The 102,786-nt window shown below is 65.8% G+C and carries 84 protein-coding genes and 5 pseudogenes; 45 read left to right on the top strand and 44 right to left on the bottom strand.

What is annotated here, in order from left to right; translation table 11 throughout:
• Window positions 1–221: 221 nt before the first annotated feature.
• Both nhaA and OXQ33_RS06705 read right to left on the bottom strand, forming a co-directional pair.
• Window positions 222–1,358: a Na+/H+ antiporter NhaA gene (nhaA, locus tag OXQ33_RS06710; RefSeq protein WP_267433925.1), complete on the bottom strand. Its 1,137-nt coding sequence runs from the start codon at window positions 1,356–1,358 to the stop codon at window positions 222–224.
• Window positions 1,359–1,805: 447 nt separating this feature from the next.
• Entirely contained in the window at window positions 1,806–2,825 is a 1,020-nt protein-coding gene (locus OXQ33_RS06705; protein WP_267433924.1) for an alpha/beta hydrolase, read from the bottom strand.
• Between the two features lie 115 nt (window positions 2,826–2,940).
• Between OXQ33_RS06705 and OXQ33_RS06700 the strand changes: the two genes are divergently transcribed.
• A complete protein-coding gene (locus OXQ33_RS06700; protein ID WP_267433923.1) occupies window positions 2,941–3,843 on the top strand; it encodes a LysR family transcriptional regulator in 903 nt (300 codons plus the stop codon).
• On the opposite strand, the gene OXQ33_RS06695 is transcribed toward OXQ33_RS06700, so the two are convergent.
• On the bottom strand, window positions 3,814–5,046 hold the full coding sequence (locus OXQ33_RS06695; protein WP_267433922.1) for a cation:dicarboxylase symporter family transporter: 1,233 nt from the start codon (window positions 5,044–5,046) through the stop codon (window positions 3,814–3,816). The two genes, OXQ33_RS06700 and OXQ33_RS06695, sit on opposite strands and share 30 nt — an antisense overlap.
• Before the next feature lie 245 nt (window positions 5,047–5,291).
• Between OXQ33_RS06695 and OXQ33_RS06690 the strand changes: the two genes are divergently transcribed.
• The 5 genes from OXQ33_RS06690 (at window position 5,292) to OXQ33_RS06670 (ending at window position 12,371) form a co-directional block, all read left to right on the top strand.
• Window positions 5,292–6,068 (top strand): substrate-binding domain-containing protein, encoded by a 777-nt coding sequence (locus OXQ33_RS06690; RefSeq protein WP_267433921.1) that lies wholly within the window; start codon window positions 5,292–5,294, stop codon window positions 6,066–6,068.
• The gene (locus tag OXQ33_RS06685; protein WP_267433920.1) at window positions 6,065–7,390 is read left to right on the top strand and encodes an MFS transporter; all 1,326 of its coding nucleotides are present in this window, start codon (window positions 6,065–6,067) and stop codon (window positions 7,388–7,390) included. The genes OXQ33_RS06690 and OXQ33_RS06685 overlap by 4 nt, the downstream gene beginning before the upstream one ends.
• Before the next feature lie 59 nt (window positions 7,391–7,449).
• Window positions 7,450–8,946, top strand: a complete 1,497-nt coding sequence (locus OXQ33_RS06680; RefSeq protein WP_267433919.1) for a porin — start codon at window positions 7,450–7,452, stop codon at window positions 8,944–8,946.
• Between the two features lie 61 nt (window positions 8,947–9,007).
• Window positions 9,008–10,489: an MFS transporter gene (locus OXQ33_RS06675; protein WP_267433918.1), complete on the top strand. Its 1,482-nt coding sequence runs from the start codon at window positions 9,008–9,010 to the stop codon at window positions 10,487–10,489.
• Between the two features lie 199 nt (window positions 10,490–10,688).
• Window positions 10,689–12,371 carry an alpha-L-fucosidase gene (locus OXQ33_RS06670; protein WP_267433917.1) on the top strand — a complete coding sequence of 561 codons (1,683 nt, stop codon included), beginning with the start codon at window positions 10,689–10,691 and terminating at the stop codon, window positions 12,369–12,371.
• Between the two features lie 200 nt (window positions 12,372–12,571).
• Here the strand turns inward: OXQ33_RS06670 and OXQ33_RS06665 are convergent, their stop codons facing one another.
• The 3 genes from OXQ33_RS06665 to OXQ33_RS06655 form a co-directional block, all read right to left on the bottom strand.
• The gene (locus OXQ33_RS06665; RefSeq protein ID WP_267433916.1) at window positions 12,572–14,260 is read right to left on the bottom strand and encodes a glycoside hydrolase 43 family protein; all 1,689 of its coding nucleotides are present in this window, start codon (window positions 14,258–14,260) and stop codon (window positions 12,572–12,574) included.
• Between the two features lie 21 nt (window positions 14,261–14,281).
• Window positions 14,282–16,141, bottom strand: a complete 1,860-nt coding sequence (locus OXQ33_RS06660) for a glycoside hydrolase family 97 protein (RefSeq protein ID WP_267433915.1) — start codon at window positions 16,139–16,141, stop codon at window positions 14,282–14,284.
• A 284-nt stretch (window positions 16,142–16,425) separates the two neighbouring features.
• Window positions 16,426–17,547 (bottom strand): glycoside hydrolase family 43 protein, encoded by a 1,122-nt coding sequence (locus OXQ33_RS06655; protein ID WP_267433914.1) that lies wholly within the window; start codon window positions 17,545–17,547, stop codon window positions 16,426–16,428.
• A 433-nt stretch (window positions 17,548–17,980) separates the two neighbouring features.
• On the opposite strand from OXQ33_RS06655, the gene OXQ33_RS06650 reads away from it, so the two are divergent.
• The 3 genes from OXQ33_RS06650 to OXQ33_RS06640 are packed head-to-tail and all read left to right on the top strand — an operon-like array spanning window position 17,981 to window position 21,050.
• Window positions 17,981–19,681, top strand: a complete 1,701-nt coding sequence (locus OXQ33_RS06650; protein ID WP_267433913.1) for a pilus assembly protein — start codon at window positions 17,981–17,983, stop codon at window positions 19,679–19,681.
• A gap of 14 nt (window positions 19,682–19,695) precedes the next feature.
• Window positions 19,696–20,277 carry a TadE/TadG family type IV pilus assembly protein gene (locus tag OXQ33_RS06645; RefSeq protein ID WP_267433912.1) on the top strand — a complete coding sequence of 194 codons (582 nt, stop codon included), beginning with the start codon at window positions 19,696–19,698 and terminating at the stop codon, window positions 20,275–20,277.
• Between the two features lie 53 nt (window positions 20,278–20,330).
• Window positions 20,331–21,050: a TadE/TadG family type IV pilus assembly protein gene (locus OXQ33_RS06640; RefSeq protein ID WP_267433911.1), complete on the top strand. Its 720-nt coding sequence runs from the start codon at window positions 20,331–20,333 to the stop codon at window positions 21,048–21,050.
• A 30-nt stretch (window positions 21,051–21,080) separates the two neighbouring features.
• Here the strand turns inward: OXQ33_RS06640 and OXQ33_RS06635 are convergent, their stop codons facing one another.
• The 9 genes from OXQ33_RS06635 to OXQ33_RS06595 form a co-directional block, all read right to left on the bottom strand.
• The gene (locus OXQ33_RS06635) at window positions 21,081–22,070 is read right to left on the bottom strand and encodes an FAD:protein FMN transferase (protein WP_267433910.1); all 990 of its coding nucleotides are present in this window, start codon (window positions 22,068–22,070) and stop codon (window positions 21,081–21,083) included.
• Window positions 22,070–22,951, bottom strand: coding sequence for a DUF4198 domain-containing protein (locus OXQ33_RS06630; protein ID WP_267433909.1), 882 nt, complete (start codon window positions 22,949–22,951; stop codon window positions 22,070–22,072). The genes OXQ33_RS06635 and OXQ33_RS06630 overlap by 1 nt, the downstream gene beginning before the upstream one ends.
• A gap of 14 nt (window positions 22,952–22,965) precedes the next feature.
• A complete protein-coding gene (locus OXQ33_RS06625) occupies window positions 22,966–23,445 on the bottom strand; it encodes a DUF2271 domain-containing protein (RefSeq protein WP_267433908.1) in 480 nt (159 codons plus the stop codon).
• A 13-nt stretch (window positions 23,446–23,458) separates the two neighbouring features.
• A complete protein-coding gene (locus OXQ33_RS06620; protein ID WP_267433907.1) occupies window positions 23,459–24,115 on the bottom strand; it encodes a PepSY-associated TM helix domain-containing protein in 657 nt (218 codons plus the stop codon).
• Between the two features lie 89 nt (window positions 24,116–24,204).
• Window positions 24,205–26,190 carry a TonB-dependent receptor gene (locus tag OXQ33_RS06615; RefSeq protein WP_267433906.1) on the bottom strand — a complete coding sequence of 662 codons (1,986 nt, stop codon included), beginning with the start codon at window positions 26,188–26,190 and terminating at the stop codon, window positions 24,205–24,207.
• A 107-nt stretch (window positions 26,191–26,297) separates the two neighbouring features.
• Complete coding sequence (locus tag OXQ33_RS06610; protein ID WP_267433905.1) at window positions 26,298–27,170, bottom strand: LysR family transcriptional regulator; 873 nt, start codon at window positions 27,168–27,170, stop codon at window positions 26,298–26,300.
• Between the two features lie 167 nt (window positions 27,171–27,337).
• A complete protein-coding gene (locus OXQ33_RS06605; protein ID WP_267433904.1) occupies window positions 27,338–27,982 on the bottom strand; it encodes a DsbA family protein in 645 nt (214 codons plus the stop codon).
• A 49-nt stretch (window positions 27,983–28,031) separates the two neighbouring features.
• Window positions 28,032–28,676: an SDR family oxidoreductase gene (locus tag OXQ33_RS06600; protein ID WP_267433903.1), complete on the bottom strand. Its 645-nt coding sequence runs from the start codon at window positions 28,674–28,676 to the stop codon at window positions 28,032–28,034.
• Between the two features lie 29 nt (window positions 28,677–28,705).
• Complete coding sequence (locus tag OXQ33_RS06595) at window positions 28,706–29,323, bottom strand: NAD(P)H-dependent oxidoreductase (RefSeq protein ID WP_267433902.1); 618 nt, start codon at window positions 29,321–29,323, stop codon at window positions 28,706–28,708.
• Between the two features lie 101 nt (window positions 29,324–29,424).
• Between OXQ33_RS06595 and OXQ33_RS06590 the strand changes: the two genes are divergently transcribed.
• Window positions 29,425–29,802, top strand: coding sequence for a helix-turn-helix domain-containing protein (locus OXQ33_RS06590; RefSeq protein ID WP_267433901.1), 378 nt, complete (start codon window positions 29,425–29,427; stop codon window positions 29,800–29,802).
• 102 nt (window positions 29,803–29,904) lie between these two features.
• Here the strand turns inward: OXQ33_RS06590 and OXQ33_RS06585 are convergent, their stop codons facing one another.
• The 4 genes from OXQ33_RS06585 to OXQ33_RS06570 all read right to left on the bottom strand — a co-directional run bounded on the left by OXQ33_RS06585 (window position 29,905) and on the right by OXQ33_RS06570 (window position 35,883).
• Complete coding sequence (locus tag OXQ33_RS06585) at window positions 29,905–30,417, bottom strand: RidA family protein (protein WP_267433900.1); 513 nt, start codon at window positions 30,415–30,417, stop codon at window positions 29,905–29,907.
• A 59-nt stretch (window positions 30,418–30,476) separates the two neighbouring features.
• Window positions 30,477–33,068, bottom strand: a complete 2,592-nt coding sequence (locus OXQ33_RS06580; RefSeq protein WP_267433899.1) for a TonB-dependent receptor — start codon at window positions 33,066–33,068, stop codon at window positions 30,477–30,479.
• 324 nt (window positions 33,069–33,392) lie between these two features.
• On the bottom strand, window positions 33,393–34,988 hold the full coding sequence (locus OXQ33_RS06575) for a flavin monoamine oxidase family protein (RefSeq protein ID WP_267433898.1): 1,596 nt from the start codon (window positions 34,986–34,988) through the stop codon (window positions 33,393–33,395).
• A gap of 469 nt (window positions 34,989–35,457) precedes the next feature.
• Window positions 35,458–35,883 (bottom strand): BLUF domain-containing protein, encoded by a 426-nt coding sequence (locus OXQ33_RS06570; RefSeq protein WP_267433897.1) that lies wholly within the window; start codon window positions 35,881–35,883, stop codon window positions 35,458–35,460.
• 171 nt (window positions 35,884–36,054) lie between these two features.
• Between OXQ33_RS06570 and OXQ33_RS06565 the strand changes: the two genes are divergently transcribed.
• Window positions 36,055–36,684: a PilZ domain-containing protein gene (locus tag OXQ33_RS06565; RefSeq protein WP_267433896.1), complete on the top strand. Its 630-nt coding sequence runs from the start codon at window positions 36,055–36,057 to the stop codon at window positions 36,682–36,684.
• 18 nt (window positions 36,685–36,702) lie between these two features.
• Here the strand turns inward: OXQ33_RS06565 and OXQ33_RS06560 are convergent, their stop codons facing one another.
• Window positions 36,703–37,335: a response regulator gene (locus tag OXQ33_RS06560; protein WP_267433895.1), complete on the bottom strand. Its 633-nt coding sequence runs from the start codon at window positions 37,333–37,335 to the stop codon at window positions 36,703–36,705.
• A gap of 118 nt (window positions 37,336–37,453) precedes the next feature.
• On the opposite strand from OXQ33_RS06560, the gene OXQ33_RS06555 reads away from it, so the two are divergent.
• The 6 genes from OXQ33_RS06555 (at window position 37,454) to OXQ33_RS06530 (ending at window position 44,501) form a co-directional block, all read left to right on the top strand.
• Window positions 37,454–39,631: a PAS domain-containing protein gene (locus OXQ33_RS06555; RefSeq protein WP_346015343.1), complete on the top strand. Its 2,178-nt coding sequence runs from the start codon at window positions 37,454–37,456 to the stop codon at window positions 39,629–39,631.
• Between the two features lie 262 nt (window positions 39,632–39,893).
• Window positions 39,894–40,979: an ROK family transcriptional regulator gene (locus OXQ33_RS06550; RefSeq protein ID WP_267433893.1), complete on the top strand. Its 1,086-nt coding sequence runs from the start codon at window positions 39,894–39,896 to the stop codon at window positions 40,977–40,979.
• Window positions 40,980–41,169: 190 nt separating this feature from the next.
• Complete coding sequence (locus OXQ33_RS06545) at window positions 41,170–41,478, top strand: ROK family protein (RefSeq protein ID WP_267433892.1); 309 nt, start codon at window positions 41,170–41,172, stop codon at window positions 41,476–41,478.
• Window positions 41,475–41,636 (top strand): hypothetical protein, encoded by a 162-nt coding sequence (locus OXQ33_RS06540; protein ID WP_267433891.1) that lies wholly within the window; start codon window positions 41,475–41,477, stop codon window positions 41,634–41,636. Before OXQ33_RS06545 ends, OXQ33_RS06540 begins: the two co-directional genes overlap by 4 nt.
• Window positions 41,629–43,005, top strand: a complete 1,377-nt coding sequence (locus OXQ33_RS06535) for a sugar porter family MFS transporter (protein WP_267433890.1) — start codon at window positions 41,629–41,631, stop codon at window positions 43,003–43,005. The genes OXQ33_RS06540 and OXQ33_RS06535 overlap by 8 nt, the downstream gene beginning before the upstream one ends.
• Window positions 43,002–44,501 (top strand): glycoside hydrolase family 32 protein, encoded by a 1,500-nt coding sequence (locus tag OXQ33_RS06530; protein ID WP_267433889.1) that lies wholly within the window; start codon window positions 43,002–43,004, stop codon window positions 44,499–44,501. Before OXQ33_RS06535 ends, OXQ33_RS06530 begins: the two co-directional genes overlap by 4 nt.
• A 70-nt stretch (window positions 44,502–44,571) precedes the next feature.
• Here OXQ33_RS06530 and OXQ33_RS06525 read toward each other — a convergent pair whose 3' ends face one another.
• The 6 genes from OXQ33_RS06525 to OXQ33_RS06500 form a co-directional block, all read right to left on the bottom strand.
• Complete coding sequence (locus OXQ33_RS06525) at window positions 44,572–46,191, bottom strand: FAD-dependent oxidoreductase (RefSeq protein WP_267433888.1); 1,620 nt, start codon at window positions 46,189–46,191, stop codon at window positions 44,572–44,574.
• Window positions 46,192–46,202: 11 nt separating this feature from the next.
• On the bottom strand, window positions 46,203–49,163 hold the full coding sequence (locus tag OXQ33_RS06520; RefSeq protein ID WP_267433887.1) for a TonB-dependent receptor: 2,961 nt from the start codon (window positions 49,161–49,163) through the stop codon (window positions 46,203–46,205).
• Between the two features lie 76 nt (window positions 49,164–49,239).
• A complete protein-coding gene (locus OXQ33_RS06515) occupies window positions 49,240–50,187 on the bottom strand; it encodes a FecR domain-containing protein (protein ID WP_267433886.1) in 948 nt (315 codons plus the stop codon).
• On the bottom strand, window positions 50,171–50,710 hold the full coding sequence (locus tag OXQ33_RS06510) for an RNA polymerase sigma factor (RefSeq protein ID WP_267433885.1): 540 nt from the start codon (window positions 50,708–50,710) through the stop codon (window positions 50,171–50,173). Before OXQ33_RS06510 ends, OXQ33_RS06515 begins: the two co-directional genes overlap by 17 nt.
• 85 nt (window positions 50,711–50,795) lie before the next feature.
• Entirely contained in the window at window positions 50,796–51,131 is a 336-nt protein-coding gene (locus OXQ33_RS06505) for a hypothetical protein (protein WP_267433884.1), read from the bottom strand.
• A 175-nt stretch (window positions 51,132–51,306) separates the two neighbouring features.
• Window positions 51,307–52,401: a Gfo/Idh/MocA family oxidoreductase gene (locus tag OXQ33_RS06500; RefSeq protein WP_267433883.1), complete on the bottom strand. Its 1,095-nt coding sequence runs from the start codon at window positions 52,399–52,401 to the stop codon at window positions 51,307–51,309.
• A 31-nt stretch (window positions 52,402–52,432) separates the two neighbouring features.
• Here OXQ33_RS06500 and OXQ33_RS06495 point away from each other — a divergent pair, with 31 nt between their 5' ends.
• From OXQ33_RS06495 to OXQ33_RS06430, 14 genes are all read left to right on the top strand, one after another.
• Window positions 52,433–53,326 (top strand): aldo/keto reductase, encoded by an 894-nt coding sequence (locus OXQ33_RS06495; RefSeq protein ID WP_267433882.1) that lies wholly within the window; start codon window positions 52,433–52,435, stop codon window positions 53,324–53,326.
• Window positions 53,323–54,393: an LLM class flavin-dependent oxidoreductase gene (locus OXQ33_RS06490; RefSeq protein WP_267433881.1), complete on the top strand. Its 1,071-nt coding sequence runs from the start codon at window positions 53,323–53,325 to the stop codon at window positions 54,391–54,393. The genes OXQ33_RS06495 and OXQ33_RS06490 overlap by 4 nt, the downstream gene beginning before the upstream one ends.
• Window positions 54,394–54,459: 66 nt before the next feature.
• A complete protein-coding gene (locus OXQ33_RS06485; RefSeq protein ID WP_267433880.1) occupies window positions 54,460–55,692 on the top strand; it encodes an MFS transporter in 1,233 nt (410 codons plus the stop codon).
• An 87-nt stretch (window positions 55,693–55,779) separates the two neighbouring features.
• Window positions 55,780–58,077: a TonB-dependent receptor gene (locus OXQ33_RS06480; RefSeq protein ID WP_267433879.1), complete on the top strand. Its 2,298-nt coding sequence runs from the start codon at window positions 55,780–55,782 to the stop codon at window positions 58,075–58,077.
• A complete protein-coding gene (locus OXQ33_RS06475) occupies window positions 58,077–59,630 on the top strand; it encodes a sulfatase (RefSeq protein ID WP_267433878.1) in 1,554 nt (517 codons plus the stop codon). Before OXQ33_RS06480 ends, OXQ33_RS06475 begins: the two co-directional genes overlap by 1 nt.
• Window positions 59,631–60,182: 552 nt before the next feature.
• Window positions 60,183–61,106, top strand: coding sequence for a LysR family transcriptional regulator (locus OXQ33_RS06470; protein WP_267433877.1), 924 nt, complete (start codon window positions 60,183–60,185; stop codon window positions 61,104–61,106).
• Between the two features lie 373 nt (window positions 61,107–61,479).
• A complete protein-coding gene (locus tag OXQ33_RS06465) occupies window positions 61,480–63,720 on the top strand; it encodes a TonB-dependent receptor (protein ID WP_267433876.1) in 2,241 nt (746 codons plus the stop codon).
• A 17-nt stretch (window positions 63,721–63,737) separates the two neighbouring features.
• Complete coding sequence (locus tag OXQ33_RS06460) at window positions 63,738–65,540, top strand: ABC transporter ATP-binding protein/permease (protein ID WP_267433875.1); 1,803 nt, start codon at window positions 63,738–63,740, stop codon at window positions 65,538–65,540.
• Window positions 65,537–66,886 carry a metallopeptidase TldD-related protein gene (locus tag OXQ33_RS06455; protein WP_267433874.1) on the top strand — a complete coding sequence of 450 codons (1,350 nt, stop codon included), beginning with the start codon at window positions 65,537–65,539 and terminating at the stop codon, window positions 66,884–66,886. The genes OXQ33_RS06460 and OXQ33_RS06455 overlap by 4 nt, the downstream gene beginning before the upstream one ends.
• On the top strand, window positions 66,883–68,343 hold the full coding sequence (locus OXQ33_RS06450) for a metallopeptidase TldD-related protein (RefSeq protein WP_267433873.1): 1,461 nt from the start codon (window positions 66,883–66,885) through the stop codon (window positions 68,341–68,343). The genes OXQ33_RS06455 and OXQ33_RS06450 overlap by 4 nt, the downstream gene beginning before the upstream one ends.
• A 28-nt stretch (window positions 68,344–68,371) precedes the next feature.
• On the top strand, window positions 68,372–68,695 hold the full coding sequence (trxA, locus tag OXQ33_RS06445) for a thioredoxin (protein ID WP_267433872.1): 324 nt from the start codon (window positions 68,372–68,374) through the stop codon (window positions 68,693–68,695).
• A complete protein-coding gene (locus tag OXQ33_RS06440; RefSeq protein WP_267433871.1) occupies window positions 68,692–69,597 on the top strand; it encodes a hypothetical protein in 906 nt (301 codons plus the stop codon). Before trxA ends, OXQ33_RS06440 begins: the two co-directional genes overlap by 4 nt.
• Window position 69,598: 1 nt before the next feature.
• Window positions 69,599–70,594 carry a thioredoxin-disulfide reductase gene (trxB, locus tag OXQ33_RS06435; protein ID WP_267433870.1) on the top strand — a complete coding sequence of 332 codons (996 nt, stop codon included), beginning with the start codon at window positions 69,599–69,601 and terminating at the stop codon, window positions 70,592–70,594.
• Window positions 70,595–70,955: 361 nt separating this feature from the next.
• Entirely contained in the window at window positions 70,956–71,141 is a 186-nt protein-coding gene (locus tag OXQ33_RS06430) for a hypothetical protein (RefSeq protein ID WP_267433869.1), read from the top strand.
• A gap of 60 nt (window positions 71,142–71,201) precedes the next feature.
• Here the strand turns inward: OXQ33_RS06430 and OXQ33_RS06425 are convergent, their stop codons facing one another.
• Together OXQ33_RS06425 and OXQ33_RS06420 are read right to left on the bottom strand one after the other, a co-directional pair.
• Entirely contained in the window at window positions 71,202–71,678 is a 477-nt protein-coding gene (locus OXQ33_RS06425) for a hypothetical protein (RefSeq protein WP_267433868.1), read from the bottom strand.
• Window positions 71,651–72,133 (bottom strand): hypothetical protein, encoded by a 483-nt coding sequence (locus OXQ33_RS06420; protein ID WP_267433867.1) that lies wholly within the window; start codon window positions 72,131–72,133, stop codon window positions 71,651–71,653. The genes OXQ33_RS06425 and OXQ33_RS06420 overlap by 28 nt, the downstream gene beginning before the upstream one ends.
• A 70-nt stretch (window positions 72,134–72,203) precedes the next feature.
• Here OXQ33_RS06420 and OXQ33_RS06415 point away from each other — a divergent pair.
• Both OXQ33_RS06415 and OXQ33_RS06410 read left to right on the top strand, forming a co-directional pair.
• A pseudogene (locus tag OXQ33_RS06415) lies at window positions 72,204–72,701 on the top strand (serine acetyltransferase); the annotation flags it as partial.
• Window positions 72,670–73,212: pseudogene (locus tag OXQ33_RS06410) on the top strand (alpha/beta fold hydrolase). The pseudogenes OXQ33_RS06415 and OXQ33_RS06410, both read left to right, overlap by 32 nt.
• 591 nt (window positions 73,213–73,803) lie before the next feature.
• On the opposite strand, the gene OXQ33_RS17495 reads toward OXQ33_RS06410, so the two are convergent.
• Together OXQ33_RS17495 and OXQ33_RS06400 are read right to left on the bottom strand one after the other, a co-directional pair.
• Window positions 73,804–74,520: a Crp/Fnr family transcriptional regulator gene (locus tag OXQ33_RS17495; protein ID WP_267433866.1), complete on the bottom strand. Its 717-nt coding sequence runs from the start codon at window positions 74,518–74,520 to the stop codon at window positions 73,804–73,806.
• 162 nt (window positions 74,521–74,682) lie between these two features.
• The gene (locus OXQ33_RS06400) at window positions 74,683–75,960 is read right to left on the bottom strand and encodes a PAS domain-containing protein (protein WP_267433865.1); all 1,278 of its coding nucleotides are present in this window, start codon (window positions 75,958–75,960) and stop codon (window positions 74,683–74,685) included.
• Between the two features lie 54 nt (window positions 75,961–76,014).
• Here OXQ33_RS06400 and OXQ33_RS06395 point away from each other — a divergent pair, with 54 nt between their 5' ends.
• The 3 genes from OXQ33_RS06395 to OXQ33_RS06385 all read left to right on the top strand — a co-directional run bounded on the left by OXQ33_RS06395 (window position 76,015) and on the right by OXQ33_RS06385 (window position 79,167).
• Complete coding sequence (locus tag OXQ33_RS06395; RefSeq protein ID WP_267433864.1) at window positions 76,015–76,293, top strand: hypothetical protein; 279 nt, start codon at window positions 76,015–76,017, stop codon at window positions 76,291–76,293.
• Between the two features lie 34 nt (window positions 76,294–76,327).
• Window positions 76,328–77,257 (top strand): DJ-1/PfpI family protein, encoded by a 930-nt coding sequence (locus OXQ33_RS06390; RefSeq protein WP_267433863.1) that lies wholly within the window; start codon window positions 76,328–76,330, stop codon window positions 77,255–77,257.
• Window positions 77,258–77,436: 179 nt separating this feature from the next.
• On the top strand, window positions 77,437–79,167 hold the full coding sequence (locus OXQ33_RS06385) for an EAL domain-containing protein (protein WP_267433862.1): 1,731 nt from the start codon (window positions 77,437–77,439) through the stop codon (window positions 79,165–79,167).
• 318 nt (window positions 79,168–79,485) lie between these two features.
• On the opposite strand, the pseudogene OXQ33_RS06380 reads toward OXQ33_RS06385, so the two are convergent.
• The 4 genes and pseudogenes from OXQ33_RS06380 to OXQ33_RS06365 all read right to left on the bottom strand — a co-directional run bounded on the left by OXQ33_RS06380 (window position 79,486) and on the right by OXQ33_RS06365 (window position 84,923).
• Window positions 79,486–80,117 (bottom strand): annotated as a pseudogene (locus OXQ33_RS06380) (tyrosine-type recombinase/integrase).
• 413 nt (window positions 80,118–80,530) lie between these two features.
• Window positions 80,531–81,325 (bottom strand): helix-turn-helix domain-containing protein, encoded by a 795-nt coding sequence (locus OXQ33_RS06375; RefSeq protein ID WP_267433861.1) that lies wholly within the window; start codon window positions 81,323–81,325, stop codon window positions 80,531–80,533.
• A complete protein-coding gene (locus OXQ33_RS06370) occupies window positions 81,325–81,999 on the bottom strand; it encodes an RraA family protein (protein WP_267433860.1) in 675 nt (224 codons plus the stop codon). The genes OXQ33_RS06375 and OXQ33_RS06370 overlap by 1 nt, the downstream gene beginning before the upstream one ends.
• 17 nt (window positions 82,000–82,016) lie before the next feature.
• Window positions 82,017–84,923: a TonB-dependent receptor gene (locus OXQ33_RS06365; RefSeq protein WP_267433859.1), complete on the bottom strand. Its 2,907-nt coding sequence runs from the start codon at window positions 84,921–84,923 to the stop codon at window positions 82,017–82,019.
• Between the two features lie 166 nt (window positions 84,924–85,089).
• Here OXQ33_RS06365 and OXQ33_RS06360 point away from each other — a divergent pair, with 166 nt between their 5' ends.
• Together OXQ33_RS06360 and OXQ33_RS06355 are read left to right on the top strand one after the other, a co-directional pair.
• A complete protein-coding gene (locus tag OXQ33_RS06360; protein WP_267433858.1) occupies window positions 85,090–86,070 on the top strand; it encodes a hydroxyacid dehydrogenase in 981 nt (326 codons plus the stop codon).
• A gap of 59 nt (window positions 86,071–86,129) precedes the next feature.
• Window positions 86,130–87,437: an MFS transporter gene (locus OXQ33_RS06355; protein ID WP_267433857.1), complete on the top strand. Its 1,308-nt coding sequence runs from the start codon at window positions 86,130–86,132 to the stop codon at window positions 87,435–87,437.
• A gap of 451 nt (window positions 87,438–87,888) precedes the next feature.
• On the opposite strand, the gene OXQ33_RS06350 is transcribed toward OXQ33_RS06355, so the two are convergent.
• Both OXQ33_RS06350 and OXQ33_RS06345 read right to left on the bottom strand, forming a co-directional pair.
• The gene (locus OXQ33_RS06350; protein WP_267433856.1) at window positions 87,889–88,347 is read right to left on the bottom strand and encodes a hypothetical protein; all 459 of its coding nucleotides are present in this window, start codon (window positions 88,345–88,347) and stop codon (window positions 87,889–87,891) included.
• Between the two features lie 10 nt (window positions 88,348–88,357).
• Entirely contained in the window at window positions 88,358–89,302 is a 945-nt protein-coding gene (locus tag OXQ33_RS06345; protein ID WP_267433855.1) for a hypothetical protein, read from the bottom strand.
• 399 nt (window positions 89,303–89,701) lie between these two features.
• Here OXQ33_RS06345 and OXQ33_RS06340 point away from each other — a divergent pair, with 399 nt between their 5' ends.
• From OXQ33_RS06340 to OXQ33_RS06325, 4 genes are read left to right on the top strand one after another with little or no spacing between them, the layout of a single operon-like run.
• Window positions 89,702–89,950 carry a glutaredoxin domain-containing protein gene (locus OXQ33_RS06340; RefSeq protein WP_066487159.1) on the top strand — a complete coding sequence of 83 codons (249 nt, stop codon included), beginning with the start codon at window positions 89,702–89,704 and terminating at the stop codon, window positions 89,948–89,950.
• A 37-nt stretch (window positions 89,951–89,987) separates the two neighbouring features.
• Window positions 89,988–90,482, top strand: coding sequence for a TspO/MBR family protein (locus OXQ33_RS06335; RefSeq protein ID WP_267433854.1), 495 nt, complete (start codon window positions 89,988–89,990; stop codon window positions 90,480–90,482).
• Window positions 90,479–90,841, top strand: coding sequence for a DCC1-like thiol-disulfide oxidoreductase family protein (locus OXQ33_RS06330; RefSeq protein WP_267433853.1), 363 nt, complete (start codon window positions 90,479–90,481; stop codon window positions 90,839–90,841). Before OXQ33_RS06335 ends, OXQ33_RS06330 begins: the two co-directional genes overlap by 4 nt.
• Complete coding sequence (locus tag OXQ33_RS06325; RefSeq protein ID WP_267433852.1) at window positions 90,838–91,332, top strand: DUF427 domain-containing protein; 495 nt, start codon at window positions 90,838–90,840, stop codon at window positions 91,330–91,332. The genes OXQ33_RS06330 and OXQ33_RS06325 overlap by 4 nt, the downstream gene beginning before the upstream one ends.
• A gap of 37 nt (window positions 91,333–91,369) precedes the next feature.
• Here OXQ33_RS06325 and OXQ33_RS06320 read toward each other — a convergent pair whose 3' ends face one another.
• Window positions 91,370–91,747 (bottom strand): aldo/keto reductase, encoded by a 378-nt coding sequence (locus OXQ33_RS06320; RefSeq protein WP_267433851.1) that lies wholly within the window; start codon window positions 91,745–91,747, stop codon window positions 91,370–91,372.
• A gap of 36 nt (window positions 91,748–91,783) precedes the next feature.
• On the opposite strand from OXQ33_RS06320, the pseudogene OXQ33_RS06315 reads away from it, so the two are divergent.
• Window positions 91,784–92,508, top strand: a pseudogene (locus OXQ33_RS06315) (IS3 family transposase); the annotation flags it as partial.
• Between the two features lie 18 nt (window positions 92,509–92,526).
• Here OXQ33_RS06315 and OXQ33_RS06310 read toward each other — a convergent pair.
• The 7 genes and pseudogenes from OXQ33_RS06310 to OXQ33_RS06280 form a co-directional block, all read right to left on the bottom strand.
• A pseudogene (locus OXQ33_RS06310) lies at window positions 92,527–92,814 on the bottom strand (serine hydrolase domain-containing protein); the annotation flags it as partial.
• 490 nt (window positions 92,815–93,304) lie between these two features.
• Entirely contained in the window at window positions 93,305–95,437 is a 2,133-nt protein-coding gene (locus tag OXQ33_RS06305) for a relaxase/mobilization nuclease domain-containing protein (protein ID WP_267433850.1), read from the bottom strand.
• A complete protein-coding gene (locus OXQ33_RS06300) occupies window positions 95,434–95,748 on the bottom strand; it encodes a hypothetical protein (RefSeq protein WP_267433849.1) in 315 nt (104 codons plus the stop codon). The genes OXQ33_RS06305 and OXQ33_RS06300 overlap by 4 nt, the downstream gene beginning before the upstream one ends.
• 246 nt (window positions 95,749–95,994) lie before the next feature.
• Window positions 95,995–96,933, bottom strand: a complete 939-nt coding sequence (locus tag OXQ33_RS06295) for a hypothetical protein (protein ID WP_267433848.1) — start codon at window positions 96,931–96,933, stop codon at window positions 95,995–95,997.
• Window positions 96,930–97,430: a hypothetical protein gene (locus OXQ33_RS06290; RefSeq protein ID WP_267433847.1), complete on the bottom strand. Its 501-nt coding sequence runs from the start codon at window positions 97,428–97,430 to the stop codon at window positions 96,930–96,932. Before OXQ33_RS06290 ends, OXQ33_RS06295 begins: the two co-directional genes overlap by 4 nt.
• Window positions 97,431–98,064: 634 nt before the next feature.
• The gene (locus OXQ33_RS06285) at window positions 98,065–98,346 is read right to left on the bottom strand and encodes a hypothetical protein (protein ID WP_267433846.1); all 282 of its coding nucleotides are present in this window, start codon (window positions 98,344–98,346) and stop codon (window positions 98,065–98,067) included.
• Window positions 98,343–100,160: a site-specific integrase gene (locus tag OXQ33_RS06280; RefSeq protein ID WP_267433845.1), complete on the bottom strand. Its 1,818-nt coding sequence runs from the start codon at window positions 100,158–100,160 to the stop codon at window positions 98,343–98,345. Before OXQ33_RS06280 ends, OXQ33_RS06285 begins: the two co-directional genes overlap by 4 nt.
• A gap of 1,096 nt (window positions 100,161–101,256) precedes the next feature.
• Between OXQ33_RS06280 and OXQ33_RS06275 the strand changes: the two genes are divergently transcribed.
• Both OXQ33_RS06275 and OXQ33_RS06270 read left to right on the top strand, forming a co-directional pair.
• Window positions 101,257–101,946, top strand: coding sequence for a hypothetical protein (locus OXQ33_RS06275; RefSeq protein ID WP_267433844.1), 690 nt, complete (start codon window positions 101,257–101,259; stop codon window positions 101,944–101,946).
• Between the two features lie 45 nt (window positions 101,947–101,991).
• A partial coding sequence (locus OXQ33_RS06270) for a hypothetical protein (RefSeq protein ID WP_267433843.1) occupies window positions 101,992–102,786 on the top strand: 795 nt, incomplete at its 3' end.

Here is a 102,786-nt window from a genome sequence, read left to right as displayed (position 1 = left end):
GCGGGAGGGGAGTAAGAAGACCATTTGCTTGGCGAGAGTGCCGTACAACCTCCCATCCCGCAGGCCGGGAGGGGCCAACCCCCGGATATTGCGACAGCATGAACGCCTGCCACTCCGCATTCTGGCGGATACGCTCGAACCGCCCGGACTTGCCGCCAACCACCGCATCGCCATTCCCCCTCGCATTCCGAAGCGCGCGGGATGACCGCACAGGCAAGCGCTCATCGGGCGGTGCGTCGCAGGACCGCGAACCCCAGCAGGCCCGATAGGAGCGAACCCGCCATCACTCCCAGCTTGGCCTCGGCCTGGAGCAGCGGATCGCCGGGAAAGGCGAGCAGGGTGATGAAGATACTCATCGTGAACCCGATGCCGCAGAGGAGCGCGGTGCCCAATATCTGCATGCGGCTGGCATGAGCGGGGGCGTCGGCCAGCCCGGTTCGGATCGCCAGCATCGTCATGCCGAACACCCCCAGCAGCTTGCCGACCAGCAGCCCCGCACCCACGCCCAGCGTCACCGGCGACGCCCATGCGCTCGCGGGCAGACCCAGCATCGGCACTCCGGCATTGGCCAGGCCGAAGACCGGCAGGATCAGGAAGCCGACGGGCTTGTGCAACGCGTGCTCCAGCCGGTGGAGCGGGCTGTTTTCCGCGTCGCCGATTGGAATGACGAAGGCCAGCAGCACGCCCGCAATGGTCGCGTGAATGCCCGAGCGCAGCATCAAGACCCACAGTACGACCCCGACCATCAGATAGGGGGAGAGCCGCCGCACCCCCATACGGTGGAACGCGACCAGCAGGAGCAGCATCGCTGCGGCGCCCGCCAGATCGACGACCGAGATCGAAGTGGAATAAAAGGCCGCGATCACCGCGACCGCGCCCAGATCGTCGATGATCGCCAGCGCTGCCAGAAAGACGCGCAGCGAGGTGGGTACCCGGTTGCCGACCAGCCGGATGACCGCGAGCGCGAAGGCGATATCCGTCGCCGCCGGGATCGCCCAGCCCGATGCGGTGCCGCCGCGATTGAAGCTCAGAAAGAGGATCGCGGGCACGATCATCCCGCCCAGTGCCGCCAGGCCCGGCAGGATGCGGCGCGGCCAGGTGGACAATTGTCCGTCCACCATCTCGCGCTTGATCTCCAGCCCGACCAGCAGGAAGAAGATCGCCATCAACCCGTCGTTGATCCAGTGGCTCAGCGACAGCGGGCCGAGATGCCGATGGAGCGCCGCCTCATAGGCACCGGCGAGCGGCGAATTGGCCAGGATCAACGCCAGCGCCGCCGCCGCCATCAGAACGAGGCCGGAGGAAGTCTGGGAATCGAGGAAACGACGGATCGCGCCGATGCGCCTGGGTTGGGTCATGGATAGGGTTCCGACAAGGCTGGTCCTCGCTGGCGGCCCGACCAACGATCATCCTGCCCGCCTTTTGTCGGCGGACACCCTGCGGATCCTGTCGCATCTTGCCCACGCGGGGGCAATCAAATCCTCTTTTGCACGGGGAAGGGAACCGCTGGGTGGGATCGAGATTCAGATATGCCCTTCTTTTCCCTCGCCCCTCATAGAGGGGAGAGGGTTGCGCAGACTTGGTCTTTGCGTGAGCAAAGGCTTAGTCGGAGCTGGGTGAGGGGTGAGCGCTCGTAGAGCGCGCGAGCCTTTGGCTCGCTCAACCCCTCACCCAAGCTGCGCTAGCCAGCAGGCTGGCAAGCTCCGCTAACCCTCTCCCCTGTCCAGGGGAGAGGGAAGAGGGAGCAGCATGAATGTCGATTGGCCTTAGGGCGGACCTGTATGGAAGCCCCCCCTCCGTCAGCGCTATGCGCTGCCCTCTCCCCGTGGCGGGGAGGATTGCTCCGTCGTGCTCCTCGTGCAGACGATGCCGATTGCCGCCGCGACCAGTCCTGCGGCGGCGACGCCCGCTGCGATCCTGGTAGCGCTCGGTCCCTTGGCCTTGCTATCTGCATCGGCGAACAGGTCGAGAAGGTGCCGCGTCACCGCCTCCGGGTTCTCGCGCTGCGGGAAGTGGCCGACGCCGGGCAGTTCGACCATCTTGAACGGCCCGCTGAATTTCCCTGGCACCTCGCGTGCGGTGGAGGGCGGGTTCACGCCATCGACCTCGCCATGCAGGTACAGCGTGGGAAGCGACAGCGTCTTCGTCGCCTTCACCCGGTCGGCCAGCCAGGCTCCGCGCGGGTCGGGTTGCGCCTCGTCCCAGCGCGCGCGATAGCTGTGGATCGTCACCGCGGGCCAATCGGGATTGTCGAAGGATTTGGCCACTCGGGCGAAGGTCGCTTCATCGAACCAGCCGGGCGGCGACCAGTTGACCCAGTGGATATGCGCAAAGCCGCGCCGGTCGTCGCGCACCGCCTGCGCGCCGCGCCGGGTCGCCATGAACCAGTGATACCATTGCCGCTGCGCCTGATCGAAGGACGGCGTCGGCATCCCGCCCAGACGCGGCGGCGTGCTGAGCATTGCCAGCCGCTGCACCCGATCAGGCCAGCCGACCGCCAGCGCCTCCGCGATGTTCGAGCCCCAGTCATGCCCGGCAGCCATGAATCGGTCGATACCCAGCCCGTCCATCAGCGCGATCGCATCCAGCGCCAAGATCGCGCTGTCCCCGGTGCGCGGCGTGTGGTCGTGCCGGAACCGCGTCGCGCCGAACCCGCGCAGGGTCGGCACCACCACGCGCAGACCCGCCTGAGCGAGCCGGGGCGCGACCCTGTCCCAGGTCGACGCATTGTCGGGCCAGCCATGCAGCAGCAGGACGACGGGCGCGCCCTCCGGTCCGTAAAGGTCATAGGCGATGGTGAGATGGTCGGTGGAGATCGTCGGCATGGATCGGTAACCCTCGCCCTTCCACCCCGTTCCGCCGATGATATCGCGACCAGGGGCCAAGCGGGACTTATGCGCGGTGGTCGTCAACCGTCGCGGGGGGTGCTAGCGTCGCATCATGATCCCGCTGAACTGCGAGCTTCTGGATTTGCGCGCGCTGGTCGCCATCGCGGACGGCAAGAGCTTCCTGCGTGCCGCCGAGCAGCTGAACCTGTCGCAGCCCGCGCTCAGCCGCCGCATCCAGAAGCTGGAGACGACGGTCGGCACGCCCCTGCTGGAGCGGACGACGCGCAGCGTCCGGCTGACGCCCGCGGGGCAGGAGATCGTGCCGCTGATCCGGCGCCTGTTGGAAGAGATGGACGGATCGCTGCTCGGCATGATGGCGTTGGGCGAGCGGCAGGCGGGGCGGCTGACGGTGGCGAGCATCCCCAGCGCGACCGTGCGCTTCTTGCCCGATGTGCTGGAGCGGTTCGCGCAGGAGTATCGCAACGTCCGTGTCCGCGTGCTCGACCTGTCGGCGACCGAATGCGCCGAAGCGGTGCGGACCGGCGAGGCGGAGTTCGGCATCACCCTGCCGCTCACCTCGGACGGGGATTTGGTGTTCGAGCCGCTGACCGACGATCCTTATGGCTTGGTCTGTCGGCAGGACGATCCGCTGGCGACACTGGACGAGCCGAGCTGGGCGGACCTGAGCGGGCGGCGGTTGATCACGGTGCATATGGGCAGCGGTAATCGGACCACGCTGGAGGCCGGACTGGCGCGCGCCGGGGTGGAACTGCGCTGGTTCTATGAGGTGACGCGACTGACCTCCGCGCTTGCCCTGGTGCAGGCGGGGCTGGGCCCCTCGGTGCTGCCGCGCTTGGCCTGTCAGGGGCCGGATGCGCGCGATCTGGTGTGGCGGCCGCTCAAGGGTGCCGAAGTCATGCGGACCATCGGTGTGTTGCGGCGGTCCTCCGCGCCCTTGTCCCCTACCGCCTCGCGGCTGATGGCGTTACTCTCGGCCGCCTGGGTCGACGGATAGCCGCCCGCCGCTCCAGCGGGTGACGAGGAGCGAGGCGGCGACATTGGCGGTGCCGCTGGTCAGCGCCCGGATCTCCGACAGGAAACGGTCGACCGCGATCAGCATCGCGGCGGCCCCCACCGGCACGTCGGGCAGCAGCGACAGGGTCAGCAGCAGCGCCGAAAAGCCGCTGCCCGTCACGCCCGCCGCGGCCTTGGAGGTGATCAGCATCACGCCCAGATAGACCATGATCCGCTCCGGCGAGAGTGCGACGTTCAGCGCCTCGCCAAGGAACAAAGTGGCGACGATCAGATAGACCGCGGTGCCCGCCAGGTTGAGCGAATAGCCCAGCGGCACGGTCAACCCCACCACGCTGCGCGGGCAGCCCAAGCCCTCCAGCTTCAGGATCAGGCGCGGCAGCACGACCTCGGTGGAGGAGGTGCCCAGCACGATCAGGATTTCGTCGCGGAAGGTGTGGAGCAGCGTCCGGGCGCGAATGCCCGTCGTCACCCGCACCGTCAGCACCAGCGCGGCGATCAGCAACCCGCAGGCCAGCGCCAGCGTCGCGATCAGCAGCCCCAGCGAGCCGATAAAGCCGATGCCGTACGTCCCGACCGTATAGGCGATGGCCCCGAACGCCCCGACCGGCGCGGCGCGGATCAGGAAGCCGAAGATCGCGAATTGCAGCCGGGTCAACGCCTCGATCGCGCGGACGATCGGCGCGCCCGCCTCGCCGATCTTCAGCAGGCCGAAGCCGACCAGCCCGGCGACGAACAGCACCGGCAGCACATCGCCTGCCGTAAAGGCGGAGAACAGGGTATCGGGCACCATCCGCACCAGGAAGTCGCCCGGCCCGGTGATGTGCCGCCCGGCCAGTTGCCGCTGCACCTCCGCCGCCGCATCGCCATAAGCGGGCAGGGGCAGGCCGCGCCCGGGCTGCATCAGGAGCGTGACGGCCAGGCCGATGCCAAGCGCGGCAACCGTGATGCCCAGGAACACGATCACGCTGCGCAGCACGGTCGCACCCGTCTCGCGCGCCGCGCCGTGGCGGACGATCCCCTCGACGATGGTGCAGAACAGGACCGGCGGCACCATCATCCGCATCGCTTTGACAAAGGCGATGCCCAGCGGTCCCAGGTCGCGGCCGAAGGCGGGCGCGAGCACGCCGATCGCGGTTCCCGCGAGGATGCCGAGCAGCATCTGGACATAGAGATGTCGGAACACGCGCAGCTCGGCTCTCCCATTAATGCGTAACACGCATAAAGCGGACCGATCATTGCATTTGATCGAATGGCCGCCGGTGGTGCTTATTGGCGCGTAAGGCGTGGCGGCTCAAGCCTCCGCCCCACAGAGAACCCGCGAGAAGCGGGACGGAAGAGAGGTTTCCGATGAAAGATCGACCATTTCAGCCAAAGGCAGGGCGCCCGCAATCCCTTGTGCGGCGCGGTGCCGTGCGTTCGGCTTTGTTGTTGGGGCTGGCTTCGCTCACCGGTCCCGCCTTTGCGCGCGAACCCAAGCCCGTCGCGGTCCGCGAACTTCATGTCGTCACATCGGGCGGCTTCACCGCCGCATTCGAGGCGCTGGCCAAGAAATATGAGCGCGACACCGGCGTCCATATCGTCACCGAACACGGCCCCTCGATGGGCGACACGCCGCAGGCGATCCCCAACCGGCTGGCCCGGCATGAGGATGCCGATGTCGTGATCCTGGCGCGCAGCGGGCTCGACAAGCTGGCACAGGCTGGCACCGTGACCTCCGGCACCGTCACCGATCTGGGCCTGTCCAAGATCGCGGTGGCGGTGAAGGCCGGGGCTCCCGCGCCCGATATCAGTACGCCGGATGCGGTGCGCGCCACTTTGGTCAACGCCAAGTCGGTCGCCTGGTCGGACAGTGCCTCGGGCGTCTATATCCAGTCGGTGATGCTCGATAAGCTCGGCATCGCCGATCAGGTCCGCCCCAAGGGCCGGATGATCCCCGCCACCCCCGTGGGCCGGATCGTCGCGCAAGGCGAGGCCGAGATCGGCTTCCAGCAGCTCAGCGAATTGAAGCCCGTCCAGGGCATCCGCATCGTCGGACTTCTTCCCGACTCGCTTCAGAAGGTCACGCCCTTCTCGGCGGGCGTCGTCGCCTATTCCCCCCACCAGGCCGAGGCCAAGGCGCTGATCGCCTATCTGTCCTCTCCCAAAGCCTATCCGATCATCCGCGACAGCGGATTGGAACCCGCTTCGCAAAAGGCCAAGCCATGAACCAGGCAACCGCAACCTTTGCCGCCGCCGCCCCGGCGGTGGCTCCGATTTCGGCCGAACGCCGCAAGTCCGCCTTCAAGTCGATCTTCATCGTTGCCAGCGGCAACTTCCTGGAGATGTTCGACTTCATGGTGTTCGGCTATTACGCCACCTACATCTCCAAGGCGTTTTTCCCGACCGGCAGCGAATTCGCGTCGCTGATGCTCACCCTGATGACCTTCGGCGCAGGCTTCCTGATGCGGCCCGTCGGCGCGCTGGTGCTGGGGGCCTATATCGACAAGCATGGGCGGCGGCAGGGTCTGTTGCTGACGCTCGGGCTGATGGCGCTGGGTACGCTCGCCATCGCCATTACCCCCACCTATGCGCAGATCGGCGTCGCGGCCCCGATCATCATCCTGCTCGGACGGCTGGTCCAGGGCCTGTCGGCGGGTGTCGAGGTCGGGGGCGTGTCGGTCTATCTCAACGAGATCGCGCCGCCCGACAAGAAGGGCTTCTTTTGCTCGTGGCAGTCGGCCAGCCAGCAGGCGGCGGTGGTCTTCGCGGCGCTGATCGGCCTGCTCGTGTCGACCAGCCTCGACCCCGTCACGATGCAGGCCTGGGGCTGGCGCATCCCGTTCATCATCGGTTGCGTGATGATCCCGTTCCTGTTCTTCATCCGTCGCCACATGGAGGAGACCGAGGTCTTCCTGAAGCGCAAGGAGCATCCGCCGCTTTCGCAGATCATCCGCACCATCGGCGGCAATTGGGGCGTGGTGCTGCAAGGCGCGCTGATGGCGGTGATGACGACCGTCTTCTTTTACATGATCACCGCCTATACCCCGACCTTCGGCAACAAGGTCCTGTCGCTGACGCCGGGTTCGGCGCTGTTCGTCACCGCCTGTGTCGGCGTCACCAACTTCGTCCTGTTGCCGGTCATGGGCGCGCTGTCGGACCGGATCGGACGTCGGCCGCTGCTGATCACCGCGACTCTGCTGGGCGCGATCCTCGCCTATCCGCTGATGAGCTGGCTGGTCGCCGCGCCCAGCTTCGGGCGGCTGCTGACGGTCGAGCTGCTGCTCGCCGCCATCTACGCCACCTATAACGGGGCCTTCATCGTCTATCTGACCGAAGTCATCCCGGCGCATGTCCGCACCGTCGGCTTCAGCCTGGCCTATAGCTTGGCGACCGCGATCTTCGGCGGCTTCACGCCCGCCATCAGCACCGCGCTGATCGGCGCGACCGGCGACAAGGCGATCCCCGGCGCCTGGTGCGCCGCCGCCGCCCTTCTGTCGCTGCTGGCGCTGATCATCGGGTCGCGGCTGACCAAGCGCGAAGTGCGCTGACCCTATCGGTCGAGGCGGCGGCCACGAAGCCGCCGCCCGCCATTCAAGAGGATGCCGTCATGTATCGAGGAGCCATGCTCGCCATGGGCCTGTGCGCCGCCATGCCCGTTGCCGCCCAATCCCGCGAGGATGACGTTGCCCGGCTGACCCGCCTGGTCGAGCAGCAACAGGCGCAAATCGCGCGGCTGGAGGCAAGGCTGGCGGCGGTGGAAGGCCAGAAGGTCGCCGCAACCCCCGCGCCGCTGGGCCAGCCGCTGGCGTCCGAGGCGCATCCCGCGCCGCCGCCCCAGGTGGCAGGCCAGACCGTCAGCCCGCCGCGCCTTCCCTTCCCGCTGGGACAGGCGCTTCCCTCCGACGCGCATCCGCCCTCGCTCGACGCGCGGCTGGCGCGGATCGAGAAGGCGCAGAAGGACGGCGTCCATGTCGACTGGTCGAAGGGCACGCCAGAATTCACCAGCGCGGACGGCAAATTCTCGTTCCGGCCGCGTGGGCGCGCTCTCATCGACCTGGGCACGACGATGGGCAGCGACATCGCCACGCGCAACATGACCACGACCCAGGCCCGCTCGCTGCGTCTGGGGTTCGAAGGCTCGGTAGGCCAGCACCTCTCCTATCTGCTGGAGGGCGATTTCGCCGATAACGAGATCGCGATCAAATCGGCCTATCTGGCCTGGACGACCGGCTTCATGGGCCAGCAGGCCGAGTTCGCGCTGGGCAACCGGCTGAACGATCGCGGGCTGGACGGATCGAGCGGCACCATCTCGGTGCCCTTCCTGGAACGCAACTTCGTCGGGCAGGGGATCATCCCCGTGCGCGGCTTTTTCGGGCTGGGCGCGGCGGCGCGCATCTATGGCGATGGCTGGCATGTGGGCGTGCAGGTGTCGGGCGACGACATCAACAATCCGGGCACCGCCAACGACGGCCTGACCATCGGCGCGCGGGCGCACTGGAACCCGGTGAAGACGGCGGACTGGCTGCTCCATCTGGGCGTCTGGGGCTTTCACGAGGATTTGGCGACCGACGTCACCCGCCCGACCCGCGCCATCGCGGTCGGCGGTTTCTTCAACGACAATCTGCGCATCTCGGCGGGCACCTTCGCCAATGCCCGGTCGGGCGACGGCTATGGGTTCGAGTTGGGGGCGTTCCACAGGTCGCTCTGGGCTTACGGCGAATATGGGACGCGGACCTTGCGCAATGCGACCGGCTCGACCGACCAGAATGCCTGGGCGGTGCAGGGCGGCTGGTTCCTGACCGGCGAGACCCCGCCTTACCTGACGCGCGGCGGCGTGTGGAGCCGCCCGCGTGTGCTCCGCCCCTTCACCTCGGGCGGCAGCGGCGCGGTGGAGCTGGCGACGCGGTACGAGGAACTGGATTATAGCGACAATCCCACTGCGGGGCGCGGCACCGCGCTGACGCTGGGGGTGAACTGGTATCTGAACAATTTCGTTCGCCTGCAATTGAATGCCATCGACTGGTCGGTCGCGAACCCGGTTGCGGGGCGGCTGGCGAAGGACCATGGCCAGACCTTGATCGGACGGGCGCAAATCGCGTTCTAGGGGATGGGGGGCGAAGGACGAATGGAACGAGATGCGGTGGAGACGACGTAATTTGGCCTCGATGAGCGCGGACGTGAATGACGGGCTCGCCCCAGGCGTGGAGGCGGTGACCAGCGGCGCGCGTTCCTTGGAGCCGGTGCAGACCCGCGGCTACCGCGTCATCGCGCTCGTCGTCGCCTCCGCCCTGTTCATGCAGCAGCTCGACGGTACCGTCCTGACCGTCGCGCTGCCGACCATGGCGCGCGACCTGGCGACGCCCGCGACCAGCCTCAGCCTGGCGCTGACCAGCTATCTGCTCGCGCTCGCGCTGTTCATACCGGCGAGCGGGACGCTGGCCGACAAGTTCGGGTCGCGCACCGTCTTCTGCTCGGCGATCGGTATCTTCCTGCTGGGCTCGATCCTGTGCGCCCAGTCGGGGACGCTCTACACCCTGGTCGCCGCGCGCTTCCTGCAAGGGATCGGCGGCGCGATGATGGTGCCGGTCGGGCGCTTGGTCCTTCTCCGCAGCGTCGCCAAGGAGGACATGGTGCAGGCGCTGTCCTGGCTGGTCATGCCCGCGCTGATCGGGCCGATCCTGGGGCCTCCTCTTGGCGGGTTCATCGTGACCTGGCTCGACTGGCGCTGGATCTTCTATCTCAACATTCCGATCGGCATCATCGGCATGGTGGGTGCCTGGATGCTGGTGCCCGAGGTACGCGGCGACGCACGGACGCGCTTCGACGTGTCGGGCTTTTTCATGTCGGGCGTTTCGCTCGGCTGCCTTCTGTTCGGGTTCGAGCTGGCCAGCCGCCCGGGGACGGGTTGGGTGGCGCTGGTCCTGCTGATCGTCGGCGCGGTGTTCGGCTGGATCTATATCCGCCATGCCCGGCATATCGATGATCCGATCCTCGACCCGACCTTGATGCGCGTGCCGACCTTTCGCCTGTCGGTGATCGGCGGTTCGCTGACCCGGATCACGCAAGGGGCGCAACCCTTTCTCCTCCCGCTGATGTTCCAGCTCGGCTTCGGGTTGAGCGCGGCGAAGACGGGGACGATCACCATGGCGGGCGCGGTCGGTGCGCTGGCGATGAAGGCGCTGGCCCCGCGCGTCCTGCGTCGCTGGGGCTTTCGGCAGAGCCTGATCGTGTCGGGGCTGGTCAGCAGCGCCGGATACGCGACCTGCGCGCTGTTCCGGCCCGACTGGCCGATCCCGCTGATCACCTTCGTCCTGGCGCTGTCGGGCTTCTTCACCTCCTTCCAGTTCACCGGGTTCAACGCCATCGCCTATGCCGATGTGGACAAGGAACGGATGAGCGCGGCGACCAGCTTCTACGCGACCTTTCAGCAGCTGACCCTGTCGCTGGGCATCTGCACCGCCGCGACCGTGTTGGAATTGGGGACGCTGATCGAGGGGAAGGGCGGGCCGACGCTGAACAGCTTCTCGGCCGCGTTCCTGGTGGTGGCGGCGATCTCCACCTCGGCGATCATCTGGAACCGCCGCTTCGCCCCCAATGCCGGCGCGGCGATGAGCGGCCATCATGAGGCGAGGAGCGACGGGGACTGACCGACCCGCAACACCGCTTTCCTCGGACAAAAGGTGACGACAAGGCTTGCCAAGGACCGCCGCTCTCGCCTAGCTTTGCATATGCAATAACGCATTTGCATATGCGAGAATGAGATCGGCGTGCCTTGCGGGTGACGCCGGCATGGACGGGAACCGCTCGCGGCGGCGCGGGCGGGCGCTCAGGTCAGGAGAGGCGGATATGAAGACGACGAGACGGGAGATGATCGGCGGCGGCATGGCGGCGGCGGCGCTGCCCCCGGCGGTGGCATCGGCGGCGACCTTTGCGCAGCAGATGGGGGCGGGACGCGCGCTGAAGGTTCCGCCACCGGCGCGCTTCACCCCGGACTGGGAGTCGCTGACCGCCGGATACAGCGTGCCCGACTGGTTCCGCGACGCCAAGTTCGGCATGTGGGCGCATTGGACCGCGCAATGCGTGCCGGAGGCGGGCGACTGGTATGCGCGCAACATGTATCTGCCCGGCACCCGCGCCTATGACCATCATCTGAAACATTATGGCCACCCGGCCGATGTCGGCTTCATGCAGATCCAGAATATGTGGAAGGCGGAGCGCTGGGACCCGGGTCGGTTGCTCGATCTCTACAAGAAGGCGGGCGCGCGATATTTCATGGCGCTGGCCAACCATCACGACAATCTCGACGCCTATGACTCGCGCTATCATCCCTGGAACTCGACGCGGGTCGGCCCGCGCAAAGATATTGTCGGCACCTGGGAAAAGGCGGCGCGCGCGCGGGGGATGCGCTTCGCGGTGTCCAACCACTCGGCTCATGCCTGGCACTGGAACCAGCCCGCTTATGGCTATGACCCCACCGGCCCGCGCGCGGGCGAACGCTATGACGCGTGGAAGCTGACCGCGGCGCAGGGGCGCGGGCAATGGTGGGACGGGCTGGACCCGCAACAGCTTTATGTCGGCCGTCACATGCCCATGCCGGACGGCATCCGCACGCGGGAACAGGCCAATGCCTGGCACGACGCCACCGACCTGTTGTGGAACGAGGGCGTGCCAGCGGGCACCGACTTCGCCGCCAACTGGCTGCTCCGCACCAAGGACCTGGTCCAGAAATACAAGCCGGACATGGTCTATTTCGACAATTTCGACCTGCCGCTGGAGAAGTACGGGCTGGAGTTCACCTCCTGGTTCTACAACCAGTCGATGCAGTGGAACGGCGGCAGGCTGGAGGCCGTGGTGACGGGCAAGATGACCCCGCCGCAGCGGCGTATGGGCATCGTCGACGACGTGGAACGCGGCGGCAAGAATTATATCGAGCGTTTCCCGTGGCAGACCGACACCTGCATCGGCGGCTGGCACTATGATGGCGAGACCTACAAGAACGATGGCTATAAGTCGGCGGCCAATGTCCTCCACACGCTGTGCGACGTGGTGTCGAAGAACGGCAATCTGATGCTGTCGGTGCCGATGCGCGGCGACGGGACGATCGACGACAAGGAGGAGAAGGTCGTCGAGGACATCGCCGACTGGATGGGCCGCAACGGCGAGGCGATCTATGGCAGCCGCCCGTGGAAGATCAATGGCGAGGGGCCGACCAAGGCCAATTCCGGCCTGTTCTCCGAGGGTGGTCCGAAATCGGCCTATACCGCCAAGGACGTCCGCTATGTGACGCGCAACGGCAATCTCCATGCGCTGGTGCTGGGCTGGCCGGAGGACAATGTCGCGCGGATGACCCTGCTGGGCAGCGACAATCCCAGCATGCCCGGGCAGATCCGCCGTGTGACGATGCAGGGCGACAACAGCCCGCTGCCCTTCAAGCGGACGGGCCAGGCGTTGGAAGTGACGCTGCCCGAACGCGCGCGCCATCCGATCGGCGTCGCGCTGATCATCGCGGGCGAGGGGGTAACCGCCTGAACTTGCCGGAGGGGGCGGGGTATGTCGCCCCCTCAGGGCTTCTAAATCCTCCCCTGTAAGGGGAGGGGGACCATGCGAAGCATGGTGGAGGGTGTCCCGCCATCGAGAGCGCGACACCCCTCCGTCAGGCCTTCGGCCTGCCACCTCCCCTTGCAGAGGAGGAACGGATTGCACCCAATCTTCGCCGGGCCGATAGCCGATCACCCGTTCTGCGAGGCGATTCGGTAGCGGAAGTCCGTGAAATCGACATGCCCGCGCATCGCGTCGTCATGGACGGTGAACAGCCCCACCCGATCGCCGCGATAGTCGCGCCATTGCAAGTCGTAATGCTCGCCGAAGCGCCGGAACCGCCCGCCGCCGCCATCATGCTCGAAGATCGCGCGGCCGTCATCGCCCCAGCGGGTGGCGAGGCGGATCAGCCGCGTATCGATCAACGGCCCCTCCCGCACCACATCGCCCCGCGCAAAGCAGAGCCGCCTGCGCCCCGCCGCTTGCCGCACTCCGATCCAGGCTCCCGCAGCGGAGAGGTGGCACAGGCCCGCCGTCTGCCCATCCACCATGCCGGACAGGTCGAGGACCACGCTGGCCCGATTGTCGGCCGTCCGCCACGACCTTTGGCTGAGCAGGTTGCCGACGCCGCGCAATCCCCTGAAGGCTGACGGAAAGGCCTTCAGCCGCAAATGGCCGGGCCGCTCGGTCAGGCTGAACGCCTCGTGCCGGGGGGCGTGGTTCCATTCCCAGACCGGCTTGATCCCGCCGCGGAAGTCGTCGGACAGGTCGGGCAGGGGCGGGCGGGGCGATGCGATGGGCTTGCGCGACCGCCAGACCATGTTGCCGATCCCGTCGGGCCCGGCGCGCCCGATGATCGGCCAGCCCTTGGTCCAGGTGACGGGCAGCAGGCACATGGCGCGCCCCTGCCAGTCGCCATGGCCCTGATGGGTCAGGAACCACCAGCTTTTGTCGCGGGCTTGCAGCAATGCGCCCTGATTGGGCTCGCCATCCACGGCGGCATCGACATGGCCCAACTGCACCGCGCTCGCCCGCGCCAGGCCCGGCAGGCTGGTCGCACGCTTCATCATCGGAACGCGCCCCTCGGGCCGAACCTCGCTGAAATAATGATAATAAAGCGGGCCGAACTTGTAGAGCTTACTCGCCTCCGACCCTTCAGACTGCTGGATGGGCAGGGCGGAGGCCCGGTCCAGCGTCAGCCCGTCTTCGCTCATCCGGTACAGGCTGATGACATAAGACCGTCCCGTCACCGGATCGGCGGCGAAGCGGGTCATCACCAGCCACGCCGATCCGTCCTCGTCCCAAAAGGGGCAGGGGTCGTCATACCCCGCCTCACGCAGCAGCGACCGGGGCGGCGTCCAGGGGCCTTCGGCGCGCTCCGCCGTGGTGACGTACAGGCCGCTGTCGGGGGATGCGAAGTAGATGTAGAAGCGCCCGCCATGATGGCGGATCGCCCCCGCCCACATGCCCCGGCCATAGCCCTGCATCCGGCGCCAGCCGAGCGCCTCCTCGTCCAGCAAGGCGAGGTCGGGCACCGCATGGCCGATGGTCGTCCAGTTGACCATGTCGCCTGAGCGCAGGATGACCATGGCGGGGCTGGTGTGCAGGGTCGAACTGATCGCGTAATAGGTGTCGCCGACCCGGATCGCGTCGAGATCGGAATAATCCGCCGGGATGATCGGGTTGACGAAGCTGCCATCCCCCTGATCGCCCCAGCGGGGTAGGGGGGAGGCGATGGCCGGTCCCGTTGCGGTGGCCTGCTCCAGACAGAGCGCGATCCCGCCCAGGGCCGAAAGCCCCAGCAGCACCGAACGCCGGTCCGCCTCGCCGTCCATCATCGCCCGCTCCCCGTCCTCATCCCGAACCCGCCGCCGGATCATCGTCCGGCGGCGGGCATATGGTCAGCGCGCGGGACGCAGCCAGCCGACAAAGCCGCCCTGCGACCGCAACGGCACCTCGATCGCGCCGGTCGAACGCACCGTCCGCTCGGTCCGGGCGAAGGCGTCGGGCCGCGCCTGGTCGTCGGCCAGCGAGACGAGGCTCCACTCGCCCCCGCCCAAAAAGCCCAGATCGACCTTCAGCGGGCGCGCCGTCGGGCCATTGATGACCGCGACGAACCAGTCCTTGCCCCGCCGCCGGGCGAAGCCCGCCATCTCCCCGGGTTCGCTGCCGGGCAGGACGATGGTCTCGTCCCAGATCGACGGGATCGCCTTCAGCACGTCGAGCGCGGGGTTGTCGAGATAGGTGCGCGGATGGCCGCCCATCACCAGATAGGGCGAGGTGAAGAGGATCGCCTGCGCCACTTCGTGCGACCAGCTATTACCCTGCAACTCCTTGGGCTCGAACACGGTCGGCGTATAGTCGCCCGGCCCGACGACATAGCGGGTGAAGGGCAGGATGGTGTCATGGTCGGACGGCAGGACGCGCTTGTACCGGGTGATATGCCATTCATGCCCGCGCACGCCTTCGCGGGTCAGGACGTTGGGCCAGGTCCGCTCGGTCCCGGTCGGCTTCATCGCGCCGTGGAAATCGACCATCAGCCGCTCGGCGGCGGCATCGCGCGCGAAATCCTCATACCACTGGGTCCAGACATGGTCGGGATGCTCGGGGAAATCGACCTTCACCCCGACGATCCCCATCCGGGCATAGCGACTGAGCAGCGCGCGCCGGGCGGCGGGATCGAACGTCTCCTTGCTGTGCACCCACACCCATATGTCGATCCCCTGCGACCGGGCGTAGTTCACCGTGTCGGCCAGCGTCTCCCAGGGACGTTTCCACTCCGCCCAGCCTTCATCGACGAGATAATAGGGATATCCCATCTGCTTGGTCCAATCGACCCATTGGTGCTGGTCGTTCTCCAGCGGCGCGCCGATCGCCAGCCATTGCCAGGTCGAGCGACCGGGGCGGATCCAGTCGGCCTTGGCAAGCGCGGGCGAGGGGGGCGGGTTGAGGTTCTGGACCAGGGTCGAGTTGACCAGACCGGTCAGGTCGCGCGCGACGATCGTCACCCGCCAGGGCTGAACCACCGCCGCATCGGTCCGCCAGCCCTTGGGCTCGGTATAGAGGCTGCCCGCCAGTAGGCCGTTCGCGTCGGGCGTGATCGCCATGTCGCCGTAATTGACGACCTGAGCCTCGCTGATCGTCACCCAATATCGGTCGATCTTGGCGGTCAGCGGCATCCCCAGCGGCTTGCCGACGACATCGCGCAGCGTCTTGGCGGCATAGATATCCTCATAGCCCGGATCGCGAGCGGTGACCCAGACACGGGGGTCGGCGGCGGCGAGTTTCCAGCCGGAGCGATCGCCCTCGATCATCCGCCCGGTCTTGGCGGGCAGGCGAAGGCGTACGCCGACGCCGTCATCGGCGACATGGATATCCGCCTCGAACCGGGTGCCGTGCGCGGTCAGGCCGATACTGGCGATATTGGCGCGGTCCACCGCCTCCGCCTTGCCGCCGAAGAAGCGATAGCGGGTGTCGGTCTTGCGACGCTGAACCGTCCCGATCGCGGCCCCGTCACCCAGCTCGACGCCGTCGACGCGCATTCCCAGCGGCGAGGGATCGAGCACCGGTCGCCCATCGACCGTCACACGATATTGCAGCTTGCCCCTATCGTCCGACAGGGTCGCCTGGACCTTGCCGTCCGGACTGGCGATGGTGACGGTCTTGGCCTGCGCCGCCGACAGCGGCGCCATGACCGCGAAACACGCCATGGCCCAGCCACATGCGCCGTTTCGAAGCTGCGATCGGTGGAATATCGTCATGTCCTGGCCCCTTGCTTTCCCATGATGATCGACCGGACCGCGACAGGACGCGGCTCGGGCTATGTCGGCTGGCGAGGGGGCGAGCCCGGGCAATGGCGATGCGCCCATGTCATGACGGCTCCGCCGCCGGGGACACGGCCACCCCCTTCGTCATCCTCTCCATCCTATATTTGCATATGTGAAATCTAAATTTGGCTGTTGCAAGCAATTTGAATCTGGAGCTTGCCCTTTTTCACGGCCGGTGCTCTAACGTGCTGTTATAACACGCCAAATTCTGCGGCCTTTCATCCCCCTGCGAAATAGCGCTCCAGCCGATCCGCTTCCGCCGGCGTGATCGCCGTGACCGAGCCGTGTTTGGGCGAGGTGAAGTTCGTCGTCGTCATCGGCGAGCCCAGATCGTTGAAATGGCCGATATCGTGGAAGGTCTTGAAGTCCCTGGTCTCCGAAAATCCCATATTGTTGGGCTTGGCGGCATAGACGTCGTACATCAGGACATAGGTGTCGGTGCCGTGCCGACGCCACACCATCGGCGCTTCGGTCCCGACCTTTTCGGGGTCGACCTTGGTCGGGTCATAGACATAGCCGCCCGTCAGTCGGCTCGACACCGCTTGGCGGATATTGCCGGTCCCGTCGTCGGTGCTGAAGAACAGGTGATAGCGGTCGCCGACGCGGGTGATGTCCCCGTCCACCGTGCTCTTGCCCGCGCGGGGGAAGGGGAAGAGCGGCTTTGGCTGCGTTGTCAGCGTGCGGAACGCCGGGTCGGCATAGGAATAGACCAGGTAATTTTTGCCATTGCCGATCCGGGTAGAGAAATAGACCATCACCTGACGTCGCCGGGTGTCGTAAAAGGCCTCGGGGGCCCAGGCGATGCCCATCTTGCGATAGGCGGGGAACAGCCGAGTGAGATCGACCTGCGCATGGGTCCAGTGGATCAGGTCGCGGCTTTTCATCAGGATGATGGCGCGGTTGTTGCCCCAGCCATAATCCGCCGCCGGGCGCTCCCATTCGGTCGAGCGCAACCCCTCCTTCTGCGCATAGATGTGCAGGTCGGTCATCGTCAGATAGAAGGCGCCGTCCTCGCCGCGCATCAGATAGGGATCGCGTATCCCCTTCTGCCCCGCTACCGCCTCACCCGACAGCACCGGTTGCCCGTCATTGACGTCGGTGAAGCGGTATCCGTCGCGCGACACCGCGAAATGGAGCGAATGAACATGCTCCTTGAAATAGCTGAGCAGATAGGCGGTCCTGGCTTTTTCAGGCGGGGATGCGGGGCTCGGCGTGCGTGCCAGTTCGCGAACGATCCGCAACTGCCGCGCCGTGGGTGGCGGCGGATCCTTCGCCATAACCGCGCCGCCGCCCAGCATGAGCGCCGCGCCCAGCCATCCCCATGCCCATCGCCTGTTCAAAGCGACTCTCCCATCCGACCATATCTCAGTTGTCTGAGTTTTTGTCAGTTCGGCGGGCAAGTCAATCGCGCGATGTTCCGGCGTCATGCGTCGGACGTCTCGATCATCCCCAGCCGGACGGCGGCGTCGCCCCCGCGCCCAGAACCGCAGCCACACCGAAGCGATCTTCGTCGGCCTCATCCCATGGTCCCTCCAAGGCGCCCGCACAGCTCGCCATCGGCATGGCAGAGGCATTGCGGCGACTCGAGAATGTCTGCTCGAGGAGTGGGTGCCAGCAACCGCGTTATCCGGGATGACGGGGCGGGCATCTCCGGCGTGATCGATGGCTCCCGCCTGGTTAAGCGGGCAACCAATTGATCAGCCGATCGAAAAAGTGCGGAATAAACCATTCCGTACACGCCCCGTTTACCCAATTTCGTCATGTCCTTCGGCGATGGTTCATGACGTTTTTCCCAACCGAAGGACGCCTGCGCTCGGCGGAGCGGCGCGCACCGGGATCGGTGCGATGCGCAGGCTGGTCGGCGACCGCCGTGGCAATGTCATGCTGCTCTGGGCCTTCGCGCTCATCCCGCTTCTGGCGCTTGTCGGCTCGGCGATCGATATCGGGACGGGCTATGTCGCCCGCAAGCAGATGCAGATCGCCTGCGATGCCGGCGTCCTGGCGGGGCGACGTGCCATGACGACCGGCGCGGTCGATAATGCGGTCCGCGCCGAAGCCGCCAAATTCTTCAACTTCAATTTCAAACAGGGTCTGTTCGGCGCCAAGCCGTTCACCCCCTCCGTCACCAGCGCCACCACGTCGAAGACCACGGTCGTGATCGATGCGGCGACCACGGTCCCGACCTCGATCATGCGCATATTCGGGTTCAAGGAACTGCCCGTCGCGGTCAGCTGCAACGCGTCGCAGGACTTTGTGAACACCGACATCGTCTTCGTGCTGGATACCACCGGTTCGATGAAGGACAAGGCCACCTCCAGCGACACCGTCACCAAGATCGAGGCCCTGCGCGCCGCCGTCCTGGGTCTGTACGACCAGCTTGCGCCGATCCAGGCGCAGCTTGCCGCCTCCGGCATGCGCCTCCGCTATGGCGTGGTGCCTTATTCGAGTGCGGTGAACGTCGGAAAGGCCATCCGATCGGCCAACCCCGATTATATGGTTTCGGGCGCGTGGACTTATCAATCCCGACAGGTGGTGACCGATTCGAGAAGCTCGGATAGCTGCAACCAACTCAAGGGCAGCTATAATCACGGACGGGGAAGCTGCACCTATTTCCGCTACTTGCCTCGTTCGTTCGACACGTCGGCCTATGTCTCGGGGGCGAGCGTCGATGTGGCGGAGTTGATCGGAACGGCGGATGATAGCGGGGCGACGCCGGTCAGGACGGTCTCCCGGAAAGTCTCCTGGCAAGGGTGTATCGAGGAACGGCAGACCGTTCGCATGAGCGCGACCGAAACGGCGATTCCAGCGGGCGCCACCGATCTCGACATCAATCTGATACCGAACAACGACGCCACCCGGTGGAAGCCCTATTGGCCGGAGGTCGAATATACCAGTTACCAAGTCAAATATCCGACGGACCTCTACAAGCCGCAATCTGCCTGTCCGACGGCGGCGGCGACCATGCGAATCTGGTCGAAGGGCGATCTGAAGACCTATCTGGACACGCTCGAGCCGGACGGCGGCACCTATCACGACAATGGGATGATGTGGGGCGCGCGCTGGGCGTCTGCGGGTGGGATCTTCGGTTCGGGCAATCCGGACCGGTACAATATGATGCCGGTCAAGAAATACATCATCTTCATGACCGACGGTCAGTTCGCCACGGGTTATCCTGCGCTCTATTCCTCCTATGGCGTCGAAATGCTGGACGCCAGGGTAACGCCCGGCGGGGGAGCGTCCAACCAGACGGATCAACTCGCCCGTCACAAGCAGCGTTTCAACCTGCTGTGCTCGCAGGCCAAGTCCATGGGCTATTCGATATGGGTGATCGGCTTCGCCACCGCGCTGGATGCGTCACTCACCAATTGCGCGAGCACCCCCAGCCAGGCGTCCACCTCGGCGGACCAGGAAGCGCTGATGGCGCGGTTCGTGGAGATCGGCAAGAACATCGGCGCGCTGAGGCTGACGCAATGAGGGGGCGGCGGCGGATGAGCATCCTCTCGCGGATCGGTGGAGACAGGCGCGGCGCCACCGTGGTCGAGTTCGCGCTGATATCCTTGCCCGCCATCGCCATGATGTGCGGATTGTTCGACCTGGGCTATCGCCAGTATGTCGCCACTCAGGTCCAGGATTCGCTCGACCGCGCCGCCCGCCGGGTCACCGTGGGAACCGGCACGACGGCGGTGCAGTTGACCGCGCTGGTCCAGGACAGCGTCTCGGCCATCTCGCGCGACGCCAGGGTCGTCGTCGCGCCCACCAGCTATGGCAAGTTCCAGCAGATCGCCAAGGCCGAGCCGATCGTCACCGACAAGCCGCCGCTGGGCACCTATAATGCCGGGGATTGTTTCATCGACATCAACGGAAACGGAATATGGGATGCCGATGCCGCCAGGGCGGGGACCGGCGGATCGGACGATGTGGTCCTCTACACCGCGACGGTGACCTATCCCGAGATCATGCCGATGCGAAAGCTGATGGGGTGGAGCCCCCTGACCACGCTGACCGCCACGACGATGCTGAAGAACCAGCCCTACGCATCGCAGGCCGAGCCCGCGACGCTGTGCCATTGAGCGCCGTCCGCAAGCATTGCGCCGCCCTTGCGCGGGCGCGGCGGGGTGTCGCCATGATCGAGTTCGCGATCGCGGCCCCGGTCATCCTGCTGCTGGGCGTGGGCGGGGTGGAACTCGGCAATTACGTCATGGCCAATCTGCGAATGTCCCAGATCGCGATGGCCGTTGCCGACAATGCGGGACGGGTGAGGACGAGCATAGACGAGGCGGACATCACCGAACTGATGATCGGCGCCATGAAGATGGGGGAGCCGCTTTCGCTGGCGGGGCATGGCCGCATCATCCTGTCTGACCTGGAACAGCGTACCACGGTGACCGGGCCCGATGGCAAGGGGCCGGTGTCGAGCGACAATCCCAATGGCTATCGCCAATGGATCAGGTGGCAGCGTTGCGCCGGAGCATTGGCCGTGACCTCGACGCTCGGCGTGCCCCTGGACGCTGCCGGTACGGCGGTTTCCAATCTGGACGACAATACGAACAACGACCATGGCGCCGTCGAGGATGCGTTCGCGCTGGACGGGATGGGGAATGCGGGCCACCGCATCGCCGCCTCGACCGGCACCGCGGTGATGGTCGTCGAGCTGGTCTATGATTACCAGCCGCTCGCGCCGATCAGCCTGATCACTTCGGCACTGGGAAATCTGCGGATCCGACGCGTCATGGCGTTCAACGTCCGTGAGAGGACGGCATATTCGCTCCGCAACGATGGCCAGCTTGCCGGGGGGAGGCGTGCGGATTGCCGCCTCTATAGCGCGGCGGTCCCCTCGGTGTGACCTCCGGGAAGCAAACGCCCGGCTCGGTGCTCACGCCAACATGGTTTGCAGCGCGGGGCTGATCCATTCGATCGGTTCGCCCGGAGTCCGCCACAGGAGGCGGGCGGCCAGCCCCTCGCGGATCGCCAGGGCGCGGGCATCCTCGGGTCGGGCGACGCCCAGCGCGGTCGCCCAGGCATCGGCCTGCATGGCGGAGGAATGAAGAACGCTGACGCTCATCGCATGCGCGACCGGGTGGCCGGTTCGGGGATCGATCGTATGCCGACCCCGGACATAGTCCCCCGATGTCGCGACCGCGAGTTGGTGAAGGGCGACCCGCAGCGGCGGGACCCGGTCGTCCGGTGTTTCCAGATCGACCCACCAGGGGTCGCCATCGGGCCGCAATCCGCGCCCGACCAGTTCGCCGCCGATCTCGAGCAGCGCATGGTACACGCCCCGATCGGCCAGTAGATCGGCGATCCGGTCGACCGCATGCCCCTTGGCGATGCCGGAGAAATCCAGCCGCAGGCCGCCCGGCTGGCGAAGGCGGCGGGGCAGGGCCTCATAGCTCAGGCGATGCCAGCCGCTGGAGGCGAGCGCGTCGCGGATCGCCGCGTCGTCGGGGGCATGGGGTACGGGCCTGGCGCCATAGCCCCAGAGATCGACCAATGCCCCGATCGTCGGATCGAAGGCACCGTCCGAGCGGCGGGCGATGGCGAGACCCGTCGCCATGACCGTCGCAAAGTCGGGCGGCAGGCTCATCCATGTTCCCGCCGCCCCGGCGTTGAACCGCGACAGATGCGAATCCGCCGCCCAATGGCTCATCTCCCCGACCAGCGCGTCGAGCCGGGTCTGGATGGCGGCACCCAGCGCCTCGGGATCGAGGTTGCGCGGGCGAGCGACATGCACGCGCCAGCCGGTGCCCATCGTCTCGCCGCCCAGCGATACCGTCTCCGCGCCCCGGTCCCATTCCCGGAATGCCGCCGGGTCGAGCGCGACCGGCACGGCGATCCGCGGAACGGGGCGGGGCGCGGGCGTCATCAGGGCGCGGGGACCTCGACCGTGGTGGTGTAGCTCATGCGCCGTTCGGTCGCGCGCGGGATGCTGGGATGGGCATCGGTCGCGGTCGCGCTGATCCAATAGGTGCCTGCAATGGGCCATGTCACCCGGACCACGCCGTCCGCGCCGGTCGTCAGCTCCTGCGCTTGTTCGGCGGCGCGGAACTTCTTGCTGCCGGGCACGACCATGACCTTGATCCCGGCGGCGGGCTTGCCGTCGATCAGGAAGCGGAACTGGCCGGGCTCGTCGGCGACCAGCGAGGAGGGGTGGCTGATCGGCTGGAACTCCAGCCCCTTGCCCGTCGGCGCGAAGGCGGCGGTGGTCGGCGCCCCGGCAGTGACGAAGGTGAAGTTGCGGCTGATGCTCTCGGTCAGCTTCACATCGGTGGCGTTGGCGGGAATTTCCTCGACCGTCGCGACGGACCGCACCGGGGCGGGGGCGCCGGACTGGCCGGAGGCACCGCCGCCCGGGCCGCCCGGACCTCCGGGCCCACGCCGCCGCCCGACGCGCCACGTCTCGCCGTTCAGCGTGAAGCTGCCCATCACCGCGTTCATCTCGCTGCCGATCTTCCAGGTGCCGGGGCGGTCGATCTTGACATCGAAGGTCGTGCGATAGCGGCCGGTTGCGCCGTTCTGCACCTCCGCCGGGGTCCCCTCGGGCGTCCAGACCTTCACCTGCGCCAGCGGAAAGGCGACGTGATCGGGATAGAAGAGATCGTTGGAGATCGCCGCATCGACCGTGACCCACTGACCGGTGTCGGCCAGCGTCGTGGTGGAGGGCAACAGCCACATGCGGTGCGCGAGCGCGGGCGGGGCGAGGCAGGTCAGGCTGACCGTGGCGATCAGCATCGAAAGTCGGCGCATTTTGAACTCCCTGTTCAACGAATGGTGACCGAGCCGAGCTCGGTGGAGCCGGTGGCGGAGCCCGTACCGGCGGGGGCCTTCAGCGGGATCGACACCAGCTCGCGGCCCCCGGTCTCGCGCGCCGCCTCGACATGCAGGACATATTGCCCGGCGGGCAGGTTGGCGGGCAGCGCGATGCGATAGGTGCCGGGCGGCCGGGTCGCGCCGGAGACGCCATTGGCGGGCAGGGTCAGGCCACGGCCCCCCTTGCGCCACCAGCTGCGCAGATCGGCGAGCCACTTGGTCCCCGGCTCTGCCCCCGCCTTGCGGACGTCGTACCAGACGAAGAGCGTGCGCGCCGGGCCGCCGCCTGCGGGCTCCAGCCATCCGGCGACATAGGGGCGGTGATATTCGGCGACGTTCAGGCGCGGGATGGTGACGCTCACCGTGCTGGCCGCACCGGCGGCGGTGGGCACGGCAAGGATGGCGGTGGCGATCAGCGGGGTTTTGAACATGGATGTCCTCCGTTCAATGAATCAGGAAAAGGGCGAGCAGCACCGGGATCGCCAGGCTGGCGCCGACCAGCGGCCAGGTCGACGGTCGATGCCTGGCATGAAGCTGGAGCAGCAGCAGGCCGGTCAGGGTGAAGATCAGGCAGGCGACCGCGAAGGCGTCGATGAACCAGAACCAGGCGTCGCCGGTGTTCCGCCCCTTGTGCAGGTCGTTCAGATAGGAGACCCAGCCGCGCCAGGTCGTCTCGGTCGATACCCGGCCATTGCCCCGGTCGATGCTGACCCAGGCGTCGGTGCCCGGCGACGGCATGGCGACATAGACCTCCTCGTCGGACCATTCGGCGGCATGGCCGCTGGGGTCGATCGCGTACCGGTCGGCGATCGCGCGCGCTACCGCGTCGGGCAGGGGGGCCTTGGCGTCATGCGGTCCCTTCAACTGGCCGAGCAGGGCGGCGGGAAGCACGCCGCCGCCCTGGGTCACGCGCGGCTCCGCCCCGATCGACGCGGCATGGTTGAGCGTCAGCCCGGTCACCGCGAACAGCATCATCCCCGTCAGCGACAAGGCCGCGCTGATCCAGTGCCAAGTATGAAGCTGCCGCAGCCAGATCGCCCGTGCCTTGCGCGGCGGGCGCGGCGTGCGGGCGGCGGTGGAAGGGGGCGGTCGGTCGGGCATCGAGAGGGAATCGTCCTTGCGGCACGTGCTGTTCGACAGCCGTCTTAGCTATTGCGAGCGACTTGCAGAAGTGATTTTTCCGTCATGGCTCAGAACCGCGCCGCGATGCCCATCCAGACCCGCGCCGGATCGATGACATAGCCGAACCGCTCGAAGGTCAATCGCTTGTCGAACAGGTTCATGACGCCGCCATGCAGGGTGAAGCGCCGCGTCATCTTGTACGACGCGCCAATGTCGACGGTGGTGTAGGACGGCGCGACGGTCGAATTGCCGCTGATTTGCGCCTCGGTGATCGCCTCCTCGCCGCGGAAGATGCCGCGCACATAGCCGCTGAACCGCTTGTTCGGCTTCCAGTTGAGCGAGGCGCTGGCCTGCTGCTTGGGCGTGTCGTTGAGCGCCGCGCCGATATTGGCGCCGCTCAACTGTTCGGAGTCGGTCAGCGTTCCCGTCGCGTTCAGCCGCAGCGTCCGGGTCAGCGGCAGGTCCACCGTTGCCTCGATCCCGCGTACCTTGGCCCGGTCGACATTGACATAGGTGGTGGGCGGGCGGCCGATCGAGCTGAGCGGCTCGCCGGTGCACCAGGCCCCGGCCTGGACGCAGGTGACGCGGGTGATTTTGTCGTTGAACCGCGTGTCATAGGCGGTCAGGCTCGCCTGCACCGCGCCGCCGTCGTACAGCAATCCGGCCTCGATGGTGCGCGACGTCTCCGGCTCCAGGTCGGGATTGCCATAGATGGTGCCGCCGCGGCTCGACTGGCCCCAGTCGGGCAGCGTCTGGCGCAGATTGGGGGCGCGGAAGCCCTGCGAATAGCCGCCCTTCAGGGTGAAGGCGCGATTGATCTCCCACACGCCATAGACTCGCGGCGTCCAGTGGGTGCCATATTGCTGGTCGTCGTCCATGCGCAGCCCCCCGGTCAGCCGCAGCCCGGTCAGCAGGGTCAGTTCATTCTCCGCGAACAGGGCCATCTGCCGCCGCCGCGCACCGTCGCGGGTCGATCCGGCAAGCAGGTTGCCGACCCTGTCGGTCAGGTCCTCATGCCGGTAAAAGGCGCCGACGCTCAGCGAATTGGAGGGCAGGGGCACCATCCAGATCGACTGGCCGACCAGATTGCGGACGTTCTTGCCGTCCCGAAGGCTCTTGGCATCCTCAAGCTGGAGATAGCTTTCCGAGGTGGCGAAGCCCCAACGACCGCTATGGCTGATCGACCCGACATTGCGCCGCTGCGACTGGATATTCTCGGTGCCGACCGGCACGGTCGCGCTCGTCGCCACCGTCTTGCCCGCCGTCGCCGTGACCGTCTGGCGATAATAGCCCAGTTCGGCGAGGAAGCTGTGGTCGGGGCCGGCGTTCCAGCCGATCTTGCCTGCCAGGCTCTCGTCATGGCGCTCGGGCGTGCCGCCGATGACGCGGTCCTCGGCCCGCCGGGTCGCCGCGCCCTGCAACTGGATGCCGACCGATCCGGCGATCGGGCCGGACAAATAGAAATTGCCGTCACCGACATTGCCATAGTCGGAGCCGAGCTGCATCGTGCCGTTGACCCGCGCGCTGCCGCGCCAGGTCTTGGCGATGCGGCGGGTGATGATGTTGACCACGCCGCCCATCGCATCCGACCCGTAGAGCGACGACATCGGCCCGCGCACGACCTCGATCCGCTCGATCGCCTCCAGCGGCGGCAATTGCCCGCCCTCGGAGATGTTGCCGCCATTGGTGCGGGTCTCGCGGCTCGACAGGCGCTTACCGTCGACCAGGATCAGCGTATATTGCGGCGCCATGCCGCGGATCGAAATATCGCGGCTGTTGCCCTCGCCCGGCGTCACGGTGACGCCGGGAATTTCCAGCAGGGCGTCGGTGACCTCGCGATAGGGCAGGCGGTCGAGATCCTCGCGGGTCAGCACGCTGATCGAGGCGGGGGCATTCTTCACCTGCTGCTCGCGCCCGCCCGAAGCCGTGACGACGATCTCGTCCGCGCGGGTCGTCTGTTGGGCGGGTGTCGATTCCGAACCGGCGGCGAGCGCGGGTGTGGAGCAGGCGAGCGCGATGAGCGCCGCAGTCGAGCGGTTTGCGATGGTCGGCATGAAGGTTCCCGTTTTGGCGCTTGCTATTGCAAGTCGTTCGCAGCCCTATGCCGCGTGGGTCGGGGACCGGCCAGACGCGAAATGCGAATAACGCTTATTCATCCCGGTCATGCGCAATGGCGGGCCAGCAGGTCGGCGAGCCACTGGGTCGCCTGGTCGCGCGCGCTGCGGGGATGCCAGAGCAGGCGATAGTCGAGCGGGGCGATGATCTCCGGCGCGGGGCGGATCGCAAGACCATGGCTGTCGGCGAAGCGCGTGGCCGCGCGGCTGGGCAGGGTCATCAGCGCGTCGCTGCCCGCCAGAAGCGCGGGGGCGGCATGGAAATAGGGCAGGCGGGCGGTGATACGCCGCTCGGCGCTGCGGCTCCCCAGCCGGTGTTCGACCCCGTCGACCGCCATGTCGCCGACCACCACCCCGATATGCGGCCAGGCGAAAAACTCATCGAGCGGCAGCGGCGCGTCCGGACCCGCCAGCGCGTGGCCCTGGCGCATGATGCAGCGGAACGTGTCGGAGAAGAGGGCGCGGCTGGGAACCGTATCCTGTTCCGCCGGCAGGCCCGAGACGATCAGGTCGATCTCGCCCGAGGCGAGCTTCTGCATCATGTCCGGGCTGAACGGCACGATGTCGATCGTGACCGCCGGAGCCTCGGCGGTGATCGCCGCCAGCGCCGGGGCGATCACCGTCAGGACGCCATAGTCGGTCGAGGCGATCCGGAAGCATCGCTCCAACGTGTCCGGCGCGAAGCTGGGCGCATGGAGCAGCGCACTGGTGGAGGCGAGCCATTCCTCGACCGGACCGACCAGCCCCTCGGCGCGCTGGGTCCGCTGCATCCCGCCGCTGGTCCTGACCAGCAACGGATCGTTGAGGATATGCCGCAACTCGGCCAGCGAACGACTGACCGTCGGCTGGCTCAGCCCCAGCCGCCGGGCGGTCCCCGTGACGCTCCGAGTTTGGAGGAGCACCGCCAAGGTCGCCAGCAAATTCAGGTCGATATGCCCCGGATGAATGATCCTGCCTCTTCAATATCGGTAACGATATTGCACATCATTACTAAAAGCCGGTGCAGCAGGCAATGTGGGAGGGCGATTCCGGCTTGTGACGGAGCAATTGCCGGGGCCGTTTCATCGCCCGTCAGGCCCGGTCGAGGCTAGGTCGGCGCTGGGAGAGCGGTGGCCTGACGGATGGCCGAGGCGATCTCATCCTCGCTGCGCCCGCCATGGATTGCGATGCGGCCGCCGAAGACGAAATGGGGAACCGATCGGACCCCGGCCGCCATGGATCGGGCCGCTTCCTGTTCGACCCGACGATGTTGCGCAGGGTCGAGCGCGATCGTGCGGGCTTCCTCGCGCGCGAAGCCATGGCCCACCGCGATATCGGCGAGAATATCGGCATCCGATATGTTCTTCGCTTCCAGGAAATGCGCATCGGTGATCGCAACGGCGAGGGGGTGCTGGGTACCCCGCTCGCGTGCCGCCAGGATTAGCCCGTGCGCGGCCTGGGTCGGGTAGGTCCAGGGCTGACGGCTGAGATCGAGGTCGAGGCCGGACGCGCGCGCTTCCGCCTCGGGCCGGGCGAAGGACGCCTTGGGATCGGTGATGCCGTAGCGCGAGCGCAGGAGATCGGGAATATACAGCCCTTCCGCCGGTGCATCCGGGAGCAGGAGGACCGGATGCTGACGGATATCCACCGCCAGACCGGCGAAACGTTCCGCCAGAACCTTGTCTAGGCGGTGATGCCCGATGAGGCACCAGGGGCAGCTAATCTCCGTATAGAGATCGATTTGCAGCATCATGCCGTGCTTCCGCTCCATCCATTCGACAGGGGCGATGCTCCGCTCGCCATCACAGGCCATCCGCGATCCCGGGTGCCGCGTGGATATGGTCCTGGGATGTGACCTGATCGACCAGGAACGTCGCGAGGTTCCCCCGCGACAACTTCAGGCCGAGCTTCTCCCGGCCATACCAGCCGACCGCGATCCGACCGGTCGCGGGCCCGTCCTTGAGAAACGGAATACGGACCAGCGTCCAGTCCAGTCGCGAACGGCTAACCAGTTCGGCGGTCGCCCTGATATCGTCATAGGCGCTACGGACCGTCAGCTTGAACATCATGACCAGGGCGCGCCATTTCAGGTCGAAACCGTCCTGCGGATCCCGGTGGCTCGCGGTCGAAATCTGAACGAGCCGACGCACATCCACCTCTTCCATGACGGAAATGATCGTGCCGAGACCGCGCATGATCGGCAGCGTCTCGCGCGTCTTGCGGCCGTTGGGGCCCAGCGCGCTGATCACCGCATCGGCGCCCGCGATGCACGCCTTGATCGCATCCCGATCCTTCAGGTCGCCGACGACGATGTCGATCCGGCCGGAAAAGGCGGAGAGCTTGGCCGCGTCGCGCGTGTAGACCGACAGCTTATGGCCCCGGGCGAGCGCCTCCTCGATAATATATCGTCCAGTCGGACCGGTCCCGCCGAAGAGGGCGATCTTCATCGAACGACCCTGAGGTTCAAGGGTCATGATCAGGCGGCTTTTTCCAGAACCGAGCGAAGCCGGATTTCGGTGGCGGCGATGGCTGCCTGGGTCGCGTCCGGTCCGAAGGCGGTGCCCTCCACGCGGATGACTTCGACGTCGGTCAGGCCGATGAAGCCCAGCAGGTGGCGCAGATAGCCGGTCTGGAAATCGAACGGGGCCCAGGGCCCGTCCGAGAAGACGCCGCCCGTGGCCGTGACCAGATAGACCTTCTTGCCGGTCAGCAACCCTTCCGGACCAGTGTCGCCATAGCCGAAGGTCACGCCCGGCCAGGTGATGTGATCGAACCAGGCCTTGAGCTGTGATGAAAGGCCGAAATTGATCATGCCCGATCCCAGGACGATCACGTCGGCGGCCTTCACCTCCTCGACCAGCGCCTGCGCCAGGCCGACCGCTTCGGCCTGCTCGGGTATGCGAGCCTCGGGGGCCGCGACACGGCCATGGATATAGGCCGGGCCGATATGCGGGGGCGGGGCCGCCGCAAGGTCACGGGTGACGAGTGTACCGCCCGAACGGGTCCGAAGACCCTCGGCGATCTCGGTCGCGAAGCGGGTGGACAGGCTCTCGGCACCACGGGGGCTCGACGTCACGAGAAGGATGTTGGTCATGGTTGCTCCAGCGGGATCAGGGTGGTAACGATTTGTTACTGACACTAATAAAGTGACCGGCAAGACCCCCGCAAGAAGGCACTTGAATGACACCAGGTGACATGGATTTTCCTACCCCCGGCCAGGAAACCGACTGCCGGATGGTGCGCGAGATCCTGGACCTCGTCGGCGACAAATGGAGCCTCTACATCATCGCGACGCTGAAGGACGGGCCGGTCCGGTTCAACGAACTGCGGCGTCGGATCGAAGGCATCTCGCAGCGGATGCTGACGATCACTTTGCGCGGACTGGAACGCGACGGGTTGGTGAAGCGGACGCTCTTTCCCACCATCCCGCCGCGCGTGGATTATGAGCTGACGGATGTCGGACGGTCGCTGCTCGCGCCGGTCATGGCGATCACCCTGTGGGCGAACGCCCATCAGGAAACCATACAGGACGCCCGCATGCGCTATGATGCGAGCCAGGAGCGGAATCCGTAATTCGACGCTCCGATCGATCCGTTCGCGAGAGGCGGAATCGGATCGCTACGGTCGAGTCTTTGGGCCGCCGATCGCGCCGAACGGAATCGACGGCCCGAGCGGTCACTTCGCCGCTGTCACCTCGATTTCGACGAGGAAGGCGGGGCCGGCGAGCGCGGCGACCTGCACCGTCGAGCGGGCGACGGTGTTGGGGTTTTCGGGCGTGCCGAAGAATTGCTTGAACCCGTCGTTCATGCCCGCAAAGTCCATCTTGCCGCCCAGCTTGGGATCGCCCGCGACGAATACGGTCATCTTGATGATGTCCGCCATCGAGAAGCCGCGCGCGGCGAGGATCGTCTTGATCTTGTTCAGGACACTGACCGTCTGCGTCTTGGTGTCGCCGAAGTCGGCGATGGTCAGCTGCGCGGGCGGCGTCTTGGCGGTTGGGTCGATCGGCGAGGCAAGCTGGCCCGAAAGGTAGAGCATCGTCCCGCCGGGCTTCACCGTCACCCCCTGAAGGATCAGGCCGGGAGGCGTGTTGGCGTGGCGGGTGACGGGGCCGCTCTGCGTGAAGGCGGCGGACGCGCCGCATAGGGCCAGCGCAAGGACGGGGGCAGCGAGCAGACGGAACGACATGGATGGATCTCCGGTAAGCAAGGCTGGCGGGCGCCGGGGTGACGCCCGCCAAAACCCTATCAGAAGCTGACGTTGATTCGGGCGTAATAATAACCGCCGTTGATGCCATAGGGGCTGAAGGTCAGCGGCGCGTCGAGCACGTTGCCGCCATTGACCAGCGTCTGGTTGGTGGTGCCGGGCACCAGCGGGATCGTCGGCGGCTTCTTGTTGAAGACGTTGTTGGCGCCCAGGGCGAGGCCGAGCGAGGGCGAAATGTCGTAGTTCAACTCGACATCGCCGATGAACGCAGTGCCGATCGTCTGGTTGTAGAAGGTGCCGCCATCGGGGCTCAACTGAGCCGAGCTTTTGCCATAGACGGTGCCGCGCAACGTCGCCGAGAATTTGTCGATGCTGTACAGAACCGAGGTGATCACCTTCACCCTGGGCGACGCGGTTTCGATATTGGATTGTGCGCCCAGGTTGAACAGCGGGATGATCTGTCCGTTGGCGGGATTGGTCAGCGTCGCGGGCGCGGCGATCAGGCGTTGCAGCTTGGTCTCGTTGTAATTACCCGCGATCGTCCAGAGCGCCTTGCCCGCATCGCCGAAGTCCGAGTTATAGCTGACCACCAGGTCGACACCGCGGGTGCGGGTATCCGCGCCGTTGGTGAAGATGTTGATGCCGGTCTGGCTGACCGTCGGGTCGAGCACATTGCCATTGGCGATGATCGCGTCGCGCACGATCCCGAAATTGACCGCGCCGCCACTGCCGAAGATCGAGCCGGTACCCAGGATGCGGTCGCGGATCTTCACCTGATAGGCGTCGAGCGTGATCGTCAGGGCGGGCAGCGGGCGGATGACGGTGCCGAGCGAATAGTTGGTCGATTTCTCGGGCTTCAGATTCTGGAAGCCGATCAGCTTGGCCGCCGCCGAGTTGGCCGGCAACTGCACGAAGGCTGCTGTCGGCGAGACGTTGGTCGCGGAATAATAGGATTCGGCGAGCGTCGGCGCGCGGAAGCCGGTCGACACCGTGCCGCGCAGCGCGAAGGCGTCGGAGAAGTCGTAGCGCCCCGTCGCCTTGTAGATGAACTGGTCGCCGAAATCGGAATAATTCTCATAGCGCCCGGCGACGTCGACCTTCAGCGCCTCGACCGGATTGGTCGCCAGGTCGAGATAGAGCGACTTGGCGGTCCTGCTGTTCACGCCCGCGTCGGAGGGACGGAAGCCGGGATAGGCCTGGCCGCCTTCCTTGTAGATCGATCCGGGATCGCCCGATCCGATCTCATAGACGTTGCGGCGATATTCCGCACCGAACGCGACGTTGATCGGTGTCGCCAGCCCGGCCTCGATCTCGCGCCGGACGTCGGCGTTCACCGTGAACTCGGTCGACTTGAAGAAGCCGTTATAGAAGCTGGTCGGGGTGAAGCCGGTATCGGCATAGAGCGAGGCATTGGCCGAATCGACGGTGTAGATTTCGGCCTTGTCCTGGCCGAAGGTCGTCGACAGGTCATATTGGAAACCGCTGACGGTGCCGCGCACGCCGCCGGTAAAGGCCATGTCGTCCTCGCGGATCTTCTCGCGCGGGGTAAAGCCGTTGACCGGGTTGTCGCCATTGGGATCGAAATAGGTCGTCACGCCCCCGACGGTACGCGACACGCGGGTCGGTACGCGGACATTCTGGCGAGCGCTGGCGATCCGCTTGGAATAGGTGCCGAAGCTGTAGACCTCGACATCGCCGAAGTCGTAGGCGGTATTGTATTGAAGGTTCGTCAGCCAGGATTGGGCATCGCCGTTGATCCTGTTGACGTAAGGGAAATTGTCCATCAGCGGATAGAGTTGTCGCTGAAGGGCATTGAGCGAGGGATTGGACGTCGCGGTCAACAGCGCGCCGCTGCTGTCGGTCACGCGCCGGTCGAGCCCGCCGATCTGGGTGAAATCGTGGAAGCGGTGAAAGGCGGTGACGTTGAAATAGCCCGTCTCGCCGACCTTGGTCGCCAGGTGGAGCGTGCCCGCCAACGTGTCGCCGCCGACGTCGTAATTCTTGCCTGCGGTAATATAGCCGTCGCCGCCCGACGCATCGTCCTTCAGGATGACGTTGATGACGCCCGCGATCGCGTCCGAGCCATATTGGGCCGCCGCGCCGTCCTCCAGCACTTCGATGCGCTTGATCGAGGAGGGGCTGATCAGGTCGAGGTCGGCCGTCGCCGCGCCCTGGAAAGGTCCGCCGAGGACCGCGAGGTTCGAGGTGCCGTGTCGCCGTTTGCCGTTGACCAGCACCAGCGTGTGGTTGGGGCTGAGGCCGCGCAGCCGCGCCGACAGCGTCAGATTGGCGGTGTCGCCGCCGAACGCCTGTGCGACGAAGGAGGGGACGAGCTGGGTCAGCACCTGGTTGAGGTTGGGCTGGCCGACATGGCTGAGCGCCTCTTCGCCCAGGACCTTGATCGGGGCGGCGCTTTCGGCGGCGGTGATGCCGGTCGCGCGGGTACCGGTGACGATGATCTCATCGCCCTTCTGCGCGGGGGCGGCCTCCGTGGGATCGGGCTCCGGATCGGACATGGTCGTCGCGGAGACGGGCGTCAGGCCGGAGGTCACTTGCGCCGATGCGGCGGTGCTCGCTCCGAACAGCAGGCAGGTCGTCAATGCGATATAGGACACGGCATGGCGATTCATCATGGTTATCCCCCTTGTTGTAGCGCAACAAACAGGATCCCCTCCCAATCATGTCTTTTTGATTTTATGATGTGGTCGTGACGACATATCCGTAGATGGAAGTGATTTCCCAATGCTCATGATTTGATGAATGCTTGGTCATGGCAAGGTCATCATTTGCGGCGTTATACATTTCCTCGATGAATGTCGCAAATCTGCAACACGTATGCCGTCAATACTTGCAAGATGCGCGAATGGTACGGCTTCCGTTAATGCGGAGCCGGATGAATTCTTGTTGTTGATTTCAGGAAGCGGCGGGGCGGGGGCTTGGCGCCCGCCCCGCCGGGCTCAGGCCGCGCGTCTGGCCGCGGCCGGCCCCTCGCTGGCGACGCGCCGGGCGAGGGCACTCACCTGCCGCTGGGCCGACTGGATGCCGCCTTCCTGCCAACCCGGCGTCTGGCTCAGCGCCGCGCCGGCGAAATAGACGCGACCCTCCGGCTCCTGGAGGAAGCGATAGGCGGGGGTGTCGATATGCCCCTCCTGCCGGCCATTGGCACTTCCGGCGTTCCAGTCGGGCCAGGGCCCCAGGCTGAAGGGAATTTTGTGCCAGTTGACCGCCAGGCCGTTGACGCAGTCGGCGCCGTGCCCGGGGTGAAGCCGGTCGATGACGCCGCGCGAAAAGGCGATCTGCTCGGCGATGGGGCGCTTCTGGAACTCGGCGGCGGCCGGGCCGGAGCTATAGCAGCCCAGGATCATGCCGCGCTCGCTGTGCAGCCCCGCCGACGGATACCAGACCAGCGTGGTCGGCCCGCCGACGAACGAGATGCCGCCATAAATCTGTTCGCGTTCCCAGAAGCGCGGGCTCTCAAAGGCGACCTTGTTGGAATAATCATACTTCACCTCGGCGATGGTGCGCTTCAGCCGGGGGGAGAAGTTGGTGGCGATGCCCGCCAGCACGGGGAAGGGAATAGTGCAGATCAGATAGTCGGCGGCGACGGTGGTGACCACGCCGCTGCTCCGGTCGCGATAGACGACATCGACCCCCGCCGGTTTCTGCCGAATCTCCGTCACTTCGGCACCGAGCAGCGCGGGACGGCGCAGATGGCGGTCGAAGCCCGCATGGATGCGGTCCATGCCGCCCACCGGCTCGAACATCGTCGCCTGCATGTACAGATTGTCCTCGAACAATGTCATCGGCAGACGCTGGTTGGCGAGCAGCTGGTCGAGGGGCATCGCGGTCGACGGCGAGGCGAAGGTGACGCCCGCGCCCGGCGCGGTGCCGAAGCCCGAGCGTTCGCTCCCCTTGAAACTACCGTCCGCGTCGAGATCGCCATAGGCCTTCAGGAACGGCATCAGCCGCTCGCGATCGACCGCGCTGAGTTCCCGGTCCAGCGAGCCCTGGTTGATCGCCTTGGCCAGCAACTCCGCGATCCGGCCGCGCATGTCGTTGATCGCGGTGCGCATCCGGATCTTCGACCCGTCATCGCCCATGATATAGGCTGATCGGCTGGAATTGACTTCTACCTCCATCGGCACGCCGAATTTCTTGGCGTACCCGAGCAGCCCCTGGTGAAAGCTGGGGATACGGGCCGGTCCGGCGTTGAAATAAATGCCGTCGGAGAAGCGCGCGGTCTGCGTATCCTCGCCGTTCATCTCGATCCGGTCGCCGTCGCGCACCGTCCAGGCGCGTCCGCCGACGCGGTCGCGCGCCTCCAGCAGGGTGACCAGGAAACCCGCCTGCTCCAGCTCATAAGCGGAGGTCAGCCCGGCGATGCCCGCCCCCAGCACGACGACATGCCGCCCGCGCCCCAGCCCCTGGGGCAGGGGTTCCCAGGTTTGCGCATGGGCGATCCCCGCGATTCCGAGCGCCTGCATCGCGCCCATCATCGGGCCGATCCCCGCCAACATTCCCAATTTGCCCAGTACCGCTCGCCGTGTTGCCATGCCGTCCTGTTCCCCCCTCGGTCCAGATGCTGAAGCAGCGGACGGCGAAACGCCGTCACACCCACCCGTCAGCATCCCCTCGGCGCCAGGATCACAGGTCCCGGGACAATCCAAATGGATCGTCACGCAACTTTCGGTCATTCGCTCGATCGGCGAATGAATCAAAATGAAAACTAATCGGCGCTAAATTGCAACTTGTTTGTTATGTCGATGAAACCGGTTCGTAACCGGCGGAACGCTTGTCATGCCATGGCGATTAGGCTCTTGATGCACGGCAATTCGACCAATGGCAGCCTGGTCAACACCTCCCCGCGGACGCAGCGGGCCGGGTAGGCCGTTCGCCTGCCTCCGACGCGACGGCGACCACTGGCGCGGTAACGTTCCGGCCGCCGCGTCCCTTCGGGAGGTGTTTTTGCCTCCTCGCTGGCGTCCGGATCCCCTTGCGAGAATATCGCTATCGCCGCGCTGCTCAGAACCCCTTTATGCCGCCGGTCCGCGAGAATTCCGTCAGTACGAGCTTGAGGTCCCGCATCGCGCCCCCGGCATCCAGCGGCAGCCGTTCGTCCACCCGCTGCAACTCGCGATCGACGAATGTCGACTGTCCCGAATAGGCAAGCGACCAGCCCGCAAACTGTCGATTGGCGACTTTCCCCGCCTCGAGTGTCTGGACGTTCGCATGGCGGGTGTCCCGTTCGATGGCCGTTCGCAAAGCCGTGACGTTGTCGGGCGGCCCTTCTATCCATTGGGCGAAGCGCGAGCCGGAGAAGATCAGCGCGCCGGTCACCTTCAGATCGACGTTACGGCGTCTCGACACTGCAACGATCAGATCGATCGCTGCGACCTGTTCACGGTCCGAAAGGTTGGATGTGCTGAGGTATAGCCAGGTCGCCAACATAGCAAAGGACGCAGGTTGAAGGTTCGTGCCGTGCCAATAACGACCTGAATTCCCTTGAGCAATGGGCGTCGCAGCCGGGATGGTTTACGAAATGCTAACGGCGATCCTCGTAATTTTTTCGTCTGCAATCCTCCCGCCCGGTCTGCCACTCCCGTCGCAGGGAGGATGACCATGCATCGTTCAAATCAACTCGCACGCATCGACCAGCGGCCGGTTTCGACGCTGGGAACAATCATGCCCGGCGAACGCCGTCGCGCGTCGCGCCTGCGCACGGTCTATCGGGTGGCTCGCGTCACGGCGCGTGGCGATCAGGGACTGGCTCGCGTTCAGAATATATCGGACGAGGGGCTGATGATCACGACCTCGCTCCCTCTTTGCCTGGGGGACCAGGTGCGGGTCGATCTGTCGGAGGCTTGCAGCCTGACCGGGACCGTCGTCTGGCACGATCAGAATCGCTGCGGCCTCCGGCTGCTCCATGCGATCGACAGCGCCGCACTATTGCGCCGCCTCTTCGAGGAACGCCGGTCGGGACGCGCGCGCCCCTTGCGGCTCGTGCATAGCAAGAAGGTCGTTATCTCTTCGGAGCATGGGTTGAGTGTCGCCGCATTGCGGGACGTGTCGCAATGCGGGATGAAGATCGCCCACGATGGCAGTTTCCATTCGGGGCTTACGGTGAAGGTTCTGCTCACACCAGGCGTCGAACGGCGCGGCGTCGTCCGCTGGTCGAAGGACGGGATTGCGGGCATCGCGCTCACCGAAATCTTCAGCGTCGAAGACCTTGGCTCGCTTAGTTGCATCTAGGCGTCGCTGCCCGCAGCCTCATCGAGGCAGCCAGCCCGCCTGTACGGCAATACGGATCGCCTCGGCCACCGACCGGACGCCGAGGTGATCGAACAGATTGCCGCGATGCATCTCGGCCGTCCTGACGCTGATGCCGAGCGCGTGGGCGGCCTGCTTGGTCGATTGTCCCTCGACCAGGGTACGGAGGAACTCCGACTCTCGCGGCGTCAACCGGGCGATACGGCCGAGAGCGTCTTGCCGGGCGCCGTCCGCCATAAGCGCCGATGCCAGTTCGTCGCTCAGCGATCCGAGCAGCCCCAGCAGCGCCGCCTCTTCGAACGGCTTCTCCAGGAAATCACGAGCCCCGAGCTTCATGGCGCGGACGGCGCTGGGCAGGTCGCCATGCGCCGTGATCATGATGATGGGAAAGCGCAGGCGCAGCGCGTCGGGAAAACGCTCGAGAAAGCTCAGGCCATCGAGTTCGGGCATGCGAATATCGACGAGAACGCAGCCGGGGGCGAGCAGATGCGCCTCATCCAGAAAATCGCCGGCGGCCATGAATGCGCGCGGTTGATAACGCGCGCTCGACAGCAGGAACGAAGTGGACCGGCGGACGACCGCATCGTCGTCGATGATATAGACCGGTCGGGCCGATCGCCGCGCTTCAGCCATGAGCGATGGGCATGGAACTGGGGGAACAAGACTGGCTCATTCCGGCATTAAACAGGGTGACGTAGCGTGAATCCACTCTAAAACATTAGAACGATTGTATTTTTAAGCTAGGGAAGCGATGCTCAGGCTGAACGCCGTCGAGTTGTTCGACCATATGCCGGACGGCGTGATCGTGCTGAACCGCGATTGGCGGATCGATTATTGCAACGCGATCGCTGTCGCCGCGCTCGGCGGACGCGCCCTCGAAGGGCGTTCGCTTTGGCAAGCCTTCCCCCATGCCCGTGGGAGCAAGTTCGAGGAGATCTACCAAAGAGCATTCGACACCGGCGAAAGCGAGGCGTCCGAGTGCTACTCGCATGACTTGCACGCTTGGTTCGAAGTCCGCGCCATTCCCGTTCGGAACCAGCTGGCCGTACTGTTCCGCGACGTGAGCGAACGTCGTCTCAGCCTCGATCGAGCCGAAGCGCGGAGACGGGCGTTGGATGCGCTGTTCGATCAGGTGTTTCTCGGCATCATGCAGATCGATGCCGAATTGCGGCCCGTACTCGTCAATGACCATCTTTGCGCCTTGGCTGGCCGATCCCGGTCGCAGTTGCAGGATCTCCCGTTCTCCGACTGGATGGAGCCCGTGGATGCGCAGATGCTGTCCGTGGCGCTGGCACCGCCCGATGCCGCGAGCCTTTCGGGGATGACCGTCAGGCTGGTCAGGCCCGATGGCGACATACGATATTGCTCGCTGACCGTCTCGCAGGTTTGGGATGGCGATATCCACTCCCACAGCGTTCTCGTGTTCGACGATATCACCGGTGAGTTGGAGGCCGAGCGCAAGGCCGCCGATACGGCGGCGCTGCTGCGCGCGATCATCGACAGCGCGCAGGACCTCATCTTCGTCAAGGATCGTGACGGACGCTTCGTTCTGACCAACCGGGCGCTCAGCGACGCGACGCCGCCGCTGTTGGGTGACACCGTCGATGCGCATTTCCCCCCGCATCTTGCGGCGGGCTATGCCTCCGCCGACGCCGACGTATTGCGCAGGGGGTGTCCGGCCACGGTCGAGGAGCGCATTCCGCTGACGAGCGGAGAGCGGATGTTCCAGACGATCAAGGTGCCCTGGCGCAGCGGCGAGCAAATCCTGGGCGTGATCGGCATCTCTCGGGACATCACCGAGCGGTTGAGCGCGGAGGCGCGCCTTCGTGAAAGCGAGGAGCGTTACCGGCTGGCCGCACGCGCCACGAAGGATGCGATATGGGATTGGGACCTCGCGACTGGGCAGGTCACCTGGAATCCCGCGATCGAGCAATTGTGCGGGGATCGCCCCAGCGCAGATTCGTCCTGGTGGGAGGACCGTATCCATGCGGAGGATCGCCGTGACGTCCTGGCCAGCATTGTCCATTTCAAGACCTCGGCGGGCGAACGCTGGGAACATGAGTATCGCTTCCGGCGGGCGGATGGGACGTACGCGCACGTGTTGGATCGAGGGTTCCTGGTGCGGGACGAGGATGGCGAACCGGCGCGTATGATCGGCGCGATGGTGGATATGAGCGAGCGCATCGAAGCGTTTCAGCGTCTCAACGAACTACAGACCGAACTCATCCACGTGTCGCGCGTCAGCGCCATGGGCACGATGGCATCGGCGCTGGCGCACGAACTCAATCAGCCGCTGACCGGGGTCGCCAACTATGTCTCGGGCGCGCGGCGGCTGCTGGAGGATGGGGGCGCGAGTGCTATCGAGGCGGTGGTGCCGGCCCTGGCGGACGCCGCCGATGAGGTGATCAAGGCCAGCGAGCTTATCCGACGGCTCCGCCGCATGGTCGCCCGTGGCCAGGTCGAGGTGCAGCCGATCGAACTCGACCCCCTGATCAAGGACGCGCTGTCGCTTGCCATCCCCAACAGCCGGCTTGCCCGGGTCGATGTCGACACCGCCGTCGTCGGCGCGGCGGTGCTGGGCGATCCGATCCAGGTGCAACAGGTGCTCGTCAACCTGATCAGGAACGCGGTCGAGGCGATGGAGGACCGGCCGACAAAGACGCTGGCCATCTGGTCGGAACGGATCGCGGACTCGTATCGGCTCCATGTCCGTGACACCGGAACCGGCATAAGTCCCGACATCGTCGACCGCCTGTTCACGCCGTTCACCACGACGAAAGTCGACGGGCTGGGCGTCGGATTGATGATCAGTCGGACGATCCTCGAGGCCCATGGCGGCACCATCGGTGTTCTGTCCACCGGGGCCGAGGGAACAACCATGTTCATCGAACTGCGCGCTTCGAGCGCGGCCGATCCGTCCGCGGTCTGATCCTCGCTACCCTACAGCCCCGAACAGGTGTCGGAAAGTCGGGACTCTGCGAAGCGGGGTTGGAACGGTCGTTTCCGGGGCACCGCGAAGGGTGCCGTCATCGTACTCGGAACAAAGGCCGTTCGCGGGTTCCTGATATGGCCCTTTGCCGGTAGCGTCGGTGTCGCCGGGGAACGGTAGGCTATAACCGATCCGCAATAACGGCAGAGATGGAGCGGATGGCCGAATGCATATGGCGCGCAGGGGCACGAATGCGAGCGGGATGCGTCGCTATAACGAACGGCTGATCCTGTCGGCGATCCGGCGATTGAACGGCGCGTCGAAGGCCGAACTGGCGCGGGTGACCGGCCTGTCGCCCCAGGCGGTGGTGCGGATCATCGACGAACTCGACAGCGACGGGTTGCTGTTTCAGGCCGAAAAGCGGACCGGCGGCATGGGACAGCCAGCCACCGTCTATCGCATCAACGGTGCCCGCGGCTACACGGTCGGGGTGGAGATCGGCCGGGATGCGATGACGCTGGTGCTGCTCGATTTCGACGGGCAGCAAAAGGCGGTGCACTGCGATGCCGGTGCCTTTCCGACCATTCGCCTGGCCGTGGAGCGGATCGGCCGGTTTCTACAGGAACAACTGCCTTCTCCGCTGCGCGATCCCAGCACCTTTCTGGGTATCGGCATCGCGATGCCGTGGTTCCTGGGGGAATGGCGCGACGAGCTGGGGATCTCGGAAGACCAGGCGGAGGAATGGCGCCGGGGCGACGTCGCCGACCGGCTGCGCGACGGGCTGCACTGGCCGATCTTCTTCGACAATGACGGCAATGCGGCGGCGCTGGCGCATCTGTTGTGCGGGGCCGGAACCGATCTCCAGAATTACCTGCTCATCAACCTGGGGACCTTTGTCGGCGGGGGTCTGGTGCTGGGCGGGCAGGTGGTGCAGGGACGGCACGGCAATGCCGGCGCGCTGGCGTCGATGCCGGTCATGGCCGATGGCCGGCGCGACTCGCTGATCCACCATGCCTCGCTCTACGACCGGGATCGGGCGACCACGCCCGTCGACTTGGAGGGATGGCGGCATCGCTGCGCCGAAGCCTTGGCCTTCGCCATTTCGGGCGCCAACAGCCTGCTCGACCTGGAGGCGGTGATCCTCGACGGATCACTGGCGGCGGAGGAACTGGCCGACATCGCGGCGGCGGTGGGACAGCGCCTCGCCGATCACGCCCCGCCCGATTTCTTCGTACCCGAATTGCGGATCGGTACGCTGGGACGACAGGCGGCGGCAACGGGCGCGGGGCTGTTGCCGCTACACGCGCAATATTCACCCGATCTCAGTAGCTTGTTCAAGCGCGATTGATCGGATCGCGACGAAGGGCGCGCCAACGACAAACGATGGGAAACAAGCATCTGGAATGTCGAACATATTGCCCTTGACCCACTAAATCACACTAGTAGATTTAGTGGGTTGGACCGCAATGGCGGCAGTGTCGGGGGAGGGGTATGATGGCCACGGATGCGCAGCATGCAGGACGGGTGGGGCGGCCGTGGTGAGTGAACCGCTGCTGCTCGGTGGGATCGAGGCCGGGGGCACCAAATTCCTGTGCGCCGTTGCCGACCGTGACGGAAGGATCCTTGCCGAAACCCGGATCGCGACCACGACCCCGACCGAGACGCTGGGCGCGGCCAGTGCTTTCTTTCGCGATGCGCAGCGGGGCCATGGTGGCCTGTCGGCCTTTTCGATCGGCAGCTTCGGGCCTCTTTCGTGGAATCCGCTGGCGACCGATTACGGCTACATCACCTCGACACCGAAGCCGGGCTGGCGAGACTGGCCGGCTATGATGCCAGCATGCGCATGATCGACATGAAGGATTATGTCGTCGGGCCGACTGCCGGGGCGTCGGCCGGGCTGACCGGCGCGCTGGCGCTCGCCTATCGCACCGCGACCCGCCGATGGCCGATGCACTGGCGCATGGCCCAACCCTCTAACACGAACAAGGAGACGGTCGATGCATAGCATCGCGACGCCGGGTGGCCGGCAGGATGTGGACGATGCGCGGGCGACGATCGCGATCGTGCTGAGCGCCGCCGGGGCGGCGCTGGGCGGATTGCTGTTCGGGTTCGACACCGCCGTCATCTCCGGCGCGACGCAGGCGCTGCAGGAACGCTTCGCGCTGACCGACGCGTCGCTCGGCTTTACCGTCGCATCGGCGCTGATCGGCACGGTGATCGGCTCGCTGGTCACCGGCGCGCCCGCCGACCGCTATGGTCGTAAGGCGATCATGCTGTCGGTCGCGATCGCCTATGTCGTTTCGTCCTTTGGCACCGCTCTGGCGCAAAGCTGGCCGATGCTGATCGCGTTCCGTTTCCTGGGCGGCCTTGCCATCGGTGCGGCATCGGTGGTCACCCCGATCTATATCGCCGAAGTGTCGCCTGCGCGTTTCCGGGGGCGGCTGGTGGCGATGAACCAACTCAACATCGTGCTCGGCATCCTGATCGCGTTCCTCAGCAACTATGTGATCGCGCAAGCATTCCCGCCCGAGGTCGCATGGCGATGGATGTTCGGGATCGTCGCGCTGCCCTCCGCGCTGTTCCTCGCCGTCACCTTTTTCCTGCCCGAAAGCCCGCGCTGGCTGGCGATCCATAACGACCGTGCCAAGGCGGTGGCGGCGATGACCCGGCTGGGCTTCCTGTCCCCCGAAGCCGAGCTGGTGAAGATCGAAGCCGCCGAGCGCCGTGACGCGGGGCGGAGCGATACCCGGCTGTTCCAGAGCGCGCATCGTTTTCCGGTGGCTTGCGCCATCGCCATCGCGCTGTTCAATCAGCTCTCGGGCATCAATGCGCTGCTCTATTACGCACCGCGCATCTTCGAGCTTGCCGGTGCCGGGGCGGACAGCGCCCTGTTGCAGTCGATCGCCGTCGGCGGCACCAATTTGCTGTTCACCGTGGCGGCGCTGTTCTTCATCGACCGCTTTGGACGGCGGCCGCTTTTGATCGTCGGCTCGGTGGTGTGCGCCGCCGCCCTGCTGCTGGTCGGCTGGCAGCTCGAACGCGCCGCGCCGGACGGGACGCTGATCCTCGGGGGGCTGCTCGCCTTCATCGCCGCCTTCGCGATCAGCCAGGGTGCGGTGATCTGGGTGTTCATCTCGGAGGTGTTCCCCAGCGCGGTGCGGGGCAAGGGGCAGGCGCTGGGATCGACGACCCACTGGGTCGCGGCGGCGGCGATCACCTGGCTGTTCCCGATCGTGGCGAGCGCGGTCGGTGGCTGGGTCTTCGCCTTTTTCGGCGCGATGATGCTGGTGCAACTGGTGTGGACGGTGCGCGTGATGCCGGAGACCAACGGCGTGGCGCTGGAGGATATGGATCTGGGGGGCAGGGCTGCATGAAATTGCTCATGTTGCTCGCCATGGTCGGCCTCATGCTGCCGACCCATGCCTCGGCGCAGCGGCCCGATCCGCGCCCGACCTATCATTTCGCGCCCGAGCGCAACTGGATGAACGACCCCAACGGCCTCGTCTATTATGATGGCGAGTACCACCTGTTCTTCCAGTACAACCCGCATGGCGACCGCTGGGGTCACATGAGCTGGGGCCATGCGGTCAGCCGCGACCTGGTCCATTGGGAAGAACTGCCGATCGCCATTCCGGAAACCGCCGACGTGATGGCGTTCTCGGGCAGCGCGGTGGTCGACTGGAACAACACCACCGGCTTCGGCCGGAACGGCAAGCCGCCGCTGGTCGCGATCTATACCGGGCATAATCCCAAGGCGAAGCTGCAATCGCAATATGTCGCGTACAGCAACGATCGCGGCCGGACCTGGACCGTCCATGGCGAAGTGCTGAGCGTCGGTTCGCCCGAGTTTCGCGATCCCAAGGTCTTCTGGCACGCGCCGACGAAGCGCTGGGTGATGGTGGCGGTCATGGCGCTGGAGAACCGCGCTGTCCTGTTCACCTCGCCCGATCTCAAGCAATGGACCTTTGCCAGCAGCTTCGGTCCTGCGGGCGGGCGTGGGAAGAATTGGGAATGCCCCGACCTGTTCGAATTGCCGGTCGAGGGCGGCGCGCCGGGCGAGACGCGCTGGGTGCTGGGCATCAACCTGGGCGACAATGCGGTCGGCGGCGGATCGGGCGGCCAGTATTTCGTCGGCGAATTCGATGGCAGGCGCTTCACCACCGTCCCCGGCTGGCCGGGCGAGGCGCAGTGGATGGACTATGGCGCGGACTTCTATGCCGCCGTGTCGTGGAACGACCTGCCCAAGGACGATCCCCGCCGCATCTGGATCGGCTGGGCGAATGATTGGCGCTATGCGGAGGCGATCCCGACCTGGCCGGCGCGCGGGTTGATGACCGTGCCGCGCGAGGTCACGCTGAAGAAGACGCCCGCTGGCTATCGCATCGCGCAAATGCCGGTGCGCGAGGTGGCCAGCCTGCGCGGGGCACCGCAGACGTTCACCGGCACACTCGGTGAAACGCCGACCGAGCTGCCGCTCGCGGGCGGTTCCGCCGACCTGATGCTCGACCTCGACACCGGCACCGCCGATCAGGTCACGATCGCGCTGACCGACGAGCAAGGCTATCGGACGCTGATCGGCGTCAACCCGAGCGTCGACGAGGTGTTCGTCGATCGCACCCGCTCGGGGCCGCATTTCCACGACGGCTTCGCCAACCGCCATGTCGCACCGGTCGAGTTGAAGGGAAAACGGGTGAGGCTGCGCGTGCTGGCCGATCAGTCGATCCTCGAAGTCTTCATCGGCGACGGCACGCGCACCATCACCGACCGCTTCTTTCGCGGGGGCCGGCAGCTTCGCTGGAGCGCAAGCGCGCGGGGCGGCAGCGCGAAGCTGACGATGCAGGCATGGCCGATGACCGGGGGCGGGGGCTGATCCCCACACCGGGCCGGGGCAGACTGGCCCGGCGGCAATCTCGAATGGAAAGCATGCGACGTCCGCCGCGCTATTTTGGCAAGGACAGGACCTGCCGCTGGTCGAGCAGACGAGCGCGAAGCGCGCCGTACGGTACCTGCTGCACGGGAAGCGATGAACGCAGCGCCAGGTCGGCGGCATTTGCCGCCGATTGTCCGAGGATCATGAAGACCGGTTCCATGCGGATCGTGCCATAGGCGATGTGCGACGCGGACAGTGCGACCGGCACCAGCAGGTTGGTCGCCTCCGACCGTCGCGGCACGATTGCGTCATAGGCGATGGGGTAGGGGCTTGCGACACCGACCTCGATATTGCCCTCGTTGCGCGCAAAGCCGCGCGCGTCGACCACGCGCTGCACATTATGGGAGTCCATCTGGTACGAGCCCATGCCGATCGGACGCGGCGTCGGCTTCAGACCTCTCACATGCGGTTCCGCCATCACGAAATCGGACGTCATCCGCCTCGCCTCGCGCACATACATCTCGCGGGGCCACCCCTTGTTGGCGGTGAACTCGTCCTTGCACAGTCCCCAGCGTCCCATCTCCGCGCGTGTCTCGGCGGGGACGCGCGGGTCGTTCGCCATGTACCACAGCAGGCCCTGCTGATAGCGCCGGTGCTCCGCCGCGATCGCAGCACGCTCGGCGTCGCTGCCGCGGGGGTAGCCATAATTCATGCCGATATTGTCGGTCGAGAAGGCGCCGAAATTGTTGACGTCCGCCTTGCCGTTGGGGATGCGGTCGAACTTCTGGAAGAAGTTGCGATAGCCCGCATCCATATACCGCTGGAGCAGGGCATATTGCCCGGCGTCATAGCCCTCGGGTCGCGGCAGCGACAGCCGGTTGGCGGCCACGTCGGTAAGGCACAGTCGATAGGTATAGGCCTGGATCTTGCTGTCGGCACTGCCATCCGGGGCCAGTCGTGCCGGGCTTATGCGGGGCAGCAGGCCGCTGGCGGGCTTGCCCTTGACCCGATAGGGGTCGATATCGATCGTGAACTGATGGTTGGTCGTGTTGCGCGCCTGCACCCCGTTGAGTGTCTCGCCATATGTCGCATTCGCCTCGCGCCCCGTCGCGAAGGAGACACCGGCGCCCGCCATCAGATCGCCTTCGTAGCTGGCGTCGATGAACATCCGCCCCGCGAAGCGACGGCCATGGACCGAGCGGAACGCGACCAGGCGGGTCCCGTTGCGCTCCACGCCATGCAGGCTTCGATCGATCGGCTGGTCGCGGACGACCGTGACCCCGGCTTCGGCGATCCAGTCCTCCAGGATGCGCTCGGCGACGTGCGGCTCGAACTGCCACATCGCGCCGTCGTCGACGAAATTCTCGGCGCGGGCGGGACGCGGCGCGAGCGTCCAGGCGGCCGGATCGTCATAATGCTGCTTCACACGGCGATAGAAGTCGAGCGCCAGCCCGCCGATGGCGCGATGGTTGCCGGTGTCGGACCAGCTCAGCCCGTTGGTGGTCATGCCGCCGACATAGGCGTCGCGGCAGACGAGCGTGACGCTGCGCCCAAGGCGCCGCCCCTCGATCGCGGCGATCACGCCGCCGGCGGTGCAGCCATAGATGACGATGTCGGCGACCCGCTCGGCCGGGGGCGGGGCGGCGCCCGCGAGCAGGAGGAGCAGCGGTGCGAGGCGAAGCGATGCCATGACGGATATCCTCAGAAGGTTGCGGCGACGCCGAAGAAGATGCGGCGATCCTCGCGCGCGGCGTTGAGCAGCCGCAGCGGTGTCTGGAGATATTGCCGATCCATCGCGCGGGTCAGGTTGATCGCCTCGACCGTGAGCCGAACCGAACGGGTGAGATTGACCTGTCCCGAAGCGTCGAGCTGGCCACGTCCGGCGACATAGGAACTGCCCCCCGCCGCCGCGCTGCCCTGGCCGAGCAGGTAGCTGCTGCGATAGATGTAGGCGACGCGCGCCGACACGGTGGAATCCTCGTAAAAGCCGATCAGATTATAGCTGTGCTTGGACAGGCCCGGAAGCGGCAGGCGGGCCTTTGTCGCCTCGTCGACCAGCGGCGTCTCGCTGTCGACGAAGGTATAGTTGGCCTGGACGCCGAGATTGCGGAGGAGCCCGGGCAGGAAGCGGAGCGATTGCTGGTACGCGACCTCGACCCCCTTGATCGTGCCCGATTCCCCGTTGACCGGCTGCGTGATCTGAAACGGGCCATAGGGCTGGCCGGTGCTGGGATCGATCTGGTCGGACAGACCCGCGACGAGTTCGCTCTGCGTGCGGTTGATCGTGAAGGAATCGACGTTCTTGTAGAAGCCCGCGACCGTGATTGCGCTCGATGGGGCGAAATACCATTCGAGCGTCATGTCATATTGCGTCGCCTCGAACGGACGCAGCGCAGGGTTGCCGCGCGAGCCGGTCCGCGACACGAACAGCGGCACGAAGCTGACCCCGACGTCGCTCAGGCTCGGTCGCGCCACCACCTTGGCCGCTGCCGCGCGCAAGGTCAGGTTGCTGCGCAGATCGAGCGCGGCATTGGCGCTCGGCAGCCAGTAGTCGAAGCGTGATTTCGAAAGTGTCGGCTGCGTGTCGGAAAGGAAACCGGACGAGATGCGCTCGAAGGTGATGTAGCGCACGCCGGCATTGCCGCTGATCGGCATGCTGCCCAGCGTACCGGCGAAATTGCCCTTTGCGTAGAAGGCCAGCGTGTCCTGATCGACGTCCTTGATCGACACGCGGCCAAACGGGATGGTGTCGGCGCGGGGGACCGGAAGCCCGAAGGCGTCGCGCGCCGCCCCCTTGTCGGTGCCCCCGCCCAGTATGTCGCGAGGGAAATCTCCCGAGACGCCGGGGAAGAAGCTGCCCTGGCGATTGTCGTAGACCAGGCCCGGCAATTCATCGACGGTGAGAATGCCGTCGCCGTTGCGATCACCGCGCCCGAGCAGGCTCGCCGCGGTGGGAATGTTCTGCGGCGCCTCGGAGTAGAATTGGATCTTCTCGTACCGTCCGCCCACCTCGATCGTCCGAAGCGGGCCGAGATCGGTGCGGATGGTGAAGTCGAGCCGCGCATCATAGCCCGAATTGTCGGTGACGAAGTCGTTCTCGAAGATCGATGCCAACTGATACTGGGCAGGGTCGTTCAGGTCGAAGTTCGAGCCCAGCGAAAGGTTCGGCACCGCGCCGCCGCGCGAGAAATCATAGCTGGCATTGGCGACCCGCCCGGCGCGCGGGACGACGACATAGGTGAACGAGGCACCCGGCCCGCCGTCCGTGCCGCGCCCCTTGCTATAGGAGGCGTCGGCGCGCACCGTCACCACTTCGCCCTCATATTTGGCCGAGCCGCCGATGTTGGTCGACCTGAATTCGGTCGGCTCGTCATAGATCAGCGGGCGGACGGTGACGTTGTTGAACGTGCCGCTGACCACGGTGCCGTTCTCATCGGCCACGGCGCCCACGTCATTGTCGTTGAACAGCACCTGGTAATTGGCACTCTGGCGCTCGCGCTTGAGCCATGTGTAGGTGCCGTCGAGAATGAACTCGAACCGGTCGACCGGTCGGTATTGCAGCGAACCGTTGAGCGTCAGCCGTTGTTCGGCGCGGTCGAAGATCCGCGCCATGTAGCGATTGGGTCGATAGAGTCCCGGATCGTTGACGCCGTCGCCATTGCCGTCGATATTGTTGGTGCGGGTCCAGCCGCCGGTGTCGAACTGATAGCCGCGCGTCCGCGTGTTCGAATAGGCCGCGCTCGCCAGCACGCCGAAGCTGTCACCGAACTTCTTGGATACCAGCGCCGAGCCTCGATAGCCCAGATGGTCCGCCTGATCGGTGTAGGCGCCCTGGACGCGCCCGCTGACGACGAGATCGGCGAGATCGAGCGGCCGCTTGGTCTTCAGGTTCACGGTCGCACCCAGCGCGCCCTCGGGCATGTCGGCGGTCGGCGACTTGGCCACGACGATGCTCGAGATGATCTCCGGGCTGACCGATTCCAGCGACGCGCTGCCGCCCGCGCCGGGGCCTAGGAAGGTGCGGCCGTTGATCTCCAGCCGGTTCTGCGAGATGCCGCGCACCGTGAAGTTCGATCCGTCGCCCTCGCGGCGCGTGATCTGGACACCGGTGATCCGGCTCATCGACTCCGCGACATTCTGGTCCGGCAGTTTGCCGATGTCCTGCGCGGTGATGACGTCGACGATGTTCGACGCGGCGCGCTTGACGTTGATCGACTGTTGCAGGGACGCGCGGATACCGGTGACGACGATGTCCTGCGGGGGCGTCTCCTCGGGGGGATTTTCCGATACGGATGTTACGGGTGCGGCGCTCGCCTCGGTCTGGACCGCGACGGGCATCAGCGCGGCGCTGGCGGCTGCGCGGCGCAGGATGATCGCGCCGCCCGCGCGCACCGGCACCAGATCGGTCCCCGCGAGCAGGATGCGGAGCGCCTCGGTCACGTCCAGTGCGCCGCTGACCCGATTGACGGTCGCCTTCTCGGCGAGGGAGCTCGAGACGAGGATCTGGACCCCCGCCTGATGCGCGAATTGCGGGATGCCGGTGCGTGCCGGTTGCGCGGGCACGTCGAAGCGACGCGTCTGCGCGTCGGCGACGGTCGCGAGGGCAGCGTTCGACAGGATGATGGCAGCGGTGCCGAGCAGGCGATGACGCGCGAGTGACATAGGGTTCCTCTCCCGGGAGCGGCGCTCCTGTTGTCGAAGCGCTCACCTCCCTTGAGTTCGGCGTGAGCCTCTTCCGTCAGGATGGCGGCGACTTTTTCCGCTCCAGCCGAATCGTGTCGGGTCCGCTCGTGACCGCAACAGGGAAAGACGCAGCGAGCGAGGCGGCGAAATCCTCCGGGCGATCGATCTGGAACAGGCCGATCAGCCGCTCCTGCGCCAATTCGGCGTCGTCGACCACAAGCTGGCGGTGGTTATAGCGGTTGAAGCGGGCGACCGCCGCGGCCACGGTTTCGTTCTCCAGAGCGATCTCGCCGCCGCGCCAGGCCAGCGCGCGCTCGATCGCGGCGGGCGCGGTGCCGGTGACCGGTGCGGCGTCGGACGACCGGAAACGCGCATATTGGCCGGCGTGCAGGATCGTCATCGTACCGCTGGCCGCGCTGGGCCAGACCGCCACCTGACCCTCGGTGACCGCGACCTCGACACCGTCGTCGCGCCGTTCGACCGAAAAAGCGGTGCCGACCGCGCGCGCCTGGGCAATGCCGGCGTCGACGACGAAGGGGCGCGAACGGTCCTTGGCGACCTGGAACCAGGCTTGGCCACGGTCGAGCGCGATCCAGCGCTGCTCGCTGGCCAGCACGACGCGAAGCGCGCTGTCGCTGTCGATCGTGGCGACGGACCCGTCCGCGAAAGGCAGGCGCCTGATCTCACCGCGCGCGGTCGTGACATGGTCGGCGGCGAACTGACGCCAGCCGATCAGGCCGGCCACGCTCGCGGCGATGGCGCCCGTCATACCGATCAGCAGGCCACGTCGGCTCGACCATCTCGCGACTGGAGCACGATGGGGCGGGGTCTCAGCGTCGTCCGTGATGGCGCGGTCGACGACGGTCAGGGCCGCCATCGCGCGCAGCAGCGCGCCCGCATTGCGCGGGTCGCTCGCCAGCCAGGCCTCCAGCGCGTGCTCGCCCGCCGCGTCGAGCGGGTGGCGCAGCGCCCAGGCGGCGGCATCGTCACCGGGTGCGGGCACGATCGCCTCCTTCGCGGGTGCAATTGGCCGTGTCGGCCTCTTCGTCGGTCAAATGGCGCAGGATCGCGCGAAGGCTACGGCTGGCATCATTCTCCACGATCGTCTCCGTCACGCCGAGCGCGACGGCGATCTCCTTCTGGCTGAGCCCCTCGACGCGCCGCATGACGAAGATACGCCGCGCGCGCTCGGACAGCGTGGCGAGTGCCCTGCGGACGCGATCGACCTCCTGTCGCGCGACGGCGACGCGGTCCTGCAACGGACTTTCGCTCGCGAGTTCGCCCACTTCGTCCGCCGAGATCGACTCGATCCGCACCACGCGCGCGTGACGACGCTGACGGTGGACGAGGTTGCGCGCCATGGTGAACAGATAGGCACGCGGCGAGTCGATGTCCTCGATGCTGCGGAGTTGCGCAAGGCGGCAATAGCATTCCTGCACGATGTCCTCCACGTCGGCGGGCGGCACGAGGCGACGCCGCAACCAGCCGCGCAGGTCACGTTCGTGCGGCAGGATCTCACGCCCCACCCATTCTGCTAGCGCCTCGCGTTCCGTTGCGACTCTCCTATTCCTCCCATGAGTTCACTAACGCCGGTTTCCGTCACGATCACGCCTAACTGATCTCCGAAGGACGGGATGAAGCTGCCTGGGTTTGCCGGGGGCTTTGAACTGTGGGGCGGAACATCCGGCTGGCACGCCCGTCGATCGCAGAGCGCCGACCGCTGGTGTTCTGCGCAACATGCGGGGTCACGCACCGGTCGCGCGGGTCCGACACGAAGTCGCGCGTGTCATAGGCGCGGTCCGCGCCCAGCGTGATGCTTCGCCCCTCGTGTCGGGCGTGATCGTCGACCATCACCACAGCGGTCAGCCGTTCGGCGAACCCGGCCGCGCGCCTGGTTTCGGTGTCGACCACCGGCCCGTGGCGGTTCTCCATCAGTACATGGCCCATGTAGCACAGCCTGGCGCTCGTGCCGGCACTCTTGCGGTAGCGCCGCGCATCGGGATCGGTATCGCCTCATTCGCGATGAATCACCTCCAGCGGGCAACGCCAACCCATTTTTCCGCGACCTGCTAAACGCTCAATGGGTTCACGGTGAGCGGCCAAACGCGTTGAGGCCATTATACTACAGCATTTCCTCGACCTCACGAATCTCGACCACCCGGTGTTCGCGGGCGCTGATTTCCGCTGCGACGCCCATCACCACTGCGCGAAGACCGTCTTTGGCCGACACTTGGACAGGGCCGTCGCCGCGCACCGCGTCTGCAAAGGCGAGATGCTGGTAATAGGTCGCGCCCTCATGGCTGCCTGCGGCGCGAGCCATTGGGTCGATCGCGATGCGGGTCCGCTCGACACGTTTCTCTCCGCCAAAGCCGACACGTGGGCTATAGACCATCTCGCCGGGGGGAATCAGGACATCGAGGCGGGCGCTGTCGCCCGTTGCGCTCATTTCCTCCTGATGTTCGGCACCGTCGGCGAACATCGACAGATCGAGCATGGCACGGACTCCATTGGCGAAGTCGATGGTGGTGAAGCTGTTGTCGATGATGTCGGGCTTACGACCGCCATAACGCTCGTCCAGGTGGTTCACATCCATCGCCCCCGAGCAATAGACGCGCACCGGCTCGGCCTGGACGATCAGCCGCATCAGGTCGAAGAAATGGCAGCATTTCTCGACCATCGTACCGCCGGTGTTGGCCGCGAAGCGGTTCCAGTCCCCGACCTTGGGCAGGAAGGGGAAGCGGTGCTCGCGGATCGACAGCATCCGCAACCGGCCGATACGGCCGCCATGGATAGCTTCGATAAACGCGGCGGCGGGGGGCATGAAGCGATATTCCATGCCGGTCCAGAACGGTCGACCATGGGCAGCGGCGCACTCGACGATCCAACGGGCATCGGCGATGGTGGTGGCAAGCGGCTTTTCGCACAGGATCGCTGCATCCATGTCGAACACCGGCTCCAGGACCGCGCGATGGGTGTGGTTGGGGGAGGCGATGACGACCGCGTCGACGCGAGCGTCGCGGGCAAAGGCCTCCACGCTGTCATAGGCGGTGACGCCTGCCGCCGCCGTCCCCAGCGCGTCGCGCGCCCAGTCGAGCGACTGCGGCACCGGGTCGGCGATCGCCACGATTTCCGCTCCCGGCACCAGCGCGATGTTGTGCAGATGCTCGACGCCCATCATGCCCGTTCCGACGATCCCGTACCGAATTGCGGCTACCATTGCCCGTGTCCCTATGCCATTCCGACGCCCGATGACGACGATCCGCCTTTCCCGCGAAGCACGGCCACTCGGCAAGAGTGCAATCCTTGTGTCCCCAATAGCCTGGGGCATGTGGCGTTTTACCGGCGACGATGTCTCGGCGGCACGGGCCCGTGTCGAGGCGGCGCTGGATGCCGGGATCACCCTGTTCGACACGGCCGATATCTACGGCGTCGACGATGGCGGGTTCGGCTCGTCCGAAGCGCTGCTGGGTCGGGTGGTCGCAGACGCGCCCGAGTTGCGCGCCCGCATGGTGATCGCGACCAAGGGGGGTATCCAGCCGGGCCTTCCCTATGATTCGAGCGCGGCATATCTGACGCACGCGCTGGATGCGTCGCTCGCGCGCATGGGTGTCGAGCGGGTCGAGTTGTACCAGATTCATCGCCGCGATTTCCTGACCCATCCGCAGGAGGTCGCCGCCGCGCTGACCCGCATGGTCGAAGCGGGTAAGGTCGCCGGGATCGGCGTGTCCAATCACAGCCCGGCCGAGGTCGATGCGCTCGCCGCATTCCTTGGCCTGCCGATCCTGACCACCCAGCCGGAATTCTCGGCGCTGCACTCCGCGCCGCTGTTCGACGGCACGCTGGATCAGGCGATGGCGCGCGACATGGCGGTGCTCGCCTGGTCGCCGCTGGCGGGCGGGCGGCTGGTCGCGGGGGATCACCCGGCCGAGGCATTGCTGGCGGAGCAAGGTCAGCGCTGGGGTGTCGATGCGGCGACGGCGGCGTTGGCCTGGGTGATGGCGCATCCGGCGCGGATCATTCCGATCATCGGATCGCAAAATCCCGACCGCATCCGCGCGGCAGCGGAGGTGTACCGCGTCGAGTGGACCCGCGCCGAATGGTATGCCGTGCTCCAGGCGGGCATGGGGGAGCGCCTGCCATGATCGAAACCCGTGGCCCTTGCGAGATCAGCTGGTTCTCGGCGCTGTGCGACGATGATTACGAGTTTCTGGGCGTTCCCGACCCGGCCCTGCGCTCCAGTTGGGAGCATTGCCGCGACATCGTGTTGCAGGCGGAAACGGCAGGCTACGACAATTGCCTGCTGCCCTCGGGCTATGCGTTGGGGATCGACACGACCGCCTTCGCCGCCGGGATCGCGCCGCTGTTGAAACGGATGCGGTTGCTGATGGCGGTGCGGATCGGCGAAAGCTGGCCGCCGCAGCTTGCGCGCCAGATCGCGACGATCGACCGGATGCTGGGCGGGCGGCTGACCGTCAACATCATCTCCAGCGATCTGCCCGGCGAGGCACTGGACAGCGCCCCCCGCTATGCGCGCACCGTCGAGGCGATGCATATCCTGCGTACGCTGCTGGACGGAAAGCCGCTCGATCATGACGGCGACTTCTGGAAGCTGAAGCTCGATCCGCCGCGCGTGACGACCGTCGCCGGGCGCTGTCCGCCCTTCTATTTCGGCGGTCTGTCGGAGGCCGCGCGCGAGGCGGCGGCCGAGGGCGCGGACGTCTATCTGATGTGGCCCGACACGATGGAGGGTGTGCGCGGCATCGTCGCCGACCTGCGCGCGCGGGCCGCCCGGCGTGGCCGGAGCTTGCGCTTCGGCTACCGCGTCCATGTCGTCGTTCGCGAGACCGAGGCGGAGGCACGTGCCGCCGCCGACCGGCTGCTGTCCAAGCTGGACGATGCGACCGGCGCGGCGATCCGCTCGCGTTCGCTCGATTCGCAATCGGCCGGCGTCCGGCGGCAGGCCGAACTGCGCGAGGGCAGCGATGACGGCTATGTCGAGGCCAATCTCTGGACCGGTATCGGGCGGGCACGCTCGGGCTGCGGCGCGGCGATCGTCGGCGACCCCGATCAGGTTCTTGCCAAGCTGCTGGCGTATCGCGAAGCGGGGATCGATGCGTTCATCCTGTCGGGCTACCCGCATGCGGCGGAGGCCGACCTGTTCGCGCGCCACGTCCTGCCCCGGATCGATCACGCGCCCCTGATGCTTTGACCGGCTTGGCGGTGCGATAGAGAAACTGTCTCGTCGCCCTGCCCGGCGCCTCGCCATGATACGCGCATGAGACATGTCGGGGAATTGAGCGCGCGCCATCGCGGGCTGTTATTTGCGTTGGTCATCACGGCGGGTGTGCTCAACCTGGTCGACCGACAGGTGATCGCGGTGCTCAAGCCGGTGATCGCGGCCGATCTCGGTTGGAGCGACGACGATTACGGCACGCTGGCCGCCTGGTTCCAGGGCGGGGCGGCGGTGGGGTTCCTGTTCAGCGGCTGGATCGTCGACCGGCTGGGCGTGCGCTGGGCCAACCCGATCGGGGTCGCGGCATGGAGCATCGCGGCCTTGCTGCACGGCTGGGCGCGGTCGATGGGCGCGTTCATCGCGGTGCGGGTCGCCCTGGGCGCGACCGAGTCGATGGGAACGCCCACCGGGATCAAGACGGTCGCTGCCGTCCTGCCGCCGCGCTGGCGCTCTGCCGGGTTCGGGGCGGGCAATGCCGCCAATAGCCTGGGGGCGATCCTGGCGCCGCTGGCCATTCCGGTCATGGGGCTGTCGTTCGGTTGGCGGGGGACCTTCATCGCGGTCGGACTGGTGGGTTTGGTCTGGGCGGCGACCTGGCTCGTCGCCGCACGCGGGATCGTCTTCGCCGCGCCCCGGGTCGCCGATGCGGCCAAGCCGCTGCCCGACGCATCGCTGTTGCGCGATCGGCGCACTTGGGCGGTCGCGGGCGCCAAGCTGCTGTCCGATGCGACCTGGTGGCTGTTGCTGTTCTGGCTTCCCGACTTCTTCCACCGGCAATTCGGTCTGTCCGGCGTCGCGCTCGGCGTACCGCTGGCGCTGGCCTATGGTGGAGCGGCTGTCGGATCGCTGGTCGGCGGGCTGGTGCCGACGCGGCTGCTCGGACGGGGTTGGTCGGTCAATGCGGTGCGCAAGATCGTGCTGCTGGCCGCCGCACTGGCCGTCGTGCCGATCCCGCTGGCGCTGCTGACGCATAGCTATCTGGTCGCGGTATCGCTGATGGCCTTGGCGCTGGCCGGGCATCAGGCCTTTTCCACCAACATCTTCGCGATGATCGCCGATATCGTGCCCCAGCACCGGGTCGGCCGGGTGACGTCGTTCGGTTCCTTTTGCGGCAATATGGGGGGCGTGGCGATCGCCAAGATCGCCGGGCTGACCCTGGCCGCGGGGCTCGGCTATCTGCCGCTGCTGCTGTTCGCCGGAACGGCCTATCTGGCCGCGCTGGGCTGGGTGCATCTGCTTCTGCCCCGGCTGACCCCGATCGAGGCCGAGCGCTAAAGCCCCGCTGCTGACGGGCGAATTGCTTCTTTATTTCCCAGTCGTTCAGTGGGCATTAGCTTCCGCATCGATCTGAAAGGGGAACAGATGATCGATCGACGCCTGTCCGTGCTGCTCGTCGGCACCGCTCTTACGCTACTCGCCACCTCCGCCGCCGCGCAGGATGCATCCGCATCCAGGACCGACGGCAAGCCTGCCGATGGCGAAGTGGTCGTCACCGCCCGCTATCGCAACGAAACGCTGCAACAGGTGCCGATCGCGATCACCGCACTGGAGGGCGGCACGCTGGCGGAGCGGCAGCTCAACAATCTGGAACGGATCGCCGCCTCCATCCCCTCGGTAGGCTTCCGCAGCGGCGCGTCGAACAAGGACCGCACCGTCTTCATCCGCGGCATCGGCACGATCACGACCTCGCCCGGCGTCGAGCCTTCGGTGTCGACCGTGCTCGACGGCGTGGTGCTGACCCGGCCGGGCCAGTCGACGCTCGACCTAGGCGAGGTTGAGCGGATCGAAGTGCTGCGCGGGCCGCAGGGGACGCTGTTCGGCAAGAATGCGTCGGCGGGCGTGGTCAACATCGTCACGCGCAACCCGACCGACGAATTCCATGCCTTTGGCGAGGCGGGGGCGACGACCGATCGGGAGTATCGCATCAAGGCGGGCGTGTCGGGCGCGATCGTGCCCGGCAAGGTGCAGGCGCTGATCGGCGGCCTTTACAGCGATTTCGACGGCAATCTTCGCAACGTTGCGACGGGCCACGATGCCAACGGCTCGCGCCGCTACGGCGCGCGCGGCAAGCTGGTGGTGACGCCGTTCGACGCGCTGAAGATCACCGCCATCGGTGACTATCTGAACACGCGCGAGACGGTGACGGCCGTCTACAGCTCGACCCGGCAGATCGCCTATCCGACAAACGCCATCACCGATTCCGCGAACCTGGCGGCCGCCTTGGCGGGGCAGGGGATCGTGGCGTCGCCGTCCAACCGGCGGCTGGCCACCGACATCGACACCAATGTCCGTGACGAGAATTACGGCGGCTCGCTGACCGGCGAACTGGCGCTGGGCGACTATCACGTCACCTCGATCACCGCGTGGCGGCAATGGCTGAACCATCAGCGGCAGGATTATGACGGGCTCGCCCAGTTGACGGCGGCCTTTCCTTCGGGGGCGGACGACGGCACCGTCAATAGCCGTCAATTCTCGCAGGAACTGCGGCTGACGTCCCCCAAGGGCGGTTTCATCGACTATGTCCTGGGCGCCTATTATCTGCGCGCGCGTACCGACGAGCGCTATCAGCGGGCGCTGACCACCCTGTCGGGCACGACGCGGATCAGCACCACGGGCGTCGCCAACTACGGCATCACCAACCACAATTATGCCCTGTTCGGCGAGGCGAACATCAACTTCACCCAGCGTTTCCGTGGGATAGCGGGCTATCGCTCGACCTGGGACACGCTCGACTTCTATCATGTCCGGACATCGACCAACGACCCGACGAACAGCGGTGCGTCCTCGCTCGACCGGCCCGGCATCCGTGCCTATCATAACGCGACGGGCAGCACCGACGCACGCGGCGACAGCTATCGCCTGGGCCTCCAGCTCGATCTGGGCGACCACGCACAGACCTATTTCACCTATTCGCGCGGCTATAAGGGCCCAGCCTACAACGTCTATTTCAACATGCGTTCGCTCAACGCGACGACGCTGCTCGACGAAGTGCCGCTGAACCCCGAGACGTCCAACTCCTATGAAGCCGGGATCAAGGGCAGCACCGCCGATCGTGCGCTCAGCTACGCGCTGGCGGTCTATACCACCGATTTCGACGGCTATCAGGCGAATTTCACCGACTCGGTCGGCGGCGCGCCGGTCACGCGGTTGATCAATGCGGGCTCGGTACGGTCACGCGGGGTCGAGGCGGACGTGACGCTGCGTCCGGTCAGGGGCTTTACCGTCGATCTGTCGGGCGCGTTCACCGATGCCACCGTCCGCAACTTCAACTGCCCGGTCGGAGCGCCGGTCAGTTGCAACATCAACGGGCAGCCGCTGCCTTTCGCACCGCGGGTCCGGCTGTACGAGAATGCGGCCTATCGCTTCGCCCTGTCGGACACGCTGTCGATGGAGATTCAGAGCGACGTCACCTTCAGCAGCAAGGTGCAATATTCGCTGGCCGAGACGCCCAATACCGTCCAGCCCGCCTATGCTATCTGGAACGCCAGCGTCGCGCTGATCCGCCCCGGCGATGGCTGGCAATTGCGGGCCTATGTGAAGAACATCGCCAACACCCCCTATGCCAGTTTCTTGAGCAACGGCACGTTCGGTGGCACGGTTCGCTTCGTACCGCGCGATGACCGGCGCTATGCGGGATTGCTGCTGAGGAAGGATTTCTGATGACCGGCGATACGACGCGGCGTGGCGTGCTGCTCGCCGGGACCGGCGGCGCGTTCGGCCTCTATTCGATGGCGGCGGGGGCGGGGGAGGTGCCCGCACCGCGCCGCTCACGCCGCCTGCCGCGTCTGCCGGGGGTGAGGCCCCGCAACATCCTGGTCGTGCTGACCGACGATCATCGCTACGACGCGATGGGCTTCATGAAGGCGCAGGATTTCGGCGACACGCCGACCCTGGACCGGCTGGCGCGCGAGGGGACGCATTTTCGCAATGCCTTCGTCACCACCGCGCTCTGTTCGCCGAGCCGCGCGTCGATCTTCACCGGGCTCTATGCGCATCAGCACAAGGTGGTCGACAACAACCACCCGATCCCGCCGGGTCTGGTCTTCTATCCCGAATATCTTCAGGCCGCCGGGTACGACACCGCATTCATCGGCAAATGGCATATGGGCGACGAGGGCGACGCGCCGCAGCCCGGCTTCGACCATTGGGTCAGCTTCAAGGGGCAGGGGAGCTACCTGCCCAGCGCCGACGGCCTCAACGTCGATGGCCGCCGTGTGCCTCAAAAGGGCTATATCACCGACGAACTGACCGATTACGCGCTCGACTGGATCGGCAAGCGCCCGGCGGGCAAGCCGTGGATGATGCACCTCGCGCACAAGGCGGTGCATTCGGAGTTCATTCCCGCCGAGCGTCACAAGGGGCGCTACGACAAGGAGACATTCCGTTATCCCGCGTCGATGGCCGCCAACGCGCCGGGGCGCCCGATGTGGGTGGAGAACCAACGCAACAGCTGGCACGGCGTCGGCTATCCCTATCACGGCACGCTCGACATCGGCGATTATTACAAGCGCTATATGGAGACGCTGCTGGCGGTGGACGAGGGGCTGGCGCGGATCATGGACTTGCTCGAACAGCGCGGTGAGCTGGACGACACGCTGATCCTCTATCTCGGCGACAATGGTTTCATGTTCGGTGAGCATGGCCTGATCGACAAGCGCACCGCCTATGAGGAATCGATGCGCATCCCGATGCTGGCGCGCTGCCCGGAGCTTTTTCCGGCGGGCAGCGTGGTCGAACAGGTGGTGGCCAATATCGATATCGCCCCGACCTTGCTTGCGGCTGCGGGGCTCCGCGCGCCGGAGGATATGGCGGGGAGCAATGCTCTGCCCTTGGTGCGGAACCCGAAGGCGCCCTGGCGCAGCGAGTTGCTATACGAATATTATTGGGAGCGGAATTTCCCGCAGACCCCGACGGTCCACGCCCTGCGCGAAGACCGGTACAAATATATGCACTTCCACGGCATCTGGGACATCGACGAACTATACGATCTGGCTGAAGACCCGCACGAGACGAACAATCTGGTCGCCAGCCCCGGTCATGAGGATCTCGCCGCGCGCATGAGTGGCAAGCTCTTCGCCCTGCTCGAGCAAAGCCACGGCATGGCCATCCCGTTAAGTGCCGATGCAGGGCAGCGAAATGAACTCCGCGATTTGAAAGGGCCATCACAGGCCGGGTTCCCGCCGCGATTTTATCGGTCGGGCAAACCGGCATGAGCGTGAACCGGGGCTCCCCATGCCGGAAGAGCAATTTCGATTTTTAGAAGAATCGCAACGGGGTGCTTATCCCGACGCTCTGGTCTTCATCTGGAGGAATGTCGGAAATCGGGCGGCAGGCAGTACGCTATGGACGACCTTTTTGGGTCTTCTTGCTTGCGGCACCTGCCGACCAGAGCCGGTCCTTCGTACCTCCTCCCGTGGGCGTCCGATCCCGACATTCGCTGCGGTTCGCTCTGATCAGGGTCGGTGGTCGGCAACAAGCCGACTCGCCAAATATCTGCGCTGTTTCCAGCCACAGGCCCGACAACCAATGCCTCCTGACGCACCGGAACGGCGGGCGTCCTTAGAGGTGCGAACACGCTTTGTTGCCCGGTCGTTCAAAACCGATTTATCGATATGGAAAGGTTTCTGCAGGCTCGCTTAGGCGGTCCCGCCCCATTGACCGCTGCACCCAGATTGGTGAACGTTTGCCTATCTGAAGTGCCAACATGGTGGCGGGCCGACCGTGACCTGCGACTGACCAACAACCGATAGAACGGATTGCGCGCCTTGGCCGATGAATTGCCCGTCCACCGGCTCAACCTGAACCTACTCTACCCGCTGGACGCGATCCTGCATGCGCCGACCTTGACCGAAGCGGGGCGACGGGTGCGTCTGAGCCAGTCGGCGATGAGCCACGCCCTGCGCCGCTTGCGCGAGCATTTCGACGATGATCTTGTTACCTATCTCAATGGCGAGAAGCAGTTGACGCCGCTCGGCCTGGCGCTTCGCGACGAGGCGCGTCGCGTCATGCGCGAGGTGAATGGTACTTTCAATTTCTCGCTGGTCTTCGATCCGCTGACCTCGCCGGGAACGATCACCGTGGCGGCGCCGGATGCCATCGAGCAGATACTGCTCGGCACGGTGCAGCGACTGCTGGTCGACGCCGCGCCCAGGCTGACCGTGAACGTCATTCCGCTGGATGCCGTCGATCCGCGGCGCGCACTCGATCAGGGGGCCGATCTGCTGGTGTTGCCGGTCGACGCCGCCCTCCCCGAGCTGGAGCAGGTGCCAATCGTCGCGGACTACATGTCCTGCATGGTCTGGACGGGGCATTCCCGCCTCAAGGACCGTTACGACATCGACGAGGAAACCTATCGCAGCGCCCGCCATGTCACGGCGCGCGACGAGCGGTTGTCGATGTTCGCGGGTGATCCCCACGCATCGGATCTGCTCCGATCCCGCCATATCGTGATGCGCACTTCGTCCCAAGCCGCCTTCCCGACGATCGTTATCGGCAGTGACCTGATCGCGACGGGAAGCGTGTGGCTTTTCCAGCATTACGCTTCGATCCTGCCGGTGAAGGTCGTCTCCGCCCCCTTCGACAGGCCCGCGGCGACCATCGTCGTGCAATGCGCGGCCCATAGGCGGCGTGATCCGATGATCGGCTGGTTTGTCAGGCAGATAGAGGATTATGCCCGGCTGACGAAGTAGCAAAAGGGGCGATCGATAGGATTCATGGGGGCATGAACATTTCGAATTTGCCTGTCACATGACTGAAGCATAGCCTCATCCTCGACAGAAAGTTCGGCGGGCGCCTCGATGCGCCAAGACACGGACTATCGTCAGCAGGAGCACGGCTGCGGTGGCTTCCTTATAGGATCGCTGCCGCATTGTTCGCCGCAAGGCGGTAACCGTTTGACCACAGGGAATCCGTTCGATCCGAACGCGGCTTTGCCGTGGGGGGTGGCGCGCGCTCTGGGGAGGGGATTGCATGCTGAATCTTACTGATCGTGGGCGTCGTATGCTGGGGGGCGCCAGCCTTGCGCTTTTCGCCACGTTGGGGGCGGGCGTACCAGCCGTCGCCATGGCCCAGGCCGCGCAAACGGGCGAGATCAATGTCCCCGCGATGGCAATGGACCGCGCGCTCGATGCTATCGGCCGGCAATCGGGTGTGAACGTCAATTTCGATCCCGATGCGGTCAAGGGGCTCGCTTCGCGCCCTGTTCGCGGGGCTCGATCGGCAAAGGCGGCGATCCAGGCCGCCATCGCGGGAACGGGCCTGAGCGTCGTCCCGGCGGTCCAGGGCGGGCTGGTCGTCATCAACGACATTGTCGTGACCGCTCGTCGCGACGAGGCGGAGACGAACGTGCTGGTCCGCCAGGCCACTACGTCGGACCGCAACGGCCTGGGCCTGCGCAACCAGCCGCGCAACACGCAGGTGATCACCGCCAAGGCGATCGAGGAGCAGCAGGCGCTCAACATCACCGACATCCTGCGCAATGCGGGCGGCGTATCGGTTCAAGGCAACAGTTCCGGTAGCGGCACGACTTATACGGTCCGCGGCTTCTCGGCGGGCGGTCTGGTCAATGGCCTGACGGGGTCGTCGCAATATGGCGTCACCGCCGGGGCCGATCAGCCGGTTGCCAATATCGAGCGGGTGGAAGTCCTGAAGGGACCCGATGCGATCCTCGCCGGATTCGGCAATATGGGTGGCAACATCAATGTCGTGACGAAAAAGCCGAGCGCCGAGGAGCGGTTGGCCATCGGCTTCGACACGGGCTCGTTCGGGTTGGTGCGGGGTGTGATCGATGCCAACAACGCGATTACCGGCGACAAGAAGCTGTCGGCGCGCGTCATCGGCAGCGCGCAGACGATGGACCATAATTATGGCGGTTACACCGGCGACAAAAACTGGTTGTTCGCGCCGTCGCTGCGTTACAAGGACCGCCTGACCGATATCGTGATCGGTGCCAGCATCAACGAAGCGACGAGCGGCATCGGTGCCTTTACGGTGTTCGATAACAAGACGCGGCAGATCATCGACCGTGATCCCGCGGTTCCGATCTATGCGTCTAATCAGGACGTCAGTATCAGCACCAGTCGTTTCTATTTCGATGCGACACGCCAGATCGTGCCGGGGATCGAGATCGTCGCCCGTGGCTTGCGCGACCAGACCCAGCTGACGTTGCATGCTGGCAGTGTCAGTTATAATCGCTCTGGCGTCTTGACCGTGTATTACGGAGGTTCGCAGCAGGAAGGGGTATCCAACGCCCTCGACAGCTTTGTCCGCATCAAGACCCATCTTGGCGACGCCCTGAAGGCGAGTTTCAACGTCGGCTACAATTACAGCGACGGCACGACCGAGCAGCGGTTGGGGACGCCAGGTTCCACCGTTACCAATCCGCCGCTGATTGAGACCACGATCAGAACGATCGCTTGGTCGCCTTTGGGACCGGTGATGGTTCGCAGCCAGGGTAAGCAGGAAGGTGTGTACGGCCAGGCGCTGGTCGAATTCTGGAAGATCAAAATCCTTGGCGGCGTTCGCAAGAACTGGTTCGAAACGAAGGGGCAGACGTTCTTCGCGGGGCCATCGCCCATATCCGTGCAGCGCAAGAATGGGGTGTCGCCGAGCGGTGGCATCATCCTGGACGCCACGAAAGACCTGTCGATCTTCGCGAATTACGGGCGTGGCGAACAGGCCATCTTTACCGTGGCCAAGGATGGCAGCGTCCTGCCGAACATCATCACGACAAATAAGGAAGCAGGCGTCAAGCTGGACCTGTTTCGCAAGCGCGCGACGATCAACGCATCCTATTTCGACATTCAGCAGGACAATATCGTCGTCCGCGATCCGCAAGACCAGACCAATGTTTTCCCGGGACCGGGCCAGCGTGGACGCGGTATCGATTTGAACATCGCCGGGCAGTTGCTGCCGGGATGGTCGGTGCTGGCGTCGCTCACGCGCACCAAATATGCGTTGCTGACGACGAATGCCCTACAGAAGGTCGTGGCGAACCAGCCGCGTGACACGTACAGCGTATATTCGGTCTATCGCACGAAGATCTCCGAGGGGCTGAGTGGCGGCGTATCGGGAGGACTGTATGGACGTTCCAGTTCTTTCGCCGACGTTCAGGGCCTCTATGTCGTGCCGCCATCGCGGCAGGTCGACGCGAATGCCTTCCTCAGCGTTGCCGGCTTCGACTTCAACATCGGTGTCCGCAACATCTTCAACCGGCGCAATTACGGATCGACTTCGGTCTTTTCCTATGTACCGGTCAATGAGCGGCGGAGCTTTCGCCTGAGCATCTCCAAACGCCTGTTCTGATCGGGTAATTGCCAATCATGATGCCACCCCCAGCCAATGTCGAGGAGGCCCGCCGCGAAGCGGGCCTCCAGCCTCCCCAACCGGCACACGAACGCTGGGTCCATGCCTGGCGGTTGAGCACGCGCTATTTCGTGTCGGACGACTGGAAATGGGCGTGGTTCCTGGTCGCCTGCTACTGCGTGATCGAGGTCGGCACGACCTCGGTCTTCCTGCTGACCAATACGTGGCAGCGCGAATTCTACGACACGATCGAGCAGCGGCAGGGCGGGTTGTTCCTCTCGCTGGTCGTGACCTTCATGATGATCTCAGGCCTGGCGATTGGGACGCAGGTCCTGCACAATCTGGTCGGCTGGACGCTGACGATCCGGTGGCGGCGCTGGCTGAACGACTGGTATTTGGGCCGTTGGTTCGCCCGTGACCGCTTCTACGAGATCGAGCGGTTGCGGATGATCGACAACCCCGATCAGCGTATCGCCGAAGACCTCCGTGCTTTTACTTCGATGGGCCTGGATTATGGTCAGTCGCCGCTGAGCATCGTGATCTCGATAATTTTCAGCTTGGTCCGCGCGGTCGCCTTCGCCGCCATCCTCCTGCAAACATCGTCTCCGATCGCGATTCCGCTGTTCGGCTATCGCATTCCGCTGCCTGGCGGCGACCTGATCTGGTTCTCGGTCGCCTATGTGATCCTCGGAACGGTCTTCATCACCTGGATCGGCAAGCCGTTCGTGCGGCGCAAGATGCGCGAACAGCATTATGAAGGCGATTACCGGGCCGGGCTGCTCCACGTTCGCCGCAACGGCGAGCAGATCGCCTTCTCGGGTGCGCAGGCGATCGAGCAGGACGGCCTGCGGCGCGCCTTCGCGAATATTCGCCGCAACTGGTATCAGATGATGCTCGCCAATGCGGGGCTGAGCGCCGGGCAGGACTTCTATCAGAAGACGATGACGGTCGTGCCGCTGTTCCTGACCGTGCCCAAATATTTCGCCGGAGCGATCACCTTCGGCCAGGTGCAGGGCGCACGCGATGCGTTCGGGCAATTCTCCGCGAGCCTGTCCTATATCGTCCAGGCCTATCCGAGCATCGCGAAGCAGGTCGCGAACATCAACCGACTGAAGGCGCTGGACGACGCGATCGATTATCACCGCCCGCGCGGGATCGGCTTCACGCCGGGCGGCACGGCCGAGGGCGTGGCGATCAGCACCACCGGCTTGATGCTGCGTCGCCCCAATGGCGAGCCGCTGATGGAGGTCGCCGACTGGACGATCCGCAATGGCGAGCGCTGGGTGATCGAGGGGCCGTCGGGCACCGGCAAGACGACGCTGCTGCGCGCCATCGCCGGGCTGTGGCCGGACGGCGCGGGGCAGGTGGCGATGACGCGCGCGGGCAAGGCGATGCTGGTGCCGCAGCGCCTGTACCTGCCGCTCGGCACGCTGAAGGCCGCGATCTGCTTTCCCGACCGCGCGGAGGATCATGACGATGCCGAGGTCGCCGCGCTGCTGAAGACCGTCCGGCTGGAGACGCATGTCGACGCGATGCACGAGCTGCGCATGTGGCAGGACGAACTGTCGCCCGGCGAACAGCAGCGCGTGGCGCTGGCGCGCATCCTGCTCCAGCGGCCGAGCCTGCTGGTGCTGGACGAGGCGACGAGCGCGCTCGATGCCGACAATGCCGCGCATTTCTATCAGGCGGTGCTCGCGGCGATGCCGGACTCCACGATCGTCAGCGTCGTGCACAATGACAAGCTCGCTTCCTATCACACCCACCGCCTGCGCCTGCATCACGGCCATGCGACCCCGGCCCGGATCGAGGTAGAATCATGACCATGTTGCTGACCCAGACCGAGGCTGACCTGCGCGACGCGGCGCAACGGGCGGTCGAACTGGCGGGCAAGCGCGGGGCGCGCGCGCGTGCCTCGGTCCATCACGAGGGCATCGCCAAGATCGCGGTGCGCGGCGGCGCGGTCGAGACGGCTGAGCGCAGCGGTGGCCAGGGCCTGGGCCTGACCGTCTTCCACGAGGGGCGGCGCGGATCGGCCTCGACCGCCGCGTTCGACCGGGCGTCGGTCGAGCGGCTGGTCGAGGAGGCGATGCTGATCGCGGACCATGTCCAACCCGATCCCGATGCCGACATGCCCCCGGCGGACGCGCTGGCCTTTTCCGGGCCGGTGCCGGTCGTCTACGCCGACAGCCCGCGCAGGCCTGAGACACTACTGGAGGCGGCGACCACGCTCGACCGGGTGGCGAACGGCATCGCCGCTGCGGACGGCCGGTTGCGCGCGGGTGAATCGGTGGCGGTGGCGACCGAGGGGCTGTGGGCGCTGGCGACCAGCGACGGTTTCTGCCGCAGCGTGATGCGCTCCAACGATACCCGCTGGACGGTGATGCTGGCGCAGGACGAGGGCGGCAGCATTTCCGACTTCGCCCAGTCGCAGGAGCGCCGGATCGAGGATCTGCTCTCCGCCGAGCAACTGGCGACCCTGGCCGCCGAGCGCGCGCGCGGTTCGCTGGGCGCGAAGGCGGTCGACAGCCGCCGTTGCCCCGTCCTGTTCGAGCCGCGCACCGCCGCCACGTTGGTCGGCGAATTGGCGGGGGCGCTGACCGGCGCGGCGCAATATCGCCGGATGAGCTTCCTGCCCGATCCGATCGGGCGCCGGGTGGCCGCCGCGCATCTGAGCCTGCACGAAGACCCGTTCGAGCCGCTGGGTCTCGCGAGCGGCGGCTTCGACAGCGAGGGCATCGCCGGATCGTCGCGCGCGATCCTGCAGGGCGGCGTGGTCGAGGGGCTGTTCCTGTCGAGCTTTTCGGGGCGCAAGCTGGGCCTCGCCTCGACCGGCAACGCCGAGGGCTATTATAATCTGCGGCTGACCAGCACGGCCGGGAGCGGGGACTGGGACGCGATGCTGCGGATGCTGGGCACCGGCCTGGTCGTCACCCAGTTCCAGGGCGGCAAGACCGATCCCGCCAGCGGCAACTGGACCCAGGCGGTGCGCGGCCTGTGGGTCGAGGACGGGCAGGTCGTCCATGCCGTCAATGATGTCACATTGGCGAGCAATATGGACGCGATGCTGAACGGCATTTGCGCGGTGGGCCAGGACGTGGAACGGCTGAGCGCGATCCGCACCGGTTCGATCCTGATCGACGATATGCAGGTGGGAGGCAGGGCATGAACGGCGGCGACACGGCGCTCGACCGCGCGCGGGCACGATTGCTCGGCCCGGCGGGGCTCGACGAGGCGGCGATCGGCCGAGCGCTGGGTGTGCTGGCGAGCGGCGGCGCGGACATCGCCGAGCTGTATTTCGAGACGACCGCCATGCGGAGCTGGCAGTTGGAGGGCGGCCGCGTCACCCAGGGCGGCTTTTCGATGCGGCAGGGTGTCGGTGCCCGCTCGGCACATCGCGGACAGGTGAGCTTCGCGCACTCCGCCGACATTCGCGAGGGCGCGCTGCTCGACACGGCGCGCGCGGTGCGGACGCTGGAGCGGCGGGGCGAGGTGACCAGCCATCCGCATGGGCTGGCGCTGAACCGCCGCTCGCCAGCCCATGCGCTCTACCCCGCGATCGATCCGGTCGCGGTCGAGGATGCCACCGCCTGGATCGCGATGCTGAAGCGGATCGATGAGCTGGCGCGGTCGAAGGACCCGCGCATCGTCCGCGTCGACGCCAATGTCCGCGCCACCGACACCACCATCCTGGTCGCCGAGGCCGACGGGTTGCTGGCGGGCGATGTCCGGCCGATGACGATCCTGTCGATGGTGGTGATCGCGGAGCAGGACGGCCGGCGCGCGCGCGGGCAAGCGGGGCTGGGGCGTCGCGCCGGGCTGGAGGGTTTCCCGACAGCGGAGGTCGATACGATGGTTGCGACCGCCGTCACCATGGCGCTCAATAATCTCGACGCCATTCCCGCCCCCGTCGGCGAAATGCCGATCGTGCTGGGGCCGGGCTATCCGGGCGTGCTGTTCCACGAGGCGGTCGGGCACGGGCTGGAGGGCGATCATCACCGCAAGCATCTGTCGGCGTTCGACGGCAAGGTCGGCGAGCGGATCGCCGCGCCCGGCGTGACCGTGATCGACGATGGCGGCTTGGCCGGACGGTTGGGCTCGCTCGGCATCGACGACGAGGGCAGCGCGCCCGACCGGACCGTGCTGGTCGAGGACGGGGTGCTGACCGGGCTGATGCAGGATCAGCTGAACGCCGGGCTGATGAACGCGCGCTCGACCGGCAATGGCCGCCGCCAGTCCTATGCGCATCTGCCGATGCCGCGCATGACCAACACCTTCCTGGCCAACGGCACCGCCGATCCGGCGGACATCATCGCCTCGATCGATCGCGGCATCTACGCCACCGAATTCGACGGCGGGCAGGTCGACATCGTCACCGGCCGCTTCAATTTCACCACCATCGCGGCCTGGCTGGTCGAGAAGGGCAGGCTGGTGGCGCCGGTGCGCGGCGCGACGCTGATCGGCGTCGGGCACGAGGCGCTGCGCCACATCTCGATGATCGGCCACGATCTGGAACTCGATACCGGCATGGCGACCTGCGGCAAGCAGGGCCAGTCACTCCATGTCAGCGTCGGCCAGCCGACGCTCCGCATCGACCGAATGATGGTCGGCGGACAGGTCGGCTGAACCCCAATTTCCCGAAGGATGACGTACCATGCGTAATGCGACCGAGCAGGATTTCGACGAGATCGTGATGAAGAACGACAAGCCTGTGCTGGTCGATTTCTGGGCCCCCTGGTGCGCGCCGTGCAGGGCGCTGGCCCCCGCGCTCGACGAACTGGCCGAGGAATATGCCGGGGAGATGGAGATCGTGAAGGTCGATATCGAGGCGAACCCCGCACTCGCACAGCGGTTCGAGGTGCGCGGCATCCCGCTGCTGATGGTGGTCAAGGACGGTGCGGAGACCGCCCGGACCTTCGGCACCCTGTCGCGCAGTCGCCTCGACGCGTTCGTCGACGCCAATATCGGGGCGGAATGATGGGTGACATCGCGTTTCACGGCGACCCCGCGATCAAGGCGATGGCGCAGGAGCGGCTGCACCGCCACGTCGCGGCGGGCAGCTTCGTCTACTTTCCGGCCTGGGAAGATGGCGAGGCCAATGTGATCGGCGCCGTCGTCGAAGCCGACGACACGCCGCTTTATGCCGAGACGCTGGGCTATCCCATCGCGCTGGCCGAGACCTTGCCGAAGTTCGTCAATGACGGTTTCCGCCAGCGGGACGACGCGGCCGCCTTCGCCGAGGCGTGGCTGGCGCGGACGCCGGTCGGGGCGGACTTGTCACGCATCGTGTCGCAACTGGTGCTGGACCTGCTCGACGATGCCGGACTGGCGGCGATCACCAGTCGGCATCCCGAACTAGAGCGGTGTCGCCGGGGCATCATGGACCTGCACCGACGCGCGATCGATGGCGAAACCCTCGACCGAAAGGCGTGGAAGACGCTGCGCCTGGCGGCGGTCGCGGCCACCGATGGCATCGGCGATGCGCCGGTCGATCGTCAGGCGGGCAACGTGGTCGAGGCGGCGGCCTGGCCCGGTACCATGCGCACGGTCTTGCGCGATACGCTCAGCGGCAGTGGCACCCTCCACCTGACACTGTCGCTGGCCGAGATCGGCTGGACCACGGAGAACGAAAGCCGGGTCTTCCACATTCGTGAGCAAGCCGAGAAGGATGGCTATAAGGCCGAATTTTCAGGACTCGATCGCCTGTACGCCATTCTCGACGCCGATCATCCGGCGCTGGCCACCGGGTTCCGCCAGCGGTTGCAGCGGATGGAGGAGTCGTCCGCGAAGTGCCGGGCGGTCGCGTGGCACGCGATCGAACTGATGGAGCGGGCCCCTCTCGTCGCGCCGGCTCCAATTCGCGCAAATGCGGAGGCCTGAAGTGCAGAACGAGACCGCTTCCGACACTCGGCACAGCAAGGTCCTGATCATCGGCTCCGGCCCGGCGGGTTACACTGCTGGCGTCTATGCCGCCCGCGCCGCGCTGTCGCCGATGCTGATCGAGGGGCCACAGCCCGGCGGTCAGCTGACCATCACCACCGAGGTGGAGAATTGGCCGGGCGACGAAAGCGTGCTCGGCGCCGATCTGATGGCGCGGATGGGCGAGCAGGTCCGCAAGGCCGGGGTTGCGGTCGTCAGCGACCTGATCGTTGAGGTCGACCTGACCGCCACGCCGTTCCTCGCGATCGGTGACGGCGGCACGCGGTACACCGCGGATACCATCGTCGTGGCGACCGGCGCGTCGGCGCGCTGGCTGGGGCTGGAGAGCGAGACCGCCTATCGCGGGCGCGGCGTATCGGCCTGCGCGACGTGCGATGGCTTCTTCTATCGCGGCCGGGTCTGCGCGGTCGTCGGCGGTGGCAACACGGCGGTCGAGGAGGCGCTCTACCTCACCAATTTCGCCGAAAAGGTCTATCTGATCCATCGCCGCGACAGCTTGCGCGCCGACCGCACCAACCAAGCGCGGCTCCACGCCAATCCCAAGATCCAGATGATCTGGAACGCCGAGGTCGCCGAGGTGCTGGGCGATGCCAGTGGCGTGACGGGGGTGATGCTACGCGACACCCGTAACCGCAGCGAGTCCCAGCTTGGGGTCCATGGCCTGTTCGTCGCGATCGGCCACGATCCGGCAACGGCGCTGTTCAAGGGGCAACTCGCGATGGACGACGAGGGCTATATCCTGGTGCAGCCGGGCTCGACCGCGACCAGCGTACCCGGCGTGTTCGCGGCCGGAGACGTGCAGGACAAGCTGTTCCGCCAGGCCGTCACCTCGGCGGGCATGGGCTGCATGGCCGCGCTCGAGGCCGAACGCTATCTGGCCGGGCACAACACCCATGCGATCGCAGCCGAAGGCGCCGACGCCAATCCGTTCCTCTGAAACGGAAAAATCCATGACCAACCCGCGGCTCGCCACGCAGGCGCTGCCGCGCCAATGCGAGATGCAGACGTCGAAGTCATGGTGGCGGGGCCGATCGGCAGCAAACGCGGCGTTCCGGGCATTACCGCTCGATATGACGGCAGTGTAATGACCGATGACATCCAAAAGGTCGGCCCTGCGACGCTACGGCGTTGGCCGCGAATAGCCGGCTATACCGGTTCCATGGCCACACGGGCCTTCTCATGGGAGCCTCAAGAATCGGGTTTTAAGAATGCATCCGGCTTCCCGATACTCGATCCCAGTGGGAATGCCTCAGCCGTTTCGCGAACCGACGCCAAGCGAGGCATCACCGGAAGCAAGAATGGTTCGGGGCAAAATCATGTTTGGCAGGAACGGCAGCCATCGGGACGCAGTGGCGTTATCAAGCGCCGCCCTTGGCGATGCCAGTGCGGATGAAGCGTTTCCGCGCACAGGCGACAACGTCGTTCCACGCTACACTGCGAAATTCCAGGCGATCAAGGTCGGCCTTCAGCGTTTCGGTGGATGACCCTTGCCCGTAGCGGCCCCCTACCGACACCGGAGCGTGGCCGGCAAGCTGGTCGAGGCCCTAATGGTCGATCCTGAGCCGCCGTCCCTCACGCTTCATAGTGTGGCGGATGGAGTAAAAGGACTTATCCGGTTCATGGGTGCGGAGCTTGCGCAAGGCGTCGTCGATCCGGCGTGACAGATATTTGTACCGGTCGCCATACTTGTCGGCCTCGAGATCGTCGAACAGCCACTCCGCGCCACGGTCCCGCTGATGGTGGGCGAAGTCGACAAAGCCCGCTTCCAGCAGGATCCAGTGGATCGGCACGTCGCGGACCGAGGTGCGCGTCTTTTGTCGCCGCGGGCGCGTTTCATTGTTCATGGCAGCGGTGGGGCGGATGCGGCGATCCCGGCGGAACCGCATGACCCATTCGCCGTCATCCTGCACGATCTCGCTCGGGCGCGATCCGTGAAACGGTGCCAGGAACAGAACCCAGAACATCGTGTCGTAGCAGGCATCGGGATCGGTCATCAGCGGCGAGGCATAGATGCGCCGCATGTCCTCAGCCGAAAGTGGTCGCATTCGTGGCCCTCCCAGGCGGCCCCTTCGACGGAGATACCTTGCGCCGGATTGCCGGCAATCCACTCCGCATCCTTGGCCACGCTCAGGATCGCGCGAAGGGCGGTCAGCTGCTTGCCGACCATCGGTGGCGACAGCGTCGGCAACGCTTTCGCATGCGCCAACTCGATCTGCTCGGTCAGCGGCAGCGCGCTGACGGCTTTCTTGGGGCGGAACGGCAGTTGCTCGACCAGCGAGATGAACATACGCACCATCGCGGGCGTGATCGCTTCGACCATGCTGGTGCCGGTGAGTTCCTCGAAGCGCGCGATCGCCTTGCCGAACTCGTCTGTAGTCTTGTCCTTGCCGATGATCCGTTTGCGCTTGCGCCAGAGATTGAAGGCTTCGGACAGCGTGTGATGATGGGCCGGTGCAGGGCAGAGTGGTGCTGCCAAAAACGTCGGTGGCGCCGGCGCTATCGCTCACGCGGCAACGCTGTTCATCGCCGACGTGACGACGGGGTTCTACCGGCTCGGCGTCCCGCTGGTCGCGCGCATCGTCGCCGAACTGGCGCATTCGGCGACCGGCATCGACATCCACCCCGCCGCCGCGATCGGGGAACGCCTCTTCATCGACCATGGCACCGGCGTCGTCATCGGCGAGACCGCGGTGATCGGCAGCCATGTGCGCCTGTATCAGGCGGTGGCGCTGGGCGCGCGCAGCTTTCCGGCTGAGGAGGACGGCTCGCTGGTCAAGGGGCTGCCGCGCCATCCGATCGTCGAGGACCGCGTCGTGATCTATGCCGGCGCGACGGTGCTGGGCCGGGTCACGATCGGTGCCGGCGCGGTGATTGGCGGCAGCGTGTGGCTGACCGAGAGCGTGCCGCCCGGTGCCATCATCCATCAGGCTTTCGCCGAGCGCGAGACGGCGGGCAGTCCCGTGCCGACTGGCCACGTTACGGAAGGCTCGCCCGGTCGACAAGACGGAGGGGGTGGTACGATGTCTCATCATACCTGGGCTTAATGGCTCGGGCCCCGATCATTGGCAGACGCGCTGGCAGCGATGTCGCGACGATTGCATTCGCGTCGAGTTGGGCGATTGGGAAGCGCCCACGCGCGCAGGGTGGATCGCCGCGATCGACGATGCTGTGTCTCGAGAGGAAGGCTCGGTCGTGCTGGTCGGGCACAGTCTTGGGTGCCTTGCGATCGTCTGGTGAGCCGCGCAGGCCGGGCCAGCCGGGCGGGCGAAGGTGCTGGGCGCGATGCTGGTCGCGCCGCCCGATGTGGGGCAGCAGGGCTGCGACCTGCGCCTCCTTCGCTTCGCGCCCCTGCCGCCCGGCCCGCTGCCATTTCCGTCACTGGTCGTGGCGAGCACCAACGATTGATACGCGAGTCTCGCGCGATCCCGCAAATTGGCTCAGGACCTGAGAGCGGCCTTCGCTGACATTGGTCGTGCTGGTCATATAAACGCGACGTCTGGCCTCGGCGATTGGCCGCAGGGCCAGGCGTCGCTCGCTACGGTGATTGCGAGTTAGTTGAGGCGACCGCGCATCCTATCGGCCGGCCGGTTCCGTTGACCGCGCCTCGCTTTCAGCGGAGAACGGAGCGACGAATTTTGAAAAGCGGTGGACGCCCTCTGAATCCGCCTTTGTAGCTATCCCGCTTATAGCGGGAAACCTGATGCTCGCCGGAGAACAGACCTCAAGTCGCCGCGCGCGCTTACCGTTCCAACCCGCCCCCGAACGCCGGACCCGCCAATGCCAAAATGTCGGCTCTTGTCAGAAGCCGCCATTTAGCGAGCCGGTTCGAAATGATGGCTTCGTCCCAAATTCCGCCGATCGAACGCCCGCTGACAAACATAAACTTCTGGCGGCTCTTGGCTGTCACAGTCAATCGGCTGAACGACGCGAGTGGGTCATCGGCCCCGATCATCCTTCCACCGCAAGCTCGATGTATCCGGCACGATTTATGTAAGAGTGGGACATTCAGCCAAAATAACCTGTTTCCTGCTCAAACGCAGTTCGTACAGGTGGGCAAGTTCTAGATGTATCCGCCTTGCGCATTCATCCCGAGCCGCCCGCGCGCGTTCGCGTTCAGCGCGAGCGCGGTTTTGCAGAAACAATTGATCAGAGCAGGTCATAGTCGCTCCTTTCAATGCTGCCGTGTGCAGCATCGAATCCTCCAGCACGATGAAGACCGGCCACGTCGAGGATTGCTACGTGGCGGTTCCGCACGACGAGCAGGCCTTCGCCGCGCAGCCGTCCGAGAACACGGTTGATGTGGACCGGCGTAAGCCCGAGAATGTCAGCGAGATGCTCCTGCGTGAACGGCCAATCGAACCCGTTATTCTCTGTCAGGCCGAAGCCGGCCAGTCGTGCATGCGTTTCCGCCATCAGGTAGGCTAAGCGCTCTCGTGCATCGCGACGGCCAAGGCTGACCAGCCGGGCACGAAGGCGACGTGTCACGTCGCCTTGTTGTATTTGCTGACCGCGATACACCAGCGTGCGCGTTTTTTCGGGCAGCAATCCCATGTTCAGGGTCACGATGCGTGTTGGATCGCAGGCCTCGATGGGAGGCGCATGCCTTTCCTCGCGAGCGGAAGTGTAGCAAAAATCGCCTGGGGCAATCAGGTCGGTAATCTGGCACGCGCCATCCTGTAGAAGCTGCGAACGGAAGCCCCAACCGGCAACGAGAACATGCGCGGTTTCGGCTGATGATCGTGCGGGAAAGCAGTGCCTGCTCTTCACCTTATGGATTTGCGTCACCGCATCCATGATGTCCGATGCGTCGCACTCGCCGCCGGTGTCGTACCGCAACAACGCCTGGATGAGCGTGTTTGCCACGCGGTTTCCGCGGGGCGTCCGGCTCGATCGGTTCGCACGGGAGCCTGGCGAGTTGAAGGGGCCGTTGAACGAAGCTTCGGTCTGAAGATGTATCATAGCTTCACCCCATGAAGGTGAAGCTATGCTCATGCGTCGCCGGACCCGGCGGGATCAGGACAATCCCTAGGTAGGCTTCCGGACCTTCGCACCCGCCTTCGACGGTGACAGCCCGGCGGCGAGCGCGATCTGGCCGAGCTCGGTCAGGCTGCCGGCGCCGAGCTTGCTCATCACCTGGGCACGATGCAGTTCGACGGTTCGCGGGCTGATGCCGAGCGCCTGGGCGATGACCTTGTTCGTGCCCCCGTCGATCAATCCGACGAGCACCTCCCGCTCGCGCGAGGTCAATCGGCCGATCTGCGCACCGACTTCCTGGTCTCGCGTCGGCGAACCTGTCGTCGGGTGGCACTCCGCCAACGCCGCGGCGAGCCTCTGCCGCAGCAGCGCCTCTTCGTCGAACAGGAGATAGTCGATCGCACCGGCCTTCATCGCGGTCACCGCCGACGCGGCGCTAGCCTCCGGCTCGTCCAGTGCTATCGCCGGCAAGGCGATCGATCGGGCCTTGAGTTCACGCGGAATGGAGAGGCCTTCGTCCCGCGCTTTGCGAAGGTCGACCAGAACGCAGCCCGGCGCCAGGACCGGCGCGATGTCGAGGAAGGCGCCTGCGCTTTCGAAGATGCGAACCCGGTAGTCGGTCGCGCGCACCAGCCGCGCGAGGTGGCGTGCCTCGGACGGCCTGGCGCTGACGATATACACCTGCCGGCTGTCCTCCTGCGTCAGGTCTTCGGCGATGCCGCCGATACGCATGATCGCGCCGTGATCGTCACGGATCGGGAAGCTGGTGTCGCGTAGCCACCGCACGCCGCCGTCCGCGGGCCGGACGATGCGATATTCATATTGCGTGACCTCGCCGGCCTTCACCGCTTCCAGGGCCCGGGCGACGGCGACCCGGTCGTCGGTATGGACATGCTCCATCCACACCTCGAGCGTGGCGGGGGCCTCGTCGCACGAGATCCCCCAGATCCGTTCGAAGGCGGCGCTGCGGTAGATGATCTCACCCACGGCAGGATCGACGATCCACAGCAGGTTGCTGCTGTTTTCCGCGAAGCCGCGGAACTGCGCCTCGCTTGACCGGACAGCCGCTTCGTTCCGCCGCTGCTCGGACACGTCGACAGCTGCCCCGATGAAGGCCGTCGCGCGGCCGCGCTCGAAGCTGGTGCGGCCGGAGGTGGCGATGTGGCGCAGGACACCGTCGTCGCGTCCGATCACCCGGTATTCCACCGAATAGCGGCCATCGCCGGCCGGATCGACGCAGGCGGCGATCGCGTCGCGCACCCGCGGCAGGTCAGCTTCGTCCTTCTCGACGCGACAACATTGATCGAAAGCGCACTCGATCGACAACATTACGCCACCGTTGCGGCGTCAGCCCCGGTCGCTTCCATCCGCCGAGGCGCCCTTATGCTGCTGGAAACGCTCGACTCCCATTTTCCGACGGCCACTGGCCATACCGAGGACACGGAAATTGGTTTGCGCCTACGTCAAAGCTATGTCGCGGCGGAGCGGACGCTCGCCGGTGCTGGTATCGCGGTGCGAACGGATGGTGTCGATGCTTATGTCGCGGGACGAGAGAGATGGGAACCGCTTGTCGGTCGCGTGGCTCCGGTCCTCGGTTATACTATGGCAGAGATCGACCGGCGCACCAGCAACATGGCCGATCTTTTGGCCGGACCGAAGTGACGATATGTCCCGCCCGTCTTCGCACCATGTGACGATGTTTGCGCCCGCCGATCTCCATTCGCTGGAAATTTCAGGCGTGATGGACGCGTTTCACGAAGCGAACCGCCAGAGCGGTCAACCACTCTATGACCTTTGCGTGGTGGCCGAGACTTGCGAGCCGATCCGCTGCGCGTCGGGGGTGCGGATCGTGCCCGATTGCACGATCGACGATGCGCCCGCCGCGGCTGACACTGTCTTCATCACCGGCAGCTACGGCATACCCGAGACGCCGAGCGACAGGGTTCTTGGCTGGATCGGCGAGCAGGCCCATGCCGCCCGTCGTTTCGGAGCAGTCTGTACCGGCACCTTCCTGATTGGCGCTGCGGGATTGATCGACGGGCGGCGGGTGACGACGCACTGGGACTATGCCGACGCACTTGGCGCGCGGTATCCGGCGGCACGCGTCGATGCGGATGCGATCTTCATTCGCGACGGCGCGCTGTTCACCTCGGCCGGGGTGACCGCCGCGATCGATCTCGCTCTGGCGCTGATCGAAGAAGACCACGGACGCGATCTTGCGATGGCGATCGCGCGCCACATGGTCATCTATCTGAAGCGCCCGGGCGGCCAGTCGCAGTACAGCGCCCACCTTGTCGCGCAAACCGGCCGTCGCACGCCGATCCAAAAGGTCCAGCGCTGGGCGGCCGAGCATCCCGATGCCGATCTGGGTACGGCCGCACTGGCGGCACGGGCCGCGATGAGCCCGCGCAACTTTACGCGCATATTTCGACAGGACACGGGCGCGACCCCCGCCGAATTCGTCCAGCGCCTGCGGATCGACTTCGCGCGACGGCTGCTTGAAGAGACGGACCTGCCGCTGGCGGCGGTCGCCCGCGCGGCGGGCCTGGGCACCGCGGCATCGGCGCGGCGGGCCTTCCTGCGCGTGCTGGGTATCACCATGCGCCAGTATCGCGACCGCTTCTAGGCTCGCTTGGCGAGGGCGACCCGGAGATTGTCCGGATCGGGACGCGCTTTGGCCGGATCCGGTCCCGCCCCCCGGTTGCCGGCCGTCCGGCCATTCCGCACAAGCGCCAGTCCTTGTTGCGCTTTCTTCCGTCCGTCCCCGTGGCGGTGTGGCGTAGCCCAAGCCAGTAGCCATGCGCCATGCTTCGTCTGCCGTTCCTCGACCATCGACCAGTGCCGTCAGCCGATCCCGAAACCGGGGGGATCGCGCCCGAGCTGTTCGCGCAGCTCGCCGACCATGCCGGCGACGCGATCCTGATCGCGGACATCGGCAAGCCTGGTCAGGCCATCGTCTATGCCAATGCCGCGTTCGAACGGCTGACCGGCTATCGACCGGATGAGGCGATCGGCAAGAACTGCCGCTACCTGCAGGGCGCCGACCGCCTCCAGCCGGAAATCGATCACATCCGCGAAGCGATCGCCACTGGCACCGATTGCGAGGTCCGCCTGCGCAACTATCGCAAGGATGGCACTCTGTTCTGGAACCATGTGCGGCTGACGCCGCTTGGACCACGCGGAACTCCGACCCATTATGCGGGCGTCCTGCGCGATGTGACTGATCTTGTCGAAGCGGAAGCGCGGGTCGAGACCGTCACCAACCGCGACGCGCTGACCGGCTGCCTGAACCGCGACGGAATGCTCGCTGCGCTGCGGCCGCTCTGCGCGGATAATCAAATCCTGTTGGTGAAGGTCGACATCGCCCGTTTCCACGACATCAATAGCGGCTATGGCTATGATCTGGGGGATGCGATGCTGCGTGAAGCCGCGCGGCGGCTCGGGACCTTGGACGAAGGCATCGTGGCGCGTGTCGGCAACGATCAGTTCGCGATCGTCTTCACTCTCGGCAAGGATGCAAGCCCTGCGAACCTCCTCGCGCGCATCGCGGACGGGCTGGGAACGCATTACGACCTGCCTGGTGCCGCGCTGACGGTCCGGTTCGCAACCGGCTACACAGTGGGCAGCCCGGGCGACGATCCGATCATGCTGGTGCGGCAGGCCGGGGCGGCGCTGGCCCAATCCAACGCCTCGCCCTTGCGCGGACCGTGCGCCTTCGCCCGCGACGCCGAACGGGATGCGTTCAACCGCGTCCGGTTGACGGCGGAGCTGCAACAGGGACTCGCCGCCGACGAGTTCCTGTACCATTATCAGCCCAAGATCGACCTCCAGAGCGGTGAGGTCGTCGGCGCCGAGGCCCTCCTGCGCTGGCGGCACGGCCTGTTCGGACTGCAATCGCCGGACAGGTTCGTGCGGCTGGCGGAGGATACGGGGCTGATCCTCGACATCGGTGCGCGCGGGTTCCGGCAGGTCGCCGACTTCGCCGTGCGCGTGAACCGTTTTCGCCGCCGGCCGCTGCGGTTCGCGATCAACGTCTCGGCGATCGAGTTCACGCACCGTGACATGGTCGCCTTCATCCGCCACGTCGTGGAGCAGACGGGCGTCGACCCGTCCTGGCTGACGCTCGAGTTGACCGAACGGCTGATCGCCACCGATTCACCCGAGATGCTCGCGATCTTCCAGCGCGTGCGTGAACTCGGCGTCGGCCTGTCGATCGACGATTTCGGGACCGAATATTCCAGCCTCCGCTATCTCGAACGGTTTCCGGTCACGGAGGTGAAGATCGACCGCAGCTTCGTCGCCGACCTCCATCACCACACCGCCAAGCGGATCATCGTCGGCGCGGTCATCCAGCTCGGCGGCGAACTGGACATCGATATCGTCGCGGAGGGGATCGAGCAGGAAGGCGAGAGGGCGATGCTGCGCGCCATGAACTGCAAACTCGGCCAAGGATACCTGTTCAGCGGCCCCCTTAGCGAAGACCATTTCGCCGCGCTCGCCCGCGATGGCATCCTGCCCGGGTCGGGGCCGGTATAGACGGCGATTTTGCTGAACGACGCTTCTTCTTCTGCGGGCGCAGTTCCGCAACCGAATGGTTGCGCCCTTAGCCGTAGCGCTATCCGGATGAACGAGCGACGGCTTTAGCGGCGCAGCTTTCAGCGTTGGCGTGGCCATTTTTCGGTTGTTCCGTTGACAGCGGGCGGGCTGATGTTCAGCGGAAGCGAACAGTCAATGGCTCAGCACGCCAGCGTCGGCTCTTGTCAAAAACTGCCGTTTATCGAACCAGCTTGGAACGTCGACTTAGTCCCATCCGACGTAACGTCGGCCCCTCACCGGAGGCGAGGAGCCGACAGATCAAATCTCGGTGTTCTCGGCAAGGGCAAGCGCGTCTTCCACGTCGATCCCAAGGTAGCGCACGGTGTTCTCGATCTTGCTGTGACCAAGCAGGATCTGGACGGCGCGAAGGTTACCGGTTGCCCTGAGATGATCGATGCCTTCGTACGGCGGAGCGTGTGCGTCCCATATTCGCTTCGTATGAGACCGACCCCTGTCACCCATTCATCGACAAGCCGGGCGTACTGGCGAGTGCTGAGATGCCGATCATGATCGACCCGACTAGGGAACACATAGTCGTCCACCGTGCCGCCCCGCCGCTCGAACCAAGCGAGCAAGCTGGCGCGAGCATCTGGAAGCAGCTCGAACTGAACCGGTCGGCCTGTTTTCTGCTGCATGACAATCGCTCGCGTTCGGATTTGCCCGCCGCTGACAAGGTCGCCGATCTTCATTCGCACCAGGTCGCAACCCCGCAGCTTGCTGTCGATCGCCAGATCGAACAGCGCCCGATCTCGCACGCGACGTTGCTGATTGAGGTAGAATCGGATTTCCCAAATTTGCTTGGGCTTCAAAGCGCGCTTCGCGCCAACGGTTCTTCCCGCATTCCAGACCGGGCGCTTGGTGGCGGTGGGTTCGGTTGAAAGCATCTCCATGGCTATTCTCCAACGGCCAGCTTGACCGTCTGAAAAACGCATCAGGGCAGGACATGCGGGGATGCGCTGATGTATCTGCCGACCAACATACGTCGTTCTTCGTCGGATTTGGAACGTCAGTTCCTACCGAAGCCGGCCGTTCGTCCCGCCCCCTTTGAATGCCGATCCGACAGTAGATGCCGATCGTCCCTATCAAGGCGAGCGGTCGGCAAAACGCCGACTTGCTAACCGTCAGCCGTTAGTACCCGGCTTGCCGACTGAACAAATCCACTTTCTCCGCGACCAGCCTCCCGAACGCAGCCAGTATTCAGCAAGCTCAATCACTGCCGTTCTGCGCTGCCGGTCGTGCAGATGCCGGATGTCGACTCTTGGCTTCGCCGGGCCGGGGAGCGGGGCCCAAACAAATGACGACATCAAGTCGCGAGGGCAATCGGCACGCGGTAGATATCGTCGGCCTGGCCGCCCAGCGCTCGACACAGGTCAAGCCCGGCCTTGAGCAGGGGCAGGGCCAGTTCAGCCGCATGCTGTTCGCTCAACCGCGCATCAGGGCCCGCCAGGCTAAGGGCCCCGATCAGCCGGTCGCCATGGCCGATGATCGGTACCGACATGGAGGCGACATGCGGCGTGGTGACGCCCACGGTGTAGAGCGGGATCGGCGGCAGGGTCGGGCGATGTTCCGGCCATTGTTCGAAAAGCCCGAGCAGTTGCGCGGAGGCCGAGGCATCCATCGGCCGCTGCGTGCCCGGCTGGACATCGAGGCGCAGGCTGCTGGGCGAATTGACCCGGAACAGGCAGAGCCTGACCTCGCCATGCCGGACATAGAAGGTCGCCGTCTCCCCGGTCGACGCCGCCAGCTTGGCGAGCACCGGCATGATATGCCGCTCGAGGTCATTGCCCTCCTGATAGATGGTGTTGAGGCGAACCACCTCGCTGCCGAGCTGATACTGGCCATCCGGCATCCGCACGAGCAAGCCATAGCGCTCGAGCGAGACGGCAAGGCGCATGATCGTGCTTTTCACCAGCCCGGTGCGCTCGGACAGTTCGACCAGTCCCAGCGCGCCATCGCCCTGCCGGAAGGCGGTCAGCAGCGTCAATCCGCGTTCGAGTGCCGCCACCCCTTCGGAAGCGGGCCTGTCCTTCATCACCGTCGCCATGATATCCTGCCGTGTCTCAGGCGTCGTATAGCGCCGGAAGGACGCCCGCGTCATCACACGCCTTCGCAGCCCAGCCGCTTGAGTGTCTCATCCACCCATGCGCGCGGATTTTCGCCACGCCGGATCTTCTCCATCTGCGCCGTCTCCGCCGCATGTTTGGCGGTCGCGGTCTTCAGGACCTGCTCGGCATCGGCGATCGGCACGCAGACCAGCCCGTCGTCATCGCCGAGCAGCAGGTCGCCCGGACGGATGACCATGCCCTCGATCGCGATCGGCACGTTCACCTCGCCGGGGCCGTCCTTATAGGGGCCGCGATGGGTGACGCCGGCGGCGAAGACCGGAAAGGCGTTGGCGCGGATGGTCGCCGCGTCGCGGATCGCGCCCCAGATGACGATCCCGGCGATGCCGCGGCTCTCGGCATGGGCGGTCATCAATTCGCCGATCAACGCGTTGGTCAGGTCGCCGCCCGCATCGACGACGACCACGTCGCCCGGCTCGGCGATGTCCAAGGCCTTGTGCAACATCAGATTGTCGCCGGGCCGTGCCTTCACCGTGACGGCGGGTCCGGCCAGCACGCCGCCGGCATGCATCGGACGCAGCGAAGCGCCACCGGCGGCCATGCGGCTCATCGCGTCGCTGACATTGGCCACGGGGAGCGCTGCGAAGCGCGATACCAGTTCGGCGTCGATGCGCCGTTCGACGGGGAGGATGCGAAAACCGATCGCCATGGAAAAACTCCGGAAAATTAGAAGGAGAAGCGGAAGCCGACGCGGAACAGTCGGCCGAAGGTGTCGTAGAGCGCGGTATTCGTGGCGACCGGGATCGAGCCGTCGCCGGGCGCGAAGGGCGGCGCCTGGTTCAGCACGTTGGACACGTTCAGGAACAGCTCGGCACCCTTGCCGAAATCGTCGAACCGATAGCCGATCTGGCTGTCCCAATAGGCCTGCGCCTTGATCGTCTGGATATCGACGGCGGTGGGGCCGCGCGTATTGTCATAGCGGCCGCCACCGATGAAGCGGACCTGGTTGAAGAAATTAAAGCCGCCCTTGGTGAAATCGGCCTGGGCGTTGAAGCGCCAGTGCGGGTTGGCGCTGATGCCGACCTCGCCCGCCCGGTCGATCGAGGGGGAGCCGGGCGTCGTCGTCGCCAGCTTGCCGACATAGGACACGACGGTGCGCAGCGACAGCGTGGCATCGGTCTCGAACATGGTGGCCAGCGGCACGCGGTAGCTGGCTTCCACGTCGACGCCGTTGGTCTGCAGTTCGGACAGGTTGATCGGATAGGCCAGCAGGCCCGTCAGATTGCCCGCCGCGTCGCGCTGGATCAGCGACTGTGCGATCGCGTTGCCGGCGAATGCCTGATCGAGCGTCTGCTGCCCGGTCAGCGTGCCGATCGCATCCTTGATCTTGATGTCGTAATAATCGACCGACAGGCTCAGCCCCGACACGAAGCTCGGCGTGTACACCGCCCCTAGCGTCAGCGTGTCCGCCTTTTCCGGTTGCAGCGTGGTGTTGCCGCTGTTGGTGACGAAAATGCCGGACAGCCGGACATTGTTGCGGAACGGATCGGTGACCGTCACCGTGTTGGTGCGCCCGCTGGTGAACAGCTCCGACAGGTTGGGCGCGCGGATGTCGCGCGAGCGCGTGCCGCGCAGGCGCAGCGACTCGACCGGGGTCCAGCTCAGCCCCGCCTTCCAGGTCGTCACGCCGCCGCTGGTCGAATAGTCGGTGTACCGCACCGCGCCGTTGAATTCGAGATTGCGGAACAGGGTGACCTCGCGAAGCAGCGGGATGACGGTCTCGACATAGCCTTCCTTGACGTCATACTGGCCCGACCATGGCTGCGGATTGGCGAACAGGAACGCGCCGGCCCGCGACAGGGCATCGACCGTCAGCTCGGCCTGCTCCTTGCGATATTCGAACCCGGTCGCGAACGAGATCGGTCCCGCCCAGCCTTCGAAGGCGGTGCCCGAGAGGTTGATCGCGGCCACGTCCTCCTTGAAGGTCGAGTTGGTGCGACTGGTGCCGCGCGTATAGGCCAGCGCGGCGGCGGAGGGTGAACCCACGCCGAACACGTTGAAGGGCGAGCAGCCGTTATTGGGATCGGTCAGCGTCGACCGGCAGACGATCTGTCCCGTCGCCGGATTGACCACCGCATCGACCGCGCGGGTGAAATTGGCCGTGATCTCGTTGTTGAGCACGTCGGTGCGCTGCTTGGTCCGGCCATGCTGGTAATAGCCGTTGATCTTCAGCCCGCCGATCTCGCCCTTGAAGCCGCCGACATAGCGGTCGGTGTCGGTCTTGATGGCGACGTCGGTGAACCCGCCTTCGACCGAGTAGCGCAGCATCGACGCGCTCGTGACCGACGGGTTTGCGGCGAAGAGCGCGCGCACCTGCGCCGGCAGGAACGCGTTGTCGCGCCGGATGGTGATCGGGTTGGTGACCTGGTGGCGGTTGACCGACGTCGAATAGCGGGTGCTGGTCGTGCCGTAGGAAGCCTCCCCGAAGACCGAGAAATGCTCCGTCAGGTCATATTCGGCCCGGCCGAAAAAGGCCGCGCGTTCCAGCGGCCGGTTGATCTCCTGGAACAGCTCGGAATTGACGCCGTCGCCGCCGATCTGCTGCGTCGCGGTGAGATAGGAGCCGAAGCTGTAGGGGGAGACGGTGCCGCCCGGACCGAATTGAAGCCCGCGGAACAGCGCGTTCTGCGCGGCGGTGCCGCCGCTGCCGCCGGTCAGGAGGCCGCCATAGGTGCCGATCACCCGCACGTCCTGCGCCGAGACCAGGGTCGGTCCGCCGGTCGGGCCGTTGATCAGGTTCGAACCCCGCCGGGCCCAGCCGCGTGCGCCCTCCAGGATGCCGTCATTCTTGTAATATTCCGCGCTACCGATCAGGTGCAGCCGATCGCCCAGGAGGCTGATCCCGCCGGTCAGGACCGCCCGCGTCTCCGCATTGTCGCCTTCGGTCGAGATGCCCTTGTTGACCTCGCCCTTCAGGCCTTCGAACTTCGTATCGAGCACGAAGTTGACGACGCCCGCCACCGCGTCGGACCCATAGGCGGCGGATGCGCCACCGGTGACGATGTCGACGCGCTGGATCAGGCCGGACGGCAGCAGGTTGACGTCGACGGTGCCGAACTGGCTGGCCGCCACGAAGCGCCGCCCGTCGAGCAACGTCAGCGTACGCGCCGCGCCGAGATTGCGGAGGTTGAGGAAAGCCTGGCCACCACCCTGGGTGCCGCTTGCGCGCTGCGGGCCGCTGGTCGCGGTCAGGGCGGGAATGGTCCGCAGCGAGTCCGCGATGGTCGAGGGCGATGCCTTTACCAGCTGATCGGCATTCAGGACCGTCACCGGCGTGGGGGTGGTGAAACCACTGCGGCCGATCCGCGACCCGGTCACGATGATGTCTTGTTCCGCCTGGGGCGAGGCGGTGTCGTCGGGTGCAACCTCGGCTGCCTGCCCTTCCTGGGTCTGGATGGCCTCCGGTACGGTCTGCGGGGTCGCCTGCGCGTCGGTGGTAACGGCGGCGGCGGGGGCCGCAGGGACCACGGGAACCGCCTGGCCCTGCGCGGACGTGGCGATCATCAACGTCGACGCGGCACTCGCAAGCAACAGGGCGCGAATCGGCACGGGCGGACGGGCATGGAAGCGCATGAAAACCTCTCCTGAAGGCGTCCGTTTTTCGGATCGTGGCGCCATAACTACACAAAACACTTTAGTGGGCAACAGCATTTCGAAACGGCGTTGCAAAAAAATTGGACGGGGTTAGGTTGAGGATCAACGAGCATCGAGACTCGTGGGACGAGGAGCCTTCATGACCATGCAATATTCCGTCCTTGTCATCGGCGGGGCGGTAGCTCCGGCAGCGCAAGACGCGGCCCTGACGCGTGGGATCGCGCTATCGTCGTGCAAACCCTATCCGGACGCTGGCGAGCTGGCCGATGCCGCCAATGCGGTGGCGGCCGACGCGCTTGTCGTGCGACTGGGGCGGGTGCCCCGCGAGGCGATGGCACGGATGCACAGCGTCAGGATGATCGCCAAACATGGCGTGGGCATCGATGGCATCGACGTGGCCGCGGCGTCCGAACGCGGAATCCCGGTCGTGGTCGCGGGCGGCGCCAATGCGCAATCGGTCGCGGAACAGGGGCTAGCGCTGCTCCTCGGCGTGGCCCGATCGACCGCCTGGCTCGACCGGCGCATCCGCGAGGGGCACTGGGACAAATCGACCTATGCCGGTACCGAGGTGGCGGGCAAGGCGGTCGGCCTGATCGGGCTGGGCGCGATCGGGCGCGCGTTCCTGGCGTTGTTGCGGCCCTTCGGCGTCTCGGCGAGGGTCTATGACCCCTATCTGTCGCCCGACCTGCTGCCCGACGGCGCGGAGCGGGTCGATGACGTGGATACGTTGCTGGCATCGAGCGATATCGTCAGCCTGCATTGCCCGCTGACGGACGAGAATCGGGGGCTGATCGACGCGGCGGCGATCGCGCGGATGCGGCCGGGCGCGATCCTGGTCAATACCGCACGCGGCGAACTGATCGACGAGGCCGCGCTGGTCGCGGCGCTTCGCGACGGGCGGCTCGGCGGGGCCGGGCTCGACACCTTCGCCACCGAGCCCATTGGCGCGGACCATCCCCTCCTCGCCCTCGACAATGTCGTCGTGAGCCCGCATGTCGGCGCGAATACCCATGAGGCGCGCGCCCGCGTCGGCGTACGCTGCATCGAACAGATCGCCGACTATCTGGAGCGCGGGGTGCTTGACCCGCGCAACCATGTCAACAAGGCGGTGCCCGCCACCGTCTGACCCTTTGGCCGACCGAAACGGTGCCGACGCGAAAACGCGCGGCTTTCCAGGAGAGTGAAATGGACGCCGACACGACGCTCGAGGCGCGGACGATGCGCAAGGTCACCTGGCGCCTGCTGCCATTCCTGATGCTGTGCTATCTTCTCGCCTTTATCGACCGGGCGAATGTCGGCATGGCCTCGTTGCAGATGAATGCCGATCTGGGGCTGTCGGCCCGAGTCTTCGGCTTCGGCGCCAGCCTGTTCTTCGTCGCCTATTTCCTGATGGAGGTGCCGAGCAACCTCATGCTCCAGAAGGTCGGCGCCCGCTACTGGATCGCGCGCATCATGGTAACCTGGGGGCTGGTATCAACGGGCATGGCGTTCGTGTGGAATGCCGAGTCCTTCTATGTCATGCGATTCCTGCTCGGCGCGGCGGAGGCGGGTTTCTTCCCCGGGGTCATTCTGTACCTGACCTATTGGATGCCGCCCCGTTATCGTGGTCGCATGCTGGCGCTCTTCGCGATCGCCATTCCGGTGTCGAGCTTCGTCGGTTCGCCCCTGTCGGGACTGCTGCTCGCGATGGATGGGCTCGGCGGCCTGCGGGGTTGGCAATGGCTGTTTATCTGCGAGGGCATTCCCACCATCCTGCTCGGGCTGGCCTGCCTCAAGGTGCTGACCGACCGGCCGGCCGATGCCCTGTGGCTCGAGGAGGACGAGCGTGCGTGGCTCATGCGGGAGCTGGCGCCCGTATCCGGCTCGAAGCCGCTCGTCGATGGATCGGCATGGCGGCTGGTGCGGACCCCGGCTTTCTGGGCCATGGTAATCGCCTGCTCGGGCGCGTCGGCGGCGGGCAGCGTGCTCGGCGTCTGGCAGCCGCAACTGTTGAAGTCCTTCGGACTGACCGACCTTCAGACGGGCTTCGTCAACTCGGTTCCCTATGGCGTCGCGGCTGTCGCGATGGTGCTGTGGGGCCGCCATTCGGACGCCACCGGGGAGCGCCGCTGGCATACCGCGCTGCCGCTGCTCCTCATCGCCGCGGGGGCCGTGGGCACCTTCGCCCTGACGGGACTGGGGCCGACCGTCCTGCTGCTCACCCTGGTGCTTGCCGGGGCCTATTGTTTCAAGGGACCGTTCTGGAGCATGGCATCGAGCTGGCTGTCGGCCAGCACGGCCGCCGCCGGCATCGCCGCGATCAACGCGACGTCCAACCTCATCGGGGGTGGACTGATGGTCAACGTCTACGGGCTGATCCATGACGCGACCAACAGTTATGTCCTGGCGCTTCTTCCTCTTGCCGGCCTCACGATTGCCAGTGCGATGGCCGTGGTGCTTGTCGGACGCGCCGCGCGGGAACAACCCGCGGCAGATCAGAGGTTCGCAGCCTAAATGAACCTACGTTTCCCCTGGTCCGACATGACGAACGAAGGCCGAAGTTGGCAAGTGGCAAGGCGCATCTCATGAACCGGAACTCGGTCTTTCCGCCATTAGCCAGCATGGCGGATGCAGGTCGCAAATGTCCCCTCCAACCGGCGGGGGCGTGAACGCCGGCACCGGGAACCCATGGCCGCACGATCCTGAGTGGGAGAACGCCGGCTCCTGTTGGAACCCGACATCCAGCGCTCCGAATAAAAATGACGGCTTCGTCCCACGTCTCGTCATTCCCGCCATCGCTGGTCGAGGCGTCGGGCGAACGTGAATGGATGTCCGAAGTTGGGGAGCGCGAAACGACGGCTGAATGTCGTCTTGTGGGTCATCCGGTGCTGTCGTGAGCAGGCAAACGTGGAGAGGTTTAGCCCTGGCTCGGCCAATGCAATCGCTTTGACAAAACCGTTGCAGGCTATTGCTTCAAGCCCAGCGCGTCCGCCAAGTCGTCCAGGCTGGTCATCGCCGTGTCCGCATCGTGATCGCCTTGGTCGAACGCGGCGCGCGTCTCCTTGAGACGGGTCGTGGCTGTCCGCAGCGCCGCCATTGCCTCCTCGGTACCCTTAGCGTCAAGCGCGCCGATGAGCTGGTCGCGCGCGAAGATGCGCCAGAAGTAGAGACGAGTGAGGAACGCTTCGATCAGTTCCGCACCGTCGAAGTCGTTTGCGTTTCGGGCAGCGTCGAACGCGGTCTGAACTCGCGGAATCAGGTTGTCGAGGGCCGCTCGAAACCCACCAGGGTCCTGCGCCGCCATCCGAACCCCCAGCAGACTCGGGTCGGCGTGGAGGCGGGTGCGGAACTCGGACTTCCGCCGGTCGGATGCCCCCAACTGCAGGTATAGGGCGGAATACGCGGCCAAGGCTTCGTCGGACATCTTGGTTCTCCTAGTCGCCCTTCGCGCTTGAGACGGCGTCGAGGTACGAGTTCAGCCCTTCAAATGCCGGAGTGAGGCCGACCCGTTCGTCTCGCAGTGCCGAGATGAGCGCCGCGTGCGCGGTCGCGAGGCCACCGAAGTCGGTCCTCATACCCCTCGCAAGGCGAATGTCGGCGGCCGTGCGAACGATCCCATTGCCAGCGTTGATGCGGTGGGTCTGCTCCTGGTCAATCAGCACCCGCAATCGCTGGCGCTCGTCCTCGCCGGCCGAACCCTTCGGGAGCGCGTCGTACTGCTCCTCGAGTTGTCGCCCCGTCGCGCCCGCCCGGTCGAACGCCAGCCGATAGCGGTTGAGCCGTATGGTCGCGCTGTCGAGGATGTTGCTTCTCAACTCCGTTGCGATCTCCCCAAGGTTGCGCGAGGCCATCCGAACGGCGGGATCGGCGGCCATCGCCGCCTCCGACAGAGCATTTCGCCGAGCGGCAGTCAGCCGGCCTTTCGTGATGGCCGCGACTGCCTTGGCGATCCCGGCCGCCGGCGCTCCGACACCCGTCACGGTGGCGAGCGTCTCGATCGCCTTCTCCGCCGCATCCACGTTGGCTTTGGCGGCCTTCAGGTCCTTCGCCTCGGCGAGGTCCGCCATTGCGGCGCCATATGACGCCACCGCAGCGATGAGCTTGCGGGTCCGCGGCGCGCCCTCGACGAGAGCCAGGTTAGGAGCGCCGACGCCGGTCAGCCGCACCTCGCACACCGCGTTCTTGGGAAGGTCTCCAACGCACTTGTCCGTCGCGATCGCAAGGCCGCCGCTCGAAGGCTGAATAATCGCGCCCTCGGTCACGGAGGCGACCTCCGCCGCGGTCCCTGCGCCAAAGGCGTCCGCGTCAGCCTTCGCTATGGTCTTGAAGGCGGTCGCCTCTCGTTGTGGTAAAGTGGCACACGCCGTGATGCTGATCATGGTTAGCGCAGCGGCCAAAGGCCGGACCGATATCCGCATAGTCGTTTCCCCCGACCAACGACGAGCCGCGACTCGTCGCCAGGACGCATCGTAGATCGTTACTGGCGGCAGACAATAGACGCTACGGCTGCCGAAACCGAACGAGTCAGTGTTTTGCCCGACAGCAACAAAGACTTAGCGGTCCTTCTTACACGAGCTCCTTTATGCGCATACGAACCTGCCAGCCTGCGAAATTATCACTTCTAACTGCGTTGCAGCGCCTGAACGAACGGCCGGTTTTAGGAAGCGCCCAAGGCGCCGTGAACGTCGAATTCTGGGTCACATGTACGTCGATGCGGAACGTCGCGCAGCCCTGGTCGCTTTGATTGCAAGGACGCTGAAGTCCGCGGAGATGTCGAAGTGGCGGAAAACAGAACGGCGACCCTCTATCGCATGGTGCTCCCCGAACACATTTGTCCGTTCGGCGTCCGCGCTAGGCAGATGCTGGAGGCGGCCGGGTTCACGGTCGACGATCGCCTGCTGCAATCGCGTGAGGAGGTCGATGCCTTCAAGGCGGAGCAGGGCGTCGCCACCACGCCGCAGATCTTCATCGATGGCGAGCGGATCGGCGGCAGCGACGACCTCGAACGCTATCTTGAGCAGGCCTAAGCGAATGGATCGCCGGGACACTGTTGCCGCGGGCGGATTGACGCGCCTTGCAGCGCTGGCGGCAGTCGGTGCGGTGCTTGGCGCGAGTGCTATCGTCGGACGGCGCAACGCTTCGGACCCGTCGCACCCCGGCATCCGCCGCTGGTATCGGCGGCTGGACAAACCCGGCTACACGCCACCCGATGCGGTGTTCGGCGCAGTCTGGCCGGTGCTGGAAACCGGTCTTGCGGTCGGCGGCTATCGCCTGCTGCGCCGCCCGGCCGGGGGCGCGCGAAACGTGGCTGTCGGCCTGTGGCTGGTCAACACCGCGATGGTCGGCGGCTGGACGCAGCTCTTCTTCCGCGAAAAACGGCTCGGTGCGAGCGCGGCCGCCTCGGGCGCGATGGTCGCGACTGGCGCCGCCTATGTCGCCACGGCCGCGAAGGTCGACCGACCGGCGGCGGCGGTGGCGCTGCCGTTCGTCGCCTGGCTCGGCTTCGCCACGCTCCTGTCCGAGCGGATCTGGCGCGACAATCCAGATGAGGGGCGATGAAGCGGGTCACCGTCTGGCACGACGGAACTTGTCCGCTCTGCCAGCGCGAGATCGCGATGAGGCGCCGGCTCGACAAGCGCGGCGCGATCACGTTCGTGGATGTGGCGGGCGGCGGCACCTGTCCCGTCAGCCGGGCCGAGATGCTGGCGCGCTTCCACGCCCGCGAGGATGGCGGTCCGCTGCTGTCCGGAGCGGCCGCCTTCGCCGCGATGTGGCGCGCGGTCCCGGCGCTGCGTCCGCTGGGCGAGATGGCGCGCAATCGCCTGATCCTGTCGGGGCTGAAACGCCTCTACCTTGGCTTCCTCCGCGTCCGGCCACGTCTGCAACGTTGGCTGGCCCGGCGGGAGGCGCGGACATGAGGCCACGACCCGACACGCCGTCGCCAGGACAGGAGAGCGTGTGGCGCTATCCTCGCCCCGCCATCGCGGAACCCAGCGACCGGCGGATCCGCATCGAGCATCGCGGCGTCCTGGTCGCCGACACCAGGAAGGCTGTCCGGACGCTGGAGACCAGCCATCCACCGAGCTGGTACCTGCCACCCGCCGACCTCACGCCCAGTCTGCTGCGTCGCTCGGATCGGCGGTCATTCTGCGAATGGAAGGGCGAAGCGGTCTATTGGCACCTGGTGGTTGGTAGCGAGGTGCTGCGCGATGTGGCGTGGAGCTACCCGGAGCCGACCCCGGCCTTCGCGATCCTGCGCGATCACATCGCCTTCTATGCCGGACCCCTCGACCGATGCACGGTGGACGGCGAGCCGGTGGTTCCGCAGCCCGGCGGCTTCTATGGCGGGTGGATCACGGCCGACCTTGCGGGACCATTCAAGGGCGTGCCGGGCAGCATGGGGTGGTGACCGCTGATCGGCCGGCGGACTTCGAAGCGGGAAGGGCTTAGGAGAAGCCCACGACCGCATGGGGCACATAGGGCGCCTCCAGCCGCGCGATCTCGTCATCCGACAGCACCAGGTCGAGCGCTGCGAGGGCATCGTCGAGGTGTGCCAGCTTGGACGCGCCGACGATCGGCGCGGACACCTCCGGCTTGGCGAGTACCCAGGCGAGCGCGACCTGCGCGCGCGGGACACCACGTTCGCTGGCGACGGCCACGACGGCCTCGACCACCTTGCGATCCGCCTCCGCCGTCGCCGCGTAGAGCGTGCGGCCGAACGCGTCGGTGTCCGATCGAGCGGTGGTGTCGTCCCAGTCGCGGGTCAGCCGGCCGCGGGCGAGGGGGCTCCATGGGATTGAACTGCCCCCCTCTGAGTGGTCCATCGACTATGACAGTCTGGACCAAGGAAGGGACCACGAATGCCTGCCAGGAAGCACAAGCCCGAGGAAATCATCGGGAAGCTGCGTGAGGTCGAGATCATGCTGGGTCAGGGCGGCACGACCGCCGAGGCCTGCCGGCGGATCGCCGTCAGCGAGCAGACTTACTATCGGTGGCGCAAGGAATATGGCGGCCTGAAGACGGACCAGGCTCGGCGGATGAAGGATCTGGAGAAGAAGAACGCCCGGCTGCGGCGGGCGATCTCGGACCTGACTCTCGACAAGCTCATTCTTCAGGAGGCTGCGAAGGGAAACTTCTGAGCCCCGCACGGCGCCGGCGCTGCATCGACCAGGTGCGGGTGGTGCTAAATGTCTCCGAGCGACGGGTATGCCGCGTGCTTGGGCAGCACCGGTCGACACAGCGCAAGGTGCCGCGTGGGGCAGACGACGAAGAGGCGTTGACCGAGGATATCATTGCCTTGGCCAGGCAATATGGTCGCTATGGCTATCGCCGGGTGACGGCGCTGTTGCATGCCGCTGGCTGGTCGGTGAACCATAAACGGGTAGAGCGGATTTGGCGACGCGAAGGACTGAGGGTTCCGCAGAAGCAGCCGAAACGCGGGCGGCTGTGGCTGAACGACGGTTCGTGCATCAGGCTGCGACCGGAATATCCGGGTCATGTATGGGCATACGACTTCGTTGAGGAGCGTACCCACGACGGGCGCAAGTTCCGCATCCTGACCATCATCGACGAAGCCAGCAGGGAACCCGGTGCGATGACTCAGCGTCATGCGGACCGTGAGCTTCGTCCGGCGGGGATCGCGCGACAGGTCGGGGTCGCTCCAGTAGCGATCCATCGGCTCGTCGAGCGACAGCTTGCCGGCGGATACCAGTCGCAGGATGACCTCCGCCGTGAGCGGCTTGGTCAGCGAGGCGAGATTGTAGGGCGTGGCGACGGTCGCCGCCCGGTTCGGCCCCGCCGTCCCCCAGGCACCCGTCGAGACGATCCGTCCGTTGCGGATCACGGCGACCGACGCACTCTCTACGCGGTGTTCGCGAAGGGTCGCGGTCATATCCGGCAGAGGGGCTTTGGCTCCGGCGTTCGCCATCGAGGCGCAAGCCAGCAGCGCGATCAAACTCCCTTGAACCGTCCGTTTCAAAAGATGTGCTGTATTAGTCATGTAAGACGGGTAGCGACGTTGCTGTTTGGCTGCAACCTGGATCGTACTGAACCGCGCCGGGTTTGTCGGAGGCTCCAACTTCTGAGAGGAAGGGGCTATGAGGGCGGGACGCCGAACAACTTTTCGCCGGAGGAGTGCGCGCGGCGCGGATGGTGCTGGACCAAGATAAGGATCACCCGTCGCATTGGTCCACGGTGGTGTCGATCGGGGCTCAGATCGGGTGTCGATTCGTGCTACTCGCCGCCTTATAAGGTCAGCGGCGAGGGACTGGTGTGCTCGCAGAGGGTGTCGGCGTCCTGCAGGATCTCGTCCGCGACGTTTGCGAGGCGCATCTCGCCGGTTGAACGCGCAGCGGCGCGACGGTGGCACACCGCCGTGCCGGTCACCGCAATTGCAGCCCTCGACCGGGTGCCTGCGCCTGTGCCGCCAGCATCCGCGCGTGATCACCTGCGTGCTGCCGCAACCGCATCGCTGCCTGCAGCCCCTCGGCGACCCATTGATTAAGCAGGTTGCGCGCCTTCGGATCGGCAAATGCTTTCGCGGCTAACGGCCTCAGCTTTGCCATCGCCTTCGGATCACGCCGCCATTCATCCAGCCACGCATCGACCGCAGGATTTTCACCGCGCATCTCGTCGAGGGGCGTCGGGGCAGGTGAGGGCGACTGGGACACCGTCGCTGCCGGCAACGACACCGCGCTGACTGATGCCGGGTCAGCTTCGATTGTTGGTGTAGGTACCGGTTGTGCGCGCGGGGTGGATCCTGCAGCGTCGAGCGCGATCTCTTGCCGAATGCGCGGTGCGAGTTCGCCGGTGAGCGTTATCTTCTCTTCGTCTGCGATCTCGATCGCCATCCGCAGGAATGCATCACTTCCCGCGATCAGTTCGACCGTTCCCCATTTCCGTTGGGCCAGCTTGAGCGCCGCGACCACATCGGCACGCCGGAGCGTGTGGATCGTTAGCGTCGGGCCATGGTCGGTGAACGCGGGTTCCAACTGATTGATGCGGCGATAGAAGCAGGCCCCATCGTCGCGGTGCCACGCATAGCCGGCGACCGGAACGCCCGCAGCGGCATGGTCTCCTGAGGACGCGACCACCATCGGAACCGCAAGGCCGAGTGCCTGCGGGATAGAAGGAGCACTCGCGCCTGCGCACCATGCGTCGTAGGACGGGAAGCGCGCTGCGGCATCGAGTGCGGCTACTGCCGGCTCGGTTGCCGCCATCAGCTCGCGTTCGATCGCCGCGAAGTGCATGCCGAATAGCTGGCGCGCGGCATTCAATTGGTCGCGACGCCCCCGCCAATCGCTGGCGTTGATCTGGGCAGCGAAGCTCTTCCGCCAAGCGATGATCATGACACGTGCCTGCGCACGCTGCGCGCCGAGCTGCTCGCGCGCGGCAGCCACTGCGCCTGCGTGCGCGGCGCGCGCTGCTTCATAGCCGGGACGACGCTCCTGCCGCGGCAGATAGCGAGGCATGCGCGTGATGATCTGCTCGGGCCTGCCTGGCCTGAATGCGCCGAGCCGATCAGCCTGCACAAGTTGCGTGAGCGCCGCACCGCGTGCGGCGATGCTCGCCGATATCGCACGCTCGCCCATCGTGATCCACGCGCCGTTGGTACCGTAGCGCGCGTAGCCAAGACCCTCCTTGCCCATTTCCTGGTGAAGCTCTTCCCACGAGCGGACACGCGCGATGATCGGTGCGGCGATCGTCATCGCGATGCGCTCGAAGGACATGCGTCCGGTGCGCCCCTCGTATCCGCGCGCGCCGCGCGACAGCCGCTTGTCGACCGGCTTGTCGAGGGTGCGGCGGTCGGGCGGATGTACTCCGGTGGCACTGCCATCGGCAAGGCGGACAAGTCGGCCGCTGTCGATGTGGCGGACGCCATCGGCGTCGACCCGGTACTGCGCGCCCTTTTCGGCCGCCCAACCCTGGCGATGCTCGATCAAGGCCGCCGCTTGCCCAGCCGCGTTGAGCTGCCAGCCGTCGCCTGCCGCGACGACTGTGCCGGTTTCCGGGTGCACGCGGTTGACCGCCACATGCACATGATAGTGCTGTGTGTTGCGGTGTGCGGCGTAGATCGCCTGATGCTCTTCCACGTTCAGGACGCGCAACAGGAGCGCGACCGCCTCCGCGACCTGTTCTGGCGTCGGGTGTTCGTTCTCACCCCAGCTGATGACGTAATGTTCGATCGGATCGGTGCCGCGACCGCGTGCGATCTGCGCCAGCATTTCAGCCTGCGCGCGTTCGAACTGTGGGGTGACGTTGCGGTAGCCGACGAGGTCGACCTTCTCGCCGCCATGCGCCTGGTCGGTGACATAGCCGAGCAGCGCATGGTCGACGTGGTCGGCAAGGCCGAGAAGTTTCAGCGCAGCGGGGTCGGCATCGCGGAGATAGTCCGACAGCGCAATGAAGTGCGCGCGCACCTGCGCGCCGGTAGCGCGCGCCACCTGCTTCTCGAGTACGCGCGCCATAGCACGGCGCTGCTGGCGATTGCGATGGCTGATCGCGACGATGATCATCGCTGCTCCGTCTCCGCCAGCCGGTGCAACGCTTCGGTCAGCGCTTCGAGGCGGCGGACGAGCGCATGGTCCACCGCCTTGCCGTTTTTCACCGCGGTACGGCACGCCGCCAGCGTGGCGAGTCCCTGCGCCATAAGCGGTTCGTACGGGCGCAGCACGACCCCCTGGTGTAGCACTGCCGCGCGGATGTAGGCCGCGCGGCTGAGCCCCGAAGCTGCGACGGCCAGTTCGAACCGCGCAAGCTGTGCCGCGTCGAGCTTCGTCGAGATTGCTTGCGATCCCCGGCCCAGCGTCGGTTCATCGACGCCCATCGCAGCCTCCGGCTGCTACGGGTGTGACAAGCGTAGTGCGGAACACCCACATGGCCCGGTTTACCGGGCCCATCCTGCCCTCTCTACCCCCCACTTCCGTGCTGACACTCTGGTCACCCCGGCCGCGCTGGTGTCGCAGAACACGAACAGACGGTTGGGACACGAGCGCTGCCAGCCATGATGCAGACGTCGGATCACCTGCCGGACACCGGATTGGAGGAGATGCCCCGCGGCTATGGAGCGTCATCATGCGAGCAAAGTCTCATAATGGGCATCGCTGGCTTGAAACCGCTTTGCCGCCGCCAGAAGGTCGCGGTCGTTGGTTGCGGACCTGATGGACGCAAGCGAGTGAACGAACTCGTCCCAGCAATCGACTACCTCGTCAGTCAGTCGATGTGCCGGCACACTTCGGGGCAACGGCTGGGAAGGTGCCGCCCGCGCGGTCTGTTCGAGCAAGGGCAGTGCGGCGTCGAGGCCAAGCCAGCGTGCGAAGTCGCCGGATGTGGCAACATGCAGCAAGTGTGCGGCCCACGCTCCACGCAGTCGCTCGTAGCCACGGGAGCCATAGCGGATGAGATCGGCGGGGATTCGACCACGTCCAAGCGAGATGTTGAGAACCGTTGGTGTCAGATGGGGTACTTCGTGCCGCGGCAGCATGGCGAGCTTTGGTGGCAGGTCATCGAAGGCACCCGTGCCGTCGACGTTCTGCTGGACGATATGGATGTCGAGCAGGTCGCCGAGCGCGTCGACGGCCCCCGTCATGTCATCGACGATGTTGGCCTTGTTGGGGATCTGGGACACCAGCATTGCGGCATTGCCATCACGTTTTCGAATGAGATTCACCAGATTCACGAGCGGTTTGAACGTCCGCGGGCTGGTCAACTCGTTGGCACCGACATCGAACAGGATGAGGTCGCACCCAGCGAACTGATCGAGGAGCGCCGACACCGGCGTGCTCTCGACAAGTGGGATGACTGGTACGTCACGATGCTGAATGCGGTGCGAGATCGCGCTGGTGCCAGTAGCGTCGGCGTCTATGATGCCAACGCGCGAGCCGGCGAGCAGTGCCAGCGAGGTGGTGGCGAGCAGCACGCTCGTCTTGGCGCTGCCACCGGCCTTGCTGCCGCTCGCCAGAAGCATCGGCCGGTCGGCGTGCTGGTGCGGCCTCGTGGGATCGTTGCTCATGATTGCTGCCTTGGCGGGGTGGCCCGCATGCGCGCCATGCGTGCGAGCAGATCAGCATCCGTCGCCCCATCGTCATCAACGCGGCCGGACGGCAGCGAGGGCATCGGCATGGCCATCGTCGTGCTCACGGGTGAGGTCGGAGATGCGGTCGGCGGTATGGGCTCGGGCACCTTGCGGCGCGGTGAGGGGGCAGGCGACGGTGTTGCCTTCGTGCGGTCATCCAGATGCGGCTGTGCAAGCCGTTTGATCGTGCGAGTGAAGGTCGCGCCACATGCCGCTTCGTCCTGCTCTGCGATGAGAGCGAGCAACTCGCTCGGCTTGAGATGCGGCAACTCGCGGCGTGCCTTGACGTACTCGCCCAGCCAGAACGCGGCGCGATCGCTCTGACTCATCGGCGCACGCGCGGCGGGGAAACGCTCGGCCGCGAGCTGCGCGAGGCGGCCATCGTGCGCGAGCGGCGGCAACGGAGGTGTGGCGGTGGAGGCGCGGCGACTCATGCGCGGCCTCCCGTGACGAGGCCACGGCGGCTTTCGATCGGCATAGGACAGGGCAGCGCGACGCGCGCATGCTTGATAAGGTCATTGACACTACAGGACATGGATACAGCTCCTTACGGACATCAGACAGCTGACCGAAGGTCAGCGATGGAGGGGCGGGAGCGCGCCCCTGGTCTGTATCATGCGTCCGTCTCGTGCCGCCGCGGTGCCCGTGCCGTCGGTTTCCGGACCAACGATCCGGTACGATGTCTGTACCCGCGGCTGTAAGCCATCCGACAGTCACCGCGCACACAACCCCACACCTGGGGGGATGCCTGTTCCACATATGTCCATGCGCCCGCGAGGTCAAGCGGGTGGCGCGTCTCGGCTGGCACTCGGGAGCGCGGTGGAGCGCTGGTCACCACGCACGCTGCCGCTGGTGTAGCTCTTCGGCGGGGCGGCGACGTACGAACAGGAAGAATTTGCCTTTGCTGGGCCCTGCTTCAGCAGCGCCCCAAACCCGTCCAGTGCGCGTGCGCCTGATCCGGAACGCCGGCGACGTGAGCGGCGACCCGCGTGGAGCGGGGGCTCCTCCGCTCATGATCAGACGTCGGCGGCCGCTGCGCGTATCCGCAACGGCCGCTGAAGCCAGGATTTAGGGAGCGAGGAAGCGACGTTCGATCCGGGCGATCGGGTCGTCACTGTCATCCGGGTAAATCGAAATCCCGTCGTCGATCGGAATGGGGTCGGTGATGAGGTCGATCTCAAAGGGACGCCCGTCGCCGAGCGTCAGCGTTGTAACGCCACACTGGGTCACCGCATGGAGGACAACGGCCGTGCCGGCGCCTAGCAGACTGCTGGCGACCTCGATGACGTCGCCCCCAGGTTCAGCGAAGGCGATATAGACGCTCAGGCGATTACGATGGTCTTCGGTCATTTGCCCTCCCTCGCGTTCGCCTTCACCCGGCCGACGATCTCGGTGACGATATTCACCCAGGAGATCGTGCCAGCTGCCGCACGCAGCCGGGTCCAATCGACCGAGTCGAACCGAAGTCGATCGAGGCTGCGTTTCAGCGCCTGAAGGTCCGCGCCTTCTCCGTAGCGGCCGCCAACCGTCGCGGGGACATGGCCGCACAACTGATCGAGCACGCGCTCCTGCACATCGGCGCCGCGCCCCTCGTCCTTGAAGCGGTGGCGCAGCGAGTGGAAGACCAGCCGCGCATCCGTACTGACGACGGCATTGATGTAGCGGTTGAGCCGGCTGGCCTCCTTGGTCAGCTTGCCGAAGGTGCTGGGGCGAAGATCCGGAAACAGCAGTTCGCTCCCCGCGTCTTTCAGCGCGCTGACGTAGCGCTCGAAGCCGAGCGTCAGGACATGCTCGTGGATCGGGATGATCCGCCGCGAGCCCGTCGTCTTCACGCTTTTCTCGGGCAGGTTCGGATCGGCCTCGGCATCCATCAGGTCGTCGATGTCGATGTAGAGGATGCCACCATCGGCCTTCACGTCCTGGACGCGCGCCTGTCCGACTTCCTCGAGCCGGGCACCGGAAGTTAGCCCGAGCAGGAACAGCCAGTAGAGCGTCACGTCGCTGACGTCGGTGCGCCGGTCGAGCAGGCGATCCGGCCGCACGAACAGATCGGAGGCGAACAGCTGTGCCAGTTCGCCGGGCATGAAGCTGCGGCGACCCCGCGCCACCCGGCTGAAGCCGGTAATCTTCACCCCGGTGCCGGCATTCTGCGAAATCCAGCGCTGCTGATGCGCGAAGCTGAGCAGCGCCTGGATCGATCCGACCCGCTTCTTCAGCGTCGGTGGGCTGACGCGCGGCGTGCCGCTATGCGCGTGGCGCGCCAGGCGCTCGTTGAAGGGCAGGGCGCGGTCCGCGCGCGGCATGGTCGCGGGCAGATTCTTTGCCTCGTCGCGATAATCCATCAGCATATCGGAGGTGAAGGATTCGACCGGGATGTCGCCGAGATAGTCGATCAGATCCTCCGTCGCGCGCTCCACCTCGACATAGGACTGAGGCCGGGGCGCGTTCTCCTTGTTCCACAATTGCAGCAGCTCGCGGAAGCGGAGGTCCGGTCGCAGCCGCGGCTTGACGGCGATGCGGCGGGGTGCAGCGATGTCGGCGCGCAGGCGCTCATTGTCCTCCAGGACGCGGGCGTTCCACGCCTGCATGATGAGGAGTTCGTTGGCCGGGATCCGCTTGATCGGCGGGTCCTGGTCCTCGAACACGTCGGCCAGAACCATGCCGCTGGCTTTCAGCCATTCCGCCGGCGGGTACATACGGACCACGTCGAGCCAACAGTCGCCGGGCACGGGCTGCCCGCGCTTCGCAGCCAGTGCTTCCGGACTGTCGTCCATCGGCAGGCCGGCGAGGGGAAAGTCGGTGTTGAAGACACGGCGCGCGGTGTCCTCCAGCCACCAGACGAGGCCCAGCGTGGGCCAGCGTGACCATCGACCCGACGAATGCCGGTCGCGGATGAAGTCGTCGACGATGATCTTTGCCCGCTCGGGCGAGATTTCGTCGGCAACCTTCTGTGCGGCGATCCGCGCTTCGGCGGCGGCCATCTCCTGTTCGAGCTCGGCATGGGCCAGGACGAAGAGCCGCTTGGCCTCCGCCGGATCGCGCGTCTTGAGCGAGCGGCGGACCTGACGCCGGCCCATCTCGCCCCGCAGATGCGGCGGAAGTTCCTTGTAGAGATAGTAGATGCCGGTCTGGGGATGTTTCCAGGGTGTGATCATCTGCACCATGCGCTTCTATACCCATTCGCTATACCTGCGGACGGTGAAGCTGGCGTAAATCCTGGATTTCCGCGCCTCGATGCGAGGATGGTGACCCCTACGGGAATCGAACCCGGTCAATGAGCATTAGAGAGCACTATAGAGCAAGTAAATGGCTGAAATAGCCAATCTGATGTGCTCTGTTATGCTCCTGAATGCTCCGTAACTCCCATGCTGTCTCCCACGGCGATCTGTCGCTGGTTGGGTTTATATGACGGACGCTTACCAATTTGTGAAGAGGGGGCGGAATGAGGGCTAACGGCTTACTCGACCATGTACTCGAACGCTTGCCGGTTACTCAGTGGTCCAAAATCCAAATGGTGTACCTGAGCCACACGGAGTTATGATTCGGTTGCAGGGAACCGGCACGTCGGAACTCTGGTGGAAAGTGACCTGTCCGCTTTCCGGCAGTCTCCGCAGTGAGCGGACGTTCGTCCATCTAGTCTGCAACTGCAGCTTCCCGCCACGCCGGTGCTCAAGGCGGCGTTCAAGACGATCGAGCGCTTCGACACGGCGTGGTCAGCGAACAGGGTTAACCTGCCGGTGCCTGACAAGCTGGTCACTGCGATCGAGAAGCACCGTGCTAGCTTGGCCATTTGCCAGCCTCGACCGTCGACCAACCACGCTTCCGAACGCAGCGGTAAATGGCAGTCAGCACCCAAAACCGACCCACCGGCTCTATCTTGCGAAGGCGCCGGGGCGCGGACCGGGTGTCGACCCACGATGTGCCGAAAGTCGGACAATTCGTGTCGTCGCGGAGGATCCCATCGGCGATCCGCTGGCCGCGTCCAAGACAGGTTCGGAGCGGCACCCCTCGAAAAGGCGCGCGTCACCCGGACGGCGGAATGGACAGCTCAGGGCCGTTGCCGGTCGGTCGCCAGGCGGCCGTGGGCGCCCGAGATCCTGCGGCCAAGACGGCTGTCATCAAGGCGTGGAGGGCAGGCGGGAACGACGGAGGCGAAAGCGAGTGGGCAGCAATTAAGCTAGTGCCATGACGAGAATCCTAGGCAAGTCGGGACATCCTCCTTATCGTGACCGCGATTTTGCTTCGGACAAGGATCAAGACGTGGCAGAGACGCCGGTGCAAGCAATACCGAGTGACACCGACATCGCCGACGCAGCTCGCGCGGCACTGCAGGATCGGGCGCAGACGATCTACCTGTCGCGGCTCGGGCAGGACCTGAGGCAGGTTTACGGCGCGAGCTTCAAAGCCGCGCTCGGCACGCGTTCACTCGGAGATTTCGTCGTCGAGCATTTGGGCGATACGTACGAGGTATGGGGCAAGGGACCATATAAGCGGGTCGGTGTCATCGGCAGTGCAGCTGCGGACGACGCGCCGCCACCCCTGGACAAGTATCCGGATACGCTCTGGAGGGCCTTCGGGACACCTTTGCCTGAGGGATGCCGGCGCTGGGTCAGCCTCGGCCCCCCGCTGTCGGTCGAGGACGCATGGGACGCACCTCAGCAGGCGGCGATCGAGATCACCGCGGATTTCGTCGTCGAGGAGGACGGCCGGAGCCGGCGCGAGCGCGCGGCGGCCATCGGCGCGTCGATCCGGCGCTGGGCAAGCCAGGCCGGGCTGCCGATGACCAGCCTCGTGGAGCAGGCAGCGGCCGTCCCTCGGGCGCAGCCTCCTAGCGGTCGGCCCGACGGCCCCGAGGCCCTGCGGCAGTTGATCGCCGCCATCCCGGAGGAGGAGCGCGCACGCTACTCGTTGCCGATGAACCTGGTCGGGCGGCTCCTTCAAGTTCCTTGAGGAGTGGCCCTAACCGCCATCATCCTCGCCGGATTCCCCGGGGACGTGCTCGACGCGGTTCGCGGCCGGCTGTCGCGGGATTTTTCCGGCTACGTGGTCCGCGGCGTGGCGGCCCCGACGCGGCGCAATGGCCTAGCCGTGTACGACTCCGACGAAATCGCCAAAGTACTGGGCCAAGCGGCAGATGGCGTCTTCGGATCCTCCCGGCGCCCCGTGGGCTTTTGCCGCAATGCCCAGCGTGGCTGCAGCAAGACAGGTGCCGGCCGCAAGTGCGACAAGGCCGGGCATCAGGCTTGCGCGCTCGAGCAGCCCCGGCGGCTCTTCCTGGTATACCAGGAAGGCTCGAACGAGGCAGAGTTGCTGAAGACCTTCGCACATGCCGCCTTGCCGTTGCGAATCCCTAGGAGCGTCTATGGGCAGCGGCAGCACACCGCGGATCGATGCGCCGAAGCAATCCGGACGCTGAATGCTCGGGCGGCCGTGATCGAACCGGTCCTCAAGCCCGGTTCCGCGCTCCTGCTGCCTCCAAGGATCTTCGGCCAACATAACGCTGTCACGAACCTGCTGGACCGGGTTGTCGCAGGAAAGAACCCGGTGCGCGAGCTGCGCGACTTTCGGCAGCTGCACTGGGACAAGGCAGAGCGGGCGTTCGTCGGCCGCTCGCGCCTCGGCTTCAGCCCTGGACACGATGCCGGCCTCCATGGGGAGCCGCATGATCACGCGGACATCGCCGTTGCGCTCACGCGCCGATACCGCCTGGGATGCGTCTACGACGGCGCCTTCCATTGGGATGTCTCCCCAATGGATGGGTCCCACCTGGCCGAGAAGTACGAATTCAAG

Origin of the sequence: Sphingomonas sp. GM_Shp_1 (assembly GCF_026540895.1) — a bacterium.
In the GTDB taxonomy this organism is placed as follows: Bacteria; Pseudomonadota; Alphaproteobacteria; order Sphingomonadales; family Sphingomonadaceae; genus Sphingomonas.
Note: the sequence above shows the minus strand (reverse complement) of the source record. Positions and strands in the feature narration are given on the sequence as shown.

Excerpts from the sequence above, each read along its gene's own strand:
- OXQ33_RS06675 (WP_267433918.1), top strand. The coding sequence starts at position 9,008 with ATGAGCGCGGACGTGAATGACGGGCTCGCCCCAGGCGTGGAGGCGGTG.
- OXQ33_RS06560 (WP_267433895.1), bottom strand. The coding sequence starts at position 37,335 with ATGGCTGAAGCGCGGCGATCGGCCCGACCGGTCTATATCATCGACGAC.
- OXQ33_RS06540 (WP_267433891.1), top strand. The coding sequence starts at position 41,475 with ATGATCGACATGAAGGATTATGTCGTCGGGCCGACTGCCGGGGCGTCG.
- OXQ33_RS06295 (WP_267433848.1), bottom strand. The coding sequence starts at position 96,933 with ATGAGCAACGATCCCACGAGGCCGCACCAGCACGCCGACCGGCCGATG.
- OXQ33_RS06525 (WP_267433888.1), bottom strand. The coding sequence starts at position 46,191 with ATGGCATCGCTTCGCCTCGCACCGCTGCTCCTCCTGCTCGCGGGCGCC.
- OXQ33_RS06520 (WP_267433887.1), bottom strand. The coding sequence starts at position 49,163 with ATGTCACTCGCGCGTCATCGCCTGCTCGGCACCGCTGCCATCATCCTG.
- OXQ33_RS06565 (WP_267433896.1), top strand. The coding sequence starts at position 36,055 with ATGCATCGTTCAAATCAACTCGCACGCATCGACCAGCGGCCGGTTTCG.
- OXQ33_RS06570 (WP_267433897.1), bottom strand. The coding sequence starts at position 35,883 with ATGTTGGCGACCTGGCTATACCTCAGCACATCCAACCTTTCGGACCGT.
- OXQ33_RS06605 (WP_267433904.1), bottom strand. The coding sequence starts at position 27,982 with ATGATGCTGCAAATCGATCTCTATACGGAGATTAGCTGCCCCTGGTGC.
- OXQ33_RS06280 (WP_267433845.1), bottom strand. The coding sequence starts at position 100,160 with ATGGTGCAGATGATCACACCCTGGAAACATCCCCAGACCGGCATCTAC.
- OXQ33_RS06425 (WP_267433868.1), bottom strand. The coding sequence starts at position 71,678 with ATGCGGCGCATCTATGCCTCGCCGCTGATGACCGATCCCGATGCCTGC.
- OXQ33_RS06305 (WP_267433850.1), bottom strand. The coding sequence starts at position 95,437 with ATGATCATCGTCGCGATCAGCCATCGCAATCGCCAGCAGCGCCGTGCT.
- OXQ33_RS06350 (WP_267433856.1), bottom strand. The coding sequence starts at position 88,347 with ATGTCCGACGAAGCCTTGGCCGCGTATTCCGCCCTATACCTGCAGTTG.
- OXQ33_RS06635 (WP_267433910.1), bottom strand. The coding sequence starts at position 22,070 with ATGACGCCCGCGCCCCGCCCCGTTCCGCGGATCGCCGTGCCGGTCGCG.
- OXQ33_RS06625 (WP_267433908.1), bottom strand. The coding sequence starts at position 23,445 with ATGTTCAAAACCCCGCTGATCGCCACCGCCATCCTTGCCGTGCCCACC.
- OXQ33_RS06680 (WP_267433919.1), top strand. The coding sequence starts at position 7,450 with ATGTATCGAGGAGCCATGCTCGCCATGGGCCTGTGCGCCGCCATGCCC.
- OXQ33_RS06645 (WP_267433912.1), top strand. The coding sequence starts at position 19,696 with ATGAGCATCCTCTCGCGGATCGGTGGAGACAGGCGCGGCGCCACCGTG.
- OXQ33_RS06390 (WP_267433863.1), top strand. The coding sequence starts at position 76,328 with ATGTTTGCGCCCGCCGATCTCCATTCGCTGGAAATTTCAGGCGTGATG.
- OXQ33_RS06630 (WP_267433909.1), bottom strand. The coding sequence starts at position 22,951 with ATGCGCCGACTTTCGATGCTGATCGCCACGGTCAGCCTGACCTGCCTC.
- OXQ33_RS06285 (WP_267433846.1), bottom strand. The coding sequence starts at position 98,346 with ATGACCGAAGACCATCGTAATCGCCTGAGCGTCTATATCGCCTTCGCT.
- OXQ33_RS06505 (WP_267433884.1), bottom strand. The coding sequence starts at position 51,131 with ATGGGCCATGTACTGATGGAGAACCGCCACGGGCCGGTGGTCGACACC.
- OXQ33_RS06440 (WP_267433871.1), top strand. The coding sequence starts at position 68,692 with ATGATGGGTGACATCGCGTTTCACGGCGACCCCGCGATCAAGGCGATG.
- OXQ33_RS06370 (WP_267433860.1), bottom strand. The coding sequence starts at position 81,999 with ATGGCGATCGGTTTTCGCATCCTCCCCGTCGAACGGCGCATCGACGCC.
- OXQ33_RS06480 (WP_267433879.1), top strand. The coding sequence starts at position 55,780 with ATGATCGATCGACGCCTGTCCGTGCTGCTCGTCGGCACCGCTCTTACG.
- trxA (WP_267433872.1), top strand. The coding sequence starts at position 68,372 with ATGCGTAATGCGACCGAGCAGGATTTCGACGAGATCGTGATGAAGAAC.
- OXQ33_RS06325 (WP_267433852.1), top strand. The coding sequence starts at position 90,838 with ATGAGGCCACGACCCGACACGCCGTCGCCAGGACAGGAGAGCGTGTGG.
- OXQ33_RS06660 (WP_267433915.1), bottom strand. The coding sequence starts at position 16,141 with ATGACGATATTCCACCGATCGCAGCTTCGAAACGGCGCATGTGGCTGG.
- nhaA (WP_267433925.1), bottom strand. The coding sequence starts at position 1,358 with ATGACCCAACCCAGGCGCATCGGCGCGATCCGTCGTTTCCTCGATTCC.
- OXQ33_RS06500 (WP_267433883.1), bottom strand. The coding sequence starts at position 52,401 with ATGGTAGCCGCAATTCGGTACGGGATCGTCGGAACGGGCATGATGGGC.
- OXQ33_RS06650 (WP_267433913.1), top strand. The coding sequence starts at position 17,981 with ATGGTTCATGACGTTTTTCCCAACCGAAGGACGCCTGCGCTCGGCGGA.
- OXQ33_RS06300 (WP_267433849.1), bottom strand. The coding sequence starts at position 95,748 with ATGGGCGTCGATGAACCGACGCTGGGCCGGGGATCGCAAGCAATCTCG.
- OXQ33_RS06490 (WP_267433881.1), top strand. The coding sequence starts at position 53,323 with ATGATCGAAACCCGTGGCCCTTGCGAGATCAGCTGGTTCTCGGCGCTG.
- OXQ33_RS06665 (WP_267433916.1), bottom strand. The coding sequence starts at position 14,260 with ATGATCCGGCGGCGGGTTCGGGATGAGGACGGGGAGCGGGCGATGATG.
- OXQ33_RS06685 (WP_267433920.1), top strand. The coding sequence starts at position 6,065 with ATGAACCAGGCAACCGCAACCTTTGCCGCCGCCGCCCCGGCGGTGGCT.
- OXQ33_RS06360 (WP_267433858.1), top strand. The coding sequence starts at position 85,090 with ATGCAATATTCCGTCCTTGTCATCGGCGGGGCGGTAGCTCCGGCAGCG.
- OXQ33_RS06460 (WP_267433875.1), top strand. The coding sequence starts at position 63,738 with ATGATGCCACCCCCAGCCAATGTCGAGGAGGCCCGCCGCGAAGCGGGC.
- OXQ33_RS06580 (WP_267433899.1), bottom strand. The coding sequence starts at position 33,068 with ATGATGAATCGCCATGCCGTGTCCTATATCGCATTGACGACCTGCCTG.
- OXQ33_RS06365 (WP_267433859.1), bottom strand. The coding sequence starts at position 84,923 with ATGCGCTTCCATGCCCGTCCGCCCGTGCCGATTCGCGCCCTGTTGCTT.
- OXQ33_RS06615 (WP_267433906.1), bottom strand. The coding sequence starts at position 26,190 with ATGCCGACCATCGCAAACCGCTCGACTGCGGCGCTCATCGCGCTCGCC.
- OXQ33_RS06600 (WP_267433903.1), bottom strand. The coding sequence starts at position 28,676 with ATGAAGATCGCCCTCTTCGGCGGGACCGGTCCGACTGGACGATATATT.
- OXQ33_RS06430 (WP_267433869.1), top strand. The coding sequence starts at position 70,956 with ATGGTTCGGGGCAAAATCATGTTTGGCAGGAACGGCAGCCATCGGGAC.
- OXQ33_RS06385 (WP_267433862.1), top strand. The coding sequence starts at position 77,437 with ATGCTTCGTCTGCCGTTCCTCGACCATCGACCAGTGCCGTCAGCCGAT.
- OXQ33_RS06595 (WP_267433902.1), bottom strand. The coding sequence starts at position 29,323 with ATGACCAACATCCTTCTCGTGACGTCGAGCCCCCGTGGTGCCGAGAGC.
- OXQ33_RS06555 (WP_346015343.1), top strand. The coding sequence starts at position 37,454 with ATGCTCAGGCTGAACGCCGTCGAGTTGTTCGACCATATGCCGGACGGC.
- OXQ33_RS06375 (WP_267433861.1), bottom strand. The coding sequence starts at position 81,325 with ATGACGCGGGCGTCCTTCCGGCGCTATACGACGCCTGAGACACGGCAG.
- OXQ33_RS06355 (WP_267433857.1), top strand. The coding sequence starts at position 86,130 with ATGGACGCCGACACGACGCTCGAGGCGCGGACGATGCGCAAGGTCACC.
- OXQ33_RS06590 (WP_267433901.1), top strand. The coding sequence starts at position 29,425 with ATGGATTTTCCTACCCCCGGCCAGGAAACCGACTGCCGGATGGTGCGC.
- OXQ33_RS06705 (WP_267433924.1), bottom strand. The coding sequence starts at position 2,825 with ATGCCGACGATCTCCACCGACCATCTCACCATCGCCTATGACCTTTAC.
- OXQ33_RS06485 (WP_267433880.1), top strand. The coding sequence starts at position 54,460 with ATGAGACATGTCGGGGAATTGAGCGCGCGCCATCGCGGGCTGTTATTT.
- OXQ33_RS06475 (WP_267433878.1), top strand. The coding sequence starts at position 58,077 with ATGACCGGCGATACGACGCGGCGTGGCGTGCTGCTCGCCGGGACCGGC.
- OXQ33_RS06455 (WP_267433874.1), top strand. The coding sequence starts at position 65,537 with ATGACCATGTTGCTGACCCAGACCGAGGCTGACCTGCGCGACGCGGCG.
- OXQ33_RS06550 (WP_267433893.1), top strand. The coding sequence starts at position 39,894 with ATGCGTCGCTATAACGAACGGCTGATCCTGTCGGCGATCCGGCGATTG.
- OXQ33_RS06640 (WP_267433911.1), top strand. The coding sequence starts at position 20,331 with ATGATCGAGTTCGCGATCGCGGCCCCGGTCATCCTGCTGCTGGGCGTG.
- OXQ33_RS06330 (WP_267433853.1), top strand. The coding sequence starts at position 90,479 with ATGAAGCGGGTCACCGTCTGGCACGACGGAACTTGTCCGCTCTGCCAG.
- OXQ33_RS06320 (WP_267433851.1), bottom strand. The coding sequence starts at position 91,747 with ATGGACCACTCAGAGGGGGGCAGTTCAATCCCATGGAGCCCCCTCGCC.
- OXQ33_RS06585 (WP_267433900.1), bottom strand. The coding sequence starts at position 30,417 with ATGTCGTTCCGTCTGCTCGCTGCCCCCGTCCTTGCGCTGGCCCTATGC.
- OXQ33_RS06670 (WP_267433917.1), top strand. The coding sequence starts at position 10,689 with ATGAAGACGACGAGACGGGAGATGATCGGCGGCGGCATGGCGGCGGCG.
- OXQ33_RS06400 (WP_267433865.1), bottom strand. The coding sequence starts at position 75,960 with ATGTTGTCGATCGAGTGCGCTTTCGATCAATGTTGTCGCGTCGAGAAG.
- OXQ33_RS06395 (WP_267433864.1), top strand. The coding sequence starts at position 76,015 with ATGCTGCTGGAAACGCTCGACTCCCATTTTCCGACGGCCACTGGCCAT.
- OXQ33_RS06535 (WP_267433890.1), top strand. The coding sequence starts at position 41,629 with ATGCATAGCATCGCGACGCCGGGTGGCCGGCAGGATGTGGACGATGCG.
- OXQ33_RS06290 (WP_267433847.1), bottom strand. The coding sequence starts at position 97,430 with ATGAGTCGCCGCGCCTCCACCGCCACACCTCCGTTGCCGCCGCTCGCG.
- OXQ33_RS06530 (WP_267433889.1), top strand. The coding sequence starts at position 43,002 with ATGAAATTGCTCATGTTGCTCGCCATGGTCGGCCTCATGCTGCCGACC.
- OXQ33_RS06575 (WP_267433898.1), bottom strand. The coding sequence starts at position 34,988 with ATGGCAACACGGCGAGCGGTACTGGGCAAATTGGGAATGTTGGCGGGG.
- OXQ33_RS06465 (WP_267433876.1), top strand. The coding sequence starts at position 61,480 with ATGGCCCAGGCCGCGCAAACGGGCGAGATCAATGTCCCCGCGATGGCA.
- OXQ33_RS06345 (WP_267433855.1), bottom strand. The coding sequence starts at position 89,302 with ATGATCAGCATCACGGCGTGTGCCACTTTACCACAACGAGAGGCGACC.
- OXQ33_RS06620 (WP_267433907.1), bottom strand. The coding sequence starts at position 24,115 with ATGCCCGACCGACCGCCCCCTTCCACCGCCGCCCGCACGCCGCGCCCG.
- OXQ33_RS06450 (WP_267433873.1), top strand. The coding sequence starts at position 66,883 with ATGAACGGCGGCGACACGGCGCTCGACCGCGCGCGGGCACGATTGCTC.
- OXQ33_RS06495 (WP_267433882.1), top strand. The coding sequence starts at position 52,433 with ATGACGACGATCCGCCTTTCCCGCGAAGCACGGCCACTCGGCAAGAGT.
- OXQ33_RS06700 (WP_267433923.1), top strand. The coding sequence starts at position 2,941 with ATGATCCCGCTGAACTGCGAGCTTCTGGATTTGCGCGCGCTGGTCGCC.